This window comes from Candidatus Dormiibacterota bacterium (assembly GCA_035544955.1).
GTDB lineage: Bacteria > Chloroflexota > Dormibacteria > CF-121 > CF-121 > CF-13.
Window position 1 is genome coordinate 170,672 of sequence record DASZZN010000014.1, and the last position, 114,583, is coordinate 285,254.

The 114,583-nt window shown below is 63.1% G+C and carries 112 protein-coding genes, 1 tRNA gene and 2 pseudogenes (2 of these 115 cut by a window edge); 62 read left to right on the forward strand and 53 right to left on the reverse strand.

The window, feature by feature from the left end; all coding sequences use genetic code 11:
- The 6 genes in view from VHK65_06105 to VHK65_06130 are tightly spaced (at most 51 nt apart) and all read right to left on the reverse strand, a layout consistent with a single transcriptional unit that may run on beyond the window.
- Positions 1-737, reverse strand: partial view of a hypothetical protein gene (locus tag VHK65_06105; protein HVS05724.1) — the 5' portion only. 301 nt of this gene lie to the left of the window's left edge; the window shows 737 of its 1,038 coding nt (coding positions 1-737); the start codon lies at positions 735-737; its stop codon lies off the left edge, out of view.
- Positions 738-744: 7 nt separating this feature from the next.
- Positions 745-1,455 carry an ABC transporter ATP-binding protein gene (locus VHK65_06110; GenBank protein ID HVS05725.1) on the reverse strand — a complete coding sequence of 237 codons (711 nt, stop codon included), beginning with the start codon at positions 1,453-1,455 and terminating at the stop codon, positions 745-747.
- A gap of 12 nt (positions 1,456-1,467) precedes the next feature.
- A complete protein-coding gene (locus VHK65_06115; GenBank protein ID HVS05726.1) occupies positions 1,468-2,250 on the reverse strand; it encodes an ABC transporter ATP-binding protein in 783 nt (260 codons plus the stop codon).
- On the reverse strand, positions 2,247-3,500 hold the full coding sequence (locus VHK65_06120) for a hypothetical protein (protein HVS05727.1): 1,254 nt from the start codon (positions 3,498-3,500) through the stop codon (positions 2,247-2,249). The genes VHK65_06115 and VHK65_06120 overlap by 4 nt, the downstream gene beginning before the upstream one ends.
- On the reverse strand, positions 3,497-4,537 hold the full coding sequence (locus tag VHK65_06125; protein ID HVS05728.1) for a branched-chain amino acid ABC transporter permease: 1,041 nt from the start codon (positions 4,535-4,537) through the stop codon (positions 3,497-3,499). The genes VHK65_06120 and VHK65_06125 overlap by 4 nt, the downstream gene beginning before the upstream one ends.
- Positions 4,538-4,588: 51 nt before the next feature.
- Positions 4,589-5,881 (reverse strand): branched-chain amino acid ABC transporter substrate-binding protein, encoded by a 1,293-nt coding sequence (locus VHK65_06130; protein ID HVS05729.1) that lies wholly within the window; start codon positions 5,879-5,881, stop codon positions 4,589-4,591.
- A 249-nt stretch (positions 5,882-6,130) separates the two neighbouring features.
- On the opposite strand from VHK65_06130, the gene VHK65_06135 reads away from it, so the two are divergent.
- Complete coding sequence (locus VHK65_06135; protein ID HVS05730.1) at positions 6,131-6,961, forward strand: tetratricopeptide repeat protein; 831 nt, start codon at positions 6,131-6,133, stop codon at positions 6,959-6,961.
- A gap of 42 nt (positions 6,962-7,003) precedes the next feature.
- On the opposite strand, the gene VHK65_06140 is transcribed toward VHK65_06135, so the two are convergent.
- From VHK65_06140 to VHK65_06155, 4 genes are all read right to left on the reverse strand, one after another.
- Positions 7,004-7,771, reverse strand: a complete 768-nt coding sequence (locus VHK65_06140; GenBank protein HVS05731.1) for an amino acid ABC transporter ATP-binding protein — start codon at positions 7,769-7,771, stop codon at positions 7,004-7,006.
- 3 nt (positions 7,772-7,774) lie between these two features.
- Complete coding sequence (locus tag VHK65_06145) at positions 7,775-8,731, reverse strand: amino acid ABC transporter permease (protein HVS05732.1); 957 nt, start codon at positions 8,729-8,731, stop codon at positions 7,775-7,777.
- 15 nt (positions 8,732-8,746) lie between these two features.
- Positions 8,747-9,703, reverse strand: coding sequence for a transporter substrate-binding domain-containing protein (locus VHK65_06150; GenBank protein ID HVS05733.1), 957 nt, complete (start codon positions 9,701-9,703; stop codon positions 8,747-8,749).
- Between the two features lie 150 nt (positions 9,704-9,853).
- A complete protein-coding gene (locus VHK65_06155; GenBank protein HVS05734.1) occupies positions 9,854-10,129 on the reverse strand; it encodes a DUF2087 domain-containing protein in 276 nt (91 codons plus the stop codon).
- A 52-nt stretch (positions 10,130-10,181) separates the two neighbouring features.
- On the opposite strand from VHK65_06155, the gene VHK65_06160 reads away from it, so the two are divergent.
- From VHK65_06160 to VHK65_06210, 11 genes are all read left to right on the forward strand, one after another.
- Entirely contained in the window at positions 10,182-10,946 is a 765-nt protein-coding gene (locus VHK65_06160; GenBank protein HVS05735.1) for a type III pantothenate kinase, read from the forward strand.
- Positions 10,939-11,145, forward strand: coding sequence for a hypothetical protein (locus VHK65_06165; GenBank protein HVS05736.1), 207 nt, complete (start codon positions 10,939-10,941; stop codon positions 11,143-11,145). The genes VHK65_06160 and VHK65_06165 overlap by 8 nt, the downstream gene beginning before the upstream one ends.
- A gap of 14 nt (positions 11,146-11,159) precedes the next feature.
- On the forward strand, positions 11,160-12,182 hold the full coding sequence (gene dusB, locus VHK65_06170; GenBank protein HVS05737.1) for a tRNA dihydrouridine synthase DusB: 1,023 nt from the start codon (positions 11,160-11,162) through the stop codon (positions 12,180-12,182).
- A gap of 37 nt (positions 12,183-12,219) precedes the next feature.
- A complete protein-coding gene (locus VHK65_06175; GenBank protein HVS05738.1) occupies positions 12,220-12,705 on the forward strand; it encodes a BsuPI-related putative proteinase inhibitor in 486 nt (161 codons plus the stop codon).
- 41 nt (positions 12,706-12,746) lie between these two features.
- Positions 12,747-13,223 (forward strand): transcription elongation factor GreA, encoded by a 477-nt coding sequence (gene greA, locus VHK65_06180; GenBank protein HVS05739.1) that lies wholly within the window; start codon positions 12,747-12,749, stop codon positions 13,221-13,223.
- A gap of 41 nt (positions 13,224-13,264) precedes the next feature.
- A complete protein-coding gene (locus VHK65_06185) occupies positions 13,265-14,374 on the forward strand; it encodes an FAD-dependent oxidoreductase (protein ID HVS05740.1) in 1,110 nt (369 codons plus the stop codon).
- Between the two features lie 36 nt (positions 14,375-14,410).
- Positions 14,411-15,904 carry a lysine--tRNA ligase gene (gene lysS, locus VHK65_06190; protein ID HVS05741.1) on the forward strand — a complete coding sequence of 498 codons (1,494 nt, stop codon included), beginning with the start codon at positions 14,411-14,413 and terminating at the stop codon, positions 15,902-15,904.
- Positions 15,891-17,150 carry a serine--tRNA ligase gene (gene serS / locus VHK65_06195; protein ID HVS05742.1) on the forward strand — a complete coding sequence of 420 codons (1,260 nt, stop codon included), beginning with the start codon at positions 15,891-15,893 and terminating at the stop codon, positions 17,148-17,150. Before lysS ends, serS begins: the two co-directional genes overlap by 14 nt.
- Before the next feature lie 63 nt (positions 17,151-17,213).
- Positions 17,214-17,822 carry a hypothetical protein gene (locus VHK65_06200; GenBank protein ID HVS05743.1) on the forward strand — a complete coding sequence of 203 codons (609 nt, stop codon included), beginning with the start codon at positions 17,214-17,216 and terminating at the stop codon, positions 17,820-17,822.
- Between the two features lie 24 nt (positions 17,823-17,846).
- Positions 17,847-17,934: transfer RNA gene (locus VHK65_06205), tRNA-Ser, on the forward strand.
- Between the two features lie 195 nt (positions 17,935-18,129).
- Positions 18,130-18,612 (forward strand): hypothetical protein, encoded by a 483-nt coding sequence (locus VHK65_06210; GenBank protein HVS05744.1) that lies wholly within the window; start codon positions 18,130-18,132, stop codon positions 18,610-18,612.
- 82 nt (positions 18,613-18,694) lie between these two features.
- Here the strand turns inward: VHK65_06210 and VHK65_06215 are convergent, their stop codons facing one another.
- A complete protein-coding gene (locus tag VHK65_06215; GenBank protein HVS05745.1) occupies positions 18,695-19,933 on the reverse strand; it encodes a hypothetical protein in 1,239 nt (412 codons plus the stop codon).
- Positions 19,934-20,085: 152 nt separating this feature from the next.
- Positions 20,086-20,631: a hypothetical protein gene (locus VHK65_06220; GenBank protein ID HVS05746.1), complete on the reverse strand. Its 546-nt coding sequence runs from the start codon at positions 20,629-20,631 to the stop codon at positions 20,086-20,088.
- 355 nt (positions 20,632-20,986) lie between these two features.
- Between VHK65_06220 and VHK65_06225 the strand changes: the two genes are divergently transcribed.
- The 4 genes and pseudogenes from VHK65_06225 to VHK65_06240 all read left to right on the forward strand — a co-directional run bounded on the left by VHK65_06225 (position 20,987) and on the right by VHK65_06240 (position 30,096).
- Positions 20,987-21,838: a helix-turn-helix domain-containing protein gene (locus VHK65_06225; GenBank protein HVS05747.1), complete on the forward strand. Its 852-nt coding sequence runs from the start codon at positions 20,987-20,989 to the stop codon at positions 21,836-21,838.
- A gap of 116 nt (positions 21,839-21,954) precedes the next feature.
- Entirely contained in the window at positions 21,955-23,682 is a 1,728-nt protein-coding gene (locus VHK65_06230; GenBank protein ID HVS05748.1) for a hypothetical protein, read from the forward strand.
- A gap of 110 nt (positions 23,683-23,792) precedes the next feature.
- Positions 23,793-25,349: a hypothetical protein gene (locus VHK65_06235; GenBank protein ID HVS05749.1), complete on the forward strand. Its 1,557-nt coding sequence runs from the start codon at positions 23,793-23,795 to the stop codon at positions 25,347-25,349.
- A 3,466-nt stretch (positions 25,350-28,815) separates the two neighbouring features.
- Positions 28,816-30,096, forward strand: a pseudogene (locus VHK65_06240) (FtsK/SpoIIIE domain-containing protein).
- Between the two features lie 117 nt (positions 30,097-30,213).
- Here VHK65_06240 and dcm read toward each other — a convergent pair.
- The 7 genes from dcm to VHK65_06275 form a co-directional block, all read right to left on the reverse strand.
- On the reverse strand, positions 30,214-32,079 hold the full coding sequence (gene dcm / locus VHK65_06245; GenBank protein HVS05750.1) for a DNA (cytosine-5-)-methyltransferase: 1,866 nt from the start codon (positions 32,077-32,079) through the stop codon (positions 30,214-30,216).
- A 285-nt stretch (positions 32,080-32,364) separates the two neighbouring features.
- A complete protein-coding gene (locus tag VHK65_06250) occupies positions 32,365-33,510 on the reverse strand; it encodes a site-specific integrase (protein HVS05751.1) in 1,146 nt (381 codons plus the stop codon).
- 63 nt (positions 33,511-33,573) lie between these two features.
- Positions 33,574-33,888: a helix-turn-helix domain-containing protein gene (locus VHK65_06255; GenBank protein ID HVS05752.1), complete on the reverse strand. Its 315-nt coding sequence runs from the start codon at positions 33,886-33,888 to the stop codon at positions 33,574-33,576.
- The gene (locus VHK65_06260) at positions 33,885-34,241 is read right to left on the reverse strand and encodes a hypothetical protein (GenBank protein ID HVS05753.1); all 357 of its coding nucleotides are present in this window, start codon (positions 34,239-34,241) and stop codon (positions 33,885-33,887) included. The genes VHK65_06255 and VHK65_06260 overlap by 4 nt, the downstream gene beginning before the upstream one ends.
- Position 34,242: 1 nt before the next feature.
- Complete coding sequence (locus tag VHK65_06265) at positions 34,243-35,394, reverse strand: amidoligase family protein (protein HVS05754.1); 1,152 nt, start codon at positions 35,392-35,394, stop codon at positions 34,243-34,245.
- 135 nt (positions 35,395-35,529) lie between these two features.
- Entirely contained in the window at positions 35,530-36,903 is a 1,374-nt protein-coding gene (locus VHK65_06270) for a hypothetical protein (GenBank protein ID HVS05755.1), read from the reverse strand.
- Entirely contained in the window at positions 36,893-37,714 is an 822-nt protein-coding gene (locus VHK65_06275; protein HVS05756.1) for a DUF4417 domain-containing protein, read from the reverse strand. Before VHK65_06275 ends, VHK65_06270 begins: the two co-directional genes overlap by 11 nt.
- A 9-nt stretch (positions 37,715-37,723) precedes the next feature.
- On the opposite strand from VHK65_06275, the gene VHK65_06280 reads away from it, so the two are divergent.
- Positions 37,724-37,936, forward strand: a complete 213-nt coding sequence (locus VHK65_06280; protein HVS05757.1) for a hypothetical protein — start codon at positions 37,724-37,726, stop codon at positions 37,934-37,936.
- 7 nt (positions 37,937-37,943) lie between these two features.
- On the opposite strand, the gene VHK65_06285 is transcribed toward VHK65_06280, so the two are convergent.
- Both VHK65_06285 and VHK65_06290 read right to left on the reverse strand, forming a co-directional pair.
- On the reverse strand, positions 37,944-38,774 hold the full coding sequence (locus VHK65_06285) for a hypothetical protein (GenBank protein ID HVS05758.1): 831 nt from the start codon (positions 38,772-38,774) through the stop codon (positions 37,944-37,946).
- A gap of 1,073 nt (positions 38,775-39,847) precedes the next feature.
- Entirely contained in the window at positions 39,848-40,504 is a 657-nt protein-coding gene (locus tag VHK65_06290; protein ID HVS05759.1) for a DUF6308 family protein, read from the reverse strand.
- Positions 40,505-41,471: 967 nt separating this feature from the next.
- On the opposite strand from VHK65_06290, the gene VHK65_06295 reads away from it, so the two are divergent.
- The 4 genes from VHK65_06295 to VHK65_06310 all read left to right on the forward strand — a co-directional run bounded on the left by VHK65_06295 (position 41,472) and on the right by VHK65_06310 (position 47,666).
- On the forward strand, positions 41,472-42,377 hold the full coding sequence (locus tag VHK65_06295) for a restriction endonuclease (protein HVS05760.1): 906 nt from the start codon (positions 41,472-41,474) through the stop codon (positions 42,375-42,377).
- 1,185 nt (positions 42,378-43,562) lie between these two features.
- Positions 43,563-44,201 (forward strand): hypothetical protein, encoded by a 639-nt coding sequence (locus VHK65_06300; GenBank protein HVS05761.1) that lies wholly within the window; start codon positions 43,563-43,565, stop codon positions 44,199-44,201.
- 382 nt (positions 44,202-44,583) lie between these two features.
- Positions 44,584-46,242, forward strand: a complete 1,659-nt coding sequence (locus tag VHK65_06305) for an SIR2 family protein (GenBank protein ID HVS05762.1) — start codon at positions 44,584-44,586, stop codon at positions 46,240-46,242.
- Positions 46,242-47,666: a hypothetical protein gene (locus VHK65_06310; GenBank protein HVS05763.1), complete on the forward strand. Its 1,425-nt coding sequence runs from the start codon at positions 46,242-46,244 to the stop codon at positions 47,664-47,666. Before VHK65_06305 ends, VHK65_06310 begins: the two co-directional genes overlap by 1 nt.
- A gap of 185 nt (positions 47,667-47,851) precedes the next feature.
- Here VHK65_06310 and VHK65_06315 read toward each other — a convergent pair whose 3' ends face one another.
- The 3 genes from VHK65_06315 to VHK65_06325 all read right to left on the reverse strand — a co-directional run bounded on the left by VHK65_06315 (position 47,852) and on the right by VHK65_06325 (position 51,356).
- Positions 47,852-48,754, reverse strand: a complete 903-nt coding sequence (locus VHK65_06315; GenBank protein HVS05764.1) for a hypothetical protein — start codon at positions 48,752-48,754, stop codon at positions 47,852-47,854.
- Positions 48,755-48,964: 210 nt separating this feature from the next.
- On the reverse strand, positions 48,965-50,941 hold the full coding sequence (locus VHK65_06320; protein ID HVS05765.1) for a DEAD/DEAH box helicase family protein: 1,977 nt from the start codon (positions 50,939-50,941) through the stop codon (positions 48,965-48,967).
- Positions 50,942-51,221: 280 nt separating this feature from the next.
- Complete coding sequence (locus VHK65_06325) at positions 51,222-51,356, reverse strand: hypothetical protein (GenBank protein HVS05766.1); 135 nt, start codon at positions 51,354-51,356, stop codon at positions 51,222-51,224.
- Between the two features lie 245 nt (positions 51,357-51,601).
- On the opposite strand from VHK65_06325, the gene VHK65_06330 reads away from it, so the two are divergent.
- Entirely contained in the window at positions 51,602-52,387 is a 786-nt protein-coding gene (locus tag VHK65_06330) for a DUF5677 domain-containing protein (protein ID HVS05767.1), read from the forward strand.
- A gap of 1,379 nt (positions 52,388-53,766) precedes the next feature.
- On the opposite strand, the gene VHK65_06335 is transcribed toward VHK65_06330, so the two are convergent.
- Entirely contained in the window at positions 53,767-54,432 is a 666-nt protein-coding gene (locus VHK65_06335; GenBank protein ID HVS05768.1) for a hypothetical protein, read from the reverse strand.
- 731 nt (positions 54,433-55,163) lie between these two features.
- On the opposite strand from VHK65_06335, the gene VHK65_06340 reads away from it, so the two are divergent.
- On the forward strand, positions 55,164-56,063 hold the full coding sequence (locus VHK65_06340) for a hypothetical protein (GenBank protein HVS05769.1): 900 nt from the start codon (positions 55,164-55,166) through the stop codon (positions 56,061-56,063).
- A gap of 242 nt (positions 56,064-56,305) precedes the next feature.
- Here VHK65_06340 and VHK65_06345 read toward each other — a convergent pair whose 3' ends face one another.
- Both VHK65_06345 and VHK65_06350 read right to left on the reverse strand, forming a co-directional pair.
- A complete protein-coding gene (locus tag VHK65_06345; GenBank protein HVS05770.1) occupies positions 56,306-56,569 on the reverse strand; it encodes a helix-turn-helix transcriptional regulator in 264 nt (87 codons plus the stop codon).
- An 886-nt stretch (positions 56,570-57,455) separates the two neighbouring features.
- A complete protein-coding gene (locus tag VHK65_06350; protein ID HVS05771.1) occupies positions 57,456-58,121 on the reverse strand; it encodes a hypothetical protein in 666 nt (221 codons plus the stop codon).
- Between the two features lie 963 nt (positions 58,122-59,084).
- Between VHK65_06350 and VHK65_06355 the strand changes: the two genes are divergently transcribed.
- The 3 genes from VHK65_06355 (at position 59,085) to VHK65_06365 (ending at position 62,529) form a co-directional block, all read left to right on the forward strand.
- Positions 59,085-60,047 carry a hypothetical protein gene (locus tag VHK65_06355; protein ID HVS05772.1) on the forward strand — a complete coding sequence of 321 codons (963 nt, stop codon included), beginning with the start codon at positions 59,085-59,087 and terminating at the stop codon, positions 60,045-60,047.
- A 647-nt stretch (positions 60,048-60,694) separates the two neighbouring features.
- Positions 60,695-61,204, forward strand: coding sequence for an RNA polymerase sigma factor (locus VHK65_06360; protein ID HVS05773.1), 510 nt, complete (start codon positions 60,695-60,697; stop codon positions 61,202-61,204).
- Positions 61,201-62,529, forward strand: a complete 1,329-nt coding sequence (locus VHK65_06365) for a YCF48-related protein (GenBank protein HVS05774.1) — start codon at positions 61,201-61,203, stop codon at positions 62,527-62,529. The genes VHK65_06360 and VHK65_06365 overlap by 4 nt, the downstream gene beginning before the upstream one ends.
- A gap of 359 nt (positions 62,530-62,888) precedes the next feature.
- Here VHK65_06365 and VHK65_06370 read toward each other — a convergent pair whose 3' ends face one another.
- The gene (locus VHK65_06370; GenBank protein ID HVS05775.1) at positions 62,889-63,026 is read right to left on the reverse strand and encodes a hypothetical protein; all 138 of its coding nucleotides are present in this window, start codon (positions 63,024-63,026) and stop codon (positions 62,889-62,891) included.
- Between the two features lie 539 nt (positions 63,027-63,565).
- On the opposite strand from VHK65_06370, the gene VHK65_06375 reads away from it, so the two are divergent.
- Complete coding sequence (locus VHK65_06375) at positions 63,566-64,666, forward strand: hypothetical protein (GenBank protein ID HVS05776.1); 1,101 nt, start codon at positions 63,566-63,568, stop codon at positions 64,664-64,666.
- Positions 64,667-65,907: 1,241 nt separating this feature from the next.
- Here VHK65_06375 and VHK65_06380 read toward each other — a convergent pair.
- Together VHK65_06380 and VHK65_06385 are read right to left on the reverse strand one after the other, a co-directional pair.
- Positions 65,908-66,816: a phosphotransferase gene (locus VHK65_06380; GenBank protein HVS05777.1), complete on the reverse strand. Its 909-nt coding sequence runs from the start codon at positions 66,814-66,816 to the stop codon at positions 65,908-65,910.
- A 185-nt stretch (positions 66,817-67,001) separates the two neighbouring features.
- Entirely contained in the window at positions 67,002-67,703 is a 702-nt protein-coding gene (locus VHK65_06385; protein ID HVS05778.1) for a hypothetical protein, read from the reverse strand.
- Positions 67,704-67,924: 221 nt separating this feature from the next.
- Here VHK65_06385 and VHK65_06390 point away from each other — a divergent pair, with 221 nt between their 5' ends.
- The 4 genes from VHK65_06390 (at position 67,925) to VHK65_06405 (ending at position 70,033) form a co-directional block, all read left to right on the forward strand.
- Positions 67,925-68,491 (forward strand): RNA polymerase sigma factor, encoded by a 567-nt coding sequence (locus tag VHK65_06390; protein ID HVS05779.1) that lies wholly within the window; start codon positions 67,925-67,927, stop codon positions 68,489-68,491.
- A gap of 335 nt (positions 68,492-68,826) precedes the next feature.
- On the forward strand, positions 68,827-69,243 hold the full coding sequence (locus VHK65_06395) for a hypothetical protein (protein ID HVS05780.1): 417 nt from the start codon (positions 68,827-68,829) through the stop codon (positions 69,241-69,243).
- Positions 69,244-69,585: 342 nt separating this feature from the next.
- Positions 69,586-69,786, forward strand: a complete 201-nt coding sequence (locus VHK65_06400) for a hypothetical protein (protein HVS05781.1) — start codon at positions 69,586-69,588, stop codon at positions 69,784-69,786.
- Positions 69,787-69,829: 43 nt separating this feature from the next.
- Positions 69,830-70,033: a hypothetical protein gene (locus tag VHK65_06405; protein ID HVS05782.1), complete on the forward strand. Its 204-nt coding sequence runs from the start codon at positions 69,830-69,832 to the stop codon at positions 70,031-70,033.
- A 758-nt stretch (positions 70,034-70,791) separates the two neighbouring features.
- Here the strand turns inward: VHK65_06405 and VHK65_06410 are convergent.
- Positions 70,792-71,730: a GrpB family protein gene (locus tag VHK65_06410; protein HVS05783.1), complete on the reverse strand. Its 939-nt coding sequence runs from the start codon at positions 71,728-71,730 to the stop codon at positions 70,792-70,794.
- Between the two features lie 24 nt (positions 71,731-71,754).
- On the opposite strand from VHK65_06410, the gene VHK65_06415 reads away from it, so the two are divergent.
- Positions 71,755-72,639 (forward strand): hypothetical protein, encoded by an 885-nt coding sequence (locus VHK65_06415; GenBank protein ID HVS05784.1) that lies wholly within the window; start codon positions 71,755-71,757, stop codon positions 72,637-72,639.
- Between the two features lie 313 nt (positions 72,640-72,952).
- Here VHK65_06415 and VHK65_06420 read toward each other — a convergent pair whose 3' ends face one another.
- The 4 genes from VHK65_06420 to VHK65_06435 form a co-directional block, all read right to left on the reverse strand.
- Positions 72,953-73,909 carry an NAD-dependent epimerase/dehydratase family protein gene (locus tag VHK65_06420; GenBank protein ID HVS05785.1) on the reverse strand — a complete coding sequence of 319 codons (957 nt, stop codon included), beginning with the start codon at positions 73,907-73,909 and terminating at the stop codon, positions 72,953-72,955.
- 118 nt (positions 73,910-74,027) lie between these two features.
- Positions 74,028-74,870, reverse strand: a complete 843-nt coding sequence (locus VHK65_06425; protein HVS05786.1) for a hypothetical protein — start codon at positions 74,868-74,870, stop codon at positions 74,028-74,030.
- 101 nt (positions 74,871-74,971) lie between these two features.
- Complete coding sequence (locus VHK65_06430; GenBank protein ID HVS05787.1) at positions 74,972-75,355, reverse strand: hypothetical protein; 384 nt, start codon at positions 75,353-75,355, stop codon at positions 74,972-74,974.
- A complete protein-coding gene (locus tag VHK65_06435) occupies positions 75,352-75,660 on the reverse strand; it encodes a hypothetical protein (protein HVS05788.1) in 309 nt (102 codons plus the stop codon). Before VHK65_06435 ends, VHK65_06430 begins: the two co-directional genes overlap by 4 nt.
- 242 nt (positions 75,661-75,902) lie before the next feature.
- Between VHK65_06435 and VHK65_06440 the strand changes: the two genes are divergently transcribed.
- The 3 genes from VHK65_06440 to VHK65_06450 are packed head-to-tail and all read left to right on the forward strand — an operon-like array spanning position 75,903 to position 78,168.
- A complete protein-coding gene (locus VHK65_06440; GenBank protein ID HVS05789.1) occupies positions 75,903-76,568 on the forward strand; it encodes a TetR/AcrR family transcriptional regulator in 666 nt (221 codons plus the stop codon).
- A gap of 2 nt (positions 76,569-76,570) precedes the next feature.
- A complete protein-coding gene (locus VHK65_06445) occupies positions 76,571-77,812 on the forward strand; it encodes a hypothetical protein (GenBank protein ID HVS05790.1) in 1,242 nt (413 codons plus the stop codon).
- Between the two features lie 11 nt (positions 77,813-77,823).
- Positions 77,824-78,168 carry a hypothetical protein gene (locus VHK65_06450; GenBank protein ID HVS05791.1) on the forward strand — a complete coding sequence of 115 codons (345 nt, stop codon included), beginning with the start codon at positions 77,824-77,826 and terminating at the stop codon, positions 78,166-78,168.
- 75 nt (positions 78,169-78,243) lie between these two features.
- Here VHK65_06450 and VHK65_06455 read toward each other — a convergent pair whose 3' ends face one another.
- The 4 genes from VHK65_06455 to VHK65_06470 form a co-directional block, all read right to left on the reverse strand.
- Complete coding sequence (locus tag VHK65_06455) at positions 78,244-78,627, reverse strand: cupin domain-containing protein (GenBank protein HVS05792.1); 384 nt, start codon at positions 78,625-78,627, stop codon at positions 78,244-78,246.
- 3 nt (positions 78,628-78,630) lie between these two features.
- The gene (locus VHK65_06460) at positions 78,631-79,074 is read right to left on the reverse strand and encodes a hypothetical protein (GenBank protein ID HVS05793.1); all 444 of its coding nucleotides are present in this window, start codon (positions 79,072-79,074) and stop codon (positions 78,631-78,633) included.
- Positions 79,071-79,460: a hypothetical protein gene (locus tag VHK65_06465; protein ID HVS05794.1), complete on the reverse strand. Its 390-nt coding sequence runs from the start codon at positions 79,458-79,460 to the stop codon at positions 79,071-79,073. The genes VHK65_06460 and VHK65_06465 overlap by 4 nt, the downstream gene beginning before the upstream one ends.
- 461 nt (positions 79,461-79,921) lie before the next feature.
- Positions 79,922-80,851, reverse strand: coding sequence for an aminoglycoside phosphotransferase family protein (locus VHK65_06470; protein ID HVS05795.1), 930 nt, complete (start codon positions 80,849-80,851; stop codon positions 79,922-79,924).
- Positions 80,852-81,229: 378 nt separating this feature from the next.
- On the opposite strand from VHK65_06470, the gene VHK65_06475 reads away from it, so the two are divergent.
- The 3 genes from VHK65_06475 to VHK65_06485 are packed head-to-tail and all read left to right on the forward strand — an operon-like array spanning position 81,230 to position 83,501.
- Entirely contained in the window at positions 81,230-81,625 is a 396-nt protein-coding gene (locus VHK65_06475) for a GntR family transcriptional regulator (protein ID HVS05796.1), read from the forward strand.
- Positions 81,622-82,527, forward strand: a complete 906-nt coding sequence (locus VHK65_06480) for an ABC transporter ATP-binding protein (GenBank protein HVS05797.1) — start codon at positions 81,622-81,624, stop codon at positions 82,525-82,527. The genes VHK65_06475 and VHK65_06480 overlap by 4 nt, the downstream gene beginning before the upstream one ends.
- A complete protein-coding gene (locus VHK65_06485) occupies positions 82,524-83,501 on the forward strand; it encodes a hypothetical protein (protein ID HVS05798.1) in 978 nt (325 codons plus the stop codon). Before VHK65_06480 ends, VHK65_06485 begins: the two co-directional genes overlap by 4 nt.
- Before the next feature lie 954 nt (positions 83,502-84,455).
- Here the strand turns inward: VHK65_06485 and VHK65_06490 are convergent.
- Complete coding sequence (locus VHK65_06490) at positions 84,456-84,908, reverse strand: hypothetical protein (protein HVS05799.1); 453 nt, start codon at positions 84,906-84,908, stop codon at positions 84,456-84,458.
- Positions 84,909-85,075: 167 nt separating this feature from the next.
- On the opposite strand from VHK65_06490, the gene VHK65_06495 reads away from it, so the two are divergent.
- The 6 genes from VHK65_06495 (at position 85,076) to VHK65_06520 (ending at position 88,597) form a co-directional block, all read left to right on the forward strand.
- A complete protein-coding gene (locus VHK65_06495; GenBank protein HVS05800.1) occupies positions 85,076-85,465 on the forward strand; it encodes a CBS domain-containing protein in 390 nt (129 codons plus the stop codon).
- Entirely contained in the window at positions 85,462-85,806 is a 345-nt protein-coding gene (locus VHK65_06500; GenBank protein HVS05801.1) for a hypothetical protein, read from the forward strand. The genes VHK65_06495 and VHK65_06500 overlap by 4 nt, the downstream gene beginning before the upstream one ends.
- Positions 85,807-86,000: 194 nt before the next feature.
- Entirely contained in the window at positions 86,001-86,648 is a 648-nt protein-coding gene (locus VHK65_06505; protein HVS05802.1) for a DoxX family protein, read from the forward strand.
- 171 nt (positions 86,649-86,819) lie between these two features.
- A complete protein-coding gene (locus tag VHK65_06510; GenBank protein ID HVS05803.1) occupies positions 86,820-87,332 on the forward strand; it encodes a hypothetical protein in 513 nt (170 codons plus the stop codon).
- Positions 87,333-87,455: 123 nt separating this feature from the next.
- A complete protein-coding gene (locus tag VHK65_06515; protein HVS05804.1) occupies positions 87,456-87,974 on the forward strand; it encodes an Hsp20/alpha crystallin family protein in 519 nt (172 codons plus the stop codon).
- A gap of 149 nt (positions 87,975-88,123) precedes the next feature.
- Positions 88,124-88,597: a universal stress protein gene (locus VHK65_06520; GenBank protein ID HVS05805.1), complete on the forward strand. Its 474-nt coding sequence runs from the start codon at positions 88,124-88,126 to the stop codon at positions 88,595-88,597.
- A 94-nt stretch (positions 88,598-88,691) separates the two neighbouring features.
- Here the strand turns inward: VHK65_06520 and VHK65_06525 are convergent, their stop codons facing one another.
- Positions 88,692-88,862, reverse strand: coding sequence for a hypothetical protein (locus VHK65_06525; protein ID HVS05806.1), 171 nt, complete (start codon positions 88,860-88,862; stop codon positions 88,692-88,694).
- Positions 88,863-89,109: 247 nt separating this feature from the next.
- Positions 89,110-89,601 carry a hypothetical protein gene (locus tag VHK65_06530; GenBank protein ID HVS05807.1) on the reverse strand — a complete coding sequence of 164 codons (492 nt, stop codon included), beginning with the start codon at positions 89,599-89,601 and terminating at the stop codon, positions 89,110-89,112.
- Between the two features lie 238 nt (positions 89,602-89,839).
- On the opposite strand from VHK65_06530, the gene VHK65_06535 reads away from it, so the two are divergent.
- Positions 89,840-90,322 carry a hypothetical protein gene (locus VHK65_06535; protein HVS05808.1) on the forward strand — a complete coding sequence of 161 codons (483 nt, stop codon included), beginning with the start codon at positions 89,840-89,842 and terminating at the stop codon, positions 90,320-90,322.
- Positions 90,323-90,766: 444 nt separating this feature from the next.
- On the opposite strand, the gene VHK65_06540 is transcribed toward VHK65_06535, so the two are convergent.
- Positions 90,767-91,228, reverse strand: a complete 462-nt coding sequence (locus VHK65_06540) for a universal stress protein (protein ID HVS05809.1) — start codon at positions 91,226-91,228, stop codon at positions 90,767-90,769.
- Positions 91,229-91,342: 114 nt separating this feature from the next.
- Between VHK65_06540 and VHK65_06545 the strand changes: the two genes are divergently transcribed.
- Entirely contained in the window at positions 91,343-91,738 is a 396-nt protein-coding gene (locus tag VHK65_06545) for a CBS domain-containing protein (protein HVS05810.1), read from the forward strand.
- Between the two features lie 54 nt (positions 91,739-91,792).
- Here the strand turns inward: VHK65_06545 and VHK65_06550 are convergent, their stop codons facing one another.
- Positions 91,793-93,301, reverse strand: a complete 1,509-nt coding sequence (locus VHK65_06550) for an AAA family ATPase (protein HVS05811.1) — start codon at positions 93,299-93,301, stop codon at positions 91,793-91,795.
- 232 nt (positions 93,302-93,533) lie between these two features.
- On the opposite strand from VHK65_06550, the gene VHK65_06555 reads away from it, so the two are divergent.
- Genes VHK65_06555 through VHK65_06565 form a run of 3 tightly spaced genes read left to right on the forward strand, consistent with a single transcriptional unit; the run spans position 93,534 to position 94,756 of the window.
- On the forward strand, positions 93,534-93,755 hold the full coding sequence (locus VHK65_06555) for a hypothetical protein (GenBank protein ID HVS05812.1): 222 nt from the start codon (positions 93,534-93,536) through the stop codon (positions 93,753-93,755).
- Positions 93,756-93,765: 10 nt separating this feature from the next.
- Positions 93,766-94,296, forward strand: a complete 531-nt coding sequence (locus VHK65_06560) for a universal stress protein (GenBank protein ID HVS05813.1) — start codon at positions 93,766-93,768, stop codon at positions 94,294-94,296.
- Between the two features lie 31 nt (positions 94,297-94,327).
- Positions 94,328-94,756, forward strand: a complete 429-nt coding sequence (locus tag VHK65_06565; protein ID HVS05814.1) for a pyridoxamine 5'-phosphate oxidase family protein — start codon at positions 94,328-94,330, stop codon at positions 94,754-94,756.
- 27 nt (positions 94,757-94,783) lie between these two features.
- Here VHK65_06565 and VHK65_06570 read toward each other — a convergent pair whose 3' ends face one another.
- The 3 genes from VHK65_06570 to VHK65_06580 all read right to left on the reverse strand — a co-directional run bounded on the left by VHK65_06570 (position 94,784) and on the right by VHK65_06580 (position 97,460).
- Complete coding sequence (locus tag VHK65_06570; protein HVS05815.1) at positions 94,784-95,446, reverse strand: response regulator transcription factor; 663 nt, start codon at positions 95,444-95,446, stop codon at positions 94,784-94,786.
- 5 nt (positions 95,447-95,451) lie between these two features.
- On the reverse strand, positions 95,452-95,763 hold the full coding sequence (locus VHK65_06575; GenBank protein HVS05816.1) for a hypothetical protein: 312 nt from the start codon (positions 95,761-95,763) through the stop codon (positions 95,452-95,454).
- A 77-nt stretch (positions 95,764-95,840) separates the two neighbouring features.
- Positions 95,841-97,460, reverse strand: a complete 1,620-nt coding sequence (locus tag VHK65_06580) for a GAF domain-containing protein (GenBank protein ID HVS05817.1) — start codon at positions 97,458-97,460, stop codon at positions 95,841-95,843.
- A gap of 106 nt (positions 97,461-97,566) precedes the next feature.
- On the opposite strand from VHK65_06580, the gene VHK65_06585 reads away from it, so the two are divergent.
- The 3 genes from VHK65_06585 to VHK65_06595 all read left to right on the forward strand — a co-directional run bounded on the left by VHK65_06585 (position 97,567) and on the right by VHK65_06595 (position 101,377).
- Positions 97,567-98,073 carry a hypothetical protein gene (locus tag VHK65_06585; protein ID HVS05818.1) on the forward strand — a complete coding sequence of 169 codons (507 nt, stop codon included), beginning with the start codon at positions 97,567-97,569 and terminating at the stop codon, positions 98,071-98,073.
- A 137-nt stretch (positions 98,074-98,210) separates the two neighbouring features.
- Positions 98,211-100,913: a magnesium-translocating P-type ATPase gene (gene mgtA, locus VHK65_06590; protein ID HVS05819.1), complete on the forward strand. Its 2,703-nt coding sequence runs from the start codon at positions 98,211-98,213 to the stop codon at positions 100,911-100,913.
- Between the two features lie 83 nt (positions 100,914-100,996).
- Complete coding sequence (locus VHK65_06595) at positions 100,997-101,377, forward strand: CBS domain-containing protein (GenBank protein HVS05820.1); 381 nt, start codon at positions 100,997-100,999, stop codon at positions 101,375-101,377.
- 40 nt (positions 101,378-101,417) lie between these two features.
- Here VHK65_06595 and VHK65_06600 read toward each other — a convergent pair whose 3' ends face one another.
- Positions 101,418-102,077, reverse strand: a complete 660-nt coding sequence (locus VHK65_06600; GenBank protein HVS05821.1) for a response regulator transcription factor — start codon at positions 102,075-102,077, stop codon at positions 101,418-101,420.
- Between the two features lie 73 nt (positions 102,078-102,150).
- Between VHK65_06600 and VHK65_06605 the strand changes: the two genes are divergently transcribed.
- Entirely contained in the window at positions 102,151-102,561 is a 411-nt protein-coding gene (locus VHK65_06605; protein ID HVS05822.1) for a universal stress protein, read from the forward strand.
- 297 nt (positions 102,562-102,858) lie between these two features.
- Entirely contained in the window at positions 102,859-103,482 is a 624-nt protein-coding gene (locus VHK65_06610) for a hypothetical protein (protein HVS05823.1), read from the forward strand.
- A 91-nt stretch (positions 103,483-103,573) separates the two neighbouring features.
- Here VHK65_06610 and VHK65_06615 read toward each other — a convergent pair whose 3' ends face one another.
- Entirely contained in the window at positions 103,574-103,906 is a 333-nt protein-coding gene (locus VHK65_06615; GenBank protein HVS05824.1) for a transposase, read from the reverse strand.
- Between the two features lie 363 nt (positions 103,907-104,269).
- Positions 104,270-104,413, reverse strand: a pseudogene (locus VHK65_06620) (ClpX C4-type zinc finger protein).
- 241 nt (positions 104,414-104,654) lie between these two features.
- Between VHK65_06620 and VHK65_06625 the strand changes: the two are divergent.
- Complete coding sequence (locus tag VHK65_06625) at positions 104,655-105,077, forward strand: hypothetical protein (GenBank protein HVS05825.1); 423 nt, start codon at positions 104,655-104,657, stop codon at positions 105,075-105,077.
- Here the strand turns inward: VHK65_06625 and VHK65_06630 are convergent.
- Complete coding sequence (locus VHK65_06630; protein HVS05826.1) at positions 105,074-105,577, reverse strand: hypothetical protein; 504 nt, start codon at positions 105,575-105,577, stop codon at positions 105,074-105,076. The genes VHK65_06625 and VHK65_06630 overlap by 4 nt on opposite strands.
- Positions 105,578-105,634: 57 nt before the next feature.
- Between VHK65_06630 and VHK65_06635 the strand changes: the two genes are divergently transcribed.
- From VHK65_06635 to VHK65_06645, 3 genes are read left to right on the forward strand one after another with little or no spacing between them, the layout of a single operon-like run.
- Positions 105,635-106,057, forward strand: coding sequence for a hypothetical protein (locus VHK65_06635; protein ID HVS05827.1), 423 nt, complete (start codon positions 105,635-105,637; stop codon positions 106,055-106,057).
- Positions 106,054-106,683 (forward strand): hypothetical protein, encoded by a 630-nt coding sequence (locus VHK65_06640; protein HVS05828.1) that lies wholly within the window; start codon positions 106,054-106,056, stop codon positions 106,681-106,683. Before VHK65_06635 ends, VHK65_06640 begins: the two co-directional genes overlap by 4 nt.
- A 6-nt stretch (positions 106,684-106,689) precedes the next feature.
- Positions 106,690-107,118, forward strand: a complete 429-nt coding sequence (locus tag VHK65_06645; protein ID HVS05829.1) for a hypothetical protein — start codon at positions 106,690-106,692, stop codon at positions 107,116-107,118.
- Positions 107,119-107,182: 64 nt separating this feature from the next.
- On the opposite strand, the gene VHK65_06650 is transcribed toward VHK65_06645, so the two are convergent.
- Positions 107,183-107,587 carry a CBS domain-containing protein gene (locus tag VHK65_06650; GenBank protein ID HVS05830.1) on the reverse strand — a complete coding sequence of 135 codons (405 nt, stop codon included), beginning with the start codon at positions 107,585-107,587 and terminating at the stop codon, positions 107,183-107,185.
- Between the two features lie 334 nt (positions 107,588-107,921).
- Here VHK65_06650 and VHK65_06655 point away from each other — a divergent pair, with 334 nt between their 5' ends.
- The 4 genes from VHK65_06655 (at position 107,922) to VHK65_06670 (ending at position 112,713) form a co-directional block, all read left to right on the forward strand.
- Positions 107,922-108,602, forward strand: a complete 681-nt coding sequence (locus VHK65_06655) for a cytochrome c oxidase subunit II (GenBank protein ID HVS05831.1) — start codon at positions 107,922-107,924, stop codon at positions 108,600-108,602.
- Complete coding sequence (locus VHK65_06660; protein HVS05832.1) at positions 108,599-110,512, forward strand: cbb3-type cytochrome c oxidase subunit I; 1,914 nt, start codon at positions 108,599-108,601, stop codon at positions 110,510-110,512. Before VHK65_06655 ends, VHK65_06660 begins: the two co-directional genes overlap by 4 nt.
- 3 nt (positions 110,513-110,515) lie before the next feature.
- Positions 110,516-111,100, forward strand: a complete 585-nt coding sequence (locus VHK65_06665; GenBank protein ID HVS05833.1) for a hypothetical protein — start codon at positions 110,516-110,518, stop codon at positions 111,098-111,100.
- Positions 111,101-111,540: 440 nt separating this feature from the next.
- The gene (locus VHK65_06670) at positions 111,541-112,713 is read left to right on the forward strand and encodes an MFS transporter (protein HVS05834.1); all 1,173 of its coding nucleotides are present in this window, start codon (positions 111,541-111,543) and stop codon (positions 112,711-112,713) included.
- 728 nt (positions 112,714-113,441) lie between these two features.
- Here the strand turns inward: VHK65_06670 and VHK65_06675 are convergent.
- A protein-coding gene (locus VHK65_06675; GenBank protein HVS05835.1) for a DedA family protein crosses the window boundary here: on the reverse strand, positions 113,442-114,583 show its 3' portion. It continues 802 nt past the right edge of the window; only the last 1,142 of its 1,944 coding nucleotides appear in the window; the start codon falls outside the window, past its right edge; its stop codon occupies positions 113,442-113,444.

The following is a 114,583-nucleotide window of genomic DNA, read 5'->3' on the forward strand; positions in this document are numbered from 1 at the left end:
CAGACCGCCTTCGCCGTGGCGGCGATGGCGAGCGGAGTCGGTCCGATCGGGCACGGCTCGCGGCAGGGAAGCGGAATGGTGGCCGTCACCTGGTTCGACTGCCGGTCGATGCGAACCACTGTCCCGGCTCGACTATTGGCGACCCAGATCGTGTTCCCGCTGACGGCGACGCCCGAGGGCCCCTGTCCTGGTTCGTGGATCATGACGACGACTTTTTGAGACGCGGTGTCGACGCGGACGATCGCATCGTCCCAGTAGCTCGTTACCCAAACCGAGGTATCGTCCGCGGCGAGATCGAACGGCGTGACCCCGATCGGGATCGTAACGCGCGGGCGTCCGCTGGTTGGATCGAGCCCAATGATGCTGTTGGTGTCGTTTCCTGCCGCCCACAGCTGGTTCGCGTGCGTTACGACCGCGCTCGGCAGGTCGCAGCGCCGGACATTGAAGGTCGTACCCATGAAGCTGTGGACCGAGCCGAACGGCTCACAGACCCTGGTGTAGAACGCCGCCGCGTCGCCGACGCGCCAGGTGGCGACCGTTCGATTCGTCGACGGGTCGATTTTAGATACGGTGCCGTCACCGGTGTTGGGCACCCAGACCGCACCCAGGCCGGCCACCGGTGTTCCGGGTCGGGCACCGACCGCGACCTTCGCCAGTACTGGCCCCGGGCTCGCTGGGGCCGCATTGCTGCAGGCCGCGCACACGAGGGCAACCGCGATGCATGCCCGACGCTTCAAGCCAGGCTCAGATCCCCAGGTAGGCCCGCTGCACGTCAGGACTGTCCAGCAGGGCCTGTGAGGTCCCTTCCTTGACGATCCGCCCGGTCTCGAGCACGTAGCCGCGGTTCGCCACCTGCAGCGCCCTCGCCGCGTTCTGCTCGATCAACAGGATAGTGGTGCCCTCCTTGTTGATCTCCCGGATGACGTCGAAGATGGTGTCGACGAGGATCGGTGCGAGGCCCAGCGACGGCTCGTCGAGAAGAAGCACTTTCGGGCGAGACATGAGGGCCCGGCCAATCGCCAGCATCTGCTGTTCGCCCCCGGAGAGCGTTCCCGCGATCTGGTCGCGCCGCTCCTTCAGGCGCGGGAAGAAGTGGAAGATGCGCTCCTGGTCGCTGCGAATCGCCGGGCCATCCTTGCGTACGTAAGCGCCCAGAAAGAGATTGTCGCGGACGCTCATCCGGCTGAAAACCCGCCGGCCCTCGGGAGCCTGACCGACCCCCAGCATCACGACGCGATCAGGGGGCAGCCCCGAGATCACCTGGCCACGCAGCCGGACCTGGCCGTGGGCCGGCCGGTTGAGACCGGAAATCGTCCGAAGGGTGGTCGTCTTCCCCGCGCCGTTGCTCCCAATCAGGGTGACGATCTCGCCCTCCTCGATCGTGAGCGTGACCTGGTGGAGTGCCTGCACGCGGCCGTAATAGGTGTCCACGGCGTCGACTTCGAGGAGGGCCACCTGGCTACGCGCTCACGCGCTCTTCCCTAGGTACGCCTCGATGACCCGCGGGTTGCTGCGGACGTCCTGAGGCTTGCCCTCCGCGATCTTCTCTCCGTAGTCGAGGACGACGATCCAGTCTGAGATGCCCATGACGACCTTCATGTCGTGTTCGATCAGCAGGACGGTCACCCCCTGGTCGCGCACCTTTTGCACCAGGGCCATCAGGTCGCGTTTCTCCTGGGGATTGGCGCCGGCGGCTGGTTCGTCGAGGAGCAGCAGCTGGGGGTTGCTCGCCAGCGCGCGGGCGATTTCCAGCCGGCGCTGGTGTCCATAGGGGAGGTTGCGCGCATAGTTGTGCGCCTGTGGCCTGATCCCGACGAAGTCCAGCAGCTCGAGGGCCCGCTCGGTGACGGTCGCTTCCTCGCGTCGCGCCCTTCTGGTCTTGAACAAGGCGTCCCAGATCCTTGCGTGCATCCTGGGGTGCTCGCCAATGCGTACGTTGTCGAGCGCCGACATGTAGGCGAAGAGTCGGATTTGCTGAAAGGTCCGGGCGATTCCGAGTTCGGCAATTTTGTACGGCTTGAGTCCGGTGATCTCACGACCCTGAAACACGATGCTGCCGGCGGTTGCGCGGTACATCCCAGTAATCGTGTTGAACAAGGTGGTCTTGCCGGCGCCGTTCGGGCCGATCAACGAGAAGATCTGGCCTCGACTGATCGAGAAGCTCACATCATCGACGGCCGTCAGGCCGCCGAAGCGCTTGGTCACGTGGTCGACGTCGAGGATAGCGGGTGGGATGGCTTCGCCGTTCAATCGGTCCCCTCGCGTAGATCAAAGACCGACTCTTCGGCAGTTCCCTTCTCGAGCTCTTGCTCGCGGATGCGGCTGGGGAAGAGCCCTTGAGGTCGCAGCAGCATGACCACGACAAGGATCAAGCCGAACACAATGTAGTTCAAACGCTGGACTTCGTCGTGAAGGCCCACCCATCCGCCGCTGGATTGATTCAAGAACCCAAGACCCACCGCCTTGCTGGCGGCGACGGTCCAGTCCGGAAGGTTGGTCAACACGAAGAACTGGACGGTGAAGACTGTCAGCGAACCGAGGATGACGCCGGGGATGTTGCCCATACCACCGAGGACCACCATGATCAGGATGCTGACGGAGACCACGAACTCGAAATTCTCTGAGCTCACATACGACAGCTTCGCTCCGTAGAAACAGCCGGCAAAGCCGGCGAATGATGCACCAATGGCGAAGGCCAGCAGCTTGACGGCCACGGTATTGATGCCGCTGGCTGCCGCGGCCACCTCGTCCTCTCGGACGGCCATCCAGGCACGGCCGATTCGAGAGTTGTGGAGGTTGGTGACGAGGACGACACAGATGGTGACCAGGACCAACATCAGGACGTAGAAGTCCATAGGCGCCCAGTTCGAGTCGCCAAAGTCGAAGGGCGCCACGACCTTGATCGGGGTGCCGAACCAGGGTCCCGTAATGAAGGCTGGCAGTCGTGGCGAATCGATGGCGGCGATGCCATTGACGCCGCCGGTCCAGTTTCCAAGCGGCGAACCGGCCCCCAGGAAACGGAAAATTCGGGGGACGATCTCGCCGAATCCGAGGGTGACGATCGCCAGATAGTCACCCCGGAGGCGGAGCGTTGGGGCGCCCAGGATCGCGCCGAAGCTGGCGGCGACGAACATGGCGACAAGCAGCAGCACCCAGAAAGGAATGTGGAATTCGTGGTGCAGCGGGCTCCCGGAGAGCTGACCGGAAGCGAAGAGGCCGTAGGTGTAGGCGCCTATCGCGAAGAAGGCCGCGTAGCCCAGGTCCAGCAGCCCGGCGAAGCCGACCACGACGTTGAGGCCGATGGCGAGTAGCACGTAGATCCCGGCGTCCGCTGCCGTGCTGACCAGGTGATTGCCCGCCCCCCCGGTGGTGATGTCGGCAAAGCTGGGAAAAAGAAGTGCGCCGATGACGAGGAAGGTGTAGATGGCTCGGTTGCGGTCCTTGAACGTGCCCATGGCCCAGCGCATGGCTAGGTCGCTCCGCCGCAACTGACCGCTCATTTCTCCGGAACTTGCATGCCGAGCAGCCCAGACGGCCGAAAGACCAGGACAAGGATCAAGATGGCGAAGACCCAGACGTCGGTGAGGGCCGCCTGAAAGTAGGCGTTGGAGAATGCCTGCACCAGCCCGATGAACAACCCCCCAAGGGCTGCCCCCTGGATGTTCCCTATGCCGCCGAACACGGCCGCCGTGAACGCGAAGAGACCGGCGACGAAGCCCTCGTCGAAGCGAATGTTGTTGAAGTACAACCCGAAGATGATGCCCCCTGCCGCGGCCAGAGCGGCGCCGATGAAGAAGGTGGCGGCGATGGTGCGGTTGATATTGATGCCCATCAACTGGGCGGCCTCGCGATCCTGGGCCGTTGCCCGCATGGCCTTGCCAAGCTTCGACTGGGTGGTGAAGATGTTGAGGAGCGTGACCAGGATGCCGGCGCTGCCGATGACGATTAGATCTTTGATGCTGAGCGATGCGCCAAACAGCGCAAAACGCGTGTTGGGTAGCAGGTCGGGAAAGTGCACGTTGTTGGCGCCGCGCCACACGTACATAACACCCTCGAGGATGAACGACACACCGACGGCCGTAATCAAGATCGCAAGCCGCGGGGCACTACGAAGTGGACGATAGGCGATCCGCTCGATCGCGATATTGATTCCGCCATCGATGATCATGACGATGGCCGTCACGAGCACAAGAATCAAGACAACGGCGACCGAGAATGACCTGCCCTCGCTAAGGCCGAAAGCCCCAATCAACGGGATCGCGATGAAGTACCCGAGCGTGAAGATGTCGCCATGCGCAAAGTTGATCAATTCGATGATGCCGTACACCATCGTGTAGCCGAGCGCAATCAAGGCAAAGATGGCCCCATCCGCCGTTCCGTAGATCACGATTTGGAGGAACGAGCTCGGATCGGCGACGGCCTTGGGAAGGAGCAGGAAGATGACCACGACGGCGACTCCGCCGACGAAGAGCCAGCTTCCGAGCGCGCCCCTGAGCGCGGTTCGGGTTCCCTTCAGCGCCGCAGCTACTGTTGCCAACTTTGATAGGGGGAGCGGGCGGTTACCGGCCCGCTCCCTCTTATACGCGCTTTAGGCGCTTTTTGACAAGTCGACCGCGCTGTCGACGTCCCAGCCCTTGCTGGCGTCCTTGACGGCGTAAATCGTGATGACTTTGTTGGTGGTGTCCCCCCTGGTATCGAAGCTCGTATGCCCGAGAACACCCGTGTAGTCGGTCTTGTACATCTGGTCGAGGACCTGCTGGCGGCTCGGCATGTTGCCGCTGTTGGCTTTGATCGCCCGTCCAATGGCCGCCACCAGGATCTTGGTGGCGTCATAGGCCGGCATGGTGTAGGCGCCGTACGCGCTTGCGTCTGGATTCGCCTTCTTGAAGGCATCGATGGTGGCCTGTGATCCGGAAACCTTCTCGGCGGCGACCGTCGCCACGGTGCCGTACATGCCGACCGCCGTCGCGGCAGCGTCCTTGATGCACTGGCCGGTTACGATGCCGTCCCCACCGAGGAAGGGCGCGCTGTCCGGGAAGATCCCTTTCATCTGATTACGGACGACACAGGCATTGTTGCTGTCCGTACCGCCGAAGTAAACCGCCTGGGCGCCTCCTGCCGCCGCCGGGCGGAGGAAGGTCTTGAAGTCACTGACCTTGGAGGCGTTCGGGAAGTCCTGCCGCTTGACGATCGTCCCGCCGTCCTTCACGAAGCGGATGCTGAAAGTGTCGGCGATGCCCTTGCCATAGGCCTCGGCATCGGACGCCACGGCGACCTTGGTGATCTTCAACGTGTTGTAGAGATAGTCCGACATCGCGGGACCCTGGTAGTCGTCGGTCGTGGCGACCCGGAAGTAGTTATTGGTTCCGGTTGGGCGCAGATCCTTGGGGAAGGGATAGCCGGCTGCCTTGCAGTCCACGTCCGGCACCCCGCTGAGGGACTGGGGAATGTAGATGTCCTTGGTCAGGCACTGGTTGGTGTTGGCCGGGCTGATCTGGACCAGGTGTGCCTGGTTGGTGACTTTGAGCTCGGCGCGCGCCACGTTTGAGTTGAACGGCCCGATCATGCCCAGCACCTTGGTGTCGTCGACGAATTGCTGGACGTTCTGCGTGCCCTTCTGCGGGTCGTGGACGCCGTTGACGGCGTCATCCAGGTTGAAGACCTCCAGGGTGAAACCCTCGACCGTCTTCAGCTGGTCGACCGCGAACTTGACGCCGTTCAGGGTTGGGATGCCGTTCGACGTTTCCGCCCCTGACTCCGGCAAATCGACACCGATCTTGATCGTCCCCTTGTTGGCGGTGCCGCCGCTCGTCGACGTCCCGCACGCTGCGAGCGCCAGGCTGACTACGGCAAGCCCGGCGAGCAACTTAGGCAGTCTCATACGCGTCCTCCTTCCGAATTTTGAATACAAGCCCAAACTGGAAGCGCCCAGAGGCGTAGCTCTTTATACAACCTTGCCCTCAGCGCTGCAACAATCGGGGCAACTCTTCTAATACCTATTAATATTCTGCGGAGTTTCTCACAAGCATCCGGGGGTGCCGCCGTTGTGATGCCCAGCAACCCGCTACGCAAGCTTGACAACGGTTTTCAAGCGCGCGTAAGGTATCGACGCATCTCAGGAGGGCAAGCGATGGCCGAATTCGCAGAGCGCATCAAACCAAGGGCTCAGTATGTCGACGAGGCGATCGAGCTCGCCCTCGCGAACCGTTGGGTCGAGGCCGTTCAGGTCAACCGGGGCATCATGGACCGGTTTGGCCCGGACGAGGACACCCTGAACCGCCTGGGCAAGGCCTACACCGAGCTCGGCCAGCTCACCGAGGCCACCGATGCCTACAAGGGCACCCTGAAGATGAATCCGGTCAACCCGATCGCCGTCAAGAACCTGAGCAAGCTGCAGGGGCTGCGCGGCGGGCAGCCGGTCCCCACCTCCAAGGCCAAGGTCGACGTCGACGCCTTCATCGAGGAGACCGGCAAAACCTCGCTGACGGCGCTCCACGTCCATGCCGAGGGTGACCCCTGCAGCAAGGTTGCCGGCGGCGACCCGGTCAAGTTGATCGTGGCCGGGGACACCATGAACGTCGAGACGTCGCGTGGTATCTACCTTGGCCACCTGGAGCATGCCCTGGGGCGCCGGTTGATCAAGTTCCTGGAGGGCGGAAACCGCTACTCCGGAGCGGTCGCCACCTGTGACGGCGGCGCCGTCAAGATCATCGTCCGGGAGACCTACCAGGACCCGAAGTTCTTCGGACGCCCGTCCTTCCCCATCAAGAGGGGGCGTGACGAGTTCCGGCCCTACGCCAAGGAGTCGCTGCTTACCCGGAACGCCGACGTCGAGGAAACCGAGGAAGATGGTGAGGAGCCGGCCGAAGAGCTGGACGGCATGCACACGGTGGAGTCGGCCGACGACGAGGTGGAAGTCCCCGAGGCCGACGAAGACAGCCGCAAAGAAGACGTCTACTGAGAGGGACTTCCCTCCCCCTCCTTGGGAGGGTCAGGGTGGGGGCTAGAGAACCTTAGACAGAAAGGCGCGCGTGCGCTCTTGCTGCGGGGTCGCGAGCACGTCGCGGGGCTTGCCGGCTTCGACGATGACGCCGCCGTCCATGAACACCAGGCTGTCGCCCACCTCGCGGGCGAAGCCCATCTCGTGGGTCACGACGACCATCGTCATGCCATCGTCGGCCAGGCCACGCATGACGTCGAGCACGTCCCCGACCAGCTCCGGGTCCAGTGCGGAGGTGGGTTCGTCGAAAAGCATCAGCTTCGGCTGCATCGCCAGGGCGCGCGCGATCGCCACTCGCTGCTGCTGGCCACCGGAGAGTTGGTTCGGATAGACGTCGACTTTGTCCACCAAGCCGACCCGCTCGAGCAGTTTGCGCGCCCGCTCGACGGCGACCGTGCGGCTTTCCTTCTTCACCCGGATGGGCGCCTCGATCACGTTGTCCAGGGCGGTCTTGTGAGGGAAGAGATTGAAGCGCTGGAAGACCATGCCGATCTCCGAGCGCTTTTTGCAGACCTCGGCGTCCGGAAGCTCGTAGAGCTTGTCACCTCGTTCCCGGTAGCCGACGAGTTCGCCGTCGACCGACAGCCGGCCGCAATCGATCTTCTCCAGGTGATTGATGCAGCGGAGGAACGTGCTCTTGCCCGAGCCGGAGGGGCCGATCATGCACAACACCTCCCCGGGGGAGACTTCGAGGTCAATGCCGCGAAGCACCTCGAGCCGGCCAAAGCTCTTGTGCACCGCTTCAGCCTGGACCATGGGCGTAGGACTCATCGATCAGTGCCCTCTGGGCAGAGCCACGGGCATCTCCATCGGCGGCGGCGGCGGGGCATGGAAGGTAAATAAGATCCGTCGGAACCGCTGGATCGGCGTGGGCGGTAGCCCGCGCATGGAGCCGCGGGCGAAGTACCGCTCCAGGTAATACTGGCCCACCGTCAGGATCGACGTCATTGCCAGGTACCAGATGCTGGCCACGATCGCCAGCTCGATCACCTCGAAGGTGGCGCTGGCAATCTGCTGCGATCGCGTGAAGAGCTCGGGAACCGACGCGACAAAAGCGAGCGACGACGTCTTGAGCATCGAGATCGTTTCGTTGCCCGTCGGTGGGATGATCACGCGCATCGCCTGCGGAAGAATGATCCGCCGCATCACGAGCGACCGGGGCATGCCGAGCGCCTGGGCCGCCTCGGTCTGGCCGTGATCAACGGAGATGAGGCCGGCGCGGACGATCTCAGCCATGTATGCCGCTTCGTTCAACCCGAGACCTAGCGTTGCGGCCATGAACGCTGGAACCAGCGTGTTGGTGTCCGCCTGCCAGTGGATCGAGGTGAAGGGGATCCCGATGCCGATTTGTGGAAGGACCAGGGCAAGGTTGAACCAGAAGAAGATCTGAACCAGAACGGGCGTCCCGCGAAAGAGCCATATGTAGACCCAACTCACCCACGCCATCACCGGGTTTGGCGACAGTCGCATGACGGCGAGCAGCACGCCCAGGACGATCCCGATCAGCATCGCGAGGACGGTCAATTCCAGCGTCGTGACGATTCCCCGCAGGATCAGCCGGTGGGAGAGATAGTGGCCCACCACGCTCCACTTGAGGTTCGGCGCGGTGGCGAGCGTGAAGACGATTTCGGCGGCGATCGCCAGGACGACCACGGCCGCCACCCAGCGCCCGACGTGCCGAACGGGGACCGCCTCGATCGCCGCCGGACGCTGCGTTACCGCATCAGGCACGCCTGCTCGATTCCCTCAATAGGTGGGCACGCAGCTGTCACCGATGGAGTTGTTGTCGTTGAGCTTGACGGCCGAGCTCGTGATGGCCCCATCTTTTACGCCCCACGTGTTGAGGATACTGGCGTAGTAGCCCTTGTCGATCAGGTACTTGACCGCGTCCGTGATCGCCCTCTGCAGCGGGCTTTCCTTGATCATCGCGATGCCGTAGGGCGAGATGCTGCAGGGCTTGCCGGCGAGCTTCAGCCTCGAGCTGTTTTGCTTCACCGCGTAGTCGCTGACCGGCTGATCGGCCCACATGATCTCGACCCGCCCCGAGAGCAGCGCGGAGGTGACGTCGGTCTGCTTTTCGAAGCTGCTCACGGTGATCTTCTGCTTGCCGGCGGTCGCACAGTTGTCCTTGTCGTTAGGGATGGGCGTGCCGCCGACCTGCTTTCCCATGAAGCCCCAGGCGTCCATTTCCTCCGTCGTTCCGGTCTGGACCGACACGGTGTGGCCACACATGTCGGCGGCCGTGCCCACCGTGGGCCCACCCGTCTTCACCACCCAGGCCTCTCCGGCCTTGTAGTAGGTGACGAAATCGATGCCGCCGTCCTCGCGTTGCTGTGTCGGCGTCCAGCTCGACAGGCTGAACGCGTAGCGCGAGTTGCTCGCCTTGAGCTGGGGGATGATGTCGTTGAAGGTGACGTTGGTGAACTTACAGTCAACGCCCATGACTTTGCAGATGGCGCTGCCGAAATCGATGTCCCAGCCCTGGACGGCGCCGGTGTCCGGATTGATGAGCTCGTTCGGTGGATAGCTCGCATCCGAAGCGATCTGCAGCTGACCCTGGGCCTTTATCGCGGCCGGAACCTCGGCGGCAATGTTCGCCACCTGGGTCGGGCCCGAGCTCGAGGCTGCCGGCGCGGTCGACGTGCCGCCGCAGGCGGCGAGCGTTGCGGCCACCGTGACCAGAATGATTGGCAAACGCTTCATGTTTCCCCTCCCAGCGAGTCTCCTAGAGCCTCAAACAGGCTGCCAGAATTGTAGGCGACCTAACTTACCGGGCGGTGGCGTCGTCCAGCGGCCCACGAACGCGTCAAACGCTCGCACCGCACTAAAGCGCGGCTCGGCCTGCGCCCTCGCTTAGCCGACGCGCCAGTAGACGCCATCTTTCCGGTTCAGCAGCTCGCGCTCGACAAGCGCGCGCCGGAGCTGGCAGTGGTCCGGCCAGAACTCTCGGAGGATGGCGTCGACGTCCGCCTCCGCCATCCGTTTTCCCAGGGGGAAGGCGCGCACCACTTCAGCCAGGACCAGGCGGCGGCGGCTTTCCCGAGCCGGCCACTGGATGATCCGGCCTTCCCGCCAGAAGGGCCGCAGCTTGCGCGTCTCCTCGGCCGGATTCCGATCGGCGGTGGCCACGTCATATTGTAAAAACCAAAGCGTTCCGATCTTGCGCGGGTAGACTGACGGCGTGTTGCTGGCGATCGACCTCGGGAACACGAACCTGACGTTCGGGCTCTTCGAGGGTGATCAACTCCGGCATGACTGGCGGCTTGCCACCCGCCGCGACAGCATGCCGGATGAGCTTGGCCTTTCGATGGTGCAGCTGATGCGCCAGGAGGGCTTCGATCCGAAGGCCGTGGACGCGGTCGTCGTCGCGAGCGTCGTCCCGCCGCTGAACAGCAGCCTGGTGCAGGCGATCGAACGCTATTTCGGTCGAGAGCCGCTGATGGTGGGCCCGGGGATCAAGACCGGCTTGAAGATCCATTACCGGGACCCCAAGGAAGTCGGCGCCGACCGCATCGTGGCCGCCATGGCCGCCTTCAAGAAATACGGCGGTCCGCTGATCATCATCGATTTCGGCACCGGGACGACCTACGACGTGGTCTCCAAGGAAGGCGACTACCTCGGTGGCGCGATCGCTCCCGGGATGGGCATCTCGGTCGACGCGCTCTACGAACGGGCCGCGCGGCTCCAGCGAGTCGAGCTGAAGGCGCCGGCCACGGTGATCGGGCGGACCACCGCCGAGAGCATGCAGGCCGGCATCATTTTCGGCTTCACCGCCCAGGTGGAGGGAATGGTGGCCCGCATCAAGAAGGAGCTTGGCGAGAACCCCCGCGTGATCGCGACCGGCGGGATGGCGGGATTGATTGCCGCCGAGACGCCGGTGATCGAGCTCGTCGATCAGCGGCTGATGCTGGAGGGACTCCGAATGATCCACGAGCTCAATGCCTGACGAGGCGCCACTGGCGAAGCCGGAGCCGACCCCGCCGCTGAAGCCGGAATCAAGTTCGCCGATCAGCGACCCGGCCGCCATCTTCATCGCCGCCGCCACGCTCTTTGCGATCTTCATCAACTCGCAGAACGTCGGCCCGATCCTGATGTTGGGTGTGATCGCCCTGCTGCTCGAGCTCCGCTTGCGCCCGAAGGACTGATAGGCTGGTAGCCCGTGAAAATCGGTCCCTACACGCTCGTCTCCCCGGTCTACGTCGCGCCCATGGCGGGCGTCACCGACGCGCCCTTCCGCAAGATCGCCCGCGAGTTCGGCGCCGGGCTGGCGTGCACCGAGATGATCAGCAGCGAGGCGCTCGTCCGCCAGCACCGCGAATCGTTCCGGCTGATGGACCTCCAGTGGGACCAGCGACCCGTTTCGGTCCAGCTGATGGGGGGCGCTCCGGGTGTGATGGCGCAGGCCGCTCGTATGGCGGAAGAAGCCGGCGCAAACATCATCGACATCAACATGGGGTGCCCGGTGCCCAAAGTCGTCAAAACCTCGGGCGGTTCGTCGCTGCTTCGCGATCCCGACCTCGCCTCCCGCGTCGCGGAAGCCGTGGTCGGTGCGGTGTCGGTGCCGGTGACGGCCAAGATCCGCCTCGGCTGGGACTTCGCCACGCGCAACTACCTCGAGATGGCGACACGGCTGGAGGCGACCGGCATCCAGGGCCTCGCTGTTCATGGCCGCACCCGCTCGCAGCGCTACGACCCGTCCGCCGACTGGATGGCGATCGCGCAGGTCAAGGCGGCGGTCAAGATCCCGGTAGCCGGCAGTGGCGATCTGCGAACGGCCGACGACGCCGTCCGGCGCATCCGCGAGTCCGGCGTCGACGCCGTGATGTTGGGCCGCGGCATCCTCGGCAACCTCTGGCTGGTGCGCCAGACCGTGGCTCGGCTCACGACCGGCGATTCGCTCCCCGCCCTCTCCTGGATCGAGCAGATCGAGTTGGTGCGGCGGCACTGCGACTTGGTGCTCGAGTATTACGGACCGGAACGTGGCCCGCGGCTGCTGCGCAAGTTCATTGCCTGGGGCCTTCGGGGCTTCCGGGGCGCAGCCCGGCTGCGGACGATGGTCCAGTCGGTCGCGAGTCCCGCGGATGTAACGGTTGTCCTCGATGCCGCGCTGGCGATCGATCCCGGCCCCTTCTCGCTCGACGGCGAGATCGAGGATGCTCCGGTATCCCGCGAAGCCGCCTGACCCAGGAACTTTTCTGGCTCCCCCGCGTCGTATGGGCATGGAACGTATTGGGCTGCTCCTGTTCGCACTCCTACTTGCCGGCTGTGGCGCACAGGCGGCCGGTCCGGGTCCAAGCCCGACGCCCAGCCCATCCGGGATCGTCTCCGGGACGAATGGCCCCTTCTACGCCGTCGCGTCGCCCGCCCAGCTGGCGGCCGGCGGTACCGTTCACCTGACGGTGACCGTGACTGGACCGATCGACTATGAGATCGGCTGCGTCCAGACCCTCCATATCTGGGCCGAGGACAGCCAGCGCCGGCAGGTCTGGCAGCAGCCGGTGCCGGCGGTCATGTGCATGGCCCTCGGCCACAAGCCGCTGAAGGCCGGCGAGACCGCCATCTTCACCGCGGATTGGCCGACGTCGAGCACGCTGGCGCCCGGTTCCTACACCCTCCACGGCCTCTTCCTGGTGGTGCTTCCGATGGGTGCCGCAATGCGGGTCCGGGAGAATCTGGCACCGCTGACGATCCAGATTCTGAGCTAGCGAACTCGCGGCGGGAATCACGTATAATACGGCGGCTTTTGATGGCTAGCATGGAAAACGACAAGGTCGTATACCTCACGCAGGAGGGTCTGAACCGCCTGCAGGCCGAGCTCGAGGTGCTTCGTAACAAGCGCCGTCCCGAGGTTGCCGAGCGCATCCGGCAGGCGAAGGAATTCGGCGACATCAACGAGAACGCCGAGTACGACGACGCCAAGAATGAGCAGGGTTTCGTCGAAGGCCGGATCCTACTGCTCGAGAAACTGGTGCGGAACGCCAGCATCATCGAAGGCAAGCACGTCAAAGGTGTCGTCGAGGTCGGCTCGACGGTGAAGGTCCACGACGAATACGGCGACGAGGCCTTCACGATCGTCGGCTCCGCCGAGGCGGAACCGAGCAAGGGTCGGATCTCGCTCGAGTCGCCGGTCGGCAAGGCGCTCCTTGGCAAGCACGTCGGCGACGACGTTTCGGTCGTCACGCCCGGCGGCTCGACCAAGATGCTGATCATCGAGGTCCGCTAGCGACCGAGACCGCCGATCTCGTCATTGTCGGCGGCGGCATCATCGGCTGCGCCACTGCCTTCTTCGCCCAGCGCGCCGGCCTGAAGACCATCGTCCTCGAAAAGCGCCCCGCGCTTGCGACACTCACCACGCCGGTCGCCACGGGTGCCTTTCGGCTGCAGTTCGACAACCCCGAGGAGGTCGAGCTGGTCCGCGAGAGTGTGGCATTCTTCGACGACCTCCAGCAGAGGGTCGACCTCGGGCTGCGCCATCAGGGGTATCTGTTCGTCGCTCGCACCGACGACGGCGCCCGGACTCAGCGCGATCTCGTCGCGGCCCAGCGTACGTGGGGACTCGATGATGTCGAGCTCCTGGACGGCCCGGACGCGAGGCGCCGTTTCCCGTACCTGGCGGGCGACATCGTCAATGCGCGCTTCCGCCAGGGGGATGGCTGGCTCGACCCGCGACGCCTAGCCCTCGAGCTGGCGCAGGCGAGCGGGGCACGCTTCGAAACGGGCAGGCTCGTGACCGGTTTCGTGCGGGAGGGCGATCGCGTTCGCGGCGTCACGACGCCGGCCGGATCGGTCGCCGCGGAGACCGTTGTCATCGCGGCCGGGCCGCTCTCCGGGCCCCTCGGCAGGCTGGCGGGCCTCGACCTGCCCTTGGCAACCGTGCGCCGGCAGAAGCTGATCATCCCCGACGTGCCGCAGGTGCCACCCGATGCGCCGATGACGATCGAGTTCGAGACCGGCGCCCATTGGCGGCCCGCAGGCCGCGGAGCTCACGCGCTCTGGACCGCCCCCGCGCCGGCCGAGCCACCGCTCGACGATGTCCCAACCTCCGCGGCCTTCGCCTTCGGTCTCCTCGACCCGACGAGCGATCACGCGCTCGCGCGCACCGTTCCCTTCTGGAAGGACGTCTGGAACTCGTCGCGGTTGTCATGGTGGTTGCAGGCCGGCCAGTACACCTACACTCCCGACCGGCGACCGCTGTTGGGACCGACCGAGATACCCGGGCTGGCGGTCAACACCGGCTACAGCGGTCACGGCATCATGGGCAGCATTGGCGGCAGTCGCCGAGCCGTGGACGCGATCACCGGGCGGTTGAAGCCGGTGGATAATCCGTTCCGGCCGGATCGGCCGATGCACAGCCGCTCCTTCGACATCCTGTAGCGGTCCGAAAAGCGCGACCCTTTAGACTTTCGCGGAATGGAAGCTGAGCGGAGCGAGCAGGAGCTGCAGCGGCGACAGAAACTGCAGACGCTTCGCTCGCAGGGCATCGAGCCGTACCAGAGCCGCTTCGATCGCACCCACAGCTCGGCGGACGGTGTCGCCTTGTTCGAGCAAGCAGAAAAGTCTTCAGGTGCGGAGGCCCGCAGCGATCGCGTCGCCCTCGCCGGTCGCCTGGTTGCGATCCGGGTGATGGGGAAGGCCACCTTCGCGCACATCCAGGACTACGCCGGGCGGGTCCAGCTCCTGGCCAAGGTCGATAAGCTCGGGGAGGAAGCCTACAAGCGATTTACCGACCTGGACCTGGGCGACATCGTCGGCGTGCACGGCACACTCTTTCGGACCAGGCGTGGCGAGATCACCTGCGAGATCGAGGATTTCGTCCTGCTGGCCAAGGCGCTGCGACCGTTGCCCGAGAAATACCACGGTTTGAAAGACAAGGAGCTCCGTTACCGGCAACGCTATCTGGATCTGATCGCGAATCCCGAGGTGATGGATGTCTTCCTCAGCCGCAGCCGCCTGGTGGACGAGACTCGGACGTTTCTCCGCGGCCGCGCATTCGTCGAGGTCGAGACGCCGGTTCTGCAGGCGATGGCCGGCGGGGCCGCCGCGCGCCCCTTTCGCACCCACCACAACGCACTCGACATGGACCTCTATCTGCGCATCGCGCTCGAGCTATACCTCAAGCGGCTCATCATCGGCGGCTACGACCGCGTCTACGAGATCGGCCGGATCTTCCGCAACGAGGGAATGGATCAGTGGCACAGCCCCGAGTACACCATGCTCGAGCTCTACCAGGCCTACACCGATGTCGAGGGCATGATGGAGCTCACCGAGTCGTTGGTGATTCACCTGGTCGAGCGGGTGAAAGGCCATCCCACGATCCAGTACCAGGGCCAGGAAATCGCGTTCACCCGGCCCTTCAAGCGAATCGAGATGGTGGACGCCGTCAGCCGGGTGGTCGGTCAGGACGTGAGCAAGGCCGATGTGCCGGCCCTCGCGGCGCTGCTCAAGCAGTACAACATCGAGCCCAAGCCCGGCCTTGGGTGGGGCGGCCTCGTCGCCGAGCTGTTCGAGGAACTCGTGCAGGACACGCTGGTCCAGCCAACCTTCGTGCTCGGGCACCCGGTTGAGGTTTCCCCACTGGCGCGGCGCCGCACCAGTGACCCGCGTCTGACCGATCGCTTCGAGCTCTTCATCGCCGGGGAAGAGATCGCCAACGCATTCTCGGAGCTCAACGATCCTGATGATCAGCGAACCCGCTTCGAAGACCAGGCTCGTGCACGCGCCGCGGGCGATGAGGAGACGCATCCGATGGACGAGGACTTCCTCACGGCGCTCGAATACGGCTTTCCACCGACCGGAGGGATGGGGCTGGGCATCGACCGGCTGATCGCCATCCTCACCGACCAGCCCTCGATCCGCGACGTCATCCTCTTTCCCAATCTGCGTGCCCGTCATGCTGAGTCTTAACTTCATCCACGAGCACCCGGACCTCGTCAAGGAGGGCGCGCGCAAGAAGGGCGAGCCGGCGCCGGTCGATGAGATCCTCCGCCTCGATGCGGAGCGCCGCGAGATGGTCACGAAGCTGGAGCAGCTGAAGGCCGAGCAAAACCGGCGATCGGCCGCCATGGCGAAGAGCCGCGACGAGGCGGCGGTCGAAGAGCTCCGCCGAATGCGGGACGAGGTCAAGGCCCTCGAGCAGAAGGTCGCGCCCATCGACGCCCGGCTCAACGCCCTGCTACTCGAAGTCCCGAACCCGCCGGATGATTCAGTACCGGAAGGGAAAGACGCCACCGACAATGTGACGGTCCGGACCTGGGGTCACGAAGGTCGCAAACCGCCCGGTTTCAAGATGCGGCCCCACTACGAAGTCGCCGAGCGGCTCGCCATCATCGATTTCGAGCGCGCGGTCAAGGTCACCGGCTCTCGTTTCGTTTTCCTGAAGGGTGCCGGAGCACGGCTCGAGCGCGCGCTGATCAACTTCATGATGGACTTGCACATTCGTGAGCACGCGTATACGGAGATCCTGCCGCCGCAACTGGTGAATCGAGCTTCGATGACCGGCACCGGCCAGCTTCCGAAGTTCGAGGAGGACGCCTTTCGCATCGAGAAGCGCGATCTCTTCCTGATCCCGACCGCCGAGGTGCCCGTCACAAATCTCTACCGCGACGAAGTGCTCGACGCCACGGATCTGCCCATCAAGCACGTCGCCTGGTCGACGAACTTTCGGAGCGAAGCGGGCGCCGCCGGCAAGGATACCCGTGGCTACATCCGGCTCCATCAGTTCAACAAGGTTGAGCTCGTGAAATTCGTCGAGCCTGCGACATCGATGGACGAGCTCGAGTCGCTGGTCAGGGACGCTGAGTCTGTGCTCCAGTTGCTCGAGATCCCCTATCGAGTGCTGCTGATGTGCACCGGCGATATGGGGTTTGCTCAATGGAAGAAGTACGACCTTGAGGCCTACGTCCCCGGTGACGACCGCTACCTCGAGGTCTCGTCCTGTTCGAACTTCGGCGACTTCCAGGCGCGCCGCGCCAATATCCGGTATCGGGAGAAGGGCGGTAAGCCGCAGTTCGTCCATACCCTCAACGGGTCCGGCCTGGCCCTGCCGCGCACCGTGGTCGCGATCATCGAGAATTATCAGCAGGAGGACGGCACCATCCGAGTACCCGCTGCGCTGCGCACCTACATGGGTGGTCTCGACGTCATTCGGTGAGCGGCGCGCTCCCGCAGACTTAGAGCGAAAGGAATCCGCTGATAGCCGGTTTGCATATGGCAGATGGCCATCACGAACGTCCAACAGGGCGTCATCACCGAGGCGGAGTTCGCCAAGATCTGCATCCTTACCTCGAACGGGCGGCTCATCCCAACCCGTGCACTGGCGGACGACGATCGCCGTGATTTCGAAATCCATATCCGGCGGCACTTCGGGGAGAGCTTGGCGGTCCAGCTCAAGACCGCCAAACGCCTCCGGCTCCATGGCCGATCGCGCGTCTTACAAGTCAATTTCCGGGAAAAGGCTCCACTGATCAGCGACCCTCGGCTGCTCTACTTCTTGGCGCATTTCGACATCAAGATCCGGGGCTTTACCGATCCCGTGTTCCTCGTTCCCTCACCGTTCTTTCACAAGCACGCGCTTCACGGGGTCGGCCGCGGCGCCATGCAGCTGCAGTTCAAGGCAAGCATGGAGCCGGACGCGAAAGACATGTGGGCACAGTGGGCACTGGAGCAGTCCGAACTCGGTCAGCGCGTGCTGCACATGCTCAACGCTCAGCCGGGCCACTCTCGCCTGGACCCGAAGGTTGAGCAGCTGATCGCGATGAGCGGCACCGTCTGGCTTCATCGGCCGTCGTCAATCGTCGTCCCCAAGCGTAACCGAGCGGCGTAAGCGTCCGTATTATTGATGCTCGCCGGAGGGATGGCCGAGTGGTCGATGGCGGTGGTCTTGAAAACCACTAAGGTGCAAGCCTTCGGGGGTTCGAATCCCTCTCCCTCCGCCACGTTCTGAATACGAATCGGATAGCCTTCCCTGCTAATTTCTCTACACAGGATGCGCTCCAAACCGATGTGCTGACGGCAACCGTGACGGCAACCGCGCGAAAACGGTGTCCTCATCCCTGATCAAGGCTGCGACTTGACATCGTGCGCGAGCCGCTCGTCGGACCTGCGATCCTGCACCGGTAAGATCCAGAAGCATGGGTGGCACGTTGGGCGCCGCAGCCCTCATCGTTTTGGGCTGGTTGCTGGGCCTCCCGACCGCCTTGTTTACGGAGTGGCTGCGCCGCCGTCGCGAAAAGAGCGATCGCCAATCCAGCCGCCAATACGAGACGTTGATCGCTCTGCAGGAGTCTCTGCTGATCGTCTACCGCACGACCGTGGCGGGCTACCTCGAAGATCGCCGCGTGTCACGAGAAGCTGGCACCGGCCAGTGGATCCACACGCTGCCCTCGTCAGAGGACAATCAGAAAGAGTTCGATGCTCGCGGGCGCATCGTGATGTTGCGGGTCCGGGTCGAGGATGCCGAGCTCGGCAGCCTGATCGATGCGGTGATGGGGACGGTGGGAAAGTTCCTGATCGTGGACTCCGAACCGAAAGCCAAGGCGCTCATTCAGGAGCTGCTCGACAGGCACAATGCCGTTAACCAGCGAATCGGCGCCCTGGTGACGAAGACGTACTGAGTCAACCGGCTGCCGATGCAGCGGCAGGGACTGAGCTAAATCATGGGGAAGGGGAGGGTGGTTAATTCCCTCCCCAGTTGACTCAGCCCGCCATGATCGAGTCGAGCTTTCCGATGCCGTTCAGGATCGCGAGCCTCGTCGACGCCGCCGTTGCGCTCGCCTTCTGGATGGACTTGATGGCGCCGCTGTGCGCGGTTTCGATCGCGTCGAACTCCTCGACGAGCTTGCGGAGCTGGCTGAGATCTCGCCTGGCAGCCTGAAGGTCGACCACCTGATCCGTCCCAGCGGTAGCCTGGGCGAGTGCCTGCATGAGCGCCATGTGCACGGTGGCCGCCAGCGCGGTATCATCCGCGAGCTCCGGGTTGTACGCCACGAAGAAGTGCCCATCAACGGTGCCGAAGCCGCGTCCCTCGGGAAGCAGCTCCGGCGTGTCGGTGATGAAGATGCACACGCTGGCGCCTCGGTTCTCGCAGGCTTGCCGGCACGCGACCTTTACGGCGTCGAGCGAGAAGCGGCCGTTCGCGGCCTCCCTGTCCTTGGCCTCGATAACCAGCTTGATCGCATTGCCCCGGGTCAGCGGTCCCGAGAAGGTCAGCAGGTGATCGCCGTGCTTTCGCACCCTGACACCTGTGTGGTCGGCGCAGCGGACGACTTCAGCGCCGAGCGGGCGGACGATCGAGGCCAGGACTCTCGTAAGCTCCTCCTCGAAGCTCCTTCCCTTCGCCACGCCGATCGCGGCCCTCGCCTCGCCCTCGATGATCTGGCGCTTGAGCGAGTCCAGCTCGTCCTTGATGGCCCGCACGATCCTGTCACCTTGGCGCGCCAGCACACCCTGGTCCCCGTCCTGCAACATCGTGTCCATCCGGAGCAGCGCCGCCCGGGTGATCTCGTCCAGCCGCTTTGCCATGACCGCCAGGATGCCCTCGGGCGAGTTCGGATCAACGTACTTGCCCATGGTGCGGACCAGATCGTCCCGGAACCTCTGGATAGCATCGGACATCTCCTTGCGTGCCGCCTCGCGGTCGGCCGTCATGGTGGCCGTCAGCTTCTCCTTCAGGTCGTGGTCCAGTCCCTGGACCAGACTCGACACCTTCTGCTCCATGAGCTGCACCGTGGCGGAGTCTCTAACGAGGATGTACTGGTCGGCGCCCAGCTCTGCAATGGTGGCGAGCAAGTGTAGCCGATCGTCGCCGGTGACGGTGCCCAGGAGCCCCGCCGTCTTCGGAGCCTCTAGCGCGGCCTCCCGGATGCGAACTACAGCCCCCTGTACGGCAACCTCACTGGCGGCCGCCAGGGTCTCTTCGATGTTCTTGGTCTTCAACTTTTTCTCCTCCCTATACGGGATGTGTTCGGTTGGGCCGTTTTCCGCCGGAGGAGAGCCGCTTTGCGCGTAGGCCGGGCGGCTCGTCTCCAGACGGTGATGTCGATCGAATCGACCCAGGCCGCCCGGTTGCACCCGGGGGCGCTGGGCGGTTATAGCGTCCTGGCCTCACCTCCTTCCTGCTGGTCGCAGATCACGACCTTGACACCGAGGTTGCGCTCGATCCAGCAGACCGGGCATTCTCCGGAACGCGGCCGATCCATTGCAAGGATGCGGCGCCCACGCGCTGGTGCCAGGAGCTGCGCCAGCTCGTAACGGGCCAGTACCTCCTGGACGCCGTCGAGCCAGGCCATCCAGTACAGGACCGTCTCTAGCTCGGTCTCGCCGATCGCGCCGTCGGGCAGCCCCTGGTCTTCGTAATCACCAGGGGGCTGGAACAGCCCAGTGAACGCCACGATCGATTCGGTCTGGTCGAGCATGGACTCGGTACGCCATAACGCGACCACGACGTCCGCATGCTTGATCGGCGCATACGTCGCGGCGGCCTGCGGCGCGACCCCCTCCGCCCAATTGATGCCGGTCTCGACCCCGCGGCGGTATGTCTCGGGGCCGTTCGGCAGCGCTTCGATGAGCGGCTCTGGCGAGGTGACCGCCCGCAGCTGCCGGGCGCGGCGGCCTGCTTTCTTCTTCCTGATCACGGAACGCCTCCAAAAATGCGGTTGTTGAGGCCGTCGCGCTGTCGCCGCACCGACAGGAGACGGCTTTGCCGTATCCTTGTTCTGCGTAGGCTCGGGCGGCTCCCGCGAGACGGCCGATGCTTGTTGAAAGGCCTCGGGTTGCACCCCGGGGCCTTCGTCTCGGCCGGGTCGCTACTGGTTCGTCTACGCATCACCTCCCTCGTCAGTCCGGTCATCCCATTACACCCCGTACGAAAGGCCGTCGCAAGAGGCACGATGCGCCCATGGGAGCAAAAGTTGCCTAAAGAGCAAACCGAGTGGCTTGACGGCAGAGCGTCGGTGGTCGATAGTAGGTGAAGGCGATGCGAACGATTGCATGGAGCTGGCCGTGAGGTTGGGAGGCGATGTAGATCCCGAGGCCCTCCCTGCCATCGCCAAGGTCCTGCGGGAGTATCGGAAACTGGCCGGCAAGGTCCTCAAGGAGGTGGCCCGCGACTCGGGCGTTTCCATCAGCCACCTATCGAAGCTCGAGAATGGGAAGAGGGTCGCGGTCAGCAAGCGCGCGATCGGAAACATAGCTTCTGCACTGAACATCCCTGCAGGCGAGCTGTTCACCGCTGCCGCCGTGCTTCCTCGCGACGTTGAGCGGGAGATCGCCGATCCCAGCCTGGCAAACGCGGTGATGATCGGATACAGGCTGCCGACCGGCACGCGGGCTGCTCTACGACGGATGCATCTCGGTGCATTGGCCGGCAAGGCTCAGGTGATGGGGACAACGCGCGGCCGGGCGGAGCCCGAGCAGCTGCTGGCCCGGCGCGGATATACCTGGCGAGCGGATGCCCAGGAGAATCCGCCCTGGATCCATCTTGGTTCAGCCGAGGTGATCTGTGCAGGCGATGCCGAGCATCCCGACCATGAAGCAGTTATTCGGTTCGAGCTGGCGCACGCTTTTGCCCATCTTGAGCTTGACGCACATCCGCGCTGCGATATTCGGGCGATGGGCGAGCCCGCCGAGCGGGACGCGACCAGCTATGCGGCCTTCCTGCTCGCGCCGAACACTATCCTCGTTGCGGCTGCTCAGGGATCCCGGCTTGAAGTCTGGGAGGACGGACCGGGCGACTTCATCAGGGAGATCGCTGGGCGGTTAGGCGCTCCTGCCTGGCTGGTAGCAAGGCGCCTCGGGGAAGAAGGATTGCTTGCGCAAGCTGCTGGAGTTGGTGAGACATGACCGAGCCGTTCGACCGAAGCCTTCCCAGCCCGATCGCCCTGGCGTTGCAGCTGCGGGCGTCAGCGGATGCGTCAGTCGTCGAAGGAGACAAGGCCCTGAGCGACCTACAGGAACGGATGCGGGTCGCCACCCCGCTTGAGGACAGGATCATCACTCTCGCCAGGTCTGGCCGTGTAGCCGCCGTCTTCATCAGCGGTAGCGCCGGAGGTGGTAAGAGCCTTCTCGTAGGCAGCCTCCGCGGTACCGATGCAGATGCGTTCGGCTCGATCGTTGAGGATGCTACGCACTCGGATTCACCGTCCGAACTCCAGTATCAGAGGCTGATCCGTTATCTAGAGCCTTTGGCCGACGGCCGGCCCCCGTACAAGGGAAAGCCCCTGCTCATCGCCATGAACACGGGCATGGTCATTCGCTTTTTCGACCAGCTTCGCGAGGCCAGGGGGAAGGCGCACGGCTTCACAGCCCTGGAGCGGGAGTTGAAGCGGCGGTTGAACTTGCGTCACGCGGCTGATGCGAAGGGCCTGACGCTGCCGGGCGCTGTGGCCGTTGTTAATCTCGACCATCGCGCAACTACCGGCGGTTCCGACAGCCTTTTCTCAGCAATGCTCCGCGCAGTTGATCCGGACGCCGACCGATCAGTTCTTGACGGGCGCCGCTGCAGGTCGTGCACGGTCCGCCAATGGTGCTTCGTCCGAACGAATGCACAGCTGATCAGTAGCAAGGAGGGGTGCTCGGCTATCGACAGTGCCGCGGACGCGCTGGCATTCGATCGCGGCCGGCCACTGCAGCCGCGGGCTCTGTGGGATCTGATCGCCGACCTTCTGATCGGGGGCGAAGCATTCACCGAGCCCGATCCTTGCGATCGGATCGCGAGCCTGGCGGCTGACGGGCAGGGCGAAGAGGTGGTGTTCTGGCGTCTCGCCACTAACGGCATCTTCAGAAGGCCGCTTCCCGCGCCCCGCCGTGCCGGATCGCGGCGACAGTCAGTTGTCAGAGCCGTGCCTCCCACTTCGCGCCTCGGCCAGGCAGCTGAGGCGATCCGGGAGCTCGATCCGAGTTTCAAACCCGACGAGAAGATCCACCAGGATCTGGCCGATGTTGGGATCGAGCCCGCTCGGGACCGCGAGCGGTTCGTTGCGATTCTCGGAGGGGGGCCGGCAGCTCGGGAGGCGGTGGTAACCGCTGGGACCGGGCTAGAGCGGATTCTGCGAACAGCCGCCGACCTCGTGCCGGCCGTAGCTCGGGGTGTAGTCAGGGCTCGCTGGATGGCAGGGCAAATCAGCCTTGGAAGCCGCAACCCGGACTTCACAGCAGCCGTGTCAGCGGCTGCTGCGGGCCGCTTCGACGATCCGGCTATAGATAACGTTCGCGAAGGGGTAATCAAAGGCCTTGCTGCCGGGTTTGGAAGCAGTGTGGGTGAGAGGTTCTTCTTCAGGACCGAAGCCTATGACCCGGATCGTGACTGGGAGATCCTCGTCGAGATCGACCTCGAGTCGCCCTCAGATGACTATCTTTCCCCCTTTGAACCCGTACTGGAAGCGAATCCTGACGGCGCAGCTCTCGTCTCGTACCGTCCAATGAGTATCTCGTTTCGCGTGCCAGGGGGCACAACTTTCGCTGTGGACGTCCAACTCCACAGGCTGCTGCAGCTTGCGGCAGCGGGAACGTTACTCTCGACCGCCGATCTAGAGCGGTCTTACCAGCTGAGGCATGCAGCCGAAGTTATCGGACACAGCGGGGCTCAAGATGAAAAGAAAGCGCTGCTGCTGGTCAAGCGCTCTGAGTCCAGGCGGTTTCTTATATACCAGCGCCGCCAGTCCCTTGCTGCGCGGGAGGTTTCGTGATGGATCCCGAGCGCCAGGCTGTCAAGAGCCTGGCGGAACGGATCGGGGCGGACCTCCAACTTGATGACGGGACTCTGCGAGTGGGCAAGCGCGGCATTCGGCTGCCTGTCTTGAAGACAGAGAAGGCGCAGCAAGCGGATCCGATGCTCGAGCTGAGATATGCCCTTCCTTCCCGCGCCCATGGTGACGCCCGGGAGAAACTCCTCTACATGCTCCTGCAGGACGCAGCGGACACCAAGCCCGTTGAGCTCGATGGCCACTTTCGCGATCGCCTGCCTGAACTAGTGGCCGTCCCTGATGCTCTTGCTCGCCAGGTGATAGCAGAAGCCATGCAGGACGCGTACTGGACCCGGCCTAAGAGAGTGCCTTACCTGGTGCCTTACCACTCATCCTTTCCGCTGTCCTTCCGCCTTTCGAGATCTGTAGGAGGTGATTATGCTGAGGCCCGGTACAAGCTGTTCTCGGGCGCAATCATCCCCTTTCTGTGCTGGCGAGACGGCGCAGTTGACAAGCATCTGGTTGGCCGGTTGCTGGACTTTATGAACGACACGCGCGGCTTCTCGCTTGCGGACCGGCTGATGCATCGCGCAGTGCTCAGCGACCAGCCCGAGCGGCCGACGGCGGCCGATGCGGACGTGCTTGTTGGCCGCCTGGGTTCTGAGATCGCGAAGGAGCTTGAGGAGCGGCCATTCTGCCCCTTTGCCCTCGTGCAGTTCCAGGAGGACTTGAATGTCCTTCTTGACCGTACAGCACGGCTGCCGCGACGCGATGTTGTCGACATGCTGACTGAACTCTTTAGCCTGCACCTCGCAACCTACTACTACCGCCTGGCGCAGGTGCTGGGTGAACAGTTGGATGAGGCCGTTGCAGCGAGTGCCGATATAGAGGCGCCTTCGCCATCCTGCCCTTGTACGAGCGGGCTTGAGTCATGCACGCTAGCTGGCCGCATCCGCTTCAGGGTCGGGAGCGGGGGTGACCGACCCGTCTCGCGTCAGGATGGCTGCGCAACCGCCTATCGGGATGTTGACGCACGGCGGCTGCACCCCTTGCCTGCCACGATCGCGACTGCGAACATTTCTCAGCATATTTGGGCTCAACTGGGCGGTCCGAGCGGACCACCTTCACGGCCGCGGCTCGCCGACCTTGCCAGCGAGCTCCGGAGAAACGACCAGTTTCGCGCTGAATTCAACGTTGTGGCCGCTGGGATTGCCGCGATCAATTCGTCGCTGTACGATACCGCCGCTGATCCGGCTGCCATCGCTGAGGAGGTGGCACGGCAGCCAAACCTCTTTGGACTCTACAGCTCAATCTTGGCCTCGAAGAGGCCCCACAAGGAGGATGGAAGGCGAGTCGACAGGCTCAAGTATCACGGCCGCGACGTCGTGAACCAGCTCGTCAAGATTGCGCCAACGGCGACACTGATCCGGACCCGTGGCTCCGTGATCTTCTACGAGCTCGACGAGAGGATGCTCTTCCTTAGCGTCCTTCTCATCTGCGGTGTCAGGGAAGTCCCATTTGACACGTTTGTAACCAAGCTCAGGCGCTATGGCCTCTCCCCGCAAGATGCCAGCGAGCGAACGCGGCTCGCGGACGCCCTCGAGAGGCTAGGCATGCTCCACCGCTATTCCGACGCGGGGGAATCAACCTATGTCCACTACCCTCTCTGATCGCGTCTGCGACCTGGTCGTCTCGCAGCTTATCGCTGCGGCGGCCGAGTGCGTAACACATACCCGCCTCTACATGGGCCCGTACCTAGGTATCGATCCGGCCGACGTTTTCGACGGACTGATGAGCCGCGCTGACAGGACCGTGGTCTTGCCCGACGTGTCCGGGCATGCGGAATTGAGGGCTGTGGGGGCAGGGTCTTCTCTACTCATTCCATACCTTATCCGCAACGACCCAGGGAGCCGGATGAACTGCGGAACCGAGGGATTCGCATCACTCGTGCGCGGCCGTTTCACAGCCAGCACGTCACCGATTCCCGTGCGAGTCCTGCTGATACTCGCGGTGGATCCCATCGAAACGATCAGAACAGCTGGCGATGATGCGACGCGGTTGCCCGCCCTCTCCTGGAGCGTTCTTTGTGAGAGGGCAGCTGCGAGCGCTCAAGGTGGCCCGGCAGGTCCGCTTGTTTCGGCCGTGGCCTCCGACATCGCAAAGGCGGATCGGCCGACTGAGTCCGTTCTCCGCGAGTTGGTCGCCATCGCAAGCAATCCGTGGGTTTCAGCGGAAGCGGCGGGACGAGCCCTGCCCCGGATCGGCGTCTACGTTGCCGCTCCCGAGGCGGCTCAAGATCCAGGCCGGCTGCCGGCTGCCCGGAGCTGGCGGTTAAAACTCGAACGCTGGACAGAGCCTGGTGCCGACCTCGAGGGATCGCTACGGAAGGAGCTAGGCGATGCTCTCGTGGTTGACCGAATTCTGAACGGGATACGCCCGCAGGGCCTGGACTACTCAACCTTCATCCTTGGGGATCTTGAGGCTGCCATGCCAACCCACCCTCCGAAGCTTCGGCGCCCAATCAGGGGATACCTTGCGACGCTCACGTGCACGAACGGCTTCGCCCTATGGCTGGCTCCAGCGGGATCCGCTATCACGCTGAAGGCGGTCGGTAATCTCACGCATGCCACCGCGGACCTGGTCTGGGCCGATGGGGAGCGGGTACAAGCGACTGTTGACGGTCAGGCGCAGGAGGTGTCAGTTCAGGCGGAGGGGGCCGGCTGGCGGTTCGGGAACCTTACCGTGCGCCGCGGGCGCACATCGGACTCGGCCTTGCTTGCTATCTATTTCGCAGAGGGCAGCTGGTTTCCGGTCGAGGCCGGAACGGTCATTGACATCGACAATCAAGCGTTCCTCGTCGAAGCGGACGCCGAGGCCTACCTGGTGAGCCCAGCACGGAACCTCGGCCGCGTTGAGATTGATACATCAGGGGATCCGACCGACGAGCGCATCTTCAAGACGATTGAGCGCAACCAGGAGCAGCATGACCTGCCCATCTACCTGCAAGGCCAAGGAGACCAGATCCCTGGCCCGGAAGGCCCGGACGAGCCTCCCGATGAGAAGCCTGATGAGCCAATCGACGAGATCAGTCCGGTCCACGCCATGGTCCTGGGCGAATCGGCCGACATCAGGCTGTCGGAGCGCGGGGACGTCGATGAGCTAGAGATGACCGTTGGAGGTCGCCCTTACCGGCTTGCGCCGCAGCAAGTGGGGAGCCTGAACGGCCTTTCGCTGGAGCGCGAGATCCTCGCATCACCGGCTGCGTGGGCGTTCACCGCCGTGAGCGGAGATTCCGGTGGGATCCGGCCGGACGCGTCACTCGAACGAGTCTCGATGGTCGGCGTACCCCAGCGGGAGCTTAATGATTTCCAGCGGTCGCGCAGCGAACTGTTCGCGGCACTGGCGCCGTTTGGCTCGGCTTATGCGGTGATCGACGAGGCGGTGCGTCCTAAGGCTTTTGCATACGTTCGCGCCTACAAGAAGCTGGTTGAGGCCCTTCCGAAGGCAGGCCGTTACCAGCCGGAATACGACCGGATCCTCCTTATCGACACAGTCTTTTTAACTGGCGCCGGGGATCGGTACATCGCGCCGACCAACCCGCTAACGATCGCCTTCTATCTGAGCTTCTGGGGAGCTGCGGCAGATTGGTGTGTCGCTGGGAGCCGCCCATCCGATGCAGATCTGCGGACGATCAGCCCTCGGCATCTTCTGCCGCTCCTCAATGCCGGCGCCATCTGGCATGAAGCAGTCAATTGCGACGCGTTCCTGTGGCGGCGTTACCAGCCGTTGGTAACGAGCATCCCAGCGATGGACTATGACGATCGCTTCATTGCCCGGAAGCTCGATTTCTTCCTTGATGTGCACCCGGCCTACAGTGATCCAGACCAGTCGCTGAGCATCTCGCTGTATGAGCCCGGAGATGGCGTGGCAGTAGTGCGAGCTCTCGAAAGGTTCTACTGGCCCGACTTGACTGCGGAACAGTACGCCAGGCCCAGGCTGCAGCTGAACCTGCTATCCAGAGGGGCGGCCCTGCCGGAGGCGATCGCCCGGCTACTTGGCGGATCAGGTACCCGCCCAATCGACCATCTTGTCCGATCCCGGGTGACAGTTTCCTCACACGACGCACTGCCGGAACAGGGGTTCGCCAACCTTCCGTTCAGCCACATTACGTTCGTTCATCGCACAGCAACCGAGCGTCGGCCGGGTCCCGTCAGTCTGGACGAGCGTGCATCGACTTTATTTGTTGCTGGCTTGTGCCCGGCCTCCCGCCGCGCGTCAACCCGCACACCCAACGGCTGGGAGTTTTACTGGGGAACCTTCGGCGGTGCACTTGTCGGAAGCTTGAACGGGGCAGATGCTGCCTCCGATCTACAGGCAATCGAACGGCGTTGCCTTGAACTGGTTGGTGGCCAGAACCAGGAGATGCTCCATCAGGGCGAGACCAGGATGCTGGCAACGCGCGTCAGCTCTAATTTCATGCGGGACGTGTACGCCCGATCCATCTGGGTCGTCCATATGGAACGCCTGATTGGTCTCGAGCTGTTCGAGCCGCAGCCTGGATCTCATCAGCGCTATCTCATCCAGTACGAGGAGAGCTTTGCAGGCCTGCCTGGTCTCGACGGGATCACAGCTACGGAGCACGTAGACCCTTATCACAAAGCGCTGAAGGAGGCGCTCCGCTCGATCGAGATATCGCGGCAGGGGCTCGATCGCCTCTTGAACTTGCTTAATGCCGTCGCCGGTGGATGGGCTCTCGAGCTCCTACACAGCGGAACGGAGGACGTCCTGGCCATGGTGGGCGTTGTAGCCGCCATAGCGGCCTTGCAGGATCTCGATAATAGCTTCGATCGGAAGGAAGGGCTTGGTGTCCTTCTCTCCGTTCGCGAGATGCTGGAAGTCCTGCCGGCAACCGTGCGGCCGCCCGATCGATCTGCGTCCGACGATCTCGTCTTCGTCTGGATTCCCTTCAACCAGCGAGAGGCTGTTTCCCTAACGGCACGGCTGGTTGAGGTGAAATTCTCAACCCTAGGCCGGCCCGAATTCGCTCTGGCCCGCCAGCAGCTTGAAAACACGAAGCACTGGCTGGAAGCAACATTCAACTCTCCCGGGCCGGAGCACCTATTTCGAGCCCGAGATATGTCCGAATTCATCCGCGCCGCGGCAGCCCGCAACCGAACGTTTGGCCTGGGCCCCGCTCCGGATCGTGCCCCGTTTGAGGCCGCACTCGCACTGATTGCGGCGGGTAGCTTTCGAGTCGACGCGCGGTTCTGGGTCGAGGGGCGCGAACTAGCAAGTGACGTAGTCTCCATCGAGCTAGAAAGTGATTCCGATGCCGTGCGAACCGATCTGCCCGGTGCTGGTGAGGCGTGCGGCCTGATCCGGCTCGGCAGGCAATGCATAGAGGATCTCGCGGATGGGCGCAGGCTATCGTCAAGCCAGCCCTGGAGCGCACCAGCCTTCGCCCAGCCCGGGAAGCCACAAACCTCCAACGAAGCCTCGCCAGCTGCATCCACATCCGCTGGCGCTGGCCAGCCTGGCAGGACTGCCACACCCTCGGTTCAGCCAGAAGTAGAGGCGGAGGTACGCCGCCTTGCCCGGGAGCTTGATGCCGCCGTCATCAAGTACGATCTCGAGCTCGAGCCGTTCCGTCCGCAACTCGCCCAGGTGGGGCCCTCGGTAATTAGGTTCAGATCCAAGCCTCTTGGGAAGCAGGCGCTCGAAGGCATTGCGCGCCGGGCCGCTGATCTCGGTAGGGAGGTTGGCGTGCCGGAGGGCGTGTTAATTGGTCAGGAGCCTTACTACGTGACGGTGGACGTTCCCCGCAGAGAGAGGCAGGTTGTTTACTTCTCCGATCATGTCGAGAAGCTTTCGGTGGCCCGGCTACCGGGAGCCCTCAGCTTTCTTTTGGGAATCGCGCCGTCCGGCGACGTTGCTGTCGAGGACATCGCTCGTCTGCCGCATCTGCTGATCGCCGGCGCGACCGGATCAGGAAAGAGCATCCTTCTCCGGTCTATTCTCTGTTCGCTCCTCCTAGTGCATCCTCCGGATGAGCTGCGTATCTTCCTCGTCGACCCAAAGCAGATCGACTTCATGCCATTTGAGGATGTGCCTCACCTCGTCAACGGGCGGATCATTACAGATCCCGTTCAAGCTGTTGCGGACCTCCAGGAAAACATTGAGGTCGAGCTCTCGCGGCGGCGGCCCATTCTCAAGCGGGCAGGCGTTACAAATGCTCTCGATTTCTATGAGGCGGGCGGAACGCGGAAGCAGATGCCGCAGATGGTGATCATGGTTGATGAGTTTGCTGACCTGGCGTCTACGCTCGATCGCACGGGCCGGGCGGCTTTCATGTCGATCATCCAGCGGTACGGGCAGCTAACTCGTGCATTTGGAATCTACCTGGTCCTGGCCACGCAGCGGCCGAGCGTTCAGGTCATCACAGGCGACATCAAAGCGAATCTCACAGCACGCGTCGCGCTCAAGCTGCTAGCGCCTCAGGACTCCGTGACCATCCTCGGCCATGGGGGCGCTGAGTCACTGCGAGACAAGGGCGACCTCATCTTCGAACATGCTGGTCGGCGGGACCGGCTTCAAGGATTTCTCGTGCGGCCGCAGGACGTTGCTTCCGCGGTCAACCGCTGGAGGCGCGACGGCGGGTCGGCGCTGTAGCTTTGGATGATCGTCGCTCGGCGCTAGCAAGCCGTCTTCCTCCATCAGGCCACGGATATGAGCGGCGATTCTTCGCGCAAGGGCGGGAGGTACTGCGTTAGCGACCTGAAGCGGCTGCGTTGAGCGCGGCCCGCAGAAGACATAGGTATCCGGGAAACCCTGGATGCGGGCGGCTTCACGGACGGAGATAGTGCGGTTGAGAACCGGGTGCACAGGAAACGCACGGTGTCCCGCAATCAGCGTCGGGGCGAGGTCAGTCCCCAGGCGACGGTACGAGATCGGACCCTTACCCGATCCCTTGATACGCGCGATTTTGGCGACGACGGCAGCGCTGTGCGCCATCGTGGAGGCATTAAGAAGGACAGTCCCATTGTCCTGGTGGGCGTATTCCGCAATCGTTCCCGATGGAAGCCAGGGCAGATCCTCGAGCGCCCTCATCAGCCGGCCCTCCACCGGTTGCACTACGGGCGCTGGAGGCGCTGGCGGAGGAGCGTCCTTAATATTGCGGCGACGACCGAGGAAAATAAACCGCTTCCTTACTTGAGCGACCCCGAAGTCTGCGGCATTCAGCAGATATTCCCCGGCTGCATAATGACTTCTTCCAAGGGAAACCCTCACGCCGTGGAGGAAGCTGAAGCCTTGGACATTCTTCAGACCTGGCACGTTTTCGATGACGATATAGGCCGCATTCAGCTCCCGAGCGAGCCGAGATACATGCTTGAACAAGACGTTCTTGGGGTCGTTCGCTTGACGGGCGCCCGCGGCTGAATAGCCCTGGCATGGCGGCCCCGCAAGAAGGACAGCAGGTTCGCCAACGCCCGGTACGAGCCGCCTGACATCGAAAGCTTTAAGCCGCGTCACATCCGCCTCGACAACGGGCACGCCAGGGTGATTGGCGCGGTACGTCTGGGCAGCATTGCGGTCCAGCTCAACCGCAAGAGCGATTTGGAAGCCTTCCTGGCGGCAACCAGTCCCAAAGCCACCTGCACCAGCGAAGAGCTCGACAGCGACCGGATGACGGTCATCCCGGCTTAGTACGCGCCCGGTCCGGCAGAACGAGACCAGCACACACCTATCGCACTTCGGCCTCTGGCTCGTACATATGGCTCGTCCGTGGTGGACCAGATTCATGTGGAGGCGTTTGCGTATGGCGGGCGTGATCGCGCTCTCGAGCGGGTCGTGGTCCGCCTTGCGGTTTCCGGTTGTCAATATGCCCAGCCGCTCGACGATTCTGTGCACGTGAGTGTCTACCGCGAACCGCTTTCGGTCGAGCGAATAGGATTGTATGCAGCGAGCGCTCTTGGGACCGATTCCTGGAAGCGCGTCTAGAAATCTTTCGGCAGCAGCGTCGGACATTGTTCGCAGGTGATCGAGCGTTAGATCTCTTGGTGGGCTTGCGTATGGCCCTATCTTGCGAGCTTCGTTGTCCGCGCGAACCGCCTCGAGGATCCCGACCAGCTCCCGGGTTCTCGCCCGGTGGAAACCGCCGGGACGAAGAAGTTCCCTGAGGTCGGTCGGCCTAGCCGAAAGGACATCCATCCATCTCGGGTAGCGGGCGCGGAGCTTTCTGAACAGCTTCTGATAACAGTCTTCGCGTGTTTGCCGGCTAAGCAAAATGTAGACCGTCTCGGCAAGCGGGTCTGTGAGATTGCCCAGATCAGCTGACCTGTATGTCACCTCGAGAAGCTCGTCGATGCGTTCAAGCGTTTGGGCCTGGGTTAGCTCTACCATCGGGCTCTTCCGCCTCATCCCTGCGACCCCGGGTGCGGCGACCTTAGGCGCGCCCACGTGAGAACATCGGCCTTTCGATAGCGGTAGCACCCGCCAACCTTAGTAAAGGGAAGGCCGCTCGCCTTTCTGAGACGCCACAAGGTGGTGCGGGACGCCTTCAGGAACTTCCGGAGCTCAGCGTCGGTCAAGAGCTCGTCCGATTCTAGATCACGCATGGATGCTGAAACATTCTGAAACGTCCCGCGGCAGCATAGCAGGTTCGCCGAACATACGTTCGCCCAACCGCTACATAAGGAATTCCGTCATGAGGCGGGCTGCTTCGCGCTGCATGTCTGGTGTGACGTGCGAGTAGACATCGAGGGTGATAGCAACGGTGGCATGGCCGAGCATCTCGGCGACGATCTTCGGGTGTATGCCGCGGCTGAGCATTAGCGTTGCGGCCGTGTGCCGAAGATCATGGAACCGGATCGTCGGCAACCCAGCCTTTCTAAGGAGCGGACGGAAGGCACGTCGCACGACCCACTCTGCCGACAGCGGTCGGCCGAGCTCATCACAGAAGACGAGCGTCGTGTCCACCCAGGCCGGGCCGGCTTGCAGGTTTTCCGCAGCCTGAGCCGTTCGGTGTCGGCGAAGAGCCGCAACGGCTTGGTCGGTGAGCGCGATCTGGCGGCGCGAACGCGCGGTCTTGGGCTCGGTAATAGCGGGTCCGTTTGGCCCTGGCGCCAGCGTTGCCGTCACCCTCGCGGCCGCACGGTCGAGGTCGAGCTCTGGCCATCTGAGAGCGAGGAGCTCGCCTTGCCGCATGCCCGTAGTCGCGGCCAGGACCCATAGCGCTTCGAGGCGCTCGCCGACGGCAGCCTCGAAGAGGGCGGCAACGTTTTCGCCGGAAAGAGTCCGCATTTGCGGGCAGGCCATCTTTGGCGGGCGGACTAGACCGGCCGCGTTCCGCGGCACCAAACCCCAGCGGACCGCGTCCTCAAGTGCCCGATGCAGCACGGCCTGCGCGTGATGAACGGAGGTCGGGCTTGCGCCTCCAGTGAGCATCCGTTCCTGCATCGTCCGAATATGAAGCGGACCCAGGCGGACGAGCGGGATTCTGCCGATGGCGGGCACGATATGGACTCGGAGGTACTTCTCGTACCGGATCCACGTCGAGAACCGCAGGTGCGGACGCATGCCAGGCAGCCAGTTCCGCAGGAAACTGCCAGCCGTTTCACGCGTTGGTCGTTGGTGGAGGCCGTCTTCGCGGGCCTTGAGGCCGGCCATCAGGCGGCGGTGAACCTCAGGCCGCGACTTGCTCACGAAACGATGGCGGTGGCCATCGACCGTGTAGGCAATTTCCCAACGACCGTCCTTGCGCTCATAGAGGGTACCGTCGCCATTGGCGCCCTTCCTTTTCCGAGTGGTCTTTCGCGAACGTGTATCAATCATCGAAATCAGCTCCCATTGCTCGAGTCAAACAGTGTCGACATGGTACCGTCGACGCGCGCATTGTCAAGGGCGTTTCTTAGGCGTGTCCCAGGAGTCGTGCGCGATGCGGCGAGATTTATGTCGGCTGAGTCTCGACAGGCTTTCATCTGCGCCTTCAAGGTGCTGCCAGATCCAGTCCTGCAACGCCTCTCGTGGGACACGAACCGATCGACCGATCCGAACCACGGGCAGCTCGCCGGTTCTTACCAGGGCGCACACCTTGGTCCGACCAAGCCCAAGCGTCGTCGCCACCTCGGTGATTCGTAATAGCAGCGGTTCCATCTTCTCGACGTCGCTCGCTACCGACAGGTCCTCAGCCGAAGGCGTTTGGTCCCTCATTGCTTCGACGCTTCAGCCCACAGGGGAAGGGAGACGAAGCCAATCCGGTCAAGGGATCGGATGAAGGTCTGGTCCGAGGCAACGTTGATGGTGGCGCCATCGCGGTCAGCGATCGAGAGCGCGTCCCCGCTGGCGCCGGCGAGGAGCTTGACATCGTCCGCGAGGCGAAGGCGGGTGATCAGCCGGTCTTCCGCACTTCCTTGCTCGTGGCCCGGATCATCCAGGAGAGCCGCAACGAGGCCGCGGAAGCTGTCCGCCTCGCAACCCCGGAGGAAAACGCCGTCTCCGACCGGATGGAAGAGCATGCGAAGCGGCAGCTCTTGCTGGTCGGCCGGATGGATGGGCCGGTACATGTCAGGCGGCTGCCCCTCGGCGCGTCCGTTGCCAGGCTGACCGCTGGTAGACCCAATAGAGCTTTAACTTGTCCTGCGGCCGGACGAAGATCAGGTCGGCAAAGCGGCGCAGCAAGCGATCGCCGTCGTCGGGATCGCGTGGGCTGCGGTGACTCCCGAGCGTATGTCGCTCCGGCGGGATGGCCGCGTCGGGCAGCTCGGCTGCGCGCTTGGTCACCCAGCAGGCCAGCTTGATGTTGGCCTGCAGGCGAACGGGGTCGAGGCTCGAGTCAAAGTACCGATACTCGATCGTCCGATTGCGGTCCAGGATGTTGCCGAAGTTCAAGCCAACCGAATGGCTGCTACCGACTCGGTTGGCAAGATCGCTGAGGCCCTGGACCTCTTCGAACTGGCCGGAGCCCATGGGACCACACCAGCGGTAGCCATTGGTACTGCCGCGGTGGCTGCGTCCCCGCTGACCCGTCGCGGCAGCTAGACGGTACATGAGATCCTCCGCCCAGGCGCACACCTTCGCGACGCGTCGGAATTTGTTCACGTCGTGGTCCATGCCGGCGGAGTCGACCCCCACGTGGACATGCCCACCGGTTCGGCCGGTCGCTCTCGCTCCGTGCGCTTGCAGGATCTGGCAGACGCGTTCCAGCTGGGCCCACGCCTCGGGGGTGTCCTGGAGGACCGGGCTTACGACCTCGCCCGAAACGGTGGCGTCGTGCTCAAGCGTCCATTTGCCGGCTACGCGGCTGCTCGAGTGGTATGGCTCCTGGCGAGCGCTCGACGTGAGCCCCGCTTCGTGCAGTGCCCGAGCGACGGCATTGGGGTCGGCACCGTCGAACTCGATCTCGATACCGAAGGTCTGGTTGGGGTCGCCGATGACGTTCTCGCGCTCATAGCTGGCTGCTTGTCCGGTCATGGCCAGCCGTTTGAGCTCTCGATGCAGGGCCTCATTGGCCACCAGCGATCGCTCGCCTTCGGGCACCTCCTGTCCCTGAATCCGGAGGAATTCGTCCCAGAGCCGCTGGGCCTGCTGCTGCTCTCGGTCCGTGCGCTCCCGCTGCTCCTGATATCTGGCAACCGCTCGGCTGTAGAGCTCGGCCCACTCGGGCGTGCCGACTGGCGGGTCATCGTCAACGATCGGGGTGGAGGCGACGACCGCCACCGCTGCTCCAAGAACCTCTGGGGCCTGGGCGATAGCGAGAGCGGGACCGCCCCGGCCGGATGCTTGGACGGAGACGGCACCATCAGCGACGGCAATCGTGCCGTGCGACGCTCGACTTCCACCCTTGCTCGGCATCTACCCGGCACGAGCCAGCCGTCCGCGCAGCGTCTGTTGGATATGCGCATAAACACTCTTGACCGTTTCCGCCGACATGCCCGGCGCAGCGTTTGCCTCTAGGCAATACACCCGGTCGGTCTGCAGGTCCTCGATCACGTCCACGCCCGCGTAATCGAGGCCGACGCGGCGAGCGCCTTCGCGTGCCACGGCCGCGACAGAGCGCGGGATGACCTGCGACCGTTCGAAGCTCCACTCCGGCCGCAGATCGTCGGGGGTAGCACCTTCCGGAGGTCGCTTCAGGTAGGCGGAGACAATCCGGCCGGAGAGCACCGACACTCGATACTCGCGGCGATCGGGGATGAACTCCTGGAAGCAGTCGTAGCCAGCGCGCTCGGCCTGCGGCCCATCGGCCGGGAGCAGCGCCTTCCCGCTGCCCCGTGACCCGTGCCGACGCTTGCCGACGACGTGGTTCGAGCCAAGCAACGCGAGGTCTCCCGGATTAACGACGGTCCGCGGCGCGAGCTCGCGCAAACGCCCCAGCGACTCCACCTGGTCGGAGGCAACCCGGACGGCCTCCGGCTGGTTGAGCGCGACGGCCTCTTGAGGCAGCGGCTGAACAGATCCCCAGTTGAGGATCAACGCAGGGGAGCCTCCCGGAGGAACTTCCCTGGCGTCTCGAACAATCCGAATCTGGGCGCCCTGCGACGCAACGGCTTCGATGTTGTGTGCCATAGCCTCGGAAGGGATCGAGGATGGGACCAGGACACACACCGGTACGTCATCCCGGGACGGAGCAAAGGCAATCTCCCGGATTCGCACGCTTCCTGATGGTTGATTGGGCGGTGCCTCTGCGCCGGCGACCAAGCCGTGCGGTCGTTGGCTCGCGATTGCGAGCAGGCGCGTCATCGCTTGCTCCTCGGCGGATGGTTCAACCGCGTATCCTGCCGACAATCCAGCCTCCCGCCGCGCGGCTTCGAAGGTGCGCAGTTCCTGGCGGCGTTGGCGGAAGTCGTCGAGCGCCTGCCGGAGTGATTCCTCGTCCCCGCTACCAGCGATTCGCTCCAGTTTCCGCAGGCGGGCCAGCACCCGGCGGAGGCGATACCGGTAAAGCTCGTCCGATTCTTCCGGGCTGAGGCTCCCCTGGCGAGCGGAGAGCTCGTTGAATCGGTCGACCTCCGGACCTCGCCGCAGTCCACGTGCCAGCTCGGCAGCGTCGAAGGCGGGCGCGAGGAGATCTATAGCCTCCGGCGTCCCGGAGCTCATCGGTTCCGCCGTGTCGGAGGGAATCGAGGAGACGTGCGGTTGAGCAATCTCGTCAAGACCGGGGAGCGACACGGAGAGCGGTCCCGCGCCGCCGCCGCCCGACGCCCTGCTCCCGCGCTTAGATGGCATCTGCAAGCCTGTCTTCGTCGAGGAGTGCGCCGTAGGTGCGGTCATTGTGGGCGCAATTCAGCAGGAAGCAATTGCGAGCCGAGCGAGCGACGGCCGTCCCGTGTTCCGTTCCCAGGAGACGTCGTCGCTGGGCGAGCGCGTAGGCCATGCCATTGCAGATCACCAGGCGCCGGCCGGGAGCCGCGCGTCGGTAGGCGGCCAACCGATCCGGCGCATGGACGCCCCCAAGGAGGAAGGTGACATCGTGCCGCACCGCCTGGTGAAAGAGCGCAATGTCTTCCAGCGTCTCGCGCAGCGCCCGCTCACTGGCGTGGACTTTGCGGCCGTCGCAGAAGAGCGAGACGGCCGTCAAGGACGGCTGGCTGTTGACCCAGTCAGCCCACAGCTGGCCGTCGGGCTCGAACCGGCTCCAGCCGATGTCAGCGATGGCGGGCAGCCCAGCCTCGATCAGCTCGTGGAAGAAGATGAACGAGCGGCGTTGCTGAATGAGCTGCTCAAAGCGCGAGTGGTCGTACCAGACGGAGAAGTTCGGCGCCAGGATCAGGTCGAAACCGAGTCCTCGGAGTTCCTGGATGACCGAGCGGCGATTCAACCAGAGCCCCTCAAGCACGCGATCTTCCACAAAGCACTCCAGTGCGACCTTCGTGGCGGGGCCCAGCCGGTACACCTCTCGAAGAGGCCGATGGTGCTTGGGCGTGATCCGACTTCCTGTAACCCCGAACACCCGGCCTGCATGAAGGGCCACCCACGGAATATCCACCGGGTCGGCGTATGCCTGGATCAGCACGGGGAGATGGACAGGCAGGTCCACGGGTTGGTGATGGACGATCGGGCGCCGCCACGTGAGGTCGAGGCCGCCCAGTTGATTGCTAACGGCTTGGCGGACATCCATACGAAGAAGGGGATTGGTCAGGCAGAGGGCGCACCGATCGTTGCCGGTGGGGCCATCGCGATGTCCGACCCGGCAGAAGTTGGGTGTCTTTCCGCATCGAGCAGCGGCCGGACAGAGATCACAATTCAGGCCGCAGGCTGAAGCCACCTCAGGACTCCTCCTCGAAGGCGCTGATGGCCTGCCGGAGGTCAACGAGGACATTGACGACGCCCTGGCATTCGCTCGGCGATAGGCGGCGTCGAATATTGGCGAGCGTCCGGGCGAGTTGGCGGCAGAGGTCGACAACGATCCCGAGCTGAACCTCGAAGGCGAGCCGGTCTTCCGCCGGCCCAGCGGTGCCGCCCTCGGCGGTGAGGGCTGCCTCCACCGTTAGGTGCCGATCCTGTCGAAGGCGGTCCACCGCCGCGTGGACTTGGTTGTGGGTGAGGCGGCCAGGTCGGTAAACCAGGGCCGCCTGTCGCTCCGGATCATCCAGGCGGGCGATCTGGATTGCGTGCTCAGCCGGCAGGTGGCGCACCCCATCCTGAAGGTGGGGGTCCAGGCGCAGGATCCTGACCTTGTCCTTGCGCGCCGTCTCCGAAATCCGTAGCGCCCTCTCGGTGTCGCGCCAGCGGGCAAGCGGTTTCGGGACCAGCCCGCCTTCGAACTTCATCAGGTGAACGTTCTGGGCGATCAGCAGTTGCTTGAGGCCGTCAAGGTGTTCGGTGAAGCCGCCCCGAGTCGTGATGTGCCTCTCGTCTAAGGGCTGGAAGGGGACAATCGCGTCCCGGAGGAGTTGCTCGGCGACCGTGATGTCGCGGAGTGTCTTGTCCAGCAGAATGCAGTGGGCCTCCTCCACGGGATCGAGGTCGGAGCGAAGCTGGTTCTCCTCGTACTGTTTCTCGAGGCGCTCGAGGTAGCGCAGCCGAGGATGAAGGCGGGCCAGGACCTGGCTGATGCCCGCCGCCCGCGCCGCCCGCCACCGCTGCTCGCCGCACACGATCTCGATATCGGCCCGGCGTTCCTGCCGCCGGCTCGACCTCCAGCAGCGGCTGATGGCGCCCCGCCTTCATCGAGGCCGCGAGCTTGTCGACCAGGTCCATCGACCGTGCCCCTCCTTCGGTTGGGTCCACGACCTCAGAGAGCTACCCCGATCCGGCCCCCATTCGCGACCGGGATGCGGGAACTGCACCAGGCAGATTTGATCCCTCGTCATTCTCTGCTTGATGGCTGGGAGTCGCCACTCTCCCTCAAAAACTGCGAAAGTGTGGCACCGAGTTCCTGCTCGCCCCGCCGGCCTAAGCCGGTCGGCCGCACAAGCGGCAGATTCCACCCCATTACCCAGACGGCCTTGGCTCGTTGTCGAGAGATAGAAGCCCACCAGGTAAGGCGACCAAGCCTCGATTCCGCAACCTGCATCGCTCCGAGGATGCGACCTACCTCAACGTAAACGCCTCGGCCGTTGCAAAGAAGTGCGGTCGCTGGAAGCGCGGCCACCTGCCACCGAAAGAATTCGGTGTCTGTTGCCCAGAGGGCTGCCGCCTCGGCCGGCCAAGTGCGACCTAGCTCCGACCACGTTGGGAAGGTCGCCTCCTGGATCAGGTCTAGGTGAACCGCCATTCCAGTGGCGTACGAGATGCCCATCCCGTCAAGCACGTTATTCATGTGACCGAACCACCGACCAAAGGTGGGTCGGCCGGGGTCGAAGTAATGCCTCATCGTTTCGATTGCTCGTTCGCACTGTAGATCGCTGAGAGTGTCGCGGCCAACTGCACCCAGCGAAGTTAGCGTTTCGAAACGTCGGACATTGGAGCCATCGAGCTCAATTAGTCGAGCGCTGTCAGATCGACCGGCGTGTCGTGCGTATTCGCGGTACGAAGGGTTGATGGCCACAGTCGCTGTGATGGCCCGGTCTGGATCGCCGAAGAAGAGAACGGGAAGCGACCTGGGCACCGAGTGTGGCGATGGAGCTGCTCGCAAGCGCTGGTTGAGGTTCCGCTTCTGCGAAACCGTAAAGGCCTCCGATGGGCGGGCGCGGCTCGTATCACACTCTGCCATAGACATCGGTCGGGTTCATGAATTCTTCTTGGGCGAGGACCCTACGCTGCCGAGTCGCGGGTTAGTGGGAAGGCCCTGGGCCTTGGCTTCCCGGTAGTAACCGCGGCTCTCTGCCTCCATCCATATAAGAACTTCAAGGATCCTTACCGGCGTGACGACGTATCCGCCCTTCACCAGATCATCTCTCAGGGCCTTTATCTCGGTCAGGTTTGCCCGGAGATCCTCTCGGAAAGCACGCCATGCGGGCATCGTTGCCTGGGCGGCTTTCGTCTTGTCCTGAAGTCTGCCTTGGGTTGACTTCAAGTGGAGCGCATCGAGATAGAAGAGCACCACCACTGAGTCGAGCATCGGGATATAGTTCCGCCTCTTGCGATGTAGCACTTTTGTTGCTACGGCAGACAGCACGCCGGGTACCGAGATGGCTGCGCTCAGAAGCGACTCGCCAACTTCTAAATCCGGGTCGAATATCAGGATGTCGGCGTCTACCGGGATTCGCGGGAGTAGCGGATCGCAAGCAGCGGCCATCCCACGGTGAACCTTCTGGACCTTTTCTCCAGTAGCCACTCGAGAGTTCATAGAGACTGTCACAAGGATGTCGAGAGGTTCAATGCGGTTCGGATCATTCGTTGGGATTGCATCGTAGTACGCGTACTCATTCGGAAAGAAGCGCAAAAGGCGATCCCTGCAGTTCGACAGACTGGGCCCGCTAGGCAGCTGCAGGTTCATCAAACGGAGAACATTCCGTTCCGAGTCCCTACCATTCCGTAGCGCGGGTCCGATCAGGCATCATCGGTGCGTAGATATAGGAGTGACCCTGAGGTCCTGAACAGCCCGAGTATTGGGCTAGGGGCACCCGCCAGCTTCGTCAGGCATGGCAAATTCAGGCCTACGAATTGCTGCTCGGACGACATACAGCTGTCAAAGACCGAGCGTATGCTTGCCTCCGTCCAGGATTTGAAATTTAGGGTAGGTAGGTGATGAAACTGGATTCGGAAGTCTGCCGGTGCTTTGCGGGCGGGTTGTTTCCGCCGATTAGAGTCGGTTTTCGCTCGATCGGGCAAGGCTACCGCAGCGAGGACGATTATCGCGAGTTCGATCATGAAGGTCATCGAGGGTGGTGCATCACTAAGCATGAAGGTCATTGCAACCCTGAGCATATTCCTATACGCGAAATCGACTAAGCCTAGGAGGAACACCCAAGATGCAGACATTTGAGGGTGCGCTAATCCGAGAGCAAGGCGTGGCGTTCGGGGTCGTCGTCTGCCGACGAGGCCTCCCGAACAGAGACAAGACGGTGCTTATGGAAAGCGTAAGTCGCATCTTTGGCCGCGTACCGGTCGTAGCCATGGAGCAGGATCACCGGGGCGTGCCGACATACTATGGGCGCACTGACTTGGTTCGTTTCTTGGCCTCGGTTCCGATGGAAGCCATTCCTTGGAAGAAATACACGATCACCTAGGGGCGTCCTTTTCATGATCGACGATCCGTTGGAAACCCGGGTGCTCACCAAGAAGCTTCGACAGACGGCACTTGCTGCCGGCGTCCTTCGGAGCCGCTCGGGGAGCGACCAAGCGGCGCATTAACGAGATTCCAGCTACGATTCCCACGTAAAGTGGCGGTCCCCGATTTTCAGTCCATCATGCTTCCCTTCCTCCAGTCGCTGGCAGATGGTCAACAACAGCGAACGCGGGAGCTAATGCCTCGGCTTGCGTCGCAGTTTCACCTCTCAGATACGGACCTTCGGCAGCTGCTGCCAAGCGGCACGCAGCGTGTCTTCGAGAACCGCGTCTACTGGGTGAGCAGCTATCTAAGGCACGCAGGGCTGATCGAGAGCCCGCAACGCGGGGTTGTCCGGATCACGGAAAATGGGCGCAAGGTCCTAGCTAATCCCCCGGATCGCATCACCGTCGGATATCTGATGCGACTTCCCAGCTTCCAACCATTCGGAAGCCAAACGACCGCGGCAGGCGGCTTAGGTATAGGACACGTGCCCCCCGCCGTCAAGGCTTCAGATAGAACACCTGAGGAAGATCTCGAAGCGACCTGGCTCACGATTCGCGACGCGCTGGGTCAGGATCTCCTGGGAAGGATCAAGACTTGCTCTCCCAGTTTTTTCGAACGCCTCGTGGTTGACCTGCTGGTCACGATGGGGTACGGCGGATCTGTCGTCGATGCAGGCCAGAGCGTCGGCATGTCCGGCGACGGTGGAGTGGACGGAATCATTAAAGAGGACAAACTCGGTCTTGACGTTGTCTACATTCAGGCCAAGCGCTGGGAGGGGCAGGTCGGTCGGCCAGTGGTACAGGCCTTCGCGGGGAGCCTTGAGGGATTCCGAGCCCGGAAAGGCGTACCGATTACGACCTCGGGATTCTCAGCCGACGCCCGAACCTACGCGAACCAGATCGAGAAAAGAATCGTGCTCATCGATGGGACCAACCTCGTCCGGCTGATGATGGAGCACGGCGTGGGCGTTACCAGGGCGAAAACCTACGACGTCCAAAGGATTGACCTTGATTACTTCGACGAAGAGGCATTATCCGGTTAGCAGGGCAAGCACCCAGAACTCGAACCTAGGAAAACCTGATCTACTGATGGCTGATCGGAAGTGGGGCCTGCGGTCTCGGAAGGGAGAGATCTAAGTCTTGAAGAAGCGTTCTGGTACGCCTACGAAACGCGTCGTCTTCATGGTTTGCCCGTGCAAGGCGGAGTCGCCGGCAGCATCTAAGTAGTCACGTGCCGGTGCTTATCGATTCGTCTATTTCCCTCGGCTTATCCGCGAATCAATTCCGGGATCAGTTCTCGTTCAACCCGAATTTGCGACTCAACAGCTTTTTCTTCCAAGCAGCTTCGGCTTGGAGGATATCCTCGTCGTCTGAAGTCAGAGCTTGCAAGACGCTGAATTGGTAAGGTCGAGGCCCGAGTCGCCTCAATTCCACGTTGTTTCCATGTCCAGTCCGCGCGTAATGCATAAGTCGTCCCCAAAGATTCTCCGTCCCAGTTGCCGACCCAACGTATTGTCGTCCCCTTTCTGTATCGACCAACAGGTACACCCCTCTAACAGCCTGGAGGATCGGCTGCCAGTTTGGTGGAACCAGATCTGCCTCTGCGACTAGCCATGAGAAAGCACCAAAGCCAGGCCACGGTTCGTCGGCCGCTTCCTGCCTCCGGATCTCGAGTACTCGTTTTCTGATTGCGATGTGCGCGTTGCGCCCATTGGCGGTATCCAGCTCCCCATTCGACAATAAGCTTGCCCGCGTAGTCCGCAAGCCGATTGTCACGTGAGATGTCGTAGTAGTACAGACCTGCGACGGAATGACCGCCGATAGGGTCGAGAATCTCCTCGGGGACCCTCCCGATAGCTACCACCGAGTAAAGGCCGATGTAGAGGGTCTCATCCCGAGGAGTTACGACGAAACTTGCCAGCGTGTCACCTGGAGAAAAACGCTTCTGGCCCTGGATGCGCTGGTATTCCTCAAGCCGCGGATCACGCCTTCTCCACAAGCCATAAGGTGTCGGAGCACCGGGCCGGCTACGCACTTGGTGCCGCACAAGAACACCCCAGAGGGGTCGATCCTTTCGATGGCGAGGATGTCGTTGAAAGTCAACATAGTCCCTTCCGGAAGTGTCGCTGGATTCATGGTATGGCACCCGGAGTGGTTCCCCATACCGATAATGGATGCGGCATATCCGGCCGCATCTCCTACTCGATCCCGGATATGCGGGAGGACGGGTGGCTGTACCGTCGATGGTCTGCGAGACTTGTCACAGTGAGCTACCGGCAGCCGAACAACCTTGCCCGAACTGCGGCGCACCAGGCGTCGCCTATGAAGCGCGCCTGGCGACGATCCTCGAAAAGCTAGGCGATCTCGTTCTCGGAGTACCCGCTCTGCGCGACCTTCTGGACTTTGCTATCGGAGCGGCCGCGAGCTTCATGCGCGCCGACCAGCTCGGCTATAAAGATCGGTCCTTCGCTCTCCCCGGCGACTACTATGAGCACCTTGCCGCACGAGCCAAATGGATGGCCAAAGGAAGCTTGCCGCCTTATGGCCTCTGGATCTCTGGCTACTACTTCAACTCCGGTCTCCTGAGACTTTGGTCCGTCCGAGACCAACTTGGGCGATTAGAAGAGGACATCGCCGGGCGACCGGCGGGCGCCGCGCCTATCCCCGTCAAGCTCCGAGATGAGGCCAACCGGCTAAAGCATCAGCTTTCCGGCTTGGGTGAAAAGAGGGAGCTAACTTTTGCGGAAGCTGTCGCATTGCTCGACGAACTGGTCTCGATCGTCGATCAACGGAAGGGACTCTTTAACGATCCGTCAGTGAAAATCCCGAAAATGAAGAGCCATCCGCGGAAGAAACGAGAACAGTGACCCGCGGGTGCCCTGATCGACCCGGGATCCTGATGTCGGCTGTCTGGGTCCTGGGGCCTCATCGCCTCATGCCCAAACCGGGGTCTTGAGAGGAGGTCTTCAACCAAAACCATAGCCAGCCTCGCGATTGCAATGAGCTCTGCTACTCCAACTCGCACGTTAAACTTGAGACCAGGGGGGATTGACATGTATCTGCGTCGGTTGCAGCAGAAGGCGCTCGGCCAAACCACGCCTCGGCCATAGGGTCATACTGACCGTGACTGCTCCTGAGTGGATCGGGCTGGATGAACTCTCCCGCATCCACCGCATGCGCGGGCCTCAGTTGATGTGGTTTCTAGGTGCTGGCGCGTCCGCGGCTGCAGGTGTACCGACAGCCGAGAACATGACCTGGGAGTTCAAGCAGGTGTTGTATTCGACCAAGCAAGGCGCTCCTATCACGAGCCTCGATCTATCGGAGGACGCCGTCCGCGACCGCCTCACCGAGTACTTTGCCAGGAATCCGGACTTCCCAAAGCCCGGCGATCCCCTGGAGTACGGCGCGTTGTTCGAAGCTGCTTGGAAATCGCCACAAGATCGACGCCAATACATTGACCAGCAGATCGCTAGGGGCAAGCCCGCGTATGGCAACCTTGCACTCGCCGCGTTATGGCGAGTCGGCAATGCGCCGGCTGTGTGGACCACGAATTTCGACCGGGTCATGGAAGATGCCGCCACCGCGATGGTGCAGCCTCCCATGAGACTGACAATCTCAACCACCGACTCGAGCCAGATCGCTATGCAGGCTCTCAATCAGTCGCGCTGGCCTTTGTATGTGAAGCTTCACGGCGATTACCAGTCCGACAGTTTGAAGAACGTGTCGACCGAACTTCGTGAGCAGGACACGGGACTCCGTCAGGCTCTGGAGCAAGCGACGCAGCGTATGGGCATGATCGTCGTTGGTTACAGCGGGCGTGACGACTCGGTCATATCAGCCCTACATGCGGCCTTAGAGACATCGTCTCCATATCCATTCGGACTCTTTTGGTGTTGTCGGTCAGACTCGCCGCCGAGTAGCGCGGTTCGTGAGTTAATGCAAGCCTGCGCCACGAAGGGCGTCGAAGCTAGATTCGTCGCGGTGGAGACGATGGACGAGCTACTCGGCCGATTGCTCCTGCCGCTTGATCTTCCTCCAGACGTCTCTCAGCTGCTCGCCGCGGCCCTCCCGGCACAACCACGGCTGCCATTCATCACTCCGCAGCGCGGACGAGGTCGCCCAATCCTTCGTTTCAATGCCCTTGAAGTCATGAAATTTCCAACGACGGTTCGTAAGGTCGTCTGTGGCATTTCTGGTACCAAGGAGGTACGGGAGGCTTTGGCGACCGCAGGGGCCAACGCACTGGCCGTACGACGACGTGACGCGGTCATCGGCTTCGGAGAGGACCGGGGCTTGCGTACCGCGCTTGAGCCATACGGAATTACGGACTGGACTGTGGGTGCGATTGACATGTCTTCGCTCTTCAAGGAGAGCTCCACAGACCTAGGCCTTTTGTATGAAGCACTCGTCGTGGCGTTGGCACGGTCTGAGTCCCTGCAAGCGCGCCGACTTCGCGGCGAACATTTTCTGGTAGTCAAAGACTCGGGATCCGGTGATGCCTTGGCTGAACTAACGAGGGCTGCGACCACGGTGGCTGGTCAGTGGACAACCCCCGGAGGTTCAGAAATAGCGGGTGAGGTCAGTGGAGTCGGTAAATGGAGCGAAGGCGTACACCTTCGTTTGGAGTACCGCTTCGACCGTCTCTGGTTAATATTCGAGCCAACCGTTTGGGTTGAGCGAACGGCAAATCTAATCGACGAGGCTATCCGGAAAAATCGCCAGGAGTTCATTCGCCAGCGGCTGGAACACCGCTACAACCGCAACGCCTTCGAGTTCTTGACGGCGTGGACGATCCTACTAACCGAGGAGAAGAATCTTGTCTCGTTCGGCCTGGCTGAAGGCACCGGAATCGATGCCGGCTTCGCTCTCTCAGACCGCAGCGCCCTGTCATTCCATAGGTTCTCCTAGTGGCTGACCGACAGTTTCCCGACTTTCTGGCGCTTCGCGAGCCGGAACTCCTGTTTGATCCTATTGATTCCAAACAACGCCATATCCATCCCCTTGAGGGACTCCTCGCCTACGGACCATATAGCCAGGCAATAGTTGAGGCCGTTCCAAAGCTAATCCGGATAGCGACAATATTGCCTCGCGGCGAAGGAGAACGAATCGCAAACTTGCTGAGTCAGCTGAGGAAGCCCATGTCGCCCGAGATCCGAGGCCAGTACCTTCCGCGTTTCCCAGGGTTCGAACCGTTGTTGCGCACAACGATGGCGTTGGCGGATCCATCGGCGCGCATCGAACTTGATCCGTCCGTCGAATCCGAGATCACTGGATCAAGTCGTCCGCATGAGGTGCTCGCCAGAGCACTGACCGACGCCATCCGACGCCTAGCAGCCCAAAGGGGCGTATTCGACATTGTGATGATTTATCTCCCAGACAGGTGGTCGGTTGGCTTCGAGGGGCCCGGGGACTTCGACCTTCATGACTTCTTGAAAGGCGTAATGGCTGGGCAGGGCATACCCTCCCAGGTCATCAATGAGCCAACTACAGGCCACAAACCAGATCAGTGCGGGGTGTTATGGAGCCTGAGCATCGCAATCTACGCCAAAGCTGGAGGTGTGCCTTGGAAGCTGAAAGCCTTCAATCCAGAGGCGATGTATCTAGGCCTCAGCTACAGCCTCGGCTTGACTCCGGCCGGAGTTCCAAGGTTCGTCACTTGCTGTAGCCAGGCCTTCGATGCGGAAGGTACAGGGTTTGAGTTCATCGCTTACGAGACTGATGTCAGCCGAGTTCGCGTTGTCGGCCGCAATCCATATTTGGATCGAGAACAAATGCGGGCGGTGATGTCTCGCAGTTTGGCAATGTACCTGGCGCGACGGGCAGGCAAGCTTCCGAAACGCATTGTTGTTCATAAGACCACACGCTTCACAAAAGAAGAAGCCGAAGGTGCGATGGACGCCCTAAACAAGGTTCGCGAAGTTGAACTTCTACAAGTTCAAGATGACACCCGTTGGAGAGCAGTCAAGACCGACAACATGAACGGCAAGATCGCACCTACTCCCTTCCCCGTTGAACGCGGCTCGCTTCAGCACCTCGGGCCATATGAGCTTCTGTTGTGGACCCAGGGCAACACCCAACTGGTAGGAGGGCGAAACTTCTTTAAAGAAGGCACCGCGATTCCGCGGCCGATCCTCCTAAGACGGTGGGCAGGCTCGTCGCCAGCGGAAACGCTGGCTGAGGAGGTTCTCGGCTTGACCAAGATGAATTGGAACAACGATGCGCTCTACGACTTTCTTCCGACGACGGTTCGGTATTCTCAAGAACTCGCACAGATTGTTGGAGCAATTCCAAAACTCGACGCTAGACCGTACTCGGTCCGGTTCTTTATGTAGGGTACCCTGCCACCTGAGGAATCCGGTTTGACAGCAACGCTGGCGAACTTTGGCGAACCCCGGCGAACGCCAACGAACTGTTGACCCCGTCACTCAACTACAAGATGAACGCTGGCGAATCGCGGCGAATGCTGGCGGACGATGCGCCCGCAGGTCAGCCGCTGATGGCACGGACCCCGAGGCTGCTATCCAGCGGTCTCAGCCGCGGCGGCGACCACCATGTACTTCTTGCAGTCGGCGCTCGTAAGACGACTGAGCTCCTCCTCGAAGCCAACATATCCCGAATCGCTAAGCACGGCCGCCCCGAATTTGCAGGCAATCTGCCACGGGTCGGTCTTCGGCTTCGCTTGGTAGTCGAGTAGCAGCCTGTAGCCCCTTGGCCATTGATCCGAAAACCGCTTCACGCTTAGAAGGCCCTCCACGCTCAAACCCTTATCGGGCCAATTGCTCAGGGCAATCCGGAAGGTGCGCCGCTTTCGTGACACCCAATCACTGGACGCATCGCTAAGGCAGAAGCGAATTGCATCCTCGACATGGCTAAGGACCCATCCAAGATGAATTGGGTCATCACCCGTCGTTCGTTGCACCTCCAGGGCAGCTGTTGTGTCTTCGATGCCCGCTTGCACATCTAGCTGAGGTGACACAAACATGTCCTTCGGGAGGCGTAGTTGAACGCCACCTGTAAACGTCCGCCGAAACAATGCCTGCTCGGAGGATCCAAACCATTGGACAACGGCCTTGATAAGGGTGGTGTAGGTTGCGGTTTCCAGGGATCTCGCTCCAGGCGAACCGTAAAGGATCACGGCAAGCCAAGTGCCGCCACCGCTGGCCATCGTTGAGGTAGCAGCCCAGTAGGGCAAGGGGTTGGACTTGACGAGCGTACGGGATCGAGTCTTATGGAAGATTTCGAATTGCGCCGCAACCAGTCCGAGGAGAAGGGCGATGAGCCAGATCGGACGCGGAATGTTCAAGTGGGCCGCGAACGTCAAAATCAGGCCGCCAAGGGTTAGAAGGAAACCCGCAATGGCCCACCATTGCCGAATGAGCATTGGCACGTACGACTTGAGGGAGACCCAGCGTGCTTCCATATAGGGCCTTCTAACGAGCCGCTCAGAGGGTCCGGATCGGAATACGGATTGGACTGCATTGCTCGTTGCTGAACAGGCTACCCGCTCCTGGGTGACACTGTCTGTCACCGGCCCTTGGTGCAACAACCCAAACGGCACGCTGACTGCCGGACGCCTTCAGCTCCAAACCGTAATCCGATCCTCTTGCCGTCGTTGGAAGCGGATGGGCGTCTATGGCTTCGGACCAGGTCTTCTACGACGGTGGCGTGCGGGAGGGCCGCCATGGCTGCGTAGCCGATGCCCTCTCTCCATGGCGTGGAGCGCTCCAACGCCAGCCACTCGACCCTCCCGCCTGGTCTGGTCCAACAGCGGCTGGTACAGATCTTGACCCTCATGGCCGGTGATCGTGTCAATGTTCCCAACTACGATCAGCAGCCGTTGAGCCCTGGAAACAGCCACATTTAGGCGCTGAGCCTTCTTGAGAAAACCAATGCGCTGCGCCTCGTTGCTCCGCACGAGGCTTAGGATCACCACGTCGGCCTCCTTGCCCTCGAAGGCATCCACGGTGTTGATCGCTAGCCAGGGCAATTTCATTGGTTCAAGTTCGTGCTGCAAGGCCTTGACTTGATCTTGGTACATGGCGATTACGGCGGCCTTAAGCTTGGCCGCGCCCAGCTCCTTAAGGCGTCGCACGACGCGGCCAACGGCCTTAATTTCAGCCGTATTGGAAACGCTTCCGGAGGCTCCCTTCTTTTCGCTACCGGCGATCGTGAGCCAGGCGAGATTGCGATTGAATGGCCAGCGCAACGGGGAGCGGAACTCCGACGTATCGGGTCCATTCTTGAGGCGACCGTCGTAGAAAGCGGTGGATACGTAGCTCCCGATCGCCGGGGACATACGGTACTGCTCCTCTAACATTTGGCGATTGTTTGGAAGTCGGTCCCACCACAGCTCGAAGAAGCTGGCGTCCCTTACACTTGCCCGAGACTCGTCCGATCCGACTGGAAAGTCTGCGGCACCCTCGTCAACCACCGGCGGTAACTGACGGTGGTCCCCGACTAACACCCAGCGCTGCGCAAAGCTAAGGATAGGCACCATTTCAGAAATCCGAACCTTGTTGGCCTCGTCGAGGATCAGCCACTCGAACATACCAGTCGGCCACTGGCACAGAGCCAGGCGGTTCACCGTTCCGAGAATGACCTGAGCTCGGTCGAGACGTGGATCATCGGCGCTCACGAGGCTATCGTGAAATTTCTTGTCCACTTTCGTGGCGTCAGCGACCCGCACGATGTTCAAGCCAAGGTCCGCTAGCCTCTCTTGCGCACTATCCACCGCGGTATTTGAGTGGGAGGTCACCACGATGTGCAATTCAGGTTCGAGCTCTAGCAGGAGACGGACTGTCTCCACGATCGAAGTTGTCTTCCCCGTCCCCGGCGGGCCCTGAACGAGAAGCACTTCACCAGGTTCCAAATTGATTGCCCCAAGAACGGCAGTCTTCTGGCTCCGATTCAGCTCACGCCTGAGGTCGAGTTCACCAGCTTCTTCAGTGTCGATTGTTGGGGCCTGAAAGGCTTCTGGCGTGGCAAGCAACTTCGCTAAGCCGGCTAAGCCCAGATCGCCGGCGTTGAGTCCGGAAAAGCCACGCAACTGAGCACGAGGAACGGCCGTGTTAAGGCGCAGCTTGATTGAGCCGTCAGTAAGTTGCCCATGCTCGTCAAGGGCTACGAGCCAAACAAGGCCGGCAGGCTTGCCTTTAACGGCAGATCCCCGTGATTCGGGGGCGTTAACCGGAAATAGGACGACGTCCACGCCCTCTTCCAGCGGCATCGGTCGAGACAGACGGATTCGAGCGCCGTAAGCCTTGACCGGCCGGTGGCAAGCCGTGCAGTCGCTTCGACCGCTGGGCTGAAGGCGCTTGCAGCTCATGCAAATCCAGCCCTGCGATTCAATTGCGTATGTACGCCGGGACAGCTCTTCCTGCCTCTCGTGCCACTCGACGTCGTGTTGAGTAAAGGCTTCCGCCGCCCGTATGAGAGGCGTCGCAGCGGCTCGTTGGATGGAATCGACGAGACCACCGAGCCAGTCCTGCTCGGGATTGAACTGCGCCGAGCCGGCAGTTGGCCGGCCCAGAGACACATCACCCAGCGGCCCCCAATTTGGGTTCGTCGGAAGCCCTGATGCGAGATCCTCGATGGCAAATGCTGTCACTCTGACGCCTCTGGCGGCGGCGCCGAAGGCCGGGCCTACTAAAGTCACAGAGCCGAACCCCACGAGAGAGGTTGCCCGGACGGATACGGCCAAGCGCAAAGGGCGGAGTGTGTTATCGAGCCGCCAATCCATTGGCAAGACCGTGGCGCGATCGAGTACCGCGACGATCGTGGCGAGATCGAGGCCTCGTTCGGCAGCCGCGGATCGTGCGCTGGCGGATAGCGATACGAGTAGCTGTTGGGCCAATTCCAATTGGATTATTGAGTCGGCTACAGCCTCGTCATTTACCCGGCTGCCGCTTCGCGTGCTTCTTCGTTTGTTCGAGCGCGCTGCCCGCGATCTCCTTCTCCTTCTTTGTGCTCTTTGGATTCGACAGCATTTTCGAGGCATCGCGGGCGACCCGTTTACTGGTCATTTCGAGCTCCTTTCGCTTCGTCGTGCCGACCGCATCGGCGGCTATGTTAAAGGGCAGCGTTGACAGCTGTCTGTCGCAACGTGGCCAGGGCCGCCTGGGCGGCTCGGCGTCACTACGGTGTTCCCTGCGACAGTCGTTGGCTGGCTCAGTGGGTTTTCCCAACGTTGATCTCGAAAATGCGCCACTCTATGAGCGTGGGAGTTCAACGGACTCCGGCTCCGGAGTTTCCGATCGATCAGAGCAATTTGCTGAATTCCTTCGATCTCTTGCTGCAGAGAGCCGTTGGTCTGGCCGCCGAGGCCGGAGGGAAGCCGCGTCGATCGCCGGGGCCGTTCATTATCTTTGCGATTTTTGTCCGATTGGTCCAACTGGCGCGAAGCATTCAGGCGATGGCCCGTTCGGGCTATGCAAATGAGGCGCAGCCTCATGCCAGGGCGATGGTTAACGCAGCGGTAAACCTGATCTTTATCGCCGATGCCGAGAGCGATGCTCGCGGGCTGCTCTTTGCCTCCTTTTCTCAGAAGAGGCGCGCACGACGTGCCGAATCGCTCGTCAAGCAAGGTTTTCTGGATCGAAAGCGCGCGGAAGAGCTGGAAGTAGCGGAGATAAAGAAAGATGAAGAGGCGCTGAAGCACCAGGAGGAGAGTGGCGTGAAACCGGCGGCCAAATTGGGCAGTGCCAATACCTGGACCGGGCTTTCCGACCAAGACCTAATGAAGCTGGTCGGTCGCTCCGATTGGTACGACATCTATTACGTGCCATTTTCGGATGCCGTGCACGCCAACATCGTAGGTGTTCAGCAGGAAATCATTCAACTGAGCAGGGGACAGATCTCGTATGGCCCGCGATACCCAGGCCGAGTCCTTCTACTGGTGGTGATGGCTGCAGCGGATGCACTTAGCGAGGCACTCCTCAACCTCACTAAATACTTCGGCCTCAACAAGGAAAAGGAGATCGAAGGTCTGAAGGCTGATATCCACTCTGCACTAAAGACATACGCTGCCGGCACCTCGTTTCAACAGAATGTCTAGGTGTCGATGCTCCTTTCGAAAAGAGTCACGCCTTTATTCGCCAGTGGTCCGGCGGAAGCATCAGGCCCTCCGAAGTTCCTCGAAGTCGCGGTGAATGCCGAGATAGCAAGGCATGGCTACCACGGTCGCCGCGAGTCAAGGACCGACGGAAAACTGACTCAGACCTTGTAGGCGCGAGTGCCCGTGAGATTGCGCAAACTGTGCGCCATCGCCTGATTGTTCGCGGCTTGGTTTATCCAAAGGTTGATCAGATTGCCAGCGCGAACCTCTTCTGGTGACCACCATCGCGCGTACCCAAGACGGGGCACCGTCGTATATCCGAGACTCCGCAGGCGTCTCGCCCATCGGGGAAGAACGCGGCGAAGCCTTTCGACGGACTGAGAAACCAAACCGGACCATATGAGGAAGTCGACAAGGCCATCCACCATTGCGTCATCCGAAGGGCGCGGCTTGGTGGCCGTGAGGAGTCGCGTGAAGGCCGGTCGCATGTTCATAAACCGATAGTACCCGGCTCGACGGCTACCGATTCAAGAACTCTTGAAACATGCTGAGACGTTGTCGGCGCTCCTGGCCCAAGCCTCATCGACTTGAGCGGTCGTGCGTGCCCGCTCCGGCGCCGCCTCCGGCAGCTAATCGAGAGGCCGTATGTGCGATGTGCACGCCACGCAGATGACACTCGTCCACTATCTGGGCTCGAGCAAAGCTGCAAAGCGGGAATCGCTCAAGCAGGTCGATCCAAGCGCGTACGAACGCTGGACCGTGCGCTTCTTCCGTCGGACAAAGAACATGAGTAGCTTCATGGAACAAATGTAGTAATCGCGTCAGCGGCTCCTTGCCGACGTCGATAAGGTTGATCGCACGTTCTCCCGATACCACAAAGGCTTCCGCCCGGGTCCGGGTACTCGCCAGCCATCCGATTGACTGTGCTTCGGACCGAGATAGCAATCGCACTGTAATTGGGGGCTCTCCGATCAGAGTCATGGCCCGATCAAGCCAATCCTGAGCAGCTTGCACGTTCTTTAGATCAGGTGTTAGGTGGCCAGCCTGGGTGTCGATTGCATAGACGGCGTCACGCTGCGGGTCCTCTCGACCGGGCATCTGCTTTCCATTCTTACCAAAAGATGCGTGTGCGAAAGAACGTAACTCCGCCTCGCCGTACCCTCTTACTTGAAAGGCGAGCTCCCGCGAAGCGGATGTAGGTGTTAGCGATATATGCTCCCGGCTGGAGCGCTTCCTTGAGCGCGCGATCGTAGTGTTTCTCGGCGTTCGAAAACTTGGCCTGCTGCCAATCCTTTCGGCCCGATTCCACGCTCGTCTCGAAAATGAAGTTGCTGAAGGCCATGCCCCGCCTCAGCGCGGAGTCTAGCAGTCGGACGCTTCTAAGGAGTGAGCACCGGGGCCGAACCCTGCAACCGCTGGCACTCACCCAATCCACCGCCGGTCAGCGTTCGCAAATCGTCATACGCCGAAACCGTTGCCTGCGCGACCGGTGCCCAAGGGTTCGGGAATCCGCTGTAGGTGAAGGACTCACGGAAGACGATGCGGACGGGTGTCGGCCCATCTGCCGTCGTCAGCTGCTGGCTCTCAAACCCGCTCACGTGCCCAGCGCTGTCATAGAGCACGGCTTGCGCCTGAAGGCCCTGGCGAGCGGGCTGCACCTGCAGCGTCCCGGTGACCTCACCCGGATACTGCTGCCCGGCGTACTTCGGATCCACGCGCGGCTTCGTCCAGATGCCGGGTGCAGACGGGACGGGGGCGGGCTGCTTGCTCGCGTTCACGATCGGATAGGCGCACGGAGCGCTCTCCCGCGGGTCAGGGGTCAGGGCGAAGCGAACCGCTGGCGCCGTGGTGTCGCCGCCGGCACCAACGGCGACCGTTTCTCCCGGCAAGAGGTTGGCTTCCGAGACGCTGAAGACGCCAACCTGCGCTCCCTGCGCGTCGTAGAGGGTCGCCTGATACCTGACGGTGTAGGCGTAGGTCGTGCTCACGTCTTTCAGGACCATGCCAATCGATCTGCCCCCAAGTCCGGCCGCCACGATCCGCACATCAGCCAGAGTGGGCTTTGGGGTGGGTGAGGCAGCCGCTAGGGTACTCGTTCCACCGGATGTGCCGCAAGCCGTTAACAAGGCGAGGCTGATAGCGAATCCAACGCTGGTCCCGATGCGACGCCCGGCGACAGGCGCCTCAGACATGAATGATGAGGGCCCCTTGATGACAGAGGATGACGATCTGCCCGCCAGTCTCGATCACGTGAAAGCCGCGCTTTCTGGCCTCTGCGATGACGATGTCCAGGGAGCCGTACGTATCGACACCTTCTCTTGCTCGACGCACGACTCCGCCGTTAGCCGATTGTGCCTTAAAGATCGCGGCGACGTATCGCTCTCGAGCCCCCAAAATCCTCGTCCTTCCTCAGCGGTGAGTCTACATCTCCTGCTACGGCCGTTAACCCGAAAACGACCTTCCTGCTGAGCTAAAACGGCGGCAATTGGCCGTCAAAATGGTCGTCGGGCCCCGGCGCTCGAGGTCGTCAAACGACGAGCGCTGGTGCAGAGGGTGTGGCTAAGCTGATTCGCATGGCACGAGCCACCAGCCGTCGGAAACCATTGGAGCGGGCGTTTGAGCGCAACCTCACCGTCGGCCGCCTCGCATCCCTGACCGGTCATCTCACGGCGCAATGGAGCCCCATCCGGAAATTCTTGCTCGATCACATATCCTCGACGCTGCCTGTCGCAGTCAGGGCCCGCTTAAGGGCGTGGAGGCACTCACGGAGCCGGGCATGGAGTCCTGGGAGCACGCGCTGGTGGGCACGGCGCTCGACTACCGCATCCGATACAGCTTCGCCGTGACGGCGGCTGAGCACCTTCTGGCTGGTAAAGCGGCCACTCAGTTACTGGGCGCTGTCTTGGCGAACGGCCGCCTTGTGCGCCGTGCTCTGGGTACGAACGTGGTGCTCGATATTCAGGCTCTGCGCGACGAGGGGATGGAGATAGCAGAGGTGCCAGTCCCCATGTTGCACGCCGTACAGGAATTCATGGCCGGGCTCGATAGTGCCGTGTACGCCCTGAATCCAGTGAATCGGCGCCTTGACGATGCGAATGAAGAGCTGTTGGCACGCTACTGCCTTGTGCTCGCTAATCTCGATGCCGTCTTCCGGGCTGCTGTCATCCCTCGGCCATTCATTGAGCCGAGGGTATGCGCCACGTCAGCGGATCTCCTCGCCACCGCGCGGCCTGCCTGGCTTCGAGACATGCGTGCCCTGACCGCTAAGTTCGTTGACACCACCGCCTCGGATGGGTTCCTAGAGTTGCCCGCAGTGTTAAACTCGACCTTTGTCGGCTCGGCGGATATGGCTGCCGACGCCGATCTCATCGTCGACGCATGTCTCGTTGAGGTCAAGTGCACCGTCGATCCCGGCCGCGGCCTGGTCCAGACGCTCGCCCAGCTGCTTGGCTACGTTCTCCTCGATTATGAGGATCAGTACAAGATCGACTCGGCGGCCATCTACTTCGCGCGGCAGGGACGCCTGCTCAGATGGTCGCTAGCCGAACTGATGGGCGGCGCCGTGACTCAAAACGGGCTCCGCGCCTTGCGAGCGGAGTTCCGCGAGCTCCTGAGGAGACTGGGCTCCAAGACGCGATCTGGGTGGGCTAAGCCCTCATCAACTTCCCAAGCATAGCCTTGGTAACTCCGACTGGAATCCCTCTCCCTCCGCCAGCATCTGAATGCGAACGAGCTACCGGGATTGTTGCTTTGCATGGCGGTCGAGACCCGGAGTTCGCCTATGAACGGCGTCGAGAGGCAATCCGGCGTCTACGAATGGAATCGCCACGACGAGCGCCTGCAGTGGTGGCAGTGAGGCATAGATCTCTTCGGCACGACGTAGCGCTGCGCCAACGGCTCCGGGCTGCTCTTCCGAAGTCATGATCGTTTCTCCTTTGGCTCCAACACTTGCTCGCGCCCGGTCTCGCCATCGACTAACACCAACTGGAACAGGTCCTCGAACCGGCAGGCGAAATATTTGACGAGTTGCTCCTGAAGCTTCGGGCCGGCACGGCGGGTGCCGGCCTCGATGGCGGGAATGTAATTCTGGGAGATGCCGAGATCGTGAGCCAGCTTGCGCTGGGTAAGGCCCTTCTTCTCCCGCATCGTCTTGAGGCCGACAGCTCGGACCTCGACCTTCACTTAGCCAACCTAACGTTGTGCATGCTGGGCAGCGACGACAGCACAAGCCCCCAGGTCGCCTCTGTTGCACTTGCCTTCTGCCGTGTCATAGACCAAGAAATACCAAGCGAGTCCACCTGCGACAGCGCCTGCCAACAGCAACCCCCTGAGAATGTCCCGATAGGGCTGAAGGCGTTTGACCCTCGTGCTAAAGACGACAAACAGCACGGCAGCCGCAAATAGCAGTAAGAGTGCTGTTTCGGCGTCCACCGCCTAAACCTGCATCGCAGTGGCGCGCTTGGTCCTTTGGCTCAGGGTTGCCACCTCGGCAGGTTGCCAGCGCTGAGAGTTTGGCAGTCCTGCTGCCCATATATTTGCCCACCTGTGTCGGTCACGGTCATGATGTCTGTGTTAGACCACGGCATTTGACACACCTGGGTCGCACCGTCAACACCTGCGGCCGCTGCCCATCCGGATTGCACGAGCTGTTGGCATATGCTCTGCTCGGCCGTTGATGACCGAACCGTGATCCGAACGTTGTGCGAACCATCCCCTGGCCCGACCGTGCAACTGATTGGCATGCCGGCAATTGACGCCTGCGCGCTTGCCGCGACAGCGGCTTCACTCTCCTGGACGCTTGCAGCGACGGCAGCCGCGCTGGCCGATACCACCGCCGCGCTCGCTGACGCTTCTGCCGATTGCTTGGCATAGACGACAAGGCATGCACCGAGGTCGCCACGGTTGCACTTCCCCTCGGCGGTGTCGTATACGCCGAAGTACCATGCGGCCCCGAGGGCGAGCACCAGGACCGCCCCGCCCATCCACCAGCCACGCCCGCCGGTCCCACCGCCACCGGTGGCAGCCGGCGTCGGGCGATACCCGGGGGGAGGGAACGGCGGGTCGTTGCTCAACGTGCCGACAGTTGATTGACGAGCGCACAGCCCTGGCGCCCGTAAACCTGGCCTCCACTATCGAAAACGCCCCAGACGACTCCGGCGTGGCTCGTACCGGAGCAAATCGATGTAAGCCCAGCGGCGGGCGCCGTGGCGGTGGACTTAAACCAGTTGCCATCCGTCTGGGTGACCTTCGAGCACCAGTCGTTCGCGCCAGGACCGTTGAAGCTCACCGTCGCATCGTGGCCCTGATAGACGAGTAGGCAGAGTGCGGCGGGAGGTTGAAGCACCACATCGATATTGGGCGTCGTGATTCCGGCCTGGACCGGCACCGGCGAACCGAAGGCGCCTCCAGCGTCACCCGGCGCGTCGGTGTAGACCTCGACGGAATAGCTCCCCGGCGCCAGGCCATCAACCCGATAAGCGCCCTCTGCGCCATGCCACGTTGTGACTGGCGTGCCGTCCGAGCGCTTCACGTTTACGGTGACAGGTGGTGGAGCGCAGCCAGCGAACGGAACCACGCCGCAGTCGATATTCGCCCAAACAGCCGTGCCCGCGATGGCACCCGTGCTGGCAGTGCCGCCCGTGGCCGCAGTCGACCCTGCGCCAGTCTGGGGCGTACCGGTCTCGCAAGCGGCCAAGAGGAGCGCGGCGACACCGATGAGAGTCGCCTTTTTCACGGTCTGGCCAGCCCCCGTCCCTCCGTGCACAACTATGCTCTCGATTCCCGTTCCTGTCCAGAGCCGTCCGGCATAGCCGAACCGCCTCGAAGGGTCCGGGACGGGCTCTGAGTTAGCGAACCTGGAGCTACGCGGCTGCCATAGGACGCGGAGCCGGTGCGCCAGTGGCGTGCGCTTCGACCGGTGCCACCAGGACGCTATGTGTATACCTTCCACGCCGTGATGAACTGCCTCGCTTTGGTCGCCGTAAACGCCTCCGCGTCTGCAACTCCACGCCTCTAGCGCTGACGCCGCCCCGCGTGGAATGTCCGCTAACCTTGCCTCAAAGGAAGGTGGTACCAAGTGCCAGTAAAAATCAAGTCGATGGAGACCGCGCCCAACGGGACAGTTAGCGTCAAGCTCTCGTTTCCCGACAGCGAGCTAGATAAGTTCCTGACCTGGTACGCGAGCGGCAACGGCAATCCTAAGAGGCGTCGCAGTCCAGCCGCCAGCCGCAAGGCGGTTCGTACCAGGAGGAAAAACGCAGCCGCCAAGTAAGAGACGCGTTCGACGTTCGGGAAGCTCGGTGGCAAAGCCCCCCGCTACCGGGCTTCGCTCTTTCAGGCCTAAACAAAGCCCGCTCAGTCAAGATCACTCCGGTTCGCTGTGCGCCGGGGACAGGGCCGTGCTCACCGAGCTCCGCCATCTCTTGGGCCAAAACCTCCCCCAATGCTCGGGGAGCGCGCCTCGCCGAGTCGCCTGCCTCCAGTCCTTGGAGGTCGCCCGTCACTAGGATTGCATCTAGCTTTGAGGCGAGGCTGTCCACCACGGCTCGGACCACCGCAGGATTCGAGTCTCGGGGCCCTGTCGGCGTGGTCCCGCGTTCTCTAAGAGAATCTCGTGCCTGGGCGACCACAGCAGTCGGAGCCATTCGGATGATCGAAGCGCTTAGTCCAACGTGCGTAAGTAGCTCAGATGCGGCCTGTGATCAAGCTCTACCTTGACAGCAGCGTCATAGAGCCGATTGCCCAGCAGAGTGCCGGCAACAGGATCAAGGCCTTGCTCCAACAGAGGGGCGCGGTCGTCTTTGCCTCGATGCAGAATCTAGTCGAGGCCTGGCGTATTCCCGATCCGGCAACGCGAGGGCGATTCGTGCGCGCCATTCTGCAGGTAGCGCGTACTCGCGAAGTAGATCCTATGTTGCATGGCCTTGTCGTACCAGTGATAAATGAGCTCCGCCGCAACCAGCATCACGAGTGGTTGCTACCCCAGCCTCGACACACGCACCTGCATGACCTGCGAATCCTGCACCATTCCATTTGGGAGCGCTTAAAAGCGGACCCCGCAGCCCTCCCTGACAACCCAAGAGCGATGGAAGCGTTCGTCTACCACAATGTCGGCGACGCCATGCAACTCCAGCGTCTTCGGCGACAGGCCATGAAAGCCGGGCCGGTTGCAAGCCCCCTTCTGAGCAAAGCAATGTCGGCGCGGCTACAGCCAATGATCGACAGGGTTTCAGAGGCCGAGGCATATTGGCGGCAGTCCGCAGCCTCGACATGGTGGAACAGCTTCTTCAATCCATCGCCCGGCTCGTTCGAGTTGCGCAATTGGCTGGCGGAATATCTGATACCAGAGCGGTTGGAATTGGAATCGTGGATGACGTTCTGGCTGGTCGAAGCCGACCGTGACGCGCTGATACTCGAGCGCGTGTACGGTTTCTTCGACTTCTTCCAGTCTCATTTGAAGGTCGACTCGGGTAATTGGGGGGACCTTAATCATGTGGGTTTCGCCGTAGGACGCGATTACTTCTTGACAGCGGATAAGCAATTTAATGCCGTCATGGAGAGAGTGCGGAATCAGCCAGATACTCCTATCGCGAGGCCAGTGCTAATCGATCGGGCCTCGACCGACATTGTGAGCGAAATTAGATCAGGACTAGGATGGTGAAGTAGGAGGATTCGTTTTCTGCTCCCGAGGGTTCGCAGGCCGTCGATCTCGAGGCGTTGCTAGTTTGTCGCTAATCAGCTAATCTGCGGTGCCGAAATCCCGATCTACAGGACCGGCCCTGGCGCGGCTGACCCGCTGTTTACAAATCAGACGGCAATTGAATTCAACTTGAGATTTGGGCTTTCCATGTATTCGTAACGCTTCCATATGGTCTCAGGTGTTCCTTCGGGTTGGCTACAAAATTGGCTACAGTAAATCGAGCCCAAAATCCCGCGCGTGGTGAGCATTTCGTTCTTCGTCTCGACCTTCATCTGGATGAGGTGGGATGATCGAGGCGGCCGGACGAAGTCTTGACTTCGCTTAACAGCTCAAACGGCGTCCTCCGGCGGCCAGGGCGCCGACAACCGTCACAGCATCCGAGGCGTTGCCCCTTTGCCTCCACACGCGGCGCCGGAGCCCGCCGTCGGAGGTTTGGCGTCGGAGGACGGTCAGGCCGGCTGAGGGCCGGTGCGCGATTTCGTCTCGGGGGCTCAATTGGAACCTTTCCGGGCCGACCGCGTCTCAGACATGCCAGCCATCTGAGGTGACACGGATTTGCCCTTCCGAGCGTATATACAGTTGACGCCAAATGGGGGGACGACCTCGAGGTGACGGCTGATGACCGGGAAAGCGATCGAAACCGCTTTGAGGATCTGCTGGTCCCGCTCGTCAAGCCAGGCTTCCGGCTTGCCTTCGCCATGCTCCAGAGCCGTGAAGAGGCAGAAGACGCGGTTCAGGAGTCAGCTTTGAAGGCGTGGAGGAATTTTCGGAACTTTCGGGCCGGGTCCGACATGGGCCCATGGTTCCTCACGATCGTTGCCAACCAGTGCCGCTCCGTCCGACGAACACACAGATGGTCGGCTGTCTTAGTGTCGGACGAACATGTCTTCATCAACGTCGATGAGGAACGGCTGGCTCAGGGCGCGGACCTCCGTCGGGCGCTGAACGGGCTTCCTCACGCAAAGCGGCTGGTCGTTGTGCTCCATTTCTACTTGGACCTTCCATTCGATCAGATTGGCAAGATCATCGGCACTTCAGAACAAGCCGCAAAAACCCGCATGTATAGAGCGCTTCGAGACTTACGACCCAAGCTCAATGTAAGCGAGGCGGTTACATGATCGAAGACCTGATCCGTGATCGAATGCACGAGGCCCTTGATATCGCCTTGCCTAGTCCAGATCTCGAGAGAAGGGTCGTCGCTGCGGTGCGGGCGCATTCCGAGGCGCCTATCCGACCCTCGTGGAGGCTCCAAGTGGCCGCGGCGCTGGCGATCGTGGTCCTAGGTCTGGGATTTGGCGCCGTTCTGCGGAGCATACGACACTCCGTGCCGAATGCCTTGGCGAGTCCACGGCCGTCGCCCACAGTCGCTGCAAACTCTCAATCATCCAGTCTTTCTCCGATCCACTTCGTCGGAACATCCACCTTGCGCTTGATCAATCGGTCCCACGGTTGGGCGATCACGACGACTCAAATTCTCTCAACCAGTGATGGTGGACTGCATTGGACCAACCGAACGCCTCTCGGGTTTTCCACATCGTCGATCCGCGGAGCGTTCTTTCTAGACAACACTCACGCATGGCTCGCAGCTGCCGCGAATGGAAGCCTCGTCTTGTACAGAACGGCTGATGGTGGGATGAGTTGGACTACATCAAGGCTTGCACCCCTGAACACCGCATATACGGAACGGTCGGCACCAGCCTACGTCGATTTCGCCGACAGCCAACATGGCTGGGTGGTCATGGTCTGTGCGACTGCCTGCCCCTTTGCCGAGCTATACCGAACGACCGACGGAGGGGTTACCTGGGTCAAGCTTTCAATCCCTGAGGGGAATCCCATCCGCTTTGCCAGCCCATCCGACGGATGGACATACACGGGTTCCGACCACGGGCAACTCTACGTTACTCATGATGCCGGCGCCAGCTGGCAGTCCGAACATCTCGCATCACCACCCGGATTCGAAACCTGGCAACCGGGCTATGAGCTTCCAACCTTTACAGACAGGCTCGATGGGGTCTTGCCGGTCCAACTCCTCTCACAGAAGGCCTTCACCGTTAGTTTTTACGTGACCAGCGATGGCGGGCGAACATGGAGATCCAAGCAGACCTTGCCTGCGCTCAGCACTTCGCCAATGGAACTACCGGAGATTGATGTCGTCAGCACGAACCTTTGGATCGCGGTGTACCGCAACCAGATTCTCAGGACCGAGGACAGAGGTCAGACTTGGTCAGCAGTATCGACCAGCGGCGGTCCTACGTCCGAGGTCGACTTTGTTAATGGCCAGGCTGGGTGGGGACGCATGGAGCGCTCCGAGGGAAACTGCGGCATCGTCGATGGCGTATTCCCCAACGGGACGCCGCCGCAAAACTGCAAGCAATTCGCCGATCTGTTGGGGACGACCGATGGGGGTAGAACATGGACGAAGATCGATCTAGTGACCAGCTAAGCGCCGGCGCGACGCCGCCGGTACCGGGGCAATATTTTGAGGCCACGCTGCATGTGCCAGCCACCGGCGTTGTCGGCCACGCGCTCAATTACGAAGTGACCTTGAGAAGCGTGTACAGCCGCAGGAAGGAACTCGCCCGGTACAGCGGCGACCGCCGGCGTGTCGACATGCCTCGGTGGAGTTCGTTGATCAAGTCCTCACTCCGATAGTCGAGCAGGCGCCATGCCATGAGCACCCGTAGTGCTGGCCGAACGATGACGCCTACTGGCCGGTTTAGAGCGGAGAGCTCGGATGACCCTAATCCGATCAGATAGCGGTTGAAACGATCCAACTCCTCAGCCGTTGTATAGGCAATCCGACTAGTAGGAGATGGCGTGCGAGCAGCCGGTGGCGATGGTCTCGAGTTCGAGAAGCTCTATCGCGAGCTCTATCCGCTCGTCGTCCGGACGGTCTTCCTCGTCATCTTCGACCGAGATGTCGCGCAGGAGATTACACATGATGCGTTTCTTCGACTCTGGCAGCGCCGAGAGCGGCTCGGGGAAAACGCCAATATTCGAGCCTGGCTTATGAAAGTAGCCGTAAACCTAGCAATCGACCACAAACGGGCGTTTCTAACAGCCCTTAAGGAGCGATTGGTGCCGACGCCCAGCGAAGATCCGGCACACACGGCGCTGCGCAATTTGCAACGAGATGAGATGAGACGTGCTCTGGTGGCGTTGCCGGCTCGAGACCGTGCCCTCCTCGTTCTTCGATTTGAACAGGGACTCAGCTTCCCCGAGATTGGACAGATTCTGACCCGACCAGAGCCGACGGTAAAAACTTGGCTACACCGCGCCCTTGACCGCCTTCAACGGCAGCTCGGCGACGCCGAGGCAGGCCGAATGGTGGAGGAGGGATGATGGACCGGCGCGAGCGGTTGATTAACCGATTGACGGCTTTCTATCAAGAAGCAGGAAGCGAAGCACCATCGTCGCCTCCCCCCTGGGCAGTTGAGGCGCGCCACAAGGTTAGTTGGCTGCAGCCGGTGCTCGCCAGCGTGGCGTTAGCCCTCCTTGTCATCGGAGCCGTGGTCGGGCTGCGGATGGCCCGACAGCAGGCGAACCGGATTACCGCGAAGCCCACGCCAACCGTGCTGTTCTCTCCCTCAGCGCAGCCCACAGCTTCGGCTTCTCCAACACCTTTGTCGAGCTGGATCACCCGCCGGGTTCCCCTTGCTGGTCAGCTGTACTACGGAATGGCGCTCGATAGTTCAGCAGTTTTCGCGCTTTACACCCCAACAGCGAACAACCCGCACGACACGTCGCAGACGACGCTTGCACGGATTGACCGAACAACCGGGCGGGTCGTCACCAACGGGCCCTTCGCGGGAGGGTTCCAGCTGCTCCGAGTGGATGCAGGGCTCTGGGTTGTCGGAGGCATGAGCGGAGGTCCGACCGTCGATAAGTATTGGATGGATTTGGTGGATCCCGTAACGTTGCAAGTGAAGTCGCGAACCTGGGTACCGGGCCGGCCGGGCCCAGGCGTATTCGGACTGCCGGAGCTCACGGGCGCCTCGAAACTCCTCTGGTTGGGTTACGGCCAGCAGATTTATCGCCTTGACCCCGCTACCGGAAAGATCCTGGCGACCGTCAGCTTTTCGGGAACGGTAACCAGTGTTTCACTGGACCCGTCTGGACAGCACCTGTATGTCGGCATCGAACCGACGTCATCCCAGGACAACCAGGATCAGATCGTCGAACTCGATAGCAATACCGGAGCACGACTGGCTTCCGCGCCAACGGGTGGCGCCGGCCTGGGTGGGCCCCACGTTGTAGGGTCGGCGGATGGAGTCTGGGTTGCGTATGCGACCGGCATGATGGGGCAAGTGGAGCACCGGAGTGCTTCCAACCTCGCGTTGCTTCCCATACCGTCACAATTTGGACATACCAATGGAGTCAGCGTCGTCGTGGGTGCAGGCAGCGTGTGGTTTGTCGATGGCGGTGCGCAGCGAGTCGCTTGCGCCGATCCACGTACCGGAACAATTGCCGCATCCACCGAGCTCCCTTTCCCCACGGTTCTCGTGACCGACTCAAAGGGTACCTACGTGGCCGTCCAAGACGAGGTTGATTTCCTCCAGCCGAATTCCTGCCCGCATTGATGCGAGACGGGCAACATAGACTTAGACACGACGCACCTATGGCGCTGATGCACCGGCGATTAGCCGACTCCATCGTCCCGGCAGCCTGCTTCCGTGTCCTCAAAACGGCCTTGCCGGCAGACCAGTGTGGTCAGCGCCTTGCCGGGCGGATAGGGTACGGGTCGATGGGGGTCGCCGAGCAACAATGGTCATCCATTGGTATGAGCGACGCGTTTTCGGCCGAGGCTCTAGCGAGACAGCCTCTTCGAGGGTCCGTCAATTCGAGAGGGTTTCAGGTCGCCAAGAGAGTTCCTATCGGCTTTCCGCCTCAACTGGCAATGGCCCGAATGCTCTTCGAAACTTGGGCTCGTGGAACGTTCGTTCCTGAGCAAGATGGAACGAATGTAGTCCTTCGCATCGGAGGGCCGCGCGGACTGCGCTGCCTCTGGCTCGGTATCGGCATCGTCGCGTTCTTCCTGGCTCTTGGAGCGGCAGGGAATGCATTTTCGAGCTGGTCAGTACTCGCAATACCCGGAGCCTTCGCAGCCGTGATTCTGCTGAGTCGTCTAGCGGCTTGGAATGACGTCGATTACTTGATCGACGTTATTTTGACAACCCTGCAGGCTGGAGACTCCCGGGCCGCATAGGAGCTGCGGCAGCTACTTGCGGGTCTTGGGCTCGCGGAGCGAGCCATCTCTCTGACGGCATAACTCCGTGGCGGTCCCGTGTAGCTAATCGATGACACAGCCGTTATACAGCCATGACCGATGCAGTTCAAAAGAGGTCTCTTGTCGCTCGGCTGGCCCGTTGGTGGGTAGCAGCCGTTTTGTGCTGGCTCCTGGGCCTAATGTTTTCGGAAACCGCTGCCGATGGGATCGCGCAGACCCCGCAGGCAGACCAGGCAATGTGGGTGCTCGTCTTTCGCTTGTTGCCCTTGGGCCCTTTGGTGGCGACCCTCGGCTATGGGGGTCTTCAGGTAGCTCGGAGGCACTGGTCAGCCGGGCTTGGCTTGCGGTGTGCGCGAATCGTGCTGATTGGTGGCATCGTTCTGATTGCTATCGCGACGCCCAAGCCCTCGTAGCCTCCGAACGCCCGAATGCAGTCAACGAAATAGAGATTGATTCGAACGCCAATCCTTCCACCTGACTACCGGTAGGTCGTGGCTAACGCATCCTAGTTCGCGGTGTTAAGAAGCGATCAAGGGGACGGATTCTTCGTTTCCTTAAGACGTGCTGACCAGCAGCACGCAGCAGCGCCACGGATCACCTCAGCTTGGCCAACACCCTTCCAACCCACTGCTCGAATCGTTCCCAAGTCGCAGCTTGCCGCCGTGTCCGCGGGGGTTCTTCGTCTCGTAGCAGGTCGATTGCGTCAACGAGATCCCAGTAGGGCTCATGCACAAAGTCTGAGCCGGCGCGGTCGCTGTAGAGGGCAAGGAAGCGGTCCGCGGACGCGAGGTCGTAATCCCCCACCAGGTTGAGACGCATGCGCGCCAAGTCGATCGACCGGGGTCCCCTGCAGGCCGTCGGCCAGTCCACGATCCCGGCGATCCGACTCTTGGCCACGAGGATGTTTCCAGGATGGTAGTCGCGGTGGATAAAGCGGCCTTCATCGTGAGGTGCCGGTCCGCCCAGAACGTCGAGGACCCGCGCCCAAAGGGCCGACCGTGAAGACCATCCCAAAATCGGTTGGGTCGGCAAAGGCTCGTAGGGCGCATAGGTGGGCAGCGCTTGGATACGGACGGGGGTGACGGCGTGGACTTGGCACAGAACCGCTGCCGCTTCCTGAAGGTATGCGTCAAAGTTGGCAAGGCGTCGGCGGACTGGCCGCCCTGAGATTCGCGTCTCCAGCAATGTCGGCACGTCACACCATTTGGGCTCTACATCCTCGGCAACGAGCCGGGGCGCGGGAACGTTCACCTCGGCCAAGATCCTCAGCGCCTCGGCTTCCTGTTCTGGTCGATACCACGGATCGCTATCGAGGCGATTGACATCAACGTACCGCCGCAGTGCGAGTCGCCGGATCTGACCAGACTCGTCGACGATGTCCACGGCGTGCATCTCGGTGGAGCTTCTGCCCATCCAGACCACGGTAAGGACGCTGTAGCGCGAACCGATCGTTTGAGCGATCCACTCCAGTGTCCGCCGCGGGATTTTCGCGTGCTTCAGCATTTCAGCGCGGACTTTCGATCCTGCACCAGTTCGCGGTATACATCCATTTGCCCAATTGTCCGCAACCTAACACCGCCTTTGGCCGCCCGGGTGGTGCTTGTTAAGAATCGATGAGGACTTCGTCCAGTCGCGCGATCATCTGGACGATGGTCGAGGTAGCAAAGGCTTCCGTCTGGAGACTTGCCTCAGCGGCGCGCGTAGACAAATAACCGGTCCTCGGATGAATGCCATCGAGGGACGGGTACTGCCTCGATACGCCGCCAGGACCACTGTAGCCGCGCCTGAAAGCCCTCACTACCAGGACCTTGCTCGCCCGGTTCCCCGACCACCGCGACGTGCTCGCCCGGGTAGGCGAGCAGCGAGGCTTCGTCAAAACCGCTCCAGGGATCCGGCCAGCACAGTAGGAGGGTTCGCTCAGAATGGCGCAGAAGGACTTCCGGACCGCCTTGCAGGACCTCCGTCCAGAGCACAGGCTCCGCGCGCTGCGGATGCGGCCGAGCCACAATCGCACGGGTGCCGCGATGTCGAATCTCCGTCACGATGGATGGACGGAACCAGGAGCGCCATGACTCACCCATGATGTCGTAGGCGACGATATCCACATCTCGCTCGCGCAGGCAACGAGCCCAGTATCCTGTGCCGGCACCGATTTCGACGAGGGGCCCGTACCGGGCGAGACAGTCGAGCGCGTCATTCCCTGGGACTCCGAACGCGTACTTGCGGCTGAGATGGTCTCTGATCTGCAGCCTGCTGTTCTCGTCTTCTTTCCAGCACGCGATCATTCGGTACTCCGACGGGTCGGTACCCAGCTCGGAGCAACAGATCCAACCAGGAACGCGCGAGCCATTCGCAGCGGCCCATTCCTCAAGGTATGGATTCCAAGGCATGGCCAAGATGCTAGAGAATCGGAACCGGCCGCGACCCATTGAATCCCCTTTCACGCTGGTTACCTGGATTGCGTCCGCCGTGCCCAAGGCAGTTTGGCGGCAACGCCGGCGGTGCGGAGCAGGTCATCTTCGTCGAGGCATGGCGCGGCTTAGTCGAGGGAGCCGCCCCCAGATCCCTGGGCTGAAACCTGCGAACCCCTTCGTGCGTGTAATAAGCAGGGATGACCGACTCCGAAGCGGTCCAAGCTCTGCAGCGGGGTGACCAACGCGGCTTAGAGGCTTTGGTGGAGCGCTATGAGCTCCGTGCGCTCCGTACGGCGTACCACGTCACAAGAGATCCGGAATCGGCCAAGGACGTCGTGGCCGATGCGTTCTTGGCCGTGTTCGAGCGTATCGATAGCTGCGACCCAGACCGTCCATTCGAGCCATGGCTCGTCAGAATCGTCGTTAACCGCGCCATTTCGATAACGCGCCGGGTCAACCGCTACCAAAAAGTCCTATCCCTGCTCAGGCGAGGACCGGAGCCGCACGACCCCGAAGCTGAAGTCCTCCGAAACGAATTGCACATCGTGCTAGCTGAAGCGCTTAGGTCACTGCCCGTCCAGGAGCGGGCCGCACTCTCGTTGCGTTACCTCCTCGATCTAGGCGAGCGTCAAATAGCGGAATCTCTCGGTTGGCCGCTGGGCACCGTGAAGACCCGACTCCACAGAGGACGCGCCCATTTGCGGAAGAAACTGGAAACGGATGGCGGCGGTCTATGGACCACATACGCAATGGAGGGTGATTGAGACCGATGCAAGACCAGATGTTTGATCGTCGGCTTGGGATGCTATTCGTCTCCGACGCCGTTAGAGCCATTCCTGAGGGAACGTCGGTGCTGTTCGACATCAACAGGCGACTCGCGCGCCAACGCTCACCGCGACGGCGCTCGCTCGTGATCGTCGCGAGTGTCACGGCTGTGGCTCTCGGCTTGCTTCTCGCGGTCACGCCGGCTCGGGCTGCGGTCGGCGACTTCCTTCGCTTCGCTTTCGTGCAACGGTTCGGGACTGTGCTTGTCACTCCAACACCGACCCAAGCAACTGGAGCAGCAACGGCGCCAGGGGTGGTCGGAGGGAGCCAACAAATGCCCAGACTTACCCTGGCGGAGGCTCAGCAGTTGGCAGGCTTCCCCATCCCGCAGCCATCCTTCCTTCCCCAGGGCGTGGTGTTCCGGTTTGCCTTCGCATCCACCGACCACACAGGCGTCGTGCTCTCCTACGGGCGAGTCGGCGACGAATCGAGCGGTATGGGCATTCAGATTGCCCAAGGGGCGCATAGCGGCGGCTATGCGATTCCCGCCTCAGCCGCCCGAACCGTGAAAGTCAACGGCCACGACGCCGTCTATGCGCACGGATCGTGGGATCAGTCGCAGAACTGGAACGGCTCGGCTGACTCGGCCTTGCTGTCGTGGCAAGGGGGCGGCTTCACCTATGTAATGAGTTACTCCGGCCTTCGCCTCAGCCAAGCTGACATGATCCGGATCGCCGAGTCTTTGCACTAGCTGGCATATCTCCGCCCGAGCCGACGGCACCTGCGCGATCGGCAGGAGCGAAAACGTCGGACCAGGCTGGAACCGGCCCGCGACCTAGTTGAGAAAGCGTCCGGCCGCCCTCGGCCGTAGCCTCCCGAGCGCTTTGGCGGGCCCGGAGATTCGGGGTGGTCAAGGTTGTGCGGCGCGGCTAGTGTAGAGGGTATGGGGCTGGGATCTCGAGTCGGCCGTACGCCGTCGATGCGGTCTCATCGAAAGCGACAGCCCCACGAAAGTATCTGGAGTCGACGCGGTGCTGGGGTATCGAGAATTCATCGGATAAGGCCGCGGTGAGAGTCGCAGGCTACGTATCTGATGAAACTGTTGGGTGTCGCCTTGATCGTCGGAGGAACTCTCACGCTGCTGTTCAATGGGATCTGCACGCGTCTAACGATGGTACTACGGGAGAAGGTGGGCGTCTTCGTGTATCGAAGCCCGCGATTTGCTCGTATCGTATCGATCGCCATTAGTCTCGCATGGATCGGTGAGGGACGACATCTCGTGCTGAAATACTGAGGCGTCCAATGTGTGTTAGGTCGACTGCTCATGCAGCGGTTCCATGACAGCTGTCAAAGTTTGGGGTGTATTCCTCATCCTGGTTGGAGCTGGTCTACTCATCTTCAACAAGGCGTGGGTCGCGTTCACCAAGACACACGGTTTGGTGCCGTTCTACGTCAGGGGATGGTGGATCCCTCGACTCGTGACTGTGCTGGTTGGATTCGTCATGGTGGTTGCTGGTGTTCAGGCACTACTAGCGAGGTGAGATTCGGAGAGACTCCGAGCTCGCCGCACGACCATGGGGAGGGGCAATGGAGTTGACGTCCGTCCGAGCCAACCTGGAACTGAGAAACCCTGACGGCTCCCTTGGCTGGGCCGGGTATTGGATCATGGGCGTCGGTGCGTTGATGGTTTTGGGCGGATTGGCAAACGTTGCCGGCTTGCCGCGCCAATGGCTTCCGCCCAAGGTTCCCCGATGGGTTCAAGTCATTTGGGGCGCTGTCGGGTTGTGCGCCGGGACCGGCTTCATTCTATGGGCTGCGCTTTCTGGGCCCGGGGTTGTTTATGGGGCGTCAGGTTCTGTCTCTCAGCCTTCAAGTGGGCAGCATTCATCGACCGCTCGTACGGTCGTTTTCCTCGCGCTGGCCGGTGGCGCCGTAGTCTGCTGGACGGTTGGACTTATAAGTGCTCTGCTGGCGTGGCCAGCAACATCTCGATGGCGGAGGACGTTAAAGAAGCGTGAAGGGCTCCCGGGACCATGGGACTTTACGATGGATATGACCAAGCAGTACGAGGTGTTCGGGCGTCTCTTTGGACGGCAACCCGACCCTGACCCAATCGCAGAAATTGATCGAGCCGCCGCCAGGCGCCACTACGCACGTTTTTTCATTGCCATTGGCGGGTTCGTCGGTTTGTTGGCCATTGGTGCGGTAATTGTCAGTTTGATTCCCCAACGATAGGGCTATCGACACCTTCTCGCCCTGTAACGATTGAGCCGAAAGTCTTCGGGCCGACACGGGATCTCTAGGCATCGACCGGCGGGCGGCCCGCCTCCCAATCGCGAGCGCGCTGCATAACTTGCTCGATGAACGGCGCTTTCCTATCACCGTACGATCCTGGTCCGGACAACAGGCTAGTCGATCGCTTTAGTGCTCCATACTCCCGCGCGGCGTCCGGATGGCTCCGGAGATAGTCACGGAAGAGAAGGTTGTCGTGCCACAGCGAACCACCCCACTCGACGAGGTGGACGTTGAACTCTCTCGGGTAGGTAGGTCCCTTGCGGAAATAACGCCGGCCTGGCACTCCCATCTCGCCGCGAAACTCGTACCCGATTCGCTCCATTCGACGAAAGATATCGGCATCCAAATCCAGCTCCCGGGCGCCAACCATGATGTCTACGGTCGGCTTGCCGACTAGCCCGGGAATGGATGTGCTCCCGATATGCTCGATCGCCACGAGCACGGATCGGAGCGCGTGGGCGACGCGCTCTGCCTCAGCGAGGTACCGCCGCGGCCAATCGGGGTCATATTCAGAGAGTTCGGGACCTCGGGGCACAACAATCAGTGAGAGGCTAACCGGATTCTCGGGAGATGTATAGCGGCCGCTCAGCAGACGCCAGTCTATGCCGCGTCGACTTTTGCACTTCTGCCGTGGCAATTGGCCGCTTAACCTATGTCCTTCAGTCCTCAGGTCTAGCTCCAGTGTCAAAACCGCGCCATGGCGGCTTGACAACGTAACAGACGCCAGGGCTGGGACCGCCGCCTGTAAGGAACCAAACCGAGCTTGGCGATGTAGAACTGTCAGATGGCCAGGCGGGTCTCTGCTGCTCTGCTTCTTGGCCTTAGCCTCGCCGCGTGCAGCTGGACCCTTCCCGGGACAAGTACTGCTCCGGCGACACCCAGGCCTGGGGCTCCTGGAACTGCTTTCGCAGCCCTCAGCAAAGTTCCGCTGAAACTGCCCCACCTTGGACCCGGACAAGCCTGTCCAGTGTCAGCCCCAAGGCAGCTTGGCCCCGGGTTGGGGACGGGGTTGGGAAGTGGTCCCGTGTACGTGCTCAGCGGCGAGAACGTGCGCAGCGACCCGGCGCATTCGAACAAGGTGGCCTACGGTGCCGACCCCAGCTACTCGGGGCCGATCAGGATCCGCGGTGGCCGAATCGACGGCGCCGGCCAGTTCCTTCTGGAGACCTTTGACAATAAGTATCGCGGCGCGCCGGTAAAGACCGTAGACGGCGACCATTTGATGCAGGAGTTGGACCTCCTGGAGTCGCACTCCACTTTCCCGAATGTGCCATCCGGTTGGCGGATATGGCCGACCGGGACCTATGTCGCCGCCCCTGGCTGCTACGCCTGGCAGGTGGACGGACTCGGTTTTACCGAGCTCATCATCTTTCACTCTCTTGATCTTCGGATGCTCTCACCAGGCGCCACTTGCCCAGTGAGCTCGCAACAGGTTGCGCACACCCTTTCGCCCGAGTTCGGCAGTGGGCCAGCGGTGGGATCCGGGCCGATCTACGCGCTGATGGCCGAAATGACGGGAGGTTCACTCAAGTACAGCCAGTCGTACAACCAGTCCCACTACAAGAACGGATGGGCCCACTCAAAAGTGCTCTGGATGGCGAAACCAGCGGTTACGGGAACCGTGCTGATTCGCGGCCAACAGATCGATGGGCCGATCAATAGCCAGCAATGGATCGGTTTTGGGGAGGGTGATGTCCCTGACTTCACACTGCATTGGGAGATTGCGTCCGAGGCGGGATGGGCTAACCTGCCGTCCGATGTCCGCATTCCCACGCCCGGCTGCTACGCGTACCAGGTCGACGCTCAGGGCCGAAGTGAAGTTATCGTCTTCCAGGTTGTCGGTGTCGACTGACGGTCGTACCGGCCACCGCTTATGGGTGTGGGATAAACGATGAGGAAGAAGGTTACGCCGGGCTCCAGCGCTAGGTGGTGGAAGTGGATTCGAGCCGCCAATCGATCTCACTGAATCGGTAGACAAGGCCAAAGGCCGCGGCTGTTAAGGAGCGATCAAGAGTTCGTCCAGTCGCGCGATCATCTGGACGAAGGCCGCCATAGCAACTGGGCTGCTCACCCCGGCATCGCTCGCATTGACGTGTTGGTGCGGCAGGCCGGTGTCATCTGTATCGCCCGCGCGTCGGGGTGGATATTTCCCTGGACGGTGATGCTCAGGATTGAGCAACGGCGACGGTTGGCTTGCCTTGCCACCAGGCGAGAGTCTCTTGAATTGCCTGCTCGTGTTGGGTCGGCCGGCTCCCAAACGCTCGGGCGAATTTGCTGTGGTCCACCACCCACGGGCGCTCCGACTGGTAGAGCGTCTCCTTGACGGCTCGCATCGCAGGGATGAAGAGACCGAGCGTTGAGATCATGAGCCTCGGGACCGTCTGCAGCCGCGCCGGCCGCTGGAGCTGCTCGAAGACCATCTCGATGAACCTTCGCGTCGTAACGGTCTCGGCGCTGGGGATATGCCAGACCTCTCCCAGGGCCTCGTCCCGTTGCGCCAGGGTCAGGAGCCCCGCCGCGAAATCGTCAATAAACGTGTAGGTGTGGAGCGTGTCCGGATCGCCCACGGTCTGAGCCGGCTTCCCGGCAAGCGCCCGGGCAAACACGCCATTGCCCACCTTGGACTGCCGGGCGCGTGGACCGTAGAAATCTGACGCCCGGCCGATAGTCGCGCGCACCGTGCCAGCCGCGTGCGCGTTCATGAGCGTGGTCGCCACCTGAGCTCTAGCACGGGTGGTGGGACCGATTGGTCGATAGGGCAGGTTCTCGCGAATGGGACCGTCGACCGGCCCGTACGCATAAAGGTTATCGCCGTACACCAGTCTGGCCCCGGACGCGGTCGCCCCGTCGATGATGCCGTTCATGATGGGCGGCAGGGTCTGCGTCCATCGACCGTAGGGGCCACTGGCGCAGTGAAACACGATGGCCGCTCCCTCACAAACCCTCCGAGCGGCCGCCGGATCGGTCACATCGGCGGCGACGACTTCCACCCCTTGCGGCGCATCCGCTTTCCCGCTTCGATTGACCAGTCGGACTGGTTGGCCCGACGACATCAGCCGGCCGGCGACGGCGAGTCCCAGGGGTCCGGTGCCGAAGACCACGTTCTCTGCATTTGGCTGCATGCTTCCTCTTCTCTCTGAGTTAGTGTATGCCGAGCACTTCAACGATTAGGGGTGTGTCCAGCCACACGTGGGGCGCGATCGCGTGGTGGGGGCGCTGCTTCATGCGCTCATCGTTCTGTCACCGGTTGGAAGACACGGAAGAAATGTTAATGAAGAGATGGATGGTGGCCGCTCCACCAACCACGGCGACTAAAACCGCGAAGAAGAGCACAGGAGTCACAAGTTGGATCCCGGCGGCGGCCGCGGCGATCTGGATGCCAATTAGGGCCAGGCCAAACGTCGTGGCCCACAGCAGCAGGATCGGCGACAGCAGATAGCCAACCGGGTGACGCCGCAGCAGCAGAACGCCGGCGACGATCAGGAGCGGAACGATGAGGCTAAGGTCAACGGCTTGGACAACCAGTGTCGTGTAGCTCTCGAGCCCTGGAGGCGCGCTGTTTGAGGAGATCGACGGGAGGATGCGGCCGAGCCAGAGGAGGAGAACGATGACGCCGATGCCTATCAGCAACCCGCCAACCCTTCGCCTTGCCAATCGGGACCCGGTGGCACCTTGGAGCTGGCCGACGTCGATCGACAATACCGATAGCACGAGTGCAAACGAGCTGGCCGAGAACAGGGCCACATACACGAGGAAGAACGGGTTGTAGGCCGCGCCGAAGGCAAAGATGAGGTAGGTGTAGGCGAAGTAGAAAAGCGCGCCGGACTGGAGCAGCTGGGCCCTAAGGGAACCCGTTCGTGCCAGATACGTGGCCACCAAGAGCAGCGGGATTCCGACGATAAGGGTCACGACGTCCAACCCAACACCCTGCGCCGCCGCTGACACTGATTCGTGGCCGTAGAGCCCGCCGCCCTGAATGGAGACAAGCTCATCCCGCAGCGATACGAACTGGTGATGCCGGTGACCGGCGGACGTCAAGATCCCGACCAGGGTGGCTGGCAGGGCCAAGAGCGCCGTGAGCACGGAAAGACCGGTGATCCAAGGGCGAGCGATCCGGTTCAGTTTCGGGTCACCCCGGTAACCTGCATCTGGGTTTCCAGTCTCGCGGCATCATCCGATCTCCCCTAGGTCAACGCTGGACGGACGACCCAAGTCGTTATTGCGAGCCCAGCCAAGATAGCGATGTCGATAGCGAGGCCGAATTTCGCGTCGTTCCACCAAGCCAAACAGAGGACCAGCGAGAGAACCGCCGCAGCAGCGGCGAGGAGCCTCCACCACCCGGCGCCTGATGCCACCCCTACCGCCGCCCCGACGAACGCCACCGCCAGGAGCAGCCAGAGCAGGCCAAGGAATTGCACCAGTGTGGTGCCAGAACCGAGGCCCGATGGAAAGGTTGGCGTGGTCGAGATGGCGTTGATCTGACCCAGTCGCCAGGTGGCCGCGAAACCAATCGCATGAATCACGCCATGCAATCCGAGAATCGCCGCGATGAGGTAGCGCCAGATCATGCCAGCGGTGCCTTCTCCGAGGGCGAGGAACGCCACCAAGTCACGCCGACCGCCGCGATGCAAGTGCCGAGCATAAGGTAGAAGGCCCAAAAAAGAGAGCCGATTCCGGCGAGCATCACCATCTCGGCCGATATCCAGCCAATCAGCGTCAAGCCGACCGCGATAGCGGCAACGGGGGAGATCGCCTGCCAGCGGACTGTCATCGCCGCGGCCAGCAGTGGTGCAACCCCGATGAAGACGAACAGGATGATGCCGGGTACCAGGTCCGAGCGGAACGGCGTCCCCGCCAACTGCCCGGTCGTCATCCCGAGCAGGTGGCCGTCAGGCGCGAGGATGAACTGGCCTCCCCCGAACAGGGCGCCGAGGCCGAGGAAGATCTAGCAGTACGGCGCGACGCGCGATCCCGGGGAGCGAGCGGAATGTGCTCCAACCAATCTCCCATTGCTGATAACTCCTTTGGAACTCACCGGGCAGGTGCTCTATCTCGCTCAGGCTGGCCTTGATTTGTTATTAGCGTATCTGCTCTAATTAGAGCAACTATTCTAACATGGCCACGAGACCCCTAAAGAAGTCGGAGCGGACAGCCAAGCGGATCATGGACGCGGCCCGCCGGCTCTTCAACGAGCGCGGCGCTTCGGCGGTTAGCACTAACCACATCGCGGCGGCCGCCGGCATCAGCCCAGGGAACCTGTACTACCACTTCGAGGACAAGCAAGCGATCATCCGGGCGCTGCACTCAGAGTACGCGGCGGCGCACGAGGAGCGATGGGAGCCGGCCGCCGATGCGAGGGAGAACCTGGCGAGGCTCGGCCAGAACGTCGCTGATGGGATCGAGCTTGCCTGGGACTACCGGTTCTTCGAGCGTGAGATCCTCGTGCTGCTTCGTGCCGATCCCAAGCTGCGCGTCTCCTACCGTGAGGTATACCAGCGCCGACTCGGAGAATGGCTGGCGTTCGGAAAGCAACTCGTCGCCCAGGGGTTAGTGCGGCTGCCCCGACCGCCGCGCACACTTCGCGACCTCGCGGTCGCCATCTGGCTCGTCGCCGAGAGCTGGCTTCCGTTCCTGGATGTGACCGGCGATCCGCAGGACCCACGGCAGGTGGCCAAAGGGACCGACCTAATCATGGTCGTGCTCGAGCCCTACCTCACCGCCAAGGGACGCAGTTTGATGGAGAGCTCACCAAGCGTAGTTCGCAGGACCAAGGAGGGGTAGCGATGACGACATCGAGAACGACCGGGGAGTTGGATGCCTCGACGAGCGAGGGCAGGGCCTCCGCTGGCGGGGTCAGCAGGCGGGCCTTTCTCCGCTTGGCCGGCCGTGGAGCCGGCCTTGTCGCCGTCGTGGGGAGCGGTCTCGTAACTTTGCGCGCACTCGATCAGGGCGTGTTCAGCACCGGCAGCGGTCCGGCATATTCGGCCTGGAATCAGTGGGCAGCAGCGCCCACGCAACCGCTAGACCTGATCCGGGCGGCGGTGCTCGCTGCGAACGCTCACGACACTCAGCCCTGGTTGTTCCGAGTGAGCCTTGATCGCATCGATCTGTACGCGGTCCCCAGCCGGAGCATCGGGATGATTGACCCTCTCCGGCGGGAGATGTTCCTCTCGCTGGGCTGCGCTCTCGAGAACCTTGTGCTTGCCGCAGCCGCGGCCGGCACGGCGCCATCGGTGCAGGTCGTCCCGAACTCGGCCGATCCGACCCTCGCCGCGTCAGTACGGCTCGGATCCGGGCAGCGCGAGATCTCAAGCCTCTACCGCGCCATTCCGATGCGACATACCAACCGAGGTCCGTATGACACGGCGAGATCAGTCGCCCCCGACGTGCTGACCAGCATGGAAAGCCTGATCTCCGAAACGGACGTCGCTATCGTCTGGTGGACGAGCGCGGCCGACAAGCGACGCTTCGCTGACCTCACTGTTCGCGCCGCCCAGGCGATCGCCGCGGACGCGCAGCAAGCCGCGGACGACTTCCACTGGTGGCGCGGGACCTGGAGCCAGACCCAGGCCAGCAAGGACGGAATCACCATCGACGCCTCGGGTCTGCCGCCGCTCATCCGGGCGCTGGGGAAGATCCTGCCAGGGCAAACCCGCGACAGCTACGAGGATAGCTTCCTGAGCTCGCTGCGGAACACCCAGCTGCCCACCGCCGCAGTTATGGGCACCATTGTTGTGCGTGACTCTTCCAACCCTGCTCAGCGGATCGGGGCTGGTCGCGCTTACCAGCGCCTGCAGCTGTGGGCGACCTTCCACGGCTTCGCTATGCAGCCACTCAATCAACCGTTGGAGCGCGCCGACCGGGAGAAGGCATCCGGCCTGGCGCCGGTGTTTGGAACTGAGCTCGGGGCGCTGTTCCCCGACCCCGGGATGCAGCCGGTCATGCCGTTTCGGCTCGGGTACCCGACTCTCCAGAGCCTGCCCTCGCCTCGCCGTCCGGCAGAGGACGTCATGGTGCGGGGCTAGAGGTGGCAGCAATGTCTTGGATCGGTCGCTACTGGTGGAACTTGCTGGTCGGCGCCGTCGGCCTTCTGTACCTCGCGATGGGTATCGAGGCCGACGCTTTAGCCAGGGTGCTGGGCATTGTCGGCGGCATCCTGATCCTCGCCGGGGCCTTCTACAGTCGTTTGCGGTTTGCTCCGTGGCTGGTGGCGGTCGGCGCGCTTCCGTTCGCCGCGCTGACTTGGTGGAGCGTGGTGTCCCCCCTCCTCGGAATCTTGGCCATCGTCTTTGGCTTGATCATGCGTCGTGACGCGCGACGTCGCGGCTTGGTGGCGGCGCCCGCCCGATCAATCCCAGCGCCGGACGGTACTGGCCGCTGAAAGGCTGCCTTCATTGCAGTTGACCCGCGGCAAGCATGCGCCGAAGGCGTTTGCAAACCGAGGGACGACCCGATGTCAGCGAGCGGGGACGTCCGCCTCGTCCCGCATGGCTTCGGCTTTCGTCCGATGGACCGTGCCGGCGGCGTGCTGGGGCGGCGCATACACCGTAAAAAGCTTGAGCGGATCCTTCCCCGTGTTCTTGATGTTGTGGGGCGTGCCGGCCGGGACAGCCACGACGTCGCCCTTTTCAAAGGAGTTCGCACGGCCGTCAAGGATCGCTTCGCCTTCTCCCGAGACTCCGTACAGGATCTGGTCCACCGTGTGGACCTCCTCGCCGATCTCCTCACCCCGAGGCAGAGCCATTAATACGAGCTGGGCGTGCTGGCCCGTGAAGACCACGCGTCGAAAGTCGTCATTCTTCTTGCTGAGCTCCTTGAGTTGTGCTCGAAACGCTTCCATACCTTATTCCTCCTTGGCTGGGGTCCCTGTCGCTACGGTGCGTTCGCCTTCGCCCTTGAGCCCGAAGATTTCGCCCGTGGAGCAACGCGGCCACGACGAGTAGCACGCGTGGATCGCCGCTAGATTGTGCGCAAACCATTTTGGCAAGTAGATGTCGGTGACTGAGCCCCGCCGCGCTCCAAGCCTCTCGGCCAGGCTCGTAAGCGGACACCGAAATCCACTTGCCGCGAAGACGAGACTCTCCCCACCGACGATCGCCCCGGCGATGGCGGCTCTCCGATCGGACCGCCTGGCAAAGCCAGCGTAGAGAAGGTAGATCATGCACGCCTCTATCGAGAACCAGGCGAGGGTATGGAGTCCCTTGATCGCGACCAGCGCCTGCCTTGATGCTCGCGGCAGCGGCCGCTCCGGCGGATACTCGCCCTGGCCCCGCCAGCCTGTCGTCATCTCACGCTCGATCCGGCGCGGCCGCGTGCCACAACTAAGCACAGCAGCGCCTGGACGAGCGCGAGCGGACCCAGCAAGAAGCGTTCCCAATTGCTCGACGATGCGAAGTTTCCAAGCGCACTGAGCGTCAGTCCAGCGACTAACACCCATGTTCCCCAACGGGACACGTTCGGCGGGACCGGAACCTGGTAACCGGCGCGGCCGAGGACGATGAATGCTGCCAGAACCAGCACGGCAGCGGCAAACCCGCTCGCGATTCGGAGTCCGGCCGGCAGCTGGGCGTGGGCCCCTCCCCAGGCGCCACGACCCAACGGGGCGCCGAGCGCCAGGGCGACCTGGAAGGCTGCGAGAGCGATGAGGCTGCTCGCGGCCCCTACTGCCGCCACGCGCACAGGTCCTGCGGCGACTCGCCGCCAAGCGGACTCCACTGAGCCGGCTCCTCGATGGCCGTTACGGTTAGTTATTCGGGCTGAGGTTACGGAAGGCGCACAAAACCTCCGGGCAAACCGGCGACACTAAGGTGCAAGCCTTGCTGACCGAACCAGTGACTTTGGTCAAGTGGCTGGCCAATGCGGACAGGCTCGCGATGTCCGCTCAATGTTCGCCGACTTTGCGCCTCTTCGTTGCGGCTTAGTGTGCGCCCGGGAGTCTTGCATTGGCTCAAGCCGTCGCAGCCAGCCGGTAGGTTATCTGAATCCGATTTTCAGGCGTGGTACTTGCGCGGGAGGCTCCCGACTCGCGCACCAAGTCACCGCACGCGCGAACCAATTAACCGCCCAGGAGACCGACCTTGACGTCGCGCTTCTTCTTTAGACGGCCACTGGTCGTCTGACGACGGGAGGGTCGACTATTCCAATTCTGACCCTGAGGCGATCAGAAGCGCCTCGCCGAGGGTGACGTAGTATTCCGCCTCGACGGGGTGCGCCAGGTCCTCGAGCACCCAGACAGCGTTCTCCGCAGCCCGCGCCACTCCCCATGCCGCCACTCGCCAGCGGGGCTCAGCCAGCCCTTCGGAAACCTGGTTCATGAGCCGCTCAGCTGCTCTCGGGTCCCGATCATCCCCGAGGAGGTCGCTGATCAGGTAGCCGGCATCGAACGCCGGATCGCCGACCAGGGGTTTCGGGTCGATCAGGAGCCAGGGCTCTCGGGTTGCGGCGAGGACGTTGTCCAGGTGTGCGTCCCGGTTGACAAGCAAACTGGCCGCATCCTCGGCTTCCAGCCTCGCCAATGCGCTCTGGGCGCGCGCCAACAGCACGGCAAGGCGTTGGGAATGTAGGCGGGCGTCGCTGAGGCCGAACCTTGCTTTCCATTCCGCCGCCTTGTCACGAACAAGGAGGAAGGGATGGCTCGACGGAACAGGCCGCCGAAGGCGGGCCAGGGTCTTGCAGGCGATATCGATCGCCGCCGAGCGGTCGCCGTACCGGGACAGCGGCGACCCCGGCTCGGCGAGCTCCAGAAGCATTGCACCGCTCACGGCGTCGAATTCGTAGAGAAGGACAGCACCCTGCCCGGCATAGAGCCGCAGCGCTTCCGCCTCCGAGCGGTTCTCGTCGTCGACGAAGGGGACCTTGATGATGGCGGGGCTGCCGTCGCTCCTCTGCACCGGAGCTACGAACGAGTGAGTACCACCCTCCAGCGCCGCTCCGACCTCGAGCTCCCACGCGTCCGCGATCCTGCTGACTAGGCGGGGGAGCCGGTCCAGCCACTCGCGTCCCCTGTCGCCATGCCATTCCAGGACGCGATGGACGACACTCGCCGGAAGCGTGGATTCGGTCACAGTTGAAGTTCTACTCATTCTGGCCGCAAGGCGTGGCCGGGGGCCTGAGTGGACGAGACCCAGATCTCCTCGAAGCAGGCGGTCTAGAGGCAGCCTCGCCCATTCGTCCAGGTCGATAGCGCTCCGGGCGGACCTTGGCGTGCCGGCCGCTCAGCGCGATCGCCGGCCCGCCCAACGCTTATATCGAGAAGATTTGCCTAAGTCCTCGGACGCCGAGAGGACCGCGCTGCGGCGACCATCTACATATATAGGTAGGGGCATACCACGAGCCCCGAGATGGTCGCGACCCAGTTTGCATTTCGGGAAGGGGAGATTTCGCTCTTGACCCTGCCGCGCAAGGTCGCTATGCTTGCGTCGTTCCACTAATGGGATAGCACAATGATTCAATTCCACCTCGATCGCACGTCTGGGGTCACGACTTACTGGCAACTGGTCCAACAGGTCCAGCAAGCGATCCGGGTCGGTCGGCTCAAAGCTGGTGACCAGCTTCCGACCGCTCGGGAAGTGGTAGCCAAGCTGGCGATCAACCCCAACACCGTGCTCAAGGCCTACCGCGAGCTCGAGCGCGACGGCCTGGTGGTCAGCCGACCCGGCCAGGGTACGTTTGTCACTAACGCTGCCCACGCGATGCCCGTTACGACTCATGCCGCGTTGCGGCGGAGTCTCGAACGATGGGTCCGCTCCGCCAGAGAGGCCGGGTTGGATAACGAGAGCATCCGGGCGATCGTATCGACGACGCTCCAGGAGAGCGCGGACAAAGTTGGCATCGCGTGAACGCTGCGCTGGAGGCCACCGCACTAACCAAGCGTTACGGCACAACTCCTGCCCTCAGCGAATGCAACATTCGGATTCCTGCGGGGCACGTGGTTGCGCTCGTCGGTCCCAACGGCGCGGGCAAGACAACACTCCTCCACCTTGCCATGGGCTTTCTTAATCCGACGGCCGGCGGTATCAAAGTCTTCGGATGGTCGCCGCAGGAGCAGCCGACCATCGTGCTGCCACGGGTCGGCTTTCTTGCTCAAGACCGTCCGCTGTACCGACGGTTCAAGGTTCGCGACCTCCTGGAGTTTGGGCGACGCCTGAATCCCAGGTGGGACGGTGAGCTGGCAAGGTTACGCCTCGAGCGCTTGGCGATCCCGCTCCACCGGCCTGTTGGCAAGCTGTCTGGTGGGCAGGAGGCCCAGGTGGCACTTGCCCTTACGCTCGCCAAGAAACCCGACATGCTTCTTCTCGACGAGCCACTGTCCAACCTCGACCCGCTTGCCCGGCGCGAGTTCATGCAGGTGCTCATGGACGCGGTCGCCGAAGAGGGCCTCACCGTCGTCCTCTCATCGCACATCATTGCCGACCTGGAGCGCACGTGCGATTACCTGGTCATCCTTGCGCAGGGCCAGGTGCAGCTCGCGGGTGAGATCGAGGGCCTTCTCGACAGTCATCGGACGCTTGTCGGTGGTCCGTCCGACCGAGCCCTGCTCGAGCGCGACGCTTCGGTCATCCATTCCAGCCACACCCCTCGGCAAACGACGATGCTGGTCAAGCTGAACGGCCGTCCAGCGGCGGGCCAATGGGAGGAACATCACGTTGGGCTGGAAGAACTCGTCCTCGCCTATCTCAGCCGGCCCTCTGGTGACAGTTCCGCCAAGTCAGAGCCAGTGGAACCGGCGAAGCTCGAATGATCTGGGTAACGTGGGCGCAGCATCGACGGGAAGCGCTGGTCAGCGGGCTCATCCTGACCGTGGCCGCGGCTTTATTGGTGCTTACCGGCCTGATCATGCTCGCCGACTTCCAGAGCAGCGGGGCGGCGAGCTGCGCCCCGGCGGGTGGCCGGGCGGTCGGCGTCTTCGCTGCCGGAACCTCATGTGAACCGGTCGTCGGCGCCTTTTTCAACCGGTGGCTCAGCTTGACGCAAACCGCCTTGCTCGCCCTGATGACCTTGCCCGTGCTGCTTGGCGTCTTTATCGCCGCTCCGCTCCTCAGTCGGGAATTCGAGCAAAGGACCCACCTCTTTGCCTGGAGCCAGAGCATCACCAAGCTCCGCTGGGTCTTGGTCAAACTGGGACTGTTCGCCGCGGTTGTCCTGGTAAGTGCCGCCGCTCTCACGGTCCTCGTCATCTGGTGGCACTCGCCACTGGACCGAGCGTTCTACGGCGGGCCCTGGGCCGCCTTCGACGTCGAGGGGCTCGCGCCCATCGGATATGCCGTCTTCGCCCTGTCTCTTGGCACGCTGGCCGGACTCGTATTCCGGCGCACCATTCCTGCGATGGCCCTCACACTCTTCGTGTTTGTCGGCGCTCGTATCCTGATCGCCCAGGTCAGGCCGCACTTCATGACCGCGGTCACCGGCTCCGCTCTGGACGTCAAGCAGGGCTCATGGCTTGTCTCCGCGAACTATTACACGGATGCCCAGGGCCATCACGTTTCTTTTGAGCAGGTCAACCAGATGGTGAGCGTATATGCATCCACTGCACCCAAGACTTTTAACGGCTCCGCAGTGATGGACTACCTGCACCAGCAGGGGATCAGCCTCCTGACCGACTACCAACCGCCCGACCGCTTCTGGACCTTCCAGCTGATCGAGGCCGCGCTGTTCTTTGGGCTGGCGATAAGCTTGATCGCCGCCAGCCTCTGGTGGCTTCAGCGTAGAGCCTGATCGGAGTCGGCCAACCGCGCTTCGATGCGCCACATCGAGGTGATGCTCAAGGATGGGGAAGAGGGGGCCCTTGGCAAGGCCGTTAAGCAAGGCTCGTTGGCGGAGAACACTGAGCTCGTCCGGCGTTGGCGCGGCATCTTTTCAAATTGGTGGTGCTCTTTGGTAGTACGGCCCCTCGGCGAGTAGTGTGCCCTGGGTTTGGTGGAGTCGGATTACTGGAATGTCATGCCGCTGTCCAATCAGGAGCACAGCATGGGACGAAGGGGCTACCCGGGGGAGTTTCGCCAAAGGGTTCTTGACTGGTCGCTGCCGGCCGAAGTGTCGGTGACATCGCCCGCGACCTCGGCATCAGCGATCAGACGGTGTATAGCTGGCGCCGCCAGGAGCGCATCGACCAGGGGCTCGAGGCTGGACTGACGTCGCAGGAGCGTGCAGCATGCGTTCGTCCACAGTGCCGGATAGCGGGTCGCGCACCATTCGGCGAAAGCCAAGTGCGCGTGGCACCCGGACGTGTTTGTATGCCCCCGCCACTTGCTGTCGCTCCTCCGGAGTCAACCGTTGGGCAAGGGCCAACTGCATCTGGTTGTAGGTCGTGTCTTGAATCGTCGGAACTTGCTCGGGATCATGGTCCAACGAAATCAATGTTGGCTTCCAACTCATCGGTCACCAACCCTGCCGCTGCCTCGAATTCCCGCCGATTTTCTCCCCTGCCGCGAGCCGGTCAAGCCAACGTAAAAGAAGCGCTGCTAAGAACCCACCAACGGTAGGCAGCAGGATGGCGAGCAGGGGGTTGAAGGGTTGAGTGGCGTTGGGACTGGAAGCGGGCGCAGTCGTCGCGGCGACGCCGGCCATCATCGTCGGTAAGTGGGACATTGCCCTGCTTACTGACGAGCGGCGTATGCAGCAGGTCGTGACCCCGCAGGCTGGTTTGGATCTGTCCGTCGGTCTCCCGGATCACTCGCACGCGGAGGCAGCCGCGGCTTGGGCCCTGCTCACGGTCAGAAGCCGCCTGACGGCGCTGACCAGTGACTGGCGAGTGGGGCGCTCCAGCAACCCGACCTCGACATCCGTGAACCGGCGCACCGTGCCGCTCATAGGCCCGAGCAGCAAGATTGGTTTGTCCGCGCGCAGGTAGCAGCGCAGTAGCTCCCGACTGGGGGTGTGCTCTCGGTAGGCGCCGTCGAACACCCGGACGTCCACGATCGCCACGTCGGCGATCTCCACCAGGCCACACCGCTGGCCGCGGACGCCAAGGCACGTGAAATCAACGCGCTGGGGCCCGGGGCAGACCATCACCCCGATCCGCGCGCCTTCCAGCCAGGTTGCGAACCGCTCCCGCTCAGCCCCCTCGGGCTCGACCAGCAGGACCAGGGCGTTCGCATCTTTGGCTCGAACTGCGCGTCTCATTTGCGATCAGCATGCACGCCCCGGCCCTGGTCCGATAGGCCATGGGGTCACGTCGCTTTCGGGTCCTTCGACCCTAAACGATGCACTTGGCGGAAGGCACGATTGGTGTACGGCATCGTTGGAAAACCCGCCGGCTTGCGTGAGCGGGCCGGCAACTGAGGTGCACCATGAGAATCGGTCAGCTCTCGCGATCCGAACTGGTGACGGGCGCCCTGGCCGACACACTCAGTCAGGCGGCGAGCCGGATGCGCTACGCCGACGTGAGCGCGCTTCCCGTGGTGGAGGCCGGCGAATTGGTGGGCATCCTCACCGAGCGCGACCTGACTCGTGCCGCGGCGGAGGGGGTCGATCCCCGCAGCCATACGGTGGCTGCTTTCATGAGCCTGGGCCCGATCACCGCGGATCCGAACGAGGACTCGGACGATGTGGCAGCGCGCATGCTCGAACTCGGCATCCGGCATCTGCCGGTGATTGAGCGTGGCAAGCTGGCTGGGATCGTTTCGATGCGCGACCTGTTCCTGCTCCAGACCCTGCGCGGCCGACCAGACGTGTCATGAGTCCCGTGCCTGGCCTGACAGAGGTCGGCGCCAGGGCCGGGTCATCGGCGGCCAACTCAGACTGGGCGCTGGCGCTCGGCGCCGTCGCCGCGGTCCTGGTTGTGGTGGGCTATGCCGTGGTTGTCGGGATGACGGTGGCCGGCTGGCGGGCGTCCCGGCGGCAGCGTGGACGGCCAGGGCCGCGGCGGCTGGCGGCCGTAATAGGCTCGGCGGGTCCAGTCACCGCGGACGATCTCATCGACGTGCACGCTGCTCTCTCGGATGCCACCAGTCTGCGGATGATCGCTGGGGAAACTCCTGCTGTACGAGAGCCGGACCTCACCTCCGCGCATCATTCTTAGCCCGTTCGGCAAGGTCCTGGCAATGGCCTGCGGTCAAGGCCTCCACTTGCGCCAGGAGGAGATCGGGCCGCCCTGGTCCTGAACTTCCGGTGACCTCGGTCCCGGCGGAATCGGGACGGATGGCCGATCAACCGCTTCCGGGCGGCCGATACGCTCAAGTCAGCACTCAAGCAAGTCTCAAAAGGAGGACTGAAATGAGAGTCTTTGGGGTGAACCCCTCCGCAAGCACACAGATTCCTGAACCGCCGATCGCTCGCTTCCTGTTCGCCGATACCCGCATGGCCTGGTTCTGGCTGATCGTCCGCCTCTACCTGGGCTACGAATGGCTGACCGCCGGTTGGGAGAAGATGACCGGCACCAGCATCAACATCACGTCGTTCGGCAAGTCGGTTGGAGGCGCCTGGGTCTTCGGGCCCAACGACGGCGCTGCGATCGCCGGCTTCGCGAAGCACGCCGCGAGCCTGTCAACCGGCGCGCACCCGGCCGTCCAGAGCTGGTACGCGAGCTTCCTGACGAACTTCGTGCAGCCGAATGCCGCGTTCTTCTCCTACCTCGTCACGTTCGGCGAGGTGCTGGTGGGGATCGGCCTGATCGTGGGTGGTCTGACCGGGATCGCCGCCTTCTTCGGGCTCGTGATGAACTTCAACTACCTGCTGGCGGGCGCGGTCAGCACCAACCCCGTCCTCGGCGTCCTGGCGCTCTTCGTGATCATGGCCTGGCGGATCGCCGGCTACTATGGCCTCGACCGGTACCTGCTTCCCCTCCTGGGAACTCCCTGGACCGGCCCGCTGCCGAAAGCGTTCGCACCGGCAACGACCAACAAGCCCGCGGTGACGGCCTGACCTCTTCGACACTGCGGTCGACCTGGAATGCCGGGCCGACCGCTTTTTCGTCTCGGGCCCCCTCGCAGCTATCTCCTGCCGGAAGTCCTCCCGGATTCGGGCCTAATGACTGGTGTTGCAACCGCGGGCCCGGCCGATCCTGAACCTAACCATGACAAGGAGGACATCACCATGATCACCCTCACGCCGCCGATCCCAGACGAGCGTCGGCCGTTTGCAGCGCCGATCGAGGCAATGCAGCGCGCGGCCGAGGCGGTCGGCCAAGCATCACTTGCCGAACTCCGGGCGCAGATCGACGCGACCTACACCTTCATGGCGGATCAGTTCATCCTGAAGGCCCAGGCCGGGGAGCAGACGACGGCGACACGCCTGGTTCGAAAGCTGCTGGCGCTTCGGGAGCGCCTCGTGTACAGCGAGTTCGGTGCCGCGGAGCAATATGCCCTTCGGAGCGTGCTATACGACCTCGATGAGCTCGTTGAACTTCACGCCTTTAAGGGCGGGACAACGATGGCACAGATCCCAGTCGGCGATCAAACGCCATTGCCTCCGCCACCGGATACCGCCACGACGAGCCAGGGCAGCTACTACCTGCGCTGGAAGCTCTATCGGGCCCAGGGTTCTCTGGTTGCCGCCGACGCTCAGCCTACGCTGGAGTCAAAGCCCACGACCGCCACCAAGCCGTAGTCCTGTCCCCGATGCCGTCGATCATCCGCCGCTGAACGACCCAAAGATCCCGGGTCGTTCAGCCCTGGGCTGTGGCGCCCAATCCGGATACGTTGGTCAGCGGACACCGTTCTAAGGAGGTGTATGTCCATGTTAAGGAGCATTTGGGACGAGCTGGAGGACATGAATCGGAAGTTCGACGAGGCGTTTCCCACGTTTTCGCCGCCGCCGGTCCGGAGGTACTCGAGCTTCCTTCGCGTACCGACGGTGACTTACGAGCGTCCGTTCGTTCCGGTAAGCGACGTCTTTGCCCTCAAGGGTGACCTGGTGATCCGGCTCGAGCTGCCGGGTATCGACCCGGAGACGGACGTCAAGATCGCGCTCGCAGAGGGCGAACTGGTCATCACCGGGGAGCGCAAGGTCGAGAAGATGGTCGAGGAGAAGGCCTTCTATCGGATGGAGACCTGGTCTGGCACCTTCGAACGTCACTTTCCCGTCCCCGAGACGATCGATGAGAACGCCATTGCGGCGACCTACAAGGACGGCATCCTGGAGGTGGTCGTGAAGGGCGCCCTGCAGCACCTCGAGGCCAAGAAGGAGAAGGCCGCGACGATCCCGATCCAGGTGGAGAAGGAGAAGGAACTGCTCACGTCAAAGGCCTGAGCCTCGGCGACCTCGCTCTCAAGGCGGCGACGTTCGCCGCCTTGATCTCTAGTCAGGACCATGGTCCGCTCCCGGCCGGGCCCTAGGTCTCTATTTCAGCCCTGGTTGACCGGGCATCCTCAAGGTAGAAGCAAGTGAGGTGAACAAAAATGTTTCAGCACATTCTGATCGCGGTCGACGGATCGCCGCATTCGCAGCAGACCATCCCGACGGCCATCGAACTCGCCAAGAAGTTCGGTGGCGACGTCTACGTCCTGCACGTGCGGGAGCGAGACATGGGACGGGCGGGTGCCTACCCGCTCGAGACGTCAGAGGATGCCCAGCAGCTAGTCAAGGAAGCCGTGAAGAAGGTCCGTGACGCCGGCGTTCCGGTACGGGGAGAGGCCTTCGGAGCGATGACCGGGCACGCGGCCAAGGCCATCGTGGAAACTGCGAAGACTGAGGGGTCGGATCTAATCATCATGGGATCCCGCGGGCTCTCCGACCTGGCGGGCCTGCTGTTGGGCAGCGTCACCCATAAGGTGGCCCAGCTAACCCACACGCCCGTATTGATCGTCCGCGCGCCCGAACTGGCCGCCAAGGCGGAGCCGGTCGGCGTAGCAGCCGAGAAGACCGTTTCGTAGCCGCTCTTTCGAGTCCGTACGACTGGACCGCTCCTGCAGACTTTGGCGATCCATCCCGCTAGAGGCTGCAGGATCCGAGCGGCGACGACTCCGGCTAGGCGATTCGCAGAGCGCCGGGATGTGACAGACTGCTTACCGGCACAAGGGCCTCGAACGGAGCGTAGAGCACTCGGAAGGTGCGATCAGCCAGCCTGTGCTTGACGGCGAGCGCGCTGGCCGCCGCGATCGCTGCATCAATCGCCGCGTTCGCCATGTCGGGTTCCATGAGGGCGTCGCGCTGTGGCCGTCGAGCTGCCTGAAGGACCGCGGCTGGAACTGACGCCCATAGCTCCGCACTGGCGCTGCGGGCGGCTTCGATCGCGGCCAGGCCCGTGGACCATTCTGGATCCTGAGAGGAGGTACGAAAACTCAGAGCGACTGTGTACCACCAGATTGGCTTCTGATGATCGATGGCGGCAAGGAAACGCTCAACCAGATCTGCGTTGGGCGCTCTTGTACTCGGTCCGATGGGTTCACCAGTGTTGGGCGTCGCGGAGCAGGCGGCGCACGGCGAGCAGCAGGGATTCCCGTCCCGGATCGGCAGTCAGGCAGGCGATCTGTTCGGGCCGAAACGACTGCTTGCGATGCGGCTGGCTGGAGATGACCACGACTGGCTTGCCCAGAGCCAGGTAGTGGCGAAGCAGTCGCCATCCCGGGAGTCCCTTGCGGGACACGGTACTTAGTGGCTGCGAGTTCAGAACCACGATGTCGGCCGCCATGGACAGAGCACATCGCTCGCCACGCGCGCCCAAACACGTGAAGTCGGGCGCGTGCGGTCCCGGGCAGTTGATGGGTTGCAGACCGGCTTCTTCGAGCCAGGCGCCGTACTGGTCGCGGCGGACCTCGTTCGGTTCAACGAGAAGGACGGTGCCCGTCAATCGATCCTGACCGTGCCGCTCGCGGAGTAGGTCGCGTTCATCGGACGCCTTCGCTTCTGGCCGATTCCGGTCGATCTCGACGTCCATCGACACAATCCTGCGGCATAAGTTCGCTGGCCCTACGGGTCATCCGGCCCCCTGCTGCCGGGACCTTAGTCCCGCGGCCCAAGGGGGCGGTGATCGGTTCCCCCAAAGCGGTGACTCGGACAACCCTCGTTTCCAGACTCTGCCGCGCTGAGGCGAACGGTCCTGAGAAGAGAGGACCAATGTCCCTGACGTGAAGAGGTGTGGGGAGGCATCCTTTGACGGACAAGGCTTAATAAGGATGTTTGCCCAGCATGTCGTTCCGCTTCCGTACAGCTTTAGCACCGTCGAACGCGCTCTGACGGACCCAGAACGCGCCTGGACGGTCGGGCTGGACGGAGCAGGCGGTGCCGAACTGCTGGCTCGAGTCGGAGTGAAGATCGCTCGAGTGCCGGTGTACAAGCACGTGAAGCTCGAGCTCGGTCAGCCGCCGCTGAGGATCGGCGCCAATCGGATGCTGATGCCCGTCAGCTGGCAGACCTCTGGGGGACCGCCGCTTTTTCCAGCGCTCGAAGGCCACCTCGAAATTGAGGGAGCCGGCCCAGCGCAAACGACGCTTAGCCTGAAAGCGAATTACGCGCCACCGCTTGGACCGCTCGGGAAGATCATTGACCGCACGGTTCTTCGGGGTCTCGCCCACGCGACGGTGAAAGACTTCGTGGAACGCCTTGCTGGAGAGCTCGATGTCCAGATTCGGAAGTCATCGCAGCCAGCGGCTCACTGATCCCGGCAGGCATAACAGCCCCGAGCCCGCTGACGCTCAATCTATCGACGCCACGGGTGCGCCCAGTGGCGGCACCGTTCCCTTTACGGAGGGCGAGTTAGTCGACCACATCCGCCATGGGACAAGTCGATACGGGGGTATCCGACTGCTGGAGACCGGTGGAATTGTAAAGCAGTACCTCCAACTCGAGTACGCGGGCGGAGACCGCATTTACGTACCGATCGAGCACATAGGTCGCGTGCAAAAACGCCCAGCCCAGGACGGAGAGCCGGCGAAATTGGACCGGACGCCACGGTTGGACTCGTTTTCCAACACGGTATCGGCCAAGCGCTGACATCAGCCTCCCGCATTGCCGGCTAGGTTTGGAGTGCGGTGCCAAGCCTCCTGCGACGCCTTCCAACGGACCGGGTTGTACGCACGAAGCCTTAAAGCTGGAGTCGCGGATTAGGCAGCCGGTGCCGGCGCCTGCGAGATCAAGAGCACGGGGCGCTTGCTCTGGAGAACGAGTTCATGGCTGACACTGCCAAGCACAAGTTCGGCAACGCCGCCCCGACCGCGACGCCCGACCACGATCACATCAGCATTGACCTCGTCGGCGACGCGGGTGATGACGGAGGCGGCTCGGCCGTCCTCCATCACGGTCCGGTAGCGGACACCCGCATCTTTCAACGGCTTACACCATTGCCCTTCGAATTCTGTCTTCATCTCCGCCCGCCATTCGGGGTCGGGTTGGGGCGGCACCCCTCCAGCCGCCGACGCAAACCAGGTCGGCAGATCGATCGCATACACGGCCACTACCTCGGAACCCATTCCGCGTGCCATGCGCACCGCCCACTCCAGGGCAGTGGCCGCGTGGTCCGATCCATCGATGCCAACGACGATCCGCGCGATGCTCGGCTGTGCCATCTTCTGCGGCTTCAGTAGAGCATGGGAGATCGGCCCCTGATGCGCCTGGAAGTCCTCATCGTTACAGGACTTCCGGCCCTGGATTGAGTCACGGACCGCGGCTAACGTCGGGCCGTGAAGATCACGGGACTCTACACGAAGCAGATCATCACGGCTGAGAAGTCGGACACGATCGTCGCCGTGGCATCGCGGCTGAGCGAGCACGACATCGGCGCGCTGCCGGTGATGGAAAAGGGGCGGCTGATCGGCATCATCAGCGAGCGGGACCTCGTTCGCGCCATCGCCCAGGGCGATTCTCCTCAGGGCAGCATCGCCGGCCGCATGACCGCCGGCGCCGCCTGGATCGCACCGGACGCTGACTCGCACGAGGTTGCCCACAAGATGCTGGCCCTCGGTATTCGCCACTTGCCCGTGGTGGAGATGGGACAGGTGCTGGGCATGATCTCGGCCCGCGATTTACTCGGCCTGGAGGCTGGCTTGGCCTACCTGAGATCGGAGCGGAAAACCTAGCCCGGAATGCTGGCCGTTTTCGTAGGCCAGGGTTGAAACCAGCTCGCCGTCATTTCACGACGCAGCGGTAACCGGGGCCGGATAGGGTTCCTCGCTCGGCAGGAGCGCGCTGACGACCGCGTCAAAGGTGATCGCCTCGAGGGCGGACGCCACGCTCGCCGTGGGCTCGACGGTTGTGTCAATCGTGGTCGCCCTGGGCCAGGCAGCGAAGAGGGGAGCCATGCGCGCGTGCGTCTCAGGAGATGCGTCGGAGGCGTCGCCGCCCTGTTTCCGCGCGGCCAGCCGGGCGCTCGCGATGGCGCTAGGCGCCTGGCAATGCAGGGCGACCAGGTCGCTGTAGGTCTCAGCGGCGACCCGGGCCGCGGCCAGCCGCCACTGGGGATCGTGCCAGGAGGCGTCCAGGATGACCGACTCGCCGCGCTCGAGGGCGATGCACGCGCGGCGAAGCAGCTCTTCGTAAGTCGCCCTGGTGCGCGCTGGCGTGTACAGGCCACTTTCCCAGGGCGCGAGAGCAGGGTCAGACGCCCCGAGGCGTCCTTGCTGTTTGCGGATCTCATCCGACCGGAGCACGGCCCAGCCCTTCGCCTGGCCGACGGCCGCGGCAAGCGTCGACTTCCCGGTCCCTGGGAGACCTCCCACAAGTACCAGGGCGACCAGGCTCTTCTCCAGATGACGGCGCGTCAGCTCGAGCAGCTGCGCCGGGTCTTCGCCCCCCTCTGCGCCCTGGGCGCGGCGAAGGCAGGCGACCTTCGCCCGGATATGGGCCCGGTAGGCGATGTAGTGGTGGCGAAGCGAGGTTGGGGCGTGCGTGCCGCTGAACTCCTCGTACCAGCCCAGGAAACGCTCCGCCTCCTTCGGGAGGCCGAGCCGTTCAAGGTCCATGGCGAGGAAGGCCACGTCGGCGAGCACGTCACCGTGGCGCAGCCGGTCGTCGAACTCCAGGCAGTCGAGAATGCGCGGGTAGTCGTCCAAGCAGAAGATGTCCTCTGACTTGAGATCGCCGTGCCCGTCCCGGACGAAGCCATGCGCGATGCGCTCGTCGAAGAGGCGCTGGCGGCCAGCGAGGTAGCGGCGCACCAGCACCTCGACGCGCATCGCGGCCTCGTGGTCGAGGAGCGAGCCGTAGAACGGTCGCATCTCTCGAAAGCTCTGCTCCCAGTTCGCGAGTACGGCGTCGCGGGTCGCGGCCGCCGCGATTTCCGGTGACGTCTCGGCGCGGGCGTGGAAGGCGGCGACGGTTCGCGCGATGCGACGGAGATCCTCCGTGACCGGCGTGCCGCGCTCGACCAGGGTGGCAAGTCGCCGCTCCTCCGGCATCCGTCGCATCACCACCAGGTGGTCACAGACCGTACCCTCGGGGCCGACCACGTCCGCGACGCCCAGGTAGACGTCGGGCGCAATCCGGCGGTTGAGCTCCACTTCGCGCCGGCAGGCGACTTCCCGCGCTGCCCGTGTGGAGAAGTCCAGGAAGGCGAACTTCACCGGCTTCTTCAGCTTGTACGCGCGGTCACCCGCGAACACCACGACGCTACAGTGGGTCTCGGAAAGACCAGCTCTGCGCATTTCGGGCTCCTGCGGCTTCAAGCCTGAGGCGCAGATCGCGGATGGTCACGGTGCGGAGGTCCCGAACATCTGGGGACTAATGCCTCTCATGGAGCTTGTCGAACTGCGATAGAAACAGGGGTGCCGGAATAAACCGGCAGGGCTGAGGCGCCGTCCGGTCGGCCCTAACTGGGCGGGACCCTCGGCCCTGTAATACGTGGCTTGTCTGGCCGATGCTGAGGGCCGGAGGAATGTGATGCAGAAGACACTCGAGCGTGAACCCACAACCCCGACACCACTCGCAGAAGAGCACGTCGCAATCGAGGACCAACTGTTTAGCTCGGCATGCGACGCAAAGCGCGTACCGGACGGCCTCCATTGGGGGCGCAAGATCGACCGTGAGGATCGGCCAGTCAGCGATGAGGACTTCCAGAGCTGGGTGGAAACGACGCTCTGGTATCTGGCTGCGCCTTAGGAGGATCGCCATGGAGCGCGAAATGCGATCCCGGCGGATTGTCGTCGGCCTCGATGGGTCGGAGGGTTCGAGCCGCGCGCTGCAGTGGGTGGTTGACACCGCCAAGCCACTCGACGCGGAGGTTGTCGCTGTCCACGTGCACCATCTGGCGGCCTACCTACCCGCGGCGATGGGCGTGACTCCCCCGATGGATACGCGAAAGTGGTATGAAGAGCTCCAGCGGGCGTTCACTCAGGACTGGTGCGCCCCACTCCGGAGGGCGGGCGTTCGCTACCGCCCGGTCTTCGACGATGGGACCGCTCCGGCGGCATCATCTCTGATGCGGATCGCTCAGCAGGAAGGCGCGGACATGATTGTCGTGGGCTCGCGCGGCCTCGGCGGTTTTGCCGAGCTGCTGCTTGGGAGTGTCAGCCACCAGCTCGCCCACCACAGCCCGATCCCGGTGGTGATCGTCCCGCCAGTGCAGAAGGAGGTGGCCAGGGAATCGAAGCCGGCTGTCCAGGCGGCCGTACAACGTGGGACCCTCGCTCCAATCTTCTGACGCCAACCTTCGACATCGATGCCAAGTGACCATGCGCCACCGCGACCCATTGGAGAACGTGGCACAAGCGGAATGCGTGCGGCTGCTCAAGTCACAGCATCTGGGTCGAATCGGGATCGTCGGTCGCGATGGCCAGCCATTGATCTTCCCCGTCAACTATTTCTTCGATGAGGGCGTTGTGGTTCTGCGGACGGACCCGGGAACCAAGCTGGAGCTGGCGCCGGAGGCCAGGGTCAGCTTCGAGATCGATGGCTGGGACGCCGCGGCCGGGCAAGGATGGAGCGTGCTCGTCCTCGGGCTCGCGCACGACATCACCGACCCGCCTGACGCCTGGGCGGAGCGAATGCGCCGCTGGCCAGTCCGGCCGGTGGCGCCCGGCTCGCGTCAGCACTGGCTGGGGGTTTGGGCGAACCAGATCACAGGCCGCCGTTTCTACCAGGAACCGCGGCCTGCCCGCTGACCCCGCTGCTATCGATGGTGGGATCGTTTACGCCTCAGGCGCGCTGTGACGAGCCAGATACGCGGCGGCTTCCGCGCGCCGGGCGACCTCCAGCTTCGAGAGGATGCTGGAGACGTAATTCTTGACGGTCTTTTCGGCCAGGTGCAGGTCGTCCCCGATCTGGCGGTTCGTCTTCCCGTCCGCCACCTCGCCGAGGATCCGCTCCTCTTGCGCCGACAGCCGGGCGAGCCGCTCGTCGCGGAGCAGATGCTTGCCTTTGCGCAGCCGGTCGAGAACGCTTTTGGTGACGGCCGGATCCAGGAGGTTCTGCCCGGCACCGACGGCCCGGATCGCCCGGACCAGGTCGCCGCCCTTGACCTGCTTGAGCACATAGCCGGACGCGCCGGCCATGATCGACGCGAAGAGGGCTTCGTCGTCAGCAAACGTCGTCAGCATCAGGACCTGCGTATTCGGCAGCCGGGTGCGGATTTCCCGCGTGGCTTCAATGCCGCTTCCGTCGGGCAGCCGAATATCCATCACCACGACGTCGGGTTTTAACCACTCGGCTCGCTCGATCGCCTCCCGCACGCCGCCGGCTTCCCCCGCCAGGCTGATCCCTTCGGCGTCCTGGAGGAGAGCCTTGATCCCGCCGCGAACCACCTCGTGGTCATCGACGATCATCACGCGGAGGGCCAGCGCCGGTTCAGCCATCCCGGCTACCAGGGTTCGTAGGCGCGCTCGCGAAGATCGCGCCGCACGATGTGACCGTAGCGCCTGGTGGGCCGGTGGCCGTTCCCAGTCTCCGCCGCCGGCTCGCTTGGCAGGCCGGCTGCGGATGGCTGCGGTTCGACGCCGAGCGTGACTGTGGCGAGTATGGAGGCGTCGACCACCGCGATGGTCTCGAACTGGCCCCCTTCGGAACGCTCTGGACGCATCCGCTGAATCTCCACGAGGGGCCCGTTTACAAACAGACGATCGACATCGTCGATCGTGTAACTCGTTTCCGTGGTTTGGATATAGGCTTTCATGACGCTGCCATCCTGGCCCTACCGGACCAGGCCATCTAGGGCCGCAGGTCCCGGCTCAGTCGGGACGTTCGAGCCGGTCAGCTGGCGAGGGTGATCCGGAGGTTGGTTCCCTCTCCGGCCACGCTCTGGATGGCGAGTTGCCCGCCAATGGCCTGGACCCGCTCACGGATGTTGCGCATGCCCTGGCCGCTCGGGGGGGCCGCGGGATCAAAGCCCCGACCATCGTCGTCGATCTGCAACACCGCCCCCCCGTCCTCACGGTGCAGGCTGACCCGACAGGTGGCTGCCCCAGCGTGCCGTCCCACGTTAGAGAGCGCCTCGCGAGTGAGCTGGACCAGGTCCGCCGCTCGGGCGGCCAGCTCGGCGGCGAGCGACGCGTCGATGTCCACGACCGTCGTCACCCCAGTCTTCTGCTCGAAGTCGCGCGCCAGGTCCTGGAGGGCTTGCTCCAGCTGACGGTCCGCGAGCAAGCCCGGCCGTAAGCCGAAGATGTAGTTACGCAGATCTCGGATCGCCCGATCGATCTCGCCCACCGCGGACTCGACACGCGCTTCGACTTCGGGGTTTCCACTCCGGCTGGCGGTCGCCTGCAACCCCATCCCGACCGCGAAGAGCGACTGGATGACGCCGTCGTGGAGCTCGCGAGCAATCCGCTCCCGCTCGTCGAAGACGGCCAGGCGCCGCAGCTCGCCCTGCACCCGCGCGTACTCAAGGGCGACCGACGCCTGGTTGGCAAAGGTCTCGACGAGCCGGACGTCCTCGTCATCGAAGGCGAGGCCGCCAAGCGAATTCGCGACCGCCAGGGTCCCGAATGCCTTCCCCTGCACGATCAGCGGCACCACGATCATGGGCCCCATCCGGCCGAGGGCGATCACCGGCTGGTACGCCCGTGGATCGCGCGAGGCGTCGGCCAGGACGGTCGTCTGCCCGTTACGCATCACGTCGCCAGACACGGAGCCCTCCAGCGGCACCGGCTGGCCGCGCAACTGCTGAGCGCGCGCGCCGACCGCGATCTTCACCACGAATCCGGCGTCCTGTTGGTTGAGTTCCCGGGCAACGATGGTCGTCGTGCTGGCGCCCACCAGTTCCCGCGCATGCCGCGCCACCATCTGCAGGACGACGTCGAGCTCCTTCCCCGCCAGGATGGCGGTGCTGATCTCTTGGACCGCTGCCATCCAGCGCTCCCGGCGGCGGGTTTCCTCGTACAGGTTCGCGTTCTCGATCGCCACGCCCGCCTGCGTTGCCAGCACCAGCAGGGCGGCCTCGTCCTCGGCATCGAATTCGGAACCGCCCTGCTTCTCGGTGAGGTAGATGTTCCCGAACACCGTCCCGCGAGCCTTTACGGGAGCGCCCAGGAAGGAGGACATCGGCGGATGATTCGGAGGGAAGCCCACGGAGCGGGGGTCGTCGGCAATTCGCGGGAGCCGAAGGGGCACGGCCTCACGAATCAGGACGCCTAGGATCCCTTTGCCCACCGGGAGGGGGCCGATGGCGCGGCGTTCCTCTGGCGTGATGCCCGTGGTGATGAAGTCTTTGATCCGGCTGTCAGGGCCGAGCACACCAAGCGCGCCGTATCGGGCCCGCGTTAGCTTCACCGCCAGCTCCACGATCCGCTGCAGCACCACCGGGAGCGACAGATCCGAGGATAGGGCCAGAGCCGACTCGAGAAGCTCGTCCCTGTCCTTCCCTGAGATCATGAGTGCGTCCATCCCCTCCCGAACTGTGACTGGACGCGCCGGGGGCCCGTCGCATTCAGGACCTTTAGCCCGAGTCCCACCAACGCGGTCCGCGCAGACTCATTGTATGGACTTGTTTGTGCGCTACTTCGTCGAGCTTCCGCTTCCCGTTGCTGCCGTCGATCACGGCCTCGACCGCATTCCCCGCGAGTGGCTGGTGGGCATGGCCACCGTGGCTCATGTGCGCGCCGAGAGCCTGCTGCTGGAGGCCGGCATCGATCTCAACGCCCGGATTGGCGGAAGCGTGGTGGACCTAGCCATGGCTGCACCCGTTCGCGCCGGCTCGACGACCCGCCGGCCGATGACATGGTCCGCTGTCGGTGCTGGTTGCATCTTCCCGATCCTCCGCGGCGACCTTGAGGTCGGAAGCCTTGGTCACCAGAGCGCGCAGCTGGCCGTCTCTGGCGGCTACCACCCACCCTGCGACAACCTGCCGGCTGAGGATCGGGGCACCGCACTCCGTGCGGGCGAGGCCGCGCTGAAAGAGTTCCTCGATCGGCTAGCATTGGCCGTCACGGTTCTGACTCGTGAAGCTCCGATCGGGCCGCCCGCCTTAGCCGTCGCGCGGCGCTAAAGCCCGGCCGGTTCACTCCGGCACCTTAGTTCAAGCCGATGCTGCGTCGCGGTGATTGGAACAATCGTCCCGCGATCCGCGGGCCATCCAGGCCTCCGGCAAACCTTAAGGGCAGTCCCTATGGTGAGCGCAGGCAGATGCAGCTGACCCAGATGCACATACCTGGTTCGTCGCCGTCGACAGACGTGGAAGCCTGGCGGGGAATGGACCTTGCCGGGTCTGGTGCCTCGACCAGTGAGGCCGTCCTCGCCGCCCTCGGCACATCCCCTGAGGGGCTCAGCGACGCTGAGGCGGCCCGCCGGCTCAAAGAAATCGGCCCGAACGCGATCGAGAGCCATGGCGTGCGTCCGGTGGTGGTGTTCCTGCGCCAGTTGCAGAACCCGCTGCTGATTCTGCTGGGAGTGGCCACTGCCACCGCCTTCTTCTTTGGCGAGCGCACGGATGCGTTGATCATCAGCGTGATCCTCGCGCTCAGTATCGGGCTTGGCTTCTTCAACGAATATCGTTCAGAGCGGGCGCTCGCCGCCCTCCATGCGCGGATCCGGCACCAGGCAATGGCCGTGCGCGGCGGCAAGCTGACCCAGGTGGACGTGACCCAGCTTGTGCCGGGTGATGTCGTCCTGCTCGATGTTGGCGACGTGGTTGCCGCCGACCTGCGCCTGCTCGAGGTCCACGCGCTGGAGTGCGATGAGGCTGTCCTGACCGGGGAGTCGATGACGGCAGCAAAGACAGCCCAGAAGGTGGCGCCGGGAGCCTCCTCGCTGAAACTGCCCTCCTGCGCCTTTATGGGAACGGTGGTCCGCGCGGGGACCGGCCGCGCCGTGGTGGTGCGCACGGGCGCGACGACGACCTTCGGCCGGATCGCAACCCAGCTCGCCCGGCGTCCCGCGGAGACCGCGTTCCAGCTCGGGCTGCGCGACTTCTCGCTCCTCCTGGTGCGGGTCACCGCTGTCCTGACCATCTCGATCTTCGTCCTGAATGCCCTTCTGGGCCGGTCCCTGTTAGAGGCGGCGCTCTTCTCGCTGGCGGTCGCGGTCGGGCTCACGCCCCAGTTGCTTCCCGCCATCGTGACGATCAGCCTCTCCCTCGGCGCCCGGCGCCTGGCGGCGCGATCCGTCCTGGTCAAGCGCCTGGTCAGCATCGAGGACCTTGGCAACATCGAGGTGCTCTTCACCGACAAGACGGGCACGTTGACCGAGGGGCGCATTACCTTTGAGGCCGCGGTGGATCTGCACGGCCAGCCCTCTACCGAGGCGCTGACCCTGGGGTTGGTCTGTAACTCCGCCGCCGTCGAGGATGGCCGGCCAGTGGGAGGCAACCCGCTGGACCGGGCGCTCTGGGAAGGCGCGGGAGACCTCGCACCCGCGGCACTGGCCTTCCGGCGTCTGGCCGAAGCGCCCTTCGACTACGACCGCAAGCTGATGTCGGTGCTGGTCGAGGACAAGGATGGGTACCGGCGCGTGGTCACCAAGGGCGCGCCGGAGGCTGTCTTGGCCCGTTGCGCTTTAGTCCCCGAGGCCACCCGTGAGACCCTCGACAGGCAGTTTGCGGCTGGCTTCCGAGTGGTGGCCGTGGCCAGCAAGCAGGCCGATGGGCTCACGGAGCTCCATCCGGAGGACGAACGGGACCTGAGCCTGGACGGCATGCTCACCTTCATCGACCCGCTCAAGCCGGATGCGGGGCGTTCCCTCGGCCGGCTCGCCCGGCTTGGTGTCACGGTCAAGATCGTGACCGGCGACAACGACCGAGTGGCCCGCAAGGCCTGCACCGACCTCGGCATTCCGGTGTCAGGGGTCCTGACCGGTGCCCAGCTTGACGCGCTGCCAGACTCCAGCCTCCAGGCGGCGCTCCCCCAGACCACGATCTTTGCCCGCGTCACGCCCGAACAGAAGTCGCGGATCATCCGGCTGCAGCGCGCCAGCGGCACGGATGTCGGCTTCCTCGGCGACGGCGTCAACGACGCCGTCGCCCTGCACGATGCCGACGTGGGGATCTCGGTCGAGTCGGCGACCGATGTCGCCAAGGACGCCGCTGACATCGTGCTCCTGGAAAAGGACCTCGACATCCTGGCGGATGGCGTTGCAGAGGGGCGGAGGATCTTCTCGAACACGATCAAGTACGTGCTGATGGGCACTTCGTCCAACTTCGGCAATATGTTCAGCGCGGCCGGTGCCTCCCTGGTGCTGCCGTTTCTGCCGATGACGCCGACCCAGATTCTGCTCAACAACCTTCTTTATGACGTAAGCGAGATGACCATTCCGACCGATCGGGTGGATGAGGAGCTTCTGCAGCGACCCGCCCACTGGGACATGGCGTTCATCCGCCGCTTCATGCTCTTCTTCGGACCGATCAGCTCCGTCTTCGACTTTCTGACCTTCGGCGTGATGCTCTGGGTCTTCCATGCCACCCATAGCCTGTTCCAGACTGGATGGTTCGTAGAATCGTTGGCCACCCAGACGCTAGTGATCTTCATCATCCGGACACGCCGGGTACCCTTCCTGCGCAGTGCCCCCAGCACGCCGCTGCTTGTCACCAGCCTCGCTAGTGTGGCGGTCGGCGCCCTCGTGCCGTTCAGTCCGCTGGCTTCGCTGTTTGGGTTTACGAGGTTGCCGGCCGGGTTTTTCGGGATCCTGGTTGCCATGATCGTCACCTATCTGCTGCTCGCGGAGCTCGGCAAGACCCTGTTCTTCCGTCCGGAGCGCGGCGTCCGTCCTCTGGCTCATGAAATCCCGCCGCACCACCGGTGGCTACTCAGGCGAGGGACCCGGTGGAGCGTCCGTCATCGGGATCCATCGAGCCGCCGGCCTCAGTCAACGGCGGCTCCAGCCGAACGGGCTTAGGCCGGCCTTCGTCGAGTTGGTCCGCTATCCACGGGACCTTCGGCCCTGTCAGTGCGGTCCCAGAATGGCATGCTGGGGCACGGATGAAGGTCGAAACCATCTTCAGGCCCGGAGTGGTCAGCGCCCACGTCGACGAGAATTTGAAGAGCGCCGCGACGCGGATGCGCGCGGAGGACATCAGCGCCCTTGCCGTGGTGGAAGCTGGTTCGCTGGTTGGCATCCTGACCGAGCGTGACCTAGTGCAGGCGATCGCAGACGGCGCCGACCCCGAAGTCACCCCGGTAGCCTCCTACGCCAGCTTTCGGCCGGCTGCGGCGGAGCCCGACGAGGATATCCGGGACGTGGCCGCCCGGATGCTAGAGCTTGGAGTTCGTCACCTGCCCGTCGTGAGGGGAACCGACATCCTGGGCATGATCTCGGCGCGTGACCTCCTCGCCCACGAAACCTGGCGGCCGCGGTCGTGAAGAGACCAGCGGGTAGTGCGAATCAGTGAGGCGACCCGGGTCAGGTGCCGGGATCCTTGGTATGACGGGCGAGGTAGGCGGCCGCCTCGGCGCGACGGGCGACCTCGAGCTTCGACAGAATGCTGGTCACGTAGTTTTTCACCGTCTTCTCGGCGAGGTGCAGCTGCTCTCCGATCTCGCCGTTGGTCTTGCCGTCGGCGATCAGCGCAAGGATCCGTTCCTCCTGGCCTGACAGGCGGGCGAGGCGTTCGTCCTTGAGCAGGTGCTTGCCCTTTCGCAGCCGATCCAGGACGCCCTTGGTGACGGCCGGGTCGAGCAGGCTCTCCCCGCGGCCCACGGTACGGATGGCGCGGACCAGGTCTGGCCCATGGATCTGCTTGAGCACATACCCGGCGGCCCCGGCCATGATCGAGGCGAACAGGGCATCGTCGTCGGCATAAGTGGTTAGCATTAGCACCTGCGTCTTCGGCAGTTTCGCGCGGATCTCGCGGGTAGCCTCGATGCCGCTGCCATCCGGCAGCCGGATATCCATGATGACGACGTCCGGCCGAGCCCACTCCACTCGGGCGATGGCGTCCTTGACTGTGGCGGCCTCCCCCGCGACCGTGATGTCTGATTCCGCCTCCAGCAGCGACTTGATGCCGTTCCGCACGACCTCGTGGTCGTCGACCAGGACCACTCGTAAGGGCATGGTGCTCATCTGGTGCTATGTTCGCAAAAAGGGAAGTTCGAGCATCACCGGGCGGCCAACAAGCTCAGCTAAGGGAGATTCGATGAATCAGACGAGTGCTGGGAAGTCGAGGCTCTACGAGCGCATCGTGCTGGCGGTGGATGCCGCTTCGCACCAGGCCGCGGCCGCGGCCATCCAGCTCGCACGCGGCTCGGATGCCGGGGTTCTGGTCCTGCACGTTCCTGAGGGTGGAGACGCGCCGACAAACATGCACCGCTGTCAGGAATTCGTCGATGGAGTCGTCTGGGAGCTCAAGCAAGCCGGCGTGCATGCCCGCGGTGAGGTGCGAGGGACGAATCCCGCGGCGGAGATCCTTCGCTGCGCCGTGGAAGAGAAAGCCGATCTGATCGTCATGGCCTCGCGGGGCCTGTCCGATCTGGAAGGCCTCCTCCTCGGCAGCGCGACGCATAAGGTGCTACAGCTGGCGAAGATCCCGGTGCTGGTCGTGCGCTGAACCGGGTTTGAGTGCTCCCGGATCGCGGATGGGAGAAGGCTCCACCTACCTCATAGCATGTACAGCGCGAGGGGCAGGACGCCAACGACGTGGATCGCGGCGGCGCATCCGATCGTCCACGTTTCCTCTCCCTCGGTTGTGCTACGGCACCACGGGTCGCCAACCGAAACGTGGCCCTAAACCCGCCGGGCCAAGTAGAGTCCAGGACCTACGGCCCTGCTGTGTCGACATCCAGCGCGAGACGATGGAGCGCGAGCTGATTGGCTCGGGTCGCGATCTGCGGAAGGAGGAAAGGCAATGGAAGGTTTCAGCGCCGATCTCAAGAAGGTTGCAAAGGAAAACGAGGACTTCCGACGGGTGTTGTTCACAGGCGAACACTCTCAGCTTGTGGTCATGACCCTGGAGCCCGGTGAAGACATTGGCAAGGAAGTCCACGCCGTCGACCAGATCCTCTTCGTGGTCGATGGTGCCGGCAAGGCCACTCTGGGTGGGCGTGAGCGGTCAATCGCCATGCCAAGCGCGTTGGTGACCAGCGCGGTGCTGGGCGTGGAGTCGATCGACCACCCGATCACGCGACGAGACCAGGCGTCGAGGACGACGGCGCAGTACACCTTGCCCTCCCTGGTCGGATGCTCCGTAATGTCGGTCCCAAAGCTGGTCGGGATGGTCGCGATGAAATTGCCGCTCGACGCGATCGCCGGCGGTGGCCATCCCGGGAACCCGCCGGAAGCGAGGCCGCCCCGAGATGCCTTGGATTCCCGCGCGTCGCATCAAGAACTCGACGGCCTGATGGCCGACGACGATCCCGTGGCCGAGGGTCAGATCAGCATGGACGCGTCGAATGCCGTAGGTGCCGCGGGACGCGCTGTGCGTCTGGCGGATCAGTTCGGTGAGCCACGCGTGACGGATGAAGCGCGCTGAGGGGCGCCCGCGAGCGTCTGGCGTAATAGCCCGACTCGGACACCGCGAGCACGCGACAGGCGAGCTGCACCGCCAGGCCTTCCGCGGCCCATCACTTCGACGGCCGCGAACCGGCTTTTGGGCTTGTGGTCCCTTTGAGTAGCTCCGCCGCTTTGCGGTGGATGGCAAGCTCGGCTTCCAGCTCTCGGATGTGCCGGCGGGCGGCCACCAGCTCGGCCCGCTCCCCCGACGTCAGTCCAGCCTCGAGCCCCTGGTCGATGCGCTCCTGGCGGCGCCAGCCATACACCGTCTGATCGCTGATGCCGAGGTCGCGGGCGATATCAGCGACCCTTCGGCCGGCAGCGACCAAGTCAAGAACCCTTTGGCGAAACTCCCCCGGGTAGCCCCTGCGTCCCATGCTGTCCTCCTGGTTGGACAGCAGCATGTCATTCCACTAATCCGACTCCACCAAACCCAGGGCGCACTAATTCGAACCCCCGAAGGCTTGCACCTTAGTGGTTTTCAACTCGTACTTTTCCGTTCGCCAACGTTCGCCAACGTTCGCCCTGTACATGAGCCGCTGGCCTTTCGTTCGCCAACGTTCGCCAAGGTTCGCCACAGTTCGCCGCGGTTGCCGTCACGGTTGCCGTCAATGCGCCAGGTTCGTATGGTGCACCTACCGGTTGGTATGCGCCTGCCAGCCCTTGGACTTCAACCCCAGCCGGTCGCGGAGCCGCCCCAGCAAGCCATGCCGTTGCCTGACCCGACTTTGCACAGGCGGCGACTGCCAATGCCCGCTTACGGCCGAATCCTCTTGGAGAACTTCGTTGCAAAGTGCGATGCACTGATCGCAGATGTAGACGCCCGGACCGGCAACCAGCTTGCGGACCTGCGACTGATCCTTGCCGCAGAACGAGCAACGAGTATGCCGGCGGTGAGCCTTATCGCCCATGGGCCAAGTATGAGCCAAACGTGGTTGGCACTCGACTCAACTGGCAGGCAATCAACGCACTTAACCAGCTGCGGATGTCCCTTCGTGGTGATCGGCTTCATCTCTGTGCGGGCTGGCATGAGCAAGCGTGCCCCACCGCGGATCGTACGGCAGCCGACGCCGGGACCTCGGGAGCAATGGCCCTGATTCGACGGGACCTTGGGCACTGCCTGGTTCAGGCGGCCGCGATGATCATGGCCGCATGGCGCTTTCTGTCGGTCGCACCGAAGGTGCGCTGGCACGCGCCAACGCGGAGATTCGGCGGACGGCACCCGGCAAGGAAGATCCGCGGCCGGCCCGACGGGCGCTCAGCCTGGCCGACCAATTGCTGGGCAAGCTCGAGGAGCTGCTGCTAAACGATTACGCCGATGTGCCGTCCTCGTGCCTGGCTAGTGCCAGGGCCGTAAGTAGCGCAGCTATCCACGCCGGCGTGCGCGACCCGCGGCTCGAAACCGAGGCCGGGGTCATCAGGCTGATGGCGGACGTCTACGACTTGGAGGAGCTTCTCCTCCGCCGCCTGCGCGTCCGGACGTTTCGCATCGACGGCCGGGCGCTCGCACAAGGCCGACGTGAACACCATCACGCTCCCTCGGCATCATTGCGGCGGCAAAGCGACCGCTCCTAGCGGGGCGTCGCCTTCGTGTCGGCGTAGTAGCGTCGCCAGATCAATCGATAGATCGGGATCCAGCGGGGGATATCGCGCAATCCGGGGATGAAGGGCACCAGCACCAGCAGCGTCGTCAGCAGCACCATGACCAGTACGACAAGCGTGTTCAGCCAGAGCCAGGCCTGGCCGTTCTTCCGCAGCCCGCCGGCCGCGCGCTCGCCGTCACCAGCCTGGCGTGCGTGATCGTCGGCGCGATCATGCCGTTCACTCCGGCCGCAGCCCTCTTCGGCTTTCGCCCGCTGCCGGTCGTGTTCTTCGCCATCCTCGCCGCCATGGTCGTGACCTACCTGGCGCTGGTGGAGCTCGCAAAAGCCATCTTCTTCGCTCGCTGGCGCGGAGTCCTTTCCGCCGCGGCCCTTGCCGATCGATGGCAGCGTCGAATTTCGAGAGTCCGCACTCGCTGGAGCGCGGCGCAGTGACGGCGTTCGGTACAGATGGCCCGGCGACGGGGGGACCATCGGCCCTCCCGATCTTCCTGGTCCGGACGCATGCTCGAATTGACGGAGAGGATGGCAATGACGAGACCGGCCCCAAAAACAGACCGCCTCGTACTCCTGGTTGAACCACACGCCGGAGAGCGCGAACAGTTCGGGTCCTGGCTCGAGGCGGCCGGCTACGGCGTGATCAATTGCCCCGGGCCGCCCGGCGCCGGGATGGTTTGCCTCGGGCAGCGCGGACGCGCCTGCGGACTGGTGGAGATCGCGGATGTTCTGGTCCTTGACCTTCGCGTGGTTCGAGACGCCGCCAGCGAGCGAACCCCGGGCCGCCGCCTGATCCACTACTACCTCTCATCAGGGAAACCGGTGATGCTCCTGGGAGACACTGCCCAGCTCGGTACGCGTTACCGTGACGACCAGGTCGCCCTGCTGCCACGTCAGGCCAAAGTCAGCCGCAGGACGTTCATCAAGACGATCCGGCGCCTGGAGGCGATCGCATGACGCTCGAGGGTGCCGAGGCAATTCGTCGGGAACGCTGGGTGGAGAGCTACCGGCTCGCCCATCGTGGCGCCGACCGCTGGGCGAATCGCTCGAGTGGTATCCGCCACAGCACCGAGACACAGGAGCGCATCTTCCGGATGGCCGAACGGCTCCGCAAGCGTGGGGTCTGGCCGATTGCCGCGCCGTTCTTCCCGGTGCTGAAAGCGGTCGACGACGCTGCCAGCTGCGAGACCGGTCCCAACGACGCACCGACTCCGACGTCCGCCGCGGCCGCCGGATTAGTCGGCTACAAGATCCTGTTCGGCAAGCTGCCACCTGTTCGTGGCCACGACTGGCCCGAAGGAGTCGACCTAACCGACGAAACCGAGTCGGAGCTTGCCACCTTCGGTCTGCGCATGGGCGGCTTCGACCCTATCGTCTTTGACGGCACGGACCCCGCAGCCTACGTCTGGGCGCTCTTCGAGATGGGCGAGCGCCAGCCGGTCTGCGATGAGCTGGTCCGCCGCCACGATCATCGGGCATGTCCCCCGCGCGGCCTGGCCGTGGTCTCGACACCGGTCCGGCCCAAGACGCATACACCCGTCCCGCTGCCTCGTTCGCCGCAGCCGGCCGGGGTTGGGAGGTAGGGCTGCATGTGGGTGCGCTCAGTCGCCACGGTGCCATCCCCCTCCGACGGACTCGTCGAAGCGCTGGAGCGCCTGACTCCTGACACGCTTGCCGGCCTTGCTCAGGCGGCGTCCCGCGACGGCTGCCATCTCAGCGCCCATCTTGGGCGTCCCGTCCGGCGCGATGAGATCACGACGCTTCACCTCCGATGGTGGAACGACCGCAACCGATCGCTGACGCCGGCGGTCGACGGCGAGCTCGAGCTCCGGCGTCTGGGCACACAGTTAACCGAGCTCGCGATCACGGCGCAGTATCGATGGCGCGCATCTTTGCTCGAACTGGCCGACTCGATGTTCCTGCGCCGGGTGGCCGAGTCCGTCGTCCGGGCCTTCCTGGATTCGCTGGTCGAGTACCTCGAGCCGGCCACGAACGCCCTGGCCGTGACGGGACCCTGAGCCCTCTCCGCGCCAGCGGCGCTGCCCTAGGCTGACAGCGGACAGTGTAGCCAATCGCCGGCTCTTACTTGGTCTGCGCGAATACCGGTCGGCCTGACGGGCGCAGCGCCTCGAGCTGGAGGAGATCACGCATCGAGACGATACCGATCAAGTCCTCCCCTTCCAGGATCGGCAGGTGGCGAACGCCCAACTCCAGCATGCGCGCCACGACATCGTCTGAGTCCTCACCAGGATCGACCACGAATGGGCCAAGGCTCATGAAGGCCGCGACCGTGTGGGTCCGCGGATCCACGCCCTCGGCAGCCGCCCGCGCCAGGTCGCGCTCGGTCACGATGCCGACCAGCCGACCGGCTTCCACGACCGGCAGGGCGCTGATATCCGCGTATCGCATCCGGCTCGCCGCCTGGCTCAAGGTCTCGGCGAGGTCGGCCGTAAGGACCTCTTGTCGTGTGAGCTCACCGATTCTCATGCTGCTCAACTCCTTTCCGCTCAAATGGCGCATACCATGATGATCGACTCTCACCCAGTGCGTCACCCTGAGTCCAAGGGCCTGCAAGACCTGGGACTTCTGGCCCCTAGGGCCGGCAGTCCCAGAAGTCGGGGGCCATGTGGCCCTACGCAGCAACTTAGAACCGCACTAGGCTGAGCATCGACTCCGGAAACCTCTGCGAAGGAGTCAAACGGCTGAAAAGACTGAAAACCTGAGAAGGCCGCAAGGTAGTCGAAGGGAAACCGCTCTGAAGGAAGGAGATCCGGCCCGACCGCGGGAACGTGCCCACCTGCGCCGCGTCCTCGTTATCTGGGTGGCCCTGTCAGTCGTTGGGGTGGCCGCGGCCATCGTCCTCACGCCGCTGCTCATGCCGCCGCCCGCCAGCGATGCCGCCGCCTTCGCCAACCTCACGGTCGTGGTCTTCACGGCGGCGGCCGTTCCGGTGGCCCTGTTCGTGTGGGTCTTCCTCGGCTATAGCCTGGTGGCCTTCCGTTCTCGCCAGCGTCCGGAGTCGTACGCGCCGCGCGTCTTGGCCGGGCCGATGACGCAGATCGGCTGGCTGCTCGTCACCGGCATGCTCACGCTGTTCCTGGTGAGCTGGGGACTCTACGGCATGTTCGTGCAAGCGGCCGATCCGCCCAATACCTTGATCGTCGACGTCACCGGGCAGCAGTGGGCCTGGAGCTACTCCTACCCGCAGTACCACGTCAAAACTAGCCAGCTCGAGCTCCCGGCCAACCGGCCGGTCCAGTTCCGGGTGGTCTCGAGGGATGTGCTCCACGGTTTCAGCATCGTGGAACTGGGAGTCCGCGTCGATGCCAACCCGGGCGAGCCGGTCACGGCGCCGGCGGTGACCCCCAATCGAACCGGAACGTACCAGGTCCGGTGTATCGAGCTCTGCGGTCTGTACCACTCGTTGATGTCGTCGACGGTCCGCGTCGTTCCACAGGCGGATTTCACGGCCTGGATCGCCCAGCAGGGAGGTCACCCATGACGGCCATTCGTCCACTTGGGCAGCGTTTCCCGCACCTGGTTCCGAGCATCGTCTCGGGAACGGTGCTGGGCCTGGTGGCGAGCCTGCTTGCCGGGCCGATCACCAGCGCCCTCGTGGGCGGACCCCGTGGGGGCGACGCCGGCGTGGTGGCCGGCTATATCGCCTGGGCGCTCTTCTTCATGGTGGGCATCGGCGCCGTGGGAGAAGCGGTGCAGTGGGGCTCGGGGCGTGCAAATCCCACCCATGAGCAGGAGCTGGTCCTGGCCGGCAGCGGGGCGGGGCTGTGGCGCTATTTCCGCTTCACCACCGACCACAAAGTCGTCGGCGTCCAGTACCTGGCCACTGTGCTCGTTCTCTTCCTGGTGGGCGGGCTGGCGGCCTTCCTGATCCGCCTGCAGCAGTCGCAGCCGGGTGCATCCTACTTCAAGCCGGCCTTCTACAACACGATGGTCGGGGTCCACGGCACGGTGATGATCGCGGCGGTGATCATCATGAGCACCAGCACCTTCGGCAATTTCATGCTGCCCATCCTGATCGGCGCCCGGGACATGGCCTTTCCCCGGCTGAATGCCCTCAGCTACTGGATCCTGTTCAGCGCCATTCCTGTCTTCCTTTCGACCTTGGTCCTGGGCGGATTCCAGACCGGGTGGACCGGATACGCCCCGCTAGCGGACCAACAGTCCAGGTTCAGCGGGCAGGGCCTCGGGATGGACGCCTACTCGTTCACCATCATCCTCTTCGCCATGTCCACCGCGCTCAGCGGGGTGAACATCGTCACCACCATGGTGACCATGCGCACCAGGGGGATGTTCTGGAACCGGATTCCCCTCTTCGTCTGGGGTGCGACCCTCTCTGTGCTCCTCGGGCTAGTGGTGTTCCCGTCCTTCATGCTCTCGCAGGTCATGGTGCTGATGGACCGCGTGCTCGGGACGTCGTTCTTCATCGCCAACCTTGGCGGCAGCAACTGGCTGTACGAACAGCTCTTCTGGTTCATGGGCCATCCCGAGGTGTACGTCATCGCCCTGCCGTCGCTGGCGGTGGCCGCCGACATCAGCGCGGTGTTCAACCGCAAACCGGTGTTCGGCTACCGGCTCTTTTTGGGCGGCATGTTCGCCATCTGCCTGCTCAGCCTGCTGGTGTGGGCCCACCACCTTTACCTCAGCGGAGCGAACACAGCCCTGAACGGCGCCTTCATGCTGAACACCGAGCTGATCTCCATTCCCACCGGCGCCATCTTCTTTGTGCTGATCGGCACTTTCTGGCGGGGCCGAGTATGGGTCACGGTGCCGCTCCTGTTCGTGCTCGGCTTGCTCTCGAACTTCATCATCGGTGGCGTGACGGGCCTCTACCTGGCCGATGTGCCAACCGACGTGATGTTCCATGGCGGGATGTTCGTCACCGCCCATTTCCATTTCACTCTGGTGGGCGGGATGGTGTTCGGCTTCTTCGCAGCCTTCTACTACTGGTTCCCGAAGATCTTCGGCCGGCGCCTGAACCCCGCCCTCGGCCGGCTCCATTTTTGGCTGTTCGAGGTCGGCTTCCTGGGAACCTTCCTCGCGCTGTTCTATGCCGGCCTGCAGGGTGAGCCGCGCTGGATGGCTATCGTGCCTCGCGTGTTCGCGGGGGCGAACCTGGTGGCCAGCCTCTTCACCATCCTCCTCGCCCTCTCTGTCGTTGTCTTCGGATACAACGTCATTTCCTCATTGCTCGCCGGGCGGCCCGCCGCCGCCAACGAGTGGGGCGGCAACACCCTCGAATGGCGGGTGCCCACGCCAGTTCCACTGGAGAACTTCGAGGAGCTTCCCGTGGTCACCGGCTGGGCGCATGATCCGGACAACGTGAATCTGGCGCCGGGTCATGGCAAGGGCGGGCCGGAAATGGGCGGCGTGGCGCCGGCGCTGCAGGGCTGAAGCATGGTCCGCGAAACCACCGTCCCCGACCTCGCGCATCGAGCCGTCAAAGCACGTGTTGGCGTTGCCTTACTCATCCTGGCCGACGGGATGTTCGCTGCGTCGATGGTGGCGGGCAATCTCTACCTGAAGGCGCTGAACGTGCTCGGGCAGTTCACGTCGGCGGCGGAGCACGGGCCCGCACCGCTGCTGGGCCTCGGGCTGGCTCTGATCATGGTGGCCAGCGCGGGGTCGTATGGCTGGGCCGCGCGGCGGTTGTCCGCGGGCGACGAGCGACGATTCGCGATGGGCGCACGGGTCGCGGTGGGCTTGGTGGCCATGGCGCTGCTTGCCCAGATCGTCCTGGTGACCACGCTGGGCTTCCCATCGCCGCTCCACGCCTCCGGCAGCATGACCATCCTGCTCAATGGATATCACGGCGTCCATCTGCTCATCACCGGCACCCTGGGGGTCATGCTTCTCAGGCGGTTGGCCAATGGGCGGCTCGTGGGCCAGCGTTACCTAGTGGACGTGATCGGCTACTGGTGGTATTACGTCGCCGGCGTGGCCGTTGTCTTCTGGGTCGCAGGATTGATCAGCCAGCCCTAGGACGCGCCGCCAAGCGTGACTGCGATCCCGAGCACGGTCAGCCCGACGGCGGACGGCCAGGACGGTTGCTCCCGAAGCACCTAAGAGACTTCCTTCGACTCAAAGAACTGGTGCCGGCGTGACGCGAGCACCAGGTACGCCAGGCACCCGACCGAGGCCAGCAGGCGCACCAGACCACCTGAGCCGAGGCGTCGTCGCGCTGGCCAACGGGAGTCCAGCCCCGAGAGGAGTCAACGCAAGCATGAGCAGGATTCCGCGTGGAGCCTGAACACGCAGCGGAGCAATGATCGCGCCCGGGCCGAGGGCAACGCAGACGAGGAATATGGCGCCGCCCGCCTGACGGCGACTTCGGCATCCCTCAGCGTGTGTCCGTCTTTACCATGACGGGGATGAAGCGGACAGAGATCTTGCCGCGAGCATCAGTCCTAGCGGCCCCATCCGTGGTAGCGATTGCCCTCGCATCGCTGTTCTCGGATCTTGGGCATGAGACGGCTACCACGCTGTTGCCAGGCTTCTTAACCGTTGTCCTCGCCGCGCCGGCCATTGCCCTCGGGCTTGTCGAGGGAATCTCGGATGTCGTTGCGGCGGCGGCCAAGCTGGGTGGCGGCGCCCTGGCCGCGCGAGGCAGCGCACTACGCGGTTGGGCCGCTGCTGGATATCTCACGACGGGCGTGGCGACCGGGCTCATCGCGCTTGTCCGGACCTGGCCATGGCTCGTGGTGATCCGCCCGATCGGCTGGGCCGGGAGAGGATGGCGAGGTCCGCTCCGAAACTTGCTGCTGACACTGTCTGTGCCAAAGGGACAATTCGGACGCGCTTTCGGCCTCGAACGCGCGGGCGATAATGCCGGTGCCGTCGCGGCCCCGGTTCTCGCGATCGTTCTTCTCGGCGCCATCCACTATCGCGGCGCCTTTTTGGTCGCCGCACTCCCGGGTGTCATCGCGGCCGCCTGCTACTTCTTTGTTCGTCCAGCGCGGGCAGCTCCGGGAACATTCCAATTGCGCCTATCCGGATATCCGGCTCCTTTTAATCGCGTTCTTCGGGCGACTGCCGTGTTTGGGAGTGCGCAGTTTGCCGGCAGCTTTTTCACTCTACGGGCGACCCAGTTGCTGGTGCCACGATATGGTGCCGCTGGCGGCGCGAGCCTGGCCATTGCCGGCTATTTCCTCTATAACCTGATGGCCACCGGGCTGTCCTATCCGACGGGGGCCATTGCTGACCGAGGAGGTCACTGGCGACCGCGCCTGCTCAGTCTTAGCTTTCTGAGCTTTGCGTTTGCCTCGGCCTTTCTGGCCCTCTCATCGGCCATCGTCCTGGCTCTGATTCCAGCTTTCATCTTCGGCGGCGCGGCGGCCGGTGCCGTCGAAGTGGCCGAAAGCGCGTTGGCTGGCGATCAACTACCAGCCAACCTGCGGGGTTCAGGTTTCGGTCTCTTGGCGGCCGTGAATGGCGCCGGTGACTTTGCGGCCTCCATCTGGGTCGCGTCGGTCTGGACGGTCTTTTCCGCCACACCGGCCTTCCTCACTGCAGCGGCACTTGCTTTGGTCGGCGCATTCCTTGGTGCGCGCATCCCGGCTGGGTCGATGCCAAGCGCTCCGCATCAAGGCCCATAACGGCCGACGACAGCCCACACGGCCTTGACCTTCAAGTGCACTTGAACGTCTAAAGTGCGAGCATGCGGATTGGCCAATTGGCGAAGAGGGTGGGTATAGCCCCCTCGGCGCTTCGCTACTACGAGGAGGCGGGTCTCCTCGAGCCGACGGAACGCACACCAGCTGGATACCGGCTCTACCCGGAGGCAGCAGTCGGCCGCCTCCAATTCATTGAGCGAGCCAAAACGCTCGGTCTCTCGATGCGTGAAATTCAGGTGCTCCTCGAGAGCCCGAAAGCGGGGAGTGCCGACGAGCGCAGCAGGCTGCGGCATCTGGTGGCGCACAAACTCGCGGAGACCAGGTCACGGGTCACCAAACTTGAAGAGCTGCGCGGCGAACTCGAGCGTCTGTACCTCCGGCTGGATCGCACGCCTGGCCCAGAGTGCGGCCACATCGGCGACTGCGCTTGCTGGCTACCAAATCCCTCTCCCTCCGTATTCAGATGTAGCCCCTCGGCCCTGGCTCCAACCATCTGCTGACTGGCAACCTGACTGGCGACCGCCCATCGTGGAGGCATCCAGGAGGTGGCATCGATGGACAACGTGGACGCGGTTATGGCGCCGTCTATCACCGGCCGGACGGGCGCTGGGAAGGGCAAATTCGTATTCCAGGAGGGCATCGCCGCTCGTTCTACGCCCGGACCCGGCGGGACGTGATCCGCAGGCTCGCTGAGGCTGCTGGGCGCTGGGCTAGTGATTGCCAGTCAGTTCCGGAACGCAGCCGCTCAGTGTGTTTGTCCGGGTCGGTCCTGACGCCTGCGCCCTCCCCCGGGGTGACGAAACCAGGGTCCCGATCGTCGGCTTAACGGGATCCGTCAAGTGCGCGTGCTTCCCCGCGAGGTAGGCCCATACGTAGCTCATGTACGTGAGCGTGGCCACCACGCCGATGAGAAGCCCAATCAGCCCGACGGCTCCGATGACGAGCAGGATCATCGTGAGCCCGGCCATCACGACGGTGAGGCTTAGATTGAAACGGAGACGGTCAACGATGGCGGAGAGTCTGAGCGCTGCGCGGAAGCCGCCCCGCAGATACTGGGCCCATACGGCCGCCTGGGTCACGAGCACCAGGAAGAGCCACACATTCCCGATCGCGGAGACCACGTAGCTGACCCTGCCGGAAACGGTTCCGAGCACACCTTCGATCGTGGGGTCCGCCAGGATGCCGGCGACCAATAACAGACCGATGCCCGGCAGGGACCAAATCACGAAAAGGGTGGCGACGGCGAAGCCATCTTTGATCTTCAACCAGCGGTGGTCCCATCTCGGCAGTTGCGCGTTTCCATCACGAACTTGCCTCGACAACTCCACCAGGTAGCCGAGCAATAGCAGACCTGGTACGAGCAACCAGGCGAAGCCAAAGCACAGGACGCCGGCGAGCGTCCGCCGCCGCCATCGCGGCGATCGAAAGACAAAGCCGAGCGGCTCCTTCAAGTCGATGTCGATCACCCCAACCGTCACGACCTCGGGCTGGCGGGAAAAGGCCTGCGCAATCGCGAGGGCGATGCCTACCGAAAGGAGCTTGTCCGGGAAGTCGACGGCGAGCTCGCCGAGAAATGCCGCCACGACCCGGGGCAGGCGCAGTGTAAGCGACGTGTAGATAGCATCGCCGAAGCCCACGCCACTCTGGCCGCCGCTGATCGCGAAGTTGATCGGCGTCGCGAGAAGTGCCGAGACCGTGAGACATATGATTCCCAGCAGCATCCAGCGACTGGGACGTGTCTGCCATCCCAGATACCGGCTGAGACCCGCGGTGAAGCCCAGGGCGAAAGAGACAATCGCGTACGACCCGGCGATAGGATCGAAGGTATTCGACGCGAGGAGGTTGGAAACGA

Excerpts from the sequence above, each read along its gene's own strand:
- VHK65_06455 (HVS05792.1), bottom strand. The coding sequence starts at position 78,627 with ATGGAAGCGTTTCGAGCACAACTCAAGGAGCTCAGCAAGAAGAATGAC.
- VHK65_06395 (HVS05780.1), top strand. The coding sequence starts at position 68,827 with ATGCCCAGACTTACCCTGGCGGAGGCTCAGCAGTTGGCAGGCTTCCCC.
- VHK65_06420 (HVS05785.1), bottom strand. The coding sequence starts at position 73,909 with ATGCAGCCAAATGCAGAGAACGTGGTCTTCGGCACCGGACCCCTGGGA.
- greA (HVS05739.1), top strand. The coding sequence starts at position 12,747 with ATGGCTAGCATGGAAAACGACAAGGTCGTATACCTCACGCAGGAGGGT.
- VHK65_06460 (HVS05793.1), bottom strand. The coding sequence starts at position 79,074 with ATGACGACAGGCTGGCGGGGCCAGGGCGAGTATCCGCCGGAGCGGCCG.
- VHK65_06515 (HVS05804.1), top strand. The coding sequence starts at position 87,456 with ATGTCCATGTTAAGGAGCATTTGGGACGAGCTGGAGGACATGAATCGG.
- VHK65_06495 (HVS05800.1), top strand. The coding sequence starts at position 85,076 with ATGAGAATCGGTCAGCTCTCGCGATCCGAACTGGTGACGGGCGCCCTG.
- VHK65_06580 (HVS05817.1), bottom strand. The coding sequence starts at position 97,460 with ATGATCTCAGGGAAGGACAGGGACGAGCTTCTCGAGTCGGCTCTGGCC.
- VHK65_06315 (HVS05764.1), bottom strand. The coding sequence starts at position 48,754 with ATGGAAGCACGCTGGGTCTCCCTCAAGTCGTACGTGCCAATGCTCATT.
- VHK65_06635 (HVS05827.1), top strand. The coding sequence starts at position 105,635 with ATGACGAGACCGGCCCCAAAAACAGACCGCCTCGTACTCCTGGTTGAA.
- VHK65_06405 (HVS05782.1), top strand. The coding sequence starts at position 69,830 with ATGACAGCTGTCAAAGTTTGGGGTGTATTCCTCATCCTGGTTGGAGCT.
- VHK65_06255 (HVS05752.1), bottom strand. The coding sequence starts at position 33,888 with ATGAGGGACCAAACGCCTTCGGCTGAGGACCTGTCGGTAGCGAGCGAC.
- VHK65_06305 (HVS05762.1), top strand. The coding sequence starts at position 44,584 with ATGACCTGGGAGTTCAAGCAGGTGTTGTATTCGACCAAGCAAGGCGCT.
- VHK65_06660 (HVS05832.1), top strand. The coding sequence starts at position 108,599 with ATGACGGCCATTCGTCCACTTGGGCAGCGTTTCCCGCACCTGGTTCCG.
- VHK65_06610 (HVS05823.1), top strand. The coding sequence starts at position 102,859 with ATGGAAGGTTTCAGCGCCGATCTCAAGAAGGTTGCAAAGGAAAACGAG.
- VHK65_06540 (HVS05809.1), bottom strand. The coding sequence starts at position 91,228 with ATGGCACAGCCGAGCATCGCGCGGATCGTCGTTGGCATCGATGGATCG.
- lysS (HVS05741.1), top strand. The coding sequence starts at position 14,411 with ATGGAAGCTGAGCGGAGCGAGCAGGAGCTGCAGCGGCGACAGAAACTG.
- VHK65_06640 (HVS05828.1), top strand. The coding sequence starts at position 106,054 with ATGACGCTCGAGGGTGCCGAGGCAATTCGTCGGGAACGCTGGGTGGAG.
- VHK65_06370 (HVS05775.1), bottom strand. The coding sequence starts at position 63,026 with ATGTGTAATCTCCTGCGCGACATCTCGGTCGAAGATGACGAGGAAGAC.
- VHK65_06365 (HVS05774.1), top strand. The coding sequence starts at position 61,201 with ATGATCGAAGACCTGATCCGTGATCGAATGCACGAGGCCCTTGATATC.
- VHK65_06450 (HVS05791.1), top strand. The coding sequence starts at position 77,824 with ATGTCTTGGATCGGTCGCTACTGGTGGAACTTGCTGGTCGGCGCCGTC.
- VHK65_06525 (HVS05806.1), bottom strand. The coding sequence starts at position 88,862 with ATGGAACCCGACATGGCGAACGCGGCGATTGATGCAGCGATCGCGGCG.
- VHK65_06225 (HVS05747.1), top strand. The coding sequence starts at position 20,987 with ATGGAGCTGGCCGTGAGGTTGGGAGGCGATGTAGATCCCGAGGCCCTC.
- VHK65_06505 (HVS05802.1), top strand. The coding sequence starts at position 86,001 with ATGAGAGTCTTTGGGGTGAACCCCTCCGCAAGCACACAGATTCCTGAA.
- VHK65_06175 (HVS05738.1), top strand. The coding sequence starts at position 12,220 with ATGGAACGTATTGGGCTGCTCCTGTTCGCACTCCTACTTGCCGGCTGT.
- VHK65_06165 (HVS05736.1), top strand. The coding sequence starts at position 10,939 with ATGCCTGACGAGGCGCCACTGGCGAAGCCGGAGCCGACCCCGCCGCTG.
- VHK65_06575 (HVS05816.1), bottom strand. The coding sequence starts at position 95,763 with ATGAAAGCCTATATCCAAACCACGGAAACGAGTTACACGATCGACGAT.
- VHK65_06295 (HVS05760.1), top strand. The coding sequence starts at position 41,472 with ATGCTTCCCTTCCTCCAGTCGCTGGCAGATGGTCAACAACAGCGAACG.
- VHK65_06390 (HVS05779.1), top strand. The coding sequence starts at position 67,925 with ATGACCGACTCCGAAGCGGTCCAAGCTCTGCAGCGGGGTGACCAACGC.
- VHK65_06340 (HVS05769.1), top strand. The coding sequence starts at position 55,164 with ATGGAGTCCTGGGAGCACGCGCTGGTGGGCACGGCGCTCGACTACCGC.
- VHK65_06645 (HVS05829.1), top strand. The coding sequence starts at position 106,690 with ATGTGGGTGCGCTCAGTCGCCACGGTGCCATCCCCCTCCGACGGACTC.
- VHK65_06615 (HVS05824.1), bottom strand. The coding sequence starts at position 103,906 with ATGCTGCTGTCCAACCAGGAGGACAGCATGGGACGCAGGGGCTACCCG.
- VHK65_06510 (HVS05803.1), top strand. The coding sequence starts at position 86,820 with ATGATCACCCTCACGCCGCCGATCCCAGACGAGCGTCGGCCGTTTGCA.
- serS (HVS05742.1), top strand. The coding sequence starts at position 15,891 with ATGCTGAGTCTTAACTTCATCCACGAGCACCCGGACCTCGTCAAGGAG.
- VHK65_06140 (HVS05731.1), bottom strand. The coding sequence starts at position 7,771 with ATGAGTCCTACGCCCATGGTCCAGGCTGAAGCGGTGCACAAGAGCTTT.
- VHK65_06325 (HVS05766.1), bottom strand. The coding sequence starts at position 51,356 with ATGACCAGTAAACGGGTCGCCCGCGATGCCTCGAAAATGCTGTCGAAT.
- VHK65_06625 (HVS05825.1), top strand. The coding sequence starts at position 104,655 with ATGGCGCTTTCTGTCGGTCGCACCGAAGGTGCGCTGGCACGCGCCAAC.
- VHK65_06210 (HVS05744.1), top strand. The coding sequence starts at position 18,130 with ATGGGTGGCACGTTGGGCGCCGCAGCCCTCATCGTTTTGGGCTGGTTG.
- VHK65_06490 (HVS05799.1), bottom strand. The coding sequence starts at position 84,908 with ATGAGACGCGCAGTTCGAGCCAAAGATGCGAACGCCCTGGTCCTGCTG.
- VHK65_06570 (HVS05815.1), bottom strand. The coding sequence starts at position 95,446 with ATGGCTGAACCGGCGCTGGCCCTCCGCGTGATGATCGTCGATGACCAC.
- VHK65_06230 (HVS05748.1), top strand. The coding sequence starts at position 21,955 with ATGCGGGTCGCCACCCCGCTTGAGGACAGGATCATCACTCTCGCCAGG.
- VHK65_06650 (HVS05830.1), bottom strand. The coding sequence starts at position 107,587 with ATGAGAATCGGTGAGCTCACACGACAAGAGGTCCTTACGGCCGACCTC.
- VHK65_06630 (HVS05826.1), bottom strand. The coding sequence starts at position 105,577 with ATGGTCCCCCCGTCGCCGGGCCATCTGTACCGAACGCCGTCACTGCGC.
- VHK65_06520 (HVS05805.1), top strand. The coding sequence starts at position 88,124 with ATGTTTCAGCACATTCTGATCGCGGTCGACGGATCGCCGCATTCGCAG.
- VHK65_06200 (HVS05743.1), top strand. The coding sequence starts at position 17,214 with ATGGCCATCACGAACGTCCAACAGGGCGTCATCACCGAGGCGGAGTTC.
- dcm (HVS05750.1), bottom strand. The coding sequence starts at position 32,079 with ATGGTAGAGCTAACCCAGGCCCAAACGCTTGAACGCATCGACGAGCTT.
- VHK65_06435 (HVS05788.1), bottom strand. The coding sequence starts at position 75,660 with ATGACGACCGGGCAGTTGGCGGGGACGCCGTTCCGCTCGGACCTGGTA.
- VHK65_06280 (HVS05757.1), top strand. The coding sequence starts at position 37,724 with ATGGACGATCGGGCGCCGCCACGTGAGGTCGAGGCCGCCCAGTTGATT.
- VHK65_06535 (HVS05808.1), top strand. The coding sequence starts at position 89,840 with ATGTTTGCCCAGCATGTCGTTCCGCTTCCGTACAGCTTTAGCACCGTC.
- VHK65_06120 (HVS05727.1), bottom strand. The coding sequence starts at position 3,500 with ATGAGCGGTCAGTTGCGGCGGAGCGACCTAGCCATGCGCTGGGCCATG.
- VHK65_06565 (HVS05814.1), top strand. The coding sequence starts at position 94,328 with ATGCGCCACCGCGACCCATTGGAGAACGTGGCACAAGCGGAATGCGTG.
- VHK65_06250 (HVS05751.1), bottom strand. The coding sequence starts at position 33,510 with ATGATTGATACACGTTCGCGAAAGACCACTCGGAAAAGGAAGGGCGCC.
- VHK65_06260 (HVS05753.1), bottom strand. The coding sequence starts at position 34,241 with ATGTACCGGCCCATCCATCCGGCCGACCAGCAAGAGCTGCCGCTTCGC.
- VHK65_06595 (HVS05820.1), top strand. The coding sequence starts at position 100,997 with ATGAAGGTCGAAACCATCTTCAGGCCCGGAGTGGTCAGCGCCCACGTC.
- VHK65_06605 (HVS05822.1), top strand. The coding sequence starts at position 102,151 with ATGAATCAGACGAGTGCTGGGAAGTCGAGGCTCTACGAGCGCATCGTG.
- VHK65_06440 (HVS05789.1), top strand. The coding sequence starts at position 75,903 with ATGGCCACGAGACCCCTAAAGAAGTCGGAGCGGACAGCCAAGCGGATC.
- VHK65_06400 (HVS05781.1), top strand. The coding sequence starts at position 69,586 with ATGAAACTGTTGGGTGTCGCCTTGATCGTCGGAGGAACTCTCACGCTG.
- VHK65_06485 (HVS05798.1), top strand. The coding sequence starts at position 82,524 with ATGATCTGGGTAACGTGGGCGCAGCATCGACGGGAAGCGCTGGTCAGC.
- VHK65_06600 (HVS05821.1), bottom strand. The coding sequence starts at position 102,077 with ATGAGCACCATGCCCTTACGAGTGGTCCTGGTCGACGACCACGAGGTC.
- VHK65_06585 (HVS05818.1), top strand. The coding sequence starts at position 97,567 with ATGGACTTGTTTGTGCGCTACTTCGTCGAGCTTCCGCTTCCCGTTGCT.
- VHK65_06385 (HVS05778.1), bottom strand. The coding sequence starts at position 67,703 with ATGCCTTGGAATCCATACCTTGAGGAATGGGCCGCTGCGAATGGCTCG.
- VHK65_06560 (HVS05813.1), top strand. The coding sequence starts at position 93,766 with ATGGAGCGCGAAATGCGATCCCGGCGGATTGTCGTCGGCCTCGATGGG.
- mgtA (HVS05819.1), top strand. The coding sequence starts at position 98,211 with ATGCAGCTGACCCAGATGCACATACCTGGTTCGTCGCCGTCGACAGAC.
- VHK65_06475 (HVS05796.1), top strand. The coding sequence starts at position 81,230 with ATGATTCAATTCCACCTCGATCGCACGTCTGGGGTCACGACTTACTGG.
- VHK65_06550 (HVS05811.1), bottom strand. The coding sequence starts at position 93,301 with ATGCGCAGAGCTGGTCTTTCCGAGACCCACTGTAGCGTCGTGGTGTTC.
- VHK65_06270 (HVS05755.1), bottom strand. The coding sequence starts at position 36,903 with ATGCCATCTAAGCGCGGGAGCAGGGCGTCGGGCGGCGGCGGCGCGGGA.
- VHK65_06150 (HVS05733.1), bottom strand. The coding sequence starts at position 9,703 with ATGAAGCGTTTGCCAATCATTCTGGTCACGGTGGCCGCAACGCTCGCC.
- VHK65_06380 (HVS05777.1), bottom strand. The coding sequence starts at position 66,816 with ATGCTGAAGCACGCGAAAATCCCGCGGCGGACACTGGAGTGGATCGCT.
- VHK65_06135 (HVS05730.1), top strand. The coding sequence starts at position 6,131 with ATGGCCGAATTCGCAGAGCGCATCAAACCAAGGGCTCAGTATGTCGAC.
- VHK65_06445 (HVS05790.1), top strand. The coding sequence starts at position 76,571 with ATGACGACATCGAGAACGACCGGGGAGTTGGATGCCTCGACGAGCGAG.
- VHK65_06665 (HVS05833.1), top strand. The coding sequence starts at position 110,516 with ATGGTCCGCGAAACCACCGTCCCCGACCTCGCGCATCGAGCCGTCAAA.
- VHK65_06500 (HVS05801.1), top strand. The coding sequence starts at position 85,462 with ATGAGTCCCGTGCCTGGCCTGACAGAGGTCGGCGCCAGGGCCGGGTCA.
- VHK65_06130 (HVS05729.1), bottom strand. The coding sequence starts at position 5,881 with ATGAGACTGCCTAAGTTGCTCGCCGGGCTTGCCGTAGTCAGCCTGGCG.
- VHK65_06430 (HVS05787.1), bottom strand. The coding sequence starts at position 75,355 with ATGATCTGGCGCTACCTCATCGCGGCGATTCTCGGATTGCATGGCGTG.
- VHK65_06530 (HVS05807.1), bottom strand. The coding sequence starts at position 89,601 with ATGGACGTCGAGATCGACCGGAATCGGCCAGAAGCGAAGGCGTCCGAT.